This is a genomic window from Amaricoccus sp. B4, assembly GCF_043226085.1.
GTDB lineage: Bacteria > Pseudomonadota > Alphaproteobacteria > Rhodobacterales > Rhodobacteraceae > Amaricoccus.
Genome location: NZ_CP171225.1, coordinates 3,550,731 through 3,661,774, shown reverse-complemented (window position 1 = coordinate 3,661,774; position 111,044 = coordinate 3,550,731). Strand labels below are relative to the sequence as shown.

The window sequence follows — 111,044 nt, the reverse complement described above, 5'->3', positions numbered from 1 at the left end:
GCGCAGGACCAGCATCCGCGACAGCGCCGCGGACTGATCGGGGGCGAGGCCGGAGAGATCCTCGAGCATGAAGGCGATGAAGAGGCTCGCCCCGGTCAGCGCCATCATCACCGTGGTGATGGTGCGCAGCGGCAAGCCCGCCTTACCCGTCTGCATTGCTGTCCCCTCCGCCCGGATGCCTCCTGCAGGTATCCCGCACTCCCTCGGGCGATGTCAATTCCGTGGCCGGGCGGGCGTGGCTTCGGGCGGGCGTAGCTTTGGGCGGGCGCGCCTACCAGCCCTCGAAGCTCGCGGCGTTCTCGATGCGCGCGCAGCGGCCGGCGCGGTCGACGAGGACGAGATCGAAGCGGCAGGGGAGCGTGCCGTCGGTTTCCTCGGCCAGCCAGCGGGTGGCGGCGGCGCCGATCCGGGCCCACTGGCGCGGGGGAACGGCCTCGGCGGCGGCCTCGTGGCTGCGGCGGGCCTTCACCTCGGCGAAGACGACGAGGCCGGGCGCGCGCAGCACGAGATCGATCTCGCCCTCGGGGCAGCGCCAGCGGGCAGCGGCGAGGGTCGCCCCCTCGGCGGCATAGAGCCTTGCGGCGATCTCCTCGGCGGCGAGGCCCGCGTGGAAGGCGCGGCTTCCCCGGCTCACGCCCCCGCCTCGAGCGCGAGCGCGCGGGCATAGACCCGGCGGCGCGGCAGGCCGAGCGCGGCGGCGACGGCCGTGGCGGCGTCCTTCACGGTGCCTTCGGCCAGCGCGACGCGCAGGCGGGTGTCGAGCTCGTCGTCACCGATCTCGCGGGCGAGCGGCGGGCCGATCACCACGACGATCTCGCCGCGCGGGTCGGGGCCTTCGGCAAGATCGGCGGCGAGGCTGCCGAGCGTGCCGCGCCGGGCCTCCTCGAAGCGCTTGGTGAGCTCGCGGCAGAGTGCTGCGGGCCGGTCGGGGCCGAGCGTCTCGGCCATGGCGGCGAGGCTCTCGGCCACGCGGCGCGGCGCCTCGTAGAAGACCAGCGTCGCGGGGACCTGCGCCAGATCCTCGAGCGCGCGGCGGCGGGCGGCGGCCTTGGGCGGCAGGAAGCCCGCGAAGAGGAAGCGGTCGGTCGGCTGCCCCGAGATCGCGAGGGCCGCGAGCAGCGCCGAGGCGCCGGGAAGGGCCGTCACCTCATGGCCCGCCTCGATCGCCTCGCGGGCGAGCGGAAAGCCGGGATCGGCGACCATCGGGGTGCCGGCATCGGAGACGAGCGCGACGGAGCGGCCCTCGGCGAGGGCGGCGAGAAGCCGCGGGCGCTGCTGCGGGCCGTTGTGATCGTGATAGGGCCAGAGGCTGCGGCCATCGCGGCGGATGCCGTGGATTTCCAGAAGCTTGCGGGTGTTGCGCGTGTCCTCCGCGGCGAGGATGTCGGCCGAGGCCAGCACATCGAGCGCGCGGAGCGTGATGTCGCGGGCATTGCCGATCGGGGTCGCGACGAGGTAGAGCCCCGGCGCGAGCGATCCGGCGGGTTCGTGCGGCACCTCGAGGGCGGCGGGGTCTTCGTGGCCGGGTTTCTTGTCGTCGTCCATTCTTCGTTTACTTTTGACAGGCTAGCCCATACCTTGCCGCCCGCCGGCTGCCAAACACAACAGACATTTGTCCTCGGGGTGCCATCACGATGCTGCCAGTACGCAAACCCATCCGTAAGGCCCTCCGCGGGCTTGCCGTTCTCGCGAGCGCAGCCGCCCTCGCGGCCTGCAGCTACTCCGCCCCGACCCGCGTTTCCGATGACGGCATTGCGGTCGATCCGAACAAGCCGGTGACGGTCGCGCTGCTGGTGCCGACCGGATCGGGCGATCCGGGCAAGGAGATGATCGGCCGGAGCCTCATCAACGCCGCCCAGCTCGCCCAGACCGGGCTCCAGAACGCCACGATCGATCTCAAGGTCTACCCGACCTCCGGCACCACCGACGGTGGCGCGGCGGCGGCGAATCAGGCCGTGGCGGAAGGCGCGAAGATCATCGTCGGGCCGCTGTTCTCGACCGCGACCGCGGGGGCCGAACCGGTGGCGCGCGCCGCCGGCATCAAGATGCTCTCGATGAGCAACAACCCCGAGGTGGCGAGCGACACGGTCTATGTGCTCGGCGCGACCTTCGCCAATACCGCCGACAGTCTCGTCGCCTACGGCCTGTCGCAGGGGCTGCGGAACTACGGCATCGTCTATCCCTCGGGCCTCGAGGGCGAGACGGCGCGCGATGCCGCGGCCGGCGCGATCCAGCGCCGGGGTGCGACGCTGGTCGCCTCCGAGCCCTACAACCTCTCGGTGCAGGCGATTGAATCGGCGGCCGGACCGGCGGCGGCGGCGCTCAACGCCCGTGGCGCCAACGCCGTCATCCTCACCGACGGCCCGACCGGCGGGCTCGGCTATATCGCCGAGGCCCTGCGCCGCGACGGGCTCGCCTCGGGCCAGGTCGCCTTCCTCGGCATGCAGCGCTGGGCGGATTCGGCCGAGATCCTCGCGCTCGACAGCCTGCAGGGCGGTGTCTTCGTCGCGCCCGATCCGAGCTATGCCGGCGCCTTCAACGGCCGCTATCACAACGCCTATGGCGAGCAGCCGGCGGCGCTTGCCGGGCTCGCCTTCGACGGCGTGGCGGCGATCGGCGCGCTGATCGCGGAAGCCCGCGTCGATGGCGGCAGCCCCTTCTCCGCCGCCCGGCTGACCAAGAGCTCGGGCTTCCTCGGCGCGACCGGCCCGTTCCGGCTGCTGCCCAACGGCACCAACCAGCGCAATCTCGCGATCTATGAGGTGCGCGGCGGCACCTCGACGGTGATCCGGCCTGCGGCACGGAGTTTCGACACAATTGGCTACTGAGCAGAGCCTCCTGCCCACGAGCGACGAGCCCTGGGCAGGACTGGCCGAAAGACCGGGCGACCTTCTCGACATCGCGGCCGTCCGGGACCGCATCACCGCCATCGCGGCGGCCACCTCCGACAAGTCCCAGCTGCGGCAGGAGGCTGTCCTCGTGCTGCGCGAGGTGTTCGAGGCCGGGCGCGCCGCCATCGCCGAGCGCATCGCGCAGACGCCGCGCGAGGCCTATCGCGCGGTCTATGACTATTCCTGGCTCACCGACCAGATCATGCGGCTGGTGCTCGACCTCGCCGCGACCCATCTCCACCGGCGCCCCAACCCCACGGCCAGCGAGCGGATCTCGCTCGTGGCGGTGGGCGGCTACGGCCGGGGCGAGATGGCGCCGTTCTCGGATGTCGATCTGCTGTTTCTCACCCCCTACAAGCAGACCGCCTGGGGCGAGAGCCTGATCGAGAGCGCGCTCTACTGCCTCTGGGACCTGAAGATGAAGGTCGGGCATTCGGTGCGCACGATCGACGACTGCATCCGGCTCGGCAAGAAGGACTCGACGATCCGCACGGCGCTGCTCGAGCAGCGGCACATCTGGGGCGATGCGGATCTCGCGCAGACCCTGAACGACCGGCTCTGGTCCGAGCTCTTCAAGGGCACCGGCCCCGAGTTCGTGGAGATGAAGCTCGAGGAACGCGCCGAGCGGCACCGGCGGCAGGGCAGCACGCGCTATCTGCTCGAACCGAACGTGAAGGAGGGCAAGGGGGGCCTGCGCGACCTCCAGATGCTGTTCTGGATCGCGAAATACCTCAACAACGTCCGCAGCCCCGAGGATCTGGTGAAGATCGGCGTGTTCAGCCCCGAGGAATACAGCATCTTCGTCGAGGCGGCGGCCTTCCTCTGGACCACGCGGGTCCATCTCCATCTCATCAACCGGCGCGCGACCGAGCAGCTGAGCTTCGACATGCAGGTCGAGGTGTCCGAGCGGCTCGGCTACCGGCAGACCACCGGGCAGCGGGCGGTCGAGCGCTTCATGCAGGACTATTTCACCCACGCCAAGCACGTGGGCGATCTCACCCGCATCTTCTCCGCCGCGCTCGAGGCGCGGCACGTGAAGGCCAAGCCCGGCCTCTCGCGCGCCTTCCGCAACGTCTTCTCCTACGAGCGCGACAAGACCGGGCCGGGCTACCGGCTGAAGCACGGCCGCATAGATGTGGCGGATCCGGCGAAGTTCTTTACCGATCCGGTCAACATGCTGCGCATCTTCAAGGAGGGGCTCGTCACCGGCATTCCGATCCATCCCGACGTGCTGCGCCTCGTGGTCGCCAATCTCGACCTGATCGACGACAGGATGCGGCGCGACCCGGAAGCCAACCAGATCTTCCTCGACCTGCTGCTCAACCACAACAACCCCGAGCGGGTGCTGCGGCTGATGAACGAGGTCGGCGTGCTCGGCGCCTTCGTGCCGGAATTCGGCCGGATCGTCGCGATGATGCAGTTCAACATGTATCATCACTACACGGTGGACGAGCACACGATCCGGGTGATCTCGACCCTGAGCAAGATCGAGCGCGGCGAGATGCGCCACCAGATGCCGACCTCGACGCGCATCCTCTCGCGCGGGGTGAACCGGCGGGTGCTCTATGTCGCGCTGCTGCTCCATGACATCGGCAAGGGATCGGGGCAGGATCATTCCGTCTATGGCGCGGAGATCGCGCAGAAGGTCTGCCCGCGGCTCGGGCTCAACGCCGAGGAGACCGATCTCGTCGTCTGGCTGGTGCGCCACCACCTGCTGATGTCGGATGTCGCGCAGAAGCGCGACCTGACGGACCCGCGCACGGTGCGCGACTTCGCGAAGACGGTGAAGAGCCCGACGCGCCTCAAGCTCCTGACGGTGCTCACCGTCTGCGACATCCGCGGCGTCGGGCCGAATGTCTGGAACAACTGGAAGGCCTCGCTCCTGCGCGCGCTCTATGGCGAGACGCTCGAATTCCTGACCGGCGGCAGCCAGGCGCTCGGGCGGCCCGAGCGGGAGGCCCATGCCAAGGAGGAGCTCGAGGCGGCGCTCACCGGCTGGAGCGCCGAGGAGATCCAGCTCGAGTGCATGCGCCATTACCCGCCCTACTGGCTCGGGTTCGACACGCGCACCCATGTGATCTTCGCCAAGCTTCTGCGCAACCTGCCGAGCGACGAGGCGGCGATCGCGATCGAGCTCGATCCCGCCCGCGACGCGACGCGGGCCTGTTTCGCGATGACCGACCATCCGGGGATCTTTGCCCGGCTCACCGGGGCGCTGGCGCTCGTCGGCGCGAACGTGGTCGATGCGCGGAGCTACATCACCAGCGACGGGGTGGCGACCGCGGCCTTCTGGATCCAGGACGCCGACGGCAAGCCCTATGAAAAGTCGCGGCAGACCCGGCTCCGGAGCAGCGTGCGCCGCACCCTCCAGGGCGAGATCCTTGCCAGCGAGGCGCTGAAGGAGAAGGAGCGGGTGAAGCCGCGCGAGCGCAAGTTCGTGGTGCCGACCCGGATCAGCTTCGACAATTCCGGCAGCGACATCTACACCATCGTCGAGGTCGAGACCTTCGACCGGCCGGGGCTGCTCTTCGATCTCTCGCGGGCCTTCCGGCGCGGCAATATCTCGATCGCCTCCTCGATCGTCGCGACCTACGGCAAGCAGGCGGTGGACGTCTTCTACGTGAAGGACATCTTCGGCCTGAAGATCCATGCCGATGCCAAGCAGAAGGCGCTCGAGGCCAAGATCCGCGAGGCGATCGACCGGGACGGCAACGACGAGGCCGCCGCGCTGTCGGGGCCCGCGAAGAAAGCCGCCGCGCGCAAGGCCGCAGCCGCGGCCCGCAAGCCCGAAACCGCGAGAAAGAAGTGATCCGACAGATCCGTTTGCTGCCCGCGTTCCTGACCGTGGGCTCCTGGACCATGCTGAGCCGGGTGCTCGGCCTTGCCCGCGACATGCTGATGGCGGCGTTTCTCGGCACCGGGCCGATGGCGCAGGCCTTTCTCGTGGCCTTCACGCTGCCCAACATGTTCCGCCGCTTCTTCGCCGAGGGCGCCTTCAACATGGCCTTCGTGCCGATGTTCGCCAAGAAGCTGGAGGGCGGCGAGAACCCGGAGGCCTTCGCGCGCGATGCCCTCTCGGCGCTCGCGAGCGTGCTTATCGTCTTCACGCTCGTCGGCCAGTTGCTGATGCCCTGGCTGGTGCTTGCCATGGCGAGCGGCTTTCTCGGCGACGAGCGCTATGCGCTGAGCGTGAGCTACGGGCGCATCGCGTTTCCCTATATCCTCTTCATCTCGCTGACGGCGCTGCTGAGCGGGGTGCTGAACGCGCTCGGGCGCTTTGCGGTGGCCGCCGCGGCGCCGATCCTCATGAACCTCGTGATGATCGCCTTCCTGTTGATGGGCTACTGGGGCCCGGGCGATGTCGGGCTCTGGCAGATCTGGTCGGTGCCGGTGGCGGGCATCGCCCAGCTTGCGCTGGTCTGGTGGGGCGCCTCGAAGGCGGGGCTCCGGATCGTGCCGCACTGGCCGCGCTTCACGCCCGAGATCCGCAAGCTCGCGATGATCGCGGCGCCGGCGGTGCTCACCGGCGGGGTGGTGCAGATCAACCTCATCGTCGGGCGGCAGGTCGGCTCGTTCTTCGACGGCGCGGTGGCTTGGCTTTCCTATGCCGACCGGCTCTATCAGCTGCCGCTCGGGGTGGTGGGCGTGGCGATCGGCGTGGTGCTGCTGCCGGATCTGGCGCGCAAGCTGCGCTCCGCGGATGCCGATGGTGCGCGGAACGCCACCAACCGGGCGACCGAGCTCACGCTCGGGCTCACGATCCCGGCGGCGGCGGCGCTGATGGTGATCCCGGGGCCGATCGTCTCGGTGCTGTTCCAGCGCGGCGAATTCGGCGCGGCGGACACGCAGGCGACCGCGCTCGCCGTGCTGATCTATGGCGCGGGGCTGCCGGCCTTCGTGCTCCAGAAGGTCTATCTGCCGCTCTATTACGCCCGCGAGGACAGCCGGACGCCGCTGCGGTTCACGGTGCATGCGATGATCGTGAACGCGCTGGCCGCCCTCGCTCTGGCGCCGCTGATCGGGTTTTCGGCCGCGGCGCTCGGGACGACGCTGGCCGGCTGGACCATGCTCTTCCAGCTCTGGCAGGGCACGCGGACGATGGGCGATGCGACGCGGCCGGACCCGCAGCTCCGGCGCACCCTGCCCCGCATCGTGCTGGCGAGCGTGATGATGTCGGCGGTGCTCTTTTTCGCCGAGCGGGCGCTCACGCCGGCGCTTGCCGATCCGGTGCTGCGCTATGGCGCGCTGGTGCTGCTGGTGGCGGCGGGGCTCGCCGCCTATGCGGTCTCGGCGGTGGCGATCGGCGCGCTGCGACCGGCGGAGGTCAGGCGCGCGCTCGGGCGGCGGCGGGGCTGAGGCACGGGGGGGCTTGCGCCCGGCGCGGGATCGCGTAGCCTCGGCGTCTGGGGACAGCGCGGCATCATTGGGGATGCCGCGATACGCTCCACGCGCGGGAGCGCAGACATTCCATGAAAAATCCCTGGATGAGCATGTGGCTGAGCGCCATGAACAAGGCTGCCGGCCCGGCGCGCGGGGCTGTCAGCGCCGAGATGCAGCGCCAGCAGAAGGCCTGGATGCGCGACATGCAGAAGGCCGCCGGGCTGTCCGCGACGCCCGGCAAGAAGGCTTCGGCCAAACGTCGCGGCAAGCGCGGCTGAGGCGTCAGGGGTCGAGCGCGCGCGGGCGGGTCGCGACGGCGGAGAGCACCGAGCGGGCGGCGCGCAGGCCCGGCGCCTCGCCGCCGCGGCCGAGCAGCACCATCGCGCGCTCCGCGGCATCGCGCTGCGCCTCGGCCGCCACCGGGTCGTCGAGCAGCTGCGCGACGGCCGGCGCGATCAGCTCGGCCCGGCAGTCCCCGAGCAGGAATTCCGGCACGGCGCGGGTCTCGGTCACGAGGTTGACGAGGGTCACGGTGTCGATGCGGACCATGCGGCGCACGACGGTCGAGGTCAGCGCGTTGGCGGCATAGGCGATCACCATCGGCGCGCCCTGGGCGGCAAGCTCGAGGCTCACGGTGCCGGAGGCGGCAAGGGCGGCGTCGGCCATGGCGAAGGCCGCGCGCTTGCGGGCGTCGGCCTCGGCGACGGAGAGGCCGGTCGGATCGAGGATGCGCGGCCAGCCGGCTGCGGTGCGCGGAAAGGCGGCGGCGACGCGCGCGGCCACCGGGCCTGCGGCGGGCACGACGATGGCGAGATCCGGGTGGCTCGCGGTGAGCCGGGCGATCACCTCGGCGAAGACCGGCGAGAGGCGCGTCACCTCCCCCATGCGGGAGCCGGGCAGCACGAGGAGCACCTGCTGGCCCGGCGCGATGCCGAGCTCCTCGCGCAGCGCGATGGTGCCGGAGAGCGGCACGCGCGGGGTCTCGACCACCGGATGGCCGACGAAATCGCAGGTCATGCCGGCGGCGCGCATGTAGGGCGGCTCGAACGGCAGCAGGGCGAGCACGTGATCGACGGTGCGGGCCATCTTCGTCGCCCGCCCCGGCCGCCAGGCCCAGACCGAGGGCGCGACATAGTGGATCACGCGCAGATCCGGCAGCGCCTTGCGGGCGCGGCGGGCGACCCGGAGGCAGAAATCCGGGCTGTCGATGGTGACGAGCGCATCGGGCCGGGCGGCGATCACCGCCTCGGCCGTCTCGCGGATCCGGCGCAGGAGGTTCGGGAGCCGCGGCAGGACCTCGGAGAGCCCCATGACCGAGAGCTCCTCCATCGGAAAGCGGCTCTCGAACCCGAGGGCCGCCATCGCCGGGCCGCCGACGCCCTCGAGCCGCAGGCAGGGGCCGCAGAGCTCGCGCAGGCCGGCGATGAGCGCGGCCCCGAGCAGATCGCCGGAGGGCTCGCCTGCGATCAGGAAGAGGTGCGGCGGTTTCATGGCTCGCCGCCGCCGCTTGCGAGGCCGAGGACGAAGAGCCCGGCGGCATCGGCGGCCTCGATGAGCCCCTCGCGATCGAGGAGGAGCACGCCGCCGGCCTCGACCGCGAGGCCCGCGAGCCCGGCGGCCGCGGCGCGCCCCACGGTCTCCGGGCCGATGGCGGGAAGGTCGAGCCGCCAGTCCTGGCCGGGCTTCGGCGCCTTGTAGAGCACGCCCTGCCCGCCCGCGACATCGGGGCGGAAGCCCCGGCCGGTCTCGGCGACGAAGCTGAGCAGCGCGTCGGTGCCCTGGATCGATTCCACGCCGAGGCAGATGCCCTGGGCCACCACCGCGGCCTGGCCGACATCGACGCGGCCGAGCGCCCGGACGATGCGGCGGGCGCGGCGGGCATCCTTGAGATCGGCCTCCGAGGGGCGGGCGCGGGTGAGCACGCCCTCGGGCGCGACGAGGCTCGTGAGGATCTCGTGGGCGCCGACGAGGCGGAGCCCCTCCTTCTCGAAGATCCCGGCGACGAGGCGCAGGGTGGAATCGTCGCCCGCCTTGAGGCCCGCGAGCACCTTCGGCGCCAGCGTCAGCATCTTGAGATCGAAGCGGAGCGGGTTGAGCTCGGGCCGCCGGATGCCGCCGGCGAAGGTGACCTCCGCGACGCCGGCCTTGCGGAGATCGGCGAAGAGACGCCCCGGCTTCTCGAAGACGGCGGAGATCGCCGGGTGGCCGTCGGCCCAGCCGAGATCGACGCCGGGAAGGCGGACGACGTAATGCGGCCGGCCGCGGCTCCGGCATTCCTCCGCGATCAGGCGCGGCAGGTCGCCCCGTCCGGCGATGATCGCGAGTGGCGCCTCTGCCACGGCCTCAGCCCGGCGGCAGGGTGAAGGAGCGCGAACTCTCGGCGGTGATGAAGCCGACGATCTCCCGGACGAGCGGGTTCTCGGGATAGGCGGCGGAAACCGCCTCGACCCGGCTCTGGAGCGTGCCTTCGCCCTTGAAGAGCGCGGCGAACGCGGCCCGGAGTTCGTGGATTTCCGTGCGGCTCGTGGAGCGGCGCTTGAGGCCGACGAGGTTGAGGCCCATGAGATGCGCCCGCTCGCCCGTCACCGAGCCGTAGGGGATCACGTCGGCAACGACGCCGGCGAGCCCGCCGATCATCGCGCCGCGGCCGAGCCGGACGTGCTGGTGCACCGCCGAGAGGCCGCCCATCACCACGAAATCCTCGACCACGCAATGGCCGGCGAGCGTCGCGTTGTTGGCCATGATGACGTTGTTGCCGATGATGCAGTCGTGCGCGACATGGGTGGACATCATGAAGAGGTTGTCGTCGCCCACCCGCGTCACCCCGCCGCCGCCCACCGTGCCGGTGTTCATCGAGGTGTATTCCCGGATGCGGTTGCGCGCGCCGATCACGAGCTCGGTCGGCTCGCCGCGGAACTTCAGATCCTGCGGGATGTGGCCGAGCGAGGCGAAGGGCCAGACGATGGTGTCCTCGCCGATGCGGGTGATGCCCGCGACGGCGACGTGGCTCATGAGCTGGACCCGCGGCCCGAGCTCGACTGCGGCGCCGATCACGCAATAGGCCCCGATGCGGCAGCCCGGGCCGATCACCGCCCCGTCCTCTACGATGGCGCTCGGATGAATGTCGGCGCTGGGGTCAATGGCCATCCCCTCAGACCTTCGCGCCGGCTTCTTCGGGCGACATGATCATCGCCGTGAAGACCGCCTCGGCGCAGATCCTGCCGTCGATCTTGGCGGTGCCGTTGAACTTCCAGACCTTGGACTTGCCGCGGATCACCTCGACATGGAGCTCGAGCTGGTCACCGGGCACCACGGGCTGGCGGAACTTCGCGCCCTCGATGCTCATGAAGTAGACGAGCCGGTCGCTGTCCATGAGGTCGAGCGTCTCGACGACCAGCACGGCGGCGGTCTGGGCCATCGCCTCGATGATGAGCACGCCGGGCATCACCGGGCGGACCGGGAAGTGCCCGTCGAAATGCGGCTCGTTGACGGTGACGTTCTTGATGCCCACGGCGGAGGCATTGGCGGCGATGTTCACCACCTTGTCGATCATGAGGAAGGGGTAGCGGTGCGGGATCATCCGCTTGATCTGCAGGATATCCACCTGCTTCAGCTCAGGATCGATGGCGAGTGTCATGGTGCTTCGTCCTCGTTAGTCTCGTTTCCCTGCGGCGTGCTGTCCTCTGTGCCGGGCACCGGCAAGCCCGGCGCGCCGCCCGCATCGATCTCCGCAATCACCTCATCGGTGATATTCAGCCTCTGGTCCGCGAGCAAGACACTGTTCTCGTCAAAGATCGCCTGGGCCTGGTGGCGCTCCATGAGGCGGACGAGGACCGGGGCGACGGCGGCATAGAACTGGCGGCGGGTCTGGTCGAGCTCCTTGGCGAGCCCATCGGAGCGCTCGTCCTGGCGCTTGCGGGCCGCGACCACGCGCTCGTCGAAGGCATCGGCGAGCTTGCGGAACTCCTGGGTCGGGATCGTGCCGCGTTTTTCGGTGAGCTGGCGCTCCTCGTCCTCGAAGGCGGTATCGATCGCGCGGGCCTCGGCGACGAGCGCCTTGCGCTTCTCCTCCTCGGCGGCGAGCAGCGCCCGGCCCGTCTCGGAATCGACGAGAATGCGTTCCTGGTTGATGAAGAGGAACGGGGCGCCCGCCGGCGGCTGCGCGACCTGCGCGCCGGCGGCGCCGGCAAGACCGGCGATGAGGCCGCAGGCCAGGGCCACGGCACGGGGCCGGAGCCTGCGCATCCGTCCTCTGCCGCGCCCGCCCATCTAGAACCGCGTCTGGAGCGAGAAGCGGAAGCGCTCGGTCTTGTCGTAGTCTTCCTTCTTCAGCGGGAAGGCGTAGTTGAACCGCAGCGGCGCGAAGGGCGTGTTGACGAAGAGGCTGACGCCGGTCGAGGCGCGCAGGTGCATGTCGGCATCGACGGTGCCCATGGAGCCATCGACGTCGTCGAGACCCCAGAGCGAGCCCATGTCGGCAAAGACGCCGCCGTAGATGCCGTATTCCTGCGGCAGGCCGAGCGGGAAGCTCGCGTCGAAGCGGAGGATGCCGTAGTAGTTGCCGCCGAGGGCTTCATCGACCTCCATGTTCTGCTGCGGCGGAAGACACTCGCCGTAGTCGCAGTAGTCGCGCGGTCCGAGGCCGTTGCGCTCGAAGCCGCGGAAGGAGTCGCCGCCGGCGTTGAAGCGGTCGATGATGCGGGTGCCCTGCTTCGAGAAGATCGCGCCGCCCTCGAGGGCGGCGGAGAGGATCAGATCCTCGTCGAAGAAGCTCGTGTAGGCGCGCGCGGTGCCCTGGGTCTTCGAATGCGTCACGTCGCCGCCGAGGCCCGCGAACTCCTGGTTGAGGGTCAGGATGAAGCCCGCGCTCGGATCGACGACCGAGTTGCGCTTGTCGAAGGTGTAGGTGAAGCCGAGCGCCGAGGTGAGGAGCGCGCCCTCCTCGTTGATGATGATCTCCGAGGTGTCGTCGGCGACATCGCTGATGTCATCCGACGAGATGCGGTACTTGATCGTCAGCCGGCCGTTCTCGCTGATCGGGAAGCCGACGCGCGGCTCGAAGCCGACATTGCTCTGGCGGAAGGTCTGCTCGCTGAGGTTTCGGGTGCGGTAGTAGATGTTGAAGCCCGCGAGAAGATCGCGGTCGAAGAGCTCGGGCTCGGCGAAGCCGAAGTCGAAGTTGCCGTATTCGGTGTTGGCCGAGATCGTCGCGGAGACGGTCTGGCCGCGGCCGAGGAAGTTGCGCTCGGTGATGCCGATCTGCGCGGTGACACCCTCGCTCGTGGAGAAGGCGCCGCCGATCGAAAGCGAGCCGGTGGGCTGTTCCTCGACCTGGACATCGACGATGGCGCGGCCGGAGCCGGAGCCGTCCCGCACGTTGACGGCGACGTTCTTGAAGTAGCCGAGGCCGCGGATGCGGTCTTCGGCGCTGCGGATCTCGCGGGTGTTGAAGGCATCGCCCTCCACGACCTGGAACTGGCGGCGGATGACGCGGTCGAGCGTCCGGGTGTTGCCGGAGATGTCGATGCGTTCGATGAAGATGCGCTCGGCCGGCGAGAGCTCGAAGGTGATGTCGAGGATGCGGTTCGCCGCGTCCTTCGTCACCTTGGGCTGGATGTCGACGAAGGCATAGCCCTGCTGGCCGGCGATGTAGGAGATGCGCTCGACGACCTTGTCGACTTCCGAGCCGTTGTAGATGCCGCCCCCGAGCAGGGGCGCAAGCAGCGGCTGGAACTGTTCGGCCGGGAGGCCGGGGATCGCGGAGCTCACGCCGATCTTGCCGAAGCGGTACTGCTGGCCCTCGGAGACGGTGAAGGCGAGGAAGAAGCCGCTGCGCTCGCGGGCAAGCTCGGAGGTGGCGGAGAGCACGCGGAAATCGTAGTAGCCGCGGTCGAGGTAGAACTGGCGCAGGAGCTGGCTGTCGACCTCGAGCCGGTCCTGGTCGTAGGTGTTGCCGCCGAGCAGGAAGCTCAGCCAGGTGGTCTGGTTCGTCTGGATGACGCGCAGCAGGCGGCGGTCGGAGTAGACGTTGTTGCCGATGAAGTTCACCCGCTGGACCTTGGTGTTCCGGCCCTCGTAGATCTCGAAGACGAGGTCGACGCGGTTGTCGGGGCGGCGGATGATGACCGGGTTGACCTCCGCCGCATACCGGCCGGACTGGCGGTAGGCGTTGGTGATGCTCAGCGCATCGGCCTCGGCCGCCTCGACGGAATAGGCGAGCCGCGGCCGCAGCTGGATCGCGGCGAGGAGCGCCTCGTCGTCAAGGCCGTCATTGCCCTCGAAGGCGATCTGGTTGATGATCGGGTTCTCGGCGACGGTGATCACGAGGCGGCCCGCTTCGGGCGAGATGTCCACCTTCTCGAACAGCCCGGTATCGTAGAGCTTGCGGACGGCGATGTTGATTTCCTGGGGCGTAAGCGGCTGGCCGGCCTCTATGCCCGCGAAGCTCCGCACCGTCTCGGCCTCGATGCGCTGGTTTCCCGCGACATCGACGCGGCTGAACACCGCCGTGCCCTGCGCGTAGAGCGGGTTACCCGGCGGCGCGATCGAAACGACCGCCGCGATCAGGATTGCGCGATAAAGGTACTGTTTCCAGCGCCGCTGCCCCATGGCGTCTGCCTCTCTGCTCGCGGGCGTTTGCCGCCCTTCCTGGTCAACTCACCAGCCGCATTATGTCGTTGTAGGTAGCGAATACCATCAGGAGCAAGATCAAGCCAAGACCTATCGACATGGCGATCTGCATCACCGCCGGGCTCGGCGGGCGGCCCCGGATGGCCTCGATCAGAAAGGCGAGGAAATGGCCGCCGTCGAGCACCGGAATCGGGAAAAGGTTCAGCATTCCGATGGCGGTGGAAATCACGCCGATCAGGATGATGAAGCTCAGGAAGCCCTGCTGCGCCGTCTCGCCCGAAACCTGGGCGATGCCGAGCGGGCCCTGGAGATTGTCGGCGCCGATCGCGCCGGTGATGATGCTCTTCAGGCCGTGGAGCGACTGGGTGATGACGCCGATCATGCGCTCGACACCGATCCCGATGGCGGTCCAGGGCGCGGGCGTTTCGGTGGCCGGCAGGTAGAGCGGGCCGCCGGCGACGCCGATCATCACCCGGCGCTCGAAATTGCCGTCGTTGTTCTGGGTGTCGCGCTCGGCCGGCGCGATCTGGAGCGAGATCTGTTCGCCATCGCGCCAGACGGCGAGCGTGAGCGGCTGCTCCTCCGAGCCGAGCACGGCCTGGCGCAGATCCTCGAAGGAGGAAAGCGGCACGCCATCGGCGGAGAGGATGAGATCGCCGCGCCGGAGGCCCGCGCGGCTCGCAGGCGAAAGCGGCTCGACCCCCTGCACCAGCGGCGGGAAGGCATAGGTCGAGGTGACATCGAGCCGGTTGCCGTCACGCTCGATGCGGAAGTCCATCGGGCCCGGAGGCTGCATCCCGAGCGCGGCCTGGATGATGTCCTGGAAGCTGCTGACCGGATTGCCGTTGACCTCGAGCACGATGTCGCCGGGCCGGAGCGTCTCGCCCGCTTCCGGCGGCAGCGTCGCGGCAAGCTCGCCGACGGTCGGGCGCTCGACGGCGACGCCCTGCCAGGTGACGACGGAGGCGAAGACCGCGATGGTGAGCAGGAAGTTGGCAACGGGCCCCGCGAGCACCGTCAGCATGCGCTTCCAGACCGCGGCGCCATGGAAGCTCCGCTCGCGCTCCTGCGCCGACATGCCGGCAAGAACCGTGTCATCGGCACGGCTCGCCCCGTCGCTGTCGCCGAAAAAGCGCACGTAGCCGCCAAGCGGAATGGCGGCGAGCTGCCAGAGCGTGCCGCGCCGGTCGGTGCGCGACCAGAGCACCGGCCCGAAGCCGATCGAGAACACCTCGGAATGGATGCCGCACCAGCGGGCCACGATGTAGTGGCCGTATTCGTGCACCGCGACGACGATGCCGAGCACCACCGCAAAGGGGATCACGGTGGAGAGGAAGCCGCCAATCAGGGGAATGTTCGCAATCAGGTCCAACAGGTCACGCTCCGACGCAAGTCTCTATCCAGGCCCGGCCGGCCACACGCGCCCGACGGTCGAGCTCAAGCACATCGGCCAGGGAATATTCCGAACCGCAGCTTGCCGCCTCGCGGCCGAGGTCCCTAGTGACATGTTCAACCAGAACGCTCATGTCAAGAAAGCCGATCGCTCCGGCGAGGAAGCCGTCGAGCGCCGCTTCCTTCGCTGCGTTGAAGACGGCGCCCGCGAGCCCGCCCAGTTCCATCACCTCGTGGGCGAGGCGCAGCGCCGGAAACCGCTCGGGATCGGCGGCGCAGAAGTCGAGGCGGGCCAGGGCGGCGAGGTCGAGCCGGTCGAGCGGCAGCGGTTCGCGCACCGGCCAGTTGAGGGCATAGCCGATGGCGCCGCGCATGTCCGAGGGGCCGAGATGGGCCATGATCGAGCCGTCGCGGAAGCCGACCAGCGAATGGATGATCGACTGCGGGTGGACCACGACCTCGATCCGCTCCGAGGGCACGCCGAAGAGCACATGCGCCTCGATGATCTCGAGCGCCTTGTTGAACATCGAGGCGCTGTCGATCGAGATGCGCTGGCCCATGTCCCAGTTGGGATGGGCCATGGCCTGTGCCGGCGTGACGCGGGCCATCGCCTCGCGCGGCCAGTCGCGGAACGGCCCGCCCGAGGCGGTGAGGATGATGCGCTCGATCGCGTCGTGGCGCTCGCCGTTGAGCGCCTGGAAGATCGCGCTGTGCTCGCTGTCGACCGGCAGGAGCGTCGCGCCGTGGCGGGCGCAGGTGGCGAGGAAGAGCGCGCCGGCGCAGACGAGGCTTTCCTTGTTGGCCAGCGCGACGATGCCGCCGCTCTCGGCCGCCCGCAGCCCCGGCACGAGCCCGGCCGCGCCGACGATGGCCGACATCGCCCAGTCCACCGGCTCGGACGCCGCATCGGCGATGGCCGCCGGTCCGGCCGCCGCCTCGATGCCGCTGCCCTCGAGCGCGGCCCGAAGCTCCGCGAGGCGCGTCGGGTCGGAGGTGACGGCGATCCGCGCCCGCAGCTTGCGGGCCTGGGCGGCGAGCAGGCGGATGTTGCGCGCCCCGGTGAGGGCCACGACCTCATGGGTTTCGGCCCCGCCCTGATCCTCGATCAGGGAGACCGTGTTCTGTCCGATCGAGCCTGTCGATCCGAAGATGCTGATCCTGCGTCTCATGCCAGTTCAGTAAAGCGCTGCGGCGACGCCGAGGGCGTCGAGTATCAGGAACGCCCAGGTGCCTCCCAGGATGCCGTCGAGCCGGTCGAGAAAGCCGCCATGGCCGGGAAGGAGAACGCCCGAGTCCTTGACCCCCGCCCGGCGCTTCAGCCAGCTCTCGGCGAGATCGCCCGCCTGCGAGGCCATGGCGACAAGGAGGCCGGCGCCGGCGGCGACGAGGATCGGCCAGCCCAGAACTGCGGCAATCACCATGCTGAGCCCGCAGGCGCAGGCCAGGCCGCCGATGGCGCCGGAACAGGTCTTGCCGGGGCTGATGCGCGGGCAGAGCTTGCGGCCGCCGACCGAGCGGCCGGTGAAATAGGCGCCGACGTCGGAGGCGATGATGATGACCACGATCCAGATGAGGACGTCGACGCCCCGGGTCTCGGTCTCGAGAATGACGAGAAGCCCGCCGATGGCGACGCCGATGTAGAGCGCGCCGCCCGCCAGCTCCAGGAAGTGCCGCGGCGAGAGCAGCCCCGCGACCAGGGCCGCGATCATGAGGAACACGAACCCCAGTGCCGCGGCGCCAAGGCCCGCGGCGGCGATGCCGAGCACGCCCCCTGCGCTGAGCACGAGCAGCGGCAGCGTGGCGAAACGGGGGTTGCCGGTGATGATGCGGTGATACTCCCAGAAGAGCAGCACCAGCAGCACCGCGGCCAGCAGCATGGCGGGAATGCCGCCGATCATCACGCAGAAAAGGCACAAGGCACCGAGGACCACGCCGGACACCGCCCGGATACCGAGGTCGCCGAAGCGGCCCGGCTTTGGCCCTGTGCCCGTCATCCTGCCACGGCGCCGAACCGGCGTTCGCGAGATCCGAAACCCTGCACCTGCTGGGCGAACATCTCGGCCGTGAAGTCGGGCCAGCAGGCCTCGACAAAGGCGTATTCCGAATAGGCCGACTGCCAGGGCAGGAAGCCCGAGACGCGGTATTCGCCGGAGGTGCGCAGGATGAGATCCGGGTCCGGCAGACCGGCGGTATCGAGATGGGCCTCGATCGTTGCGGGCGTGATCTCCTCGGCGGTCATCTCGCCGGCGCGGACCGCTTCGGCGATGCGCCGGGTCGCCCGCAGGATCTCGTCCCGCCCGCCGTAGTTCACCGCAACCGTGAGGTTGAAGCGGGTGTTCGTGCGGGTCTGGGCCTCGAGCCCGGCCATCAGCGCCTGAAGGTCGGCGTCGAGCCGCTCGCGGCCGCCGATGAAGCGGACGCGGACGCCTTCGGCGACGAGCCGGGCGCCCTCCTTCTTGATGTAGCGCCGGAAGAGCCGCATGAGGCCGATGACCTCGGCCGCCGGGCGCTTCCAGTTCTCGGTCGAGAAGGCGAAGAGGGTCAGGTGGGTGATGCCGAGATCGGGGCTGGCCTCAACGATCTCGCGCACGCGATCGGCGCCGCGCCGGTGGCCCTGGAGCCGCGGCAGCCCCCGGCTCGACGCCCAGCGCCCGTTGCCATCCATGATGATGGCGACATGGGCGGGCGCCCCGCCCGGCTGCGAGATGGCCAGCTTCGAACTCGTGCCTGAATGCATGATCGGTGAACCTCTTACCCTTTTGCCGCCCGCCCGCGTCAGACCTGCATGATCTCTTCCTGCTTCGTCGCCAGCGCACTGTCGATCCGGCCGATCGCGGAATCCGTGAGCTGCTGGATCTCGTCGGACCAGAGCTTCTGGTCGTCCTCGGCCATGCCTGCGTTCTTGGCCTTCTTGATCTGGTCCATGCCGTCGCGGCGCACGTTGCGCACGGCGATGCGCGCGTGCTCGGCATACTGGCCCGCGACCTTGGCGAGATCGCGGCGGCGCTCCTCGTTGAGCTCGGGGATCGGCAGGCGCAGGATCGTGCCGTCCATCTGCGGGTTGATCCCGAGGCCCGAATTGCGGATCGCCTTGTCGACCGTGTTCACGAGGCTCTTGTCCCAGATGTTGATGAGCACCATCCGGGGCTCGGGCACGGTGATGGTGCCGAGCTGGTTGATCGGCGTCGGCGAGCCATAGGCCTCGACCGTGACCGGATCGAGCATGGACGCCGAGGCGCGGCCGGTGCGAAGCGATGCGAATTCGGTGCGGAGCGCGGCCAGCGCGCCGTCCATGCGCTTTTCGAGCGCGGCGATGTCAATCTCGATGTCGGTGTCCGACATGGTTGCCTCCTAAGCCCGGCGCCGAGCGGCGCTCAGCCGGGTTCGACGATTGTGAACCGCCCCTCTCCCTTCACGATGCCCGCAAGGCCGCAGGGCTCGTCGAGGGAGAAGACAATGATCGGAAGACCGTTGTCCCGCGCGAGCGCGATGGCGGATGCATCCATTACCTTGAGGTTCTTCTGGAGCACAATATCATAGCTCACCCGGTCGTAACGCTTTGCATCCGGGTTTTTCTTCGGGTCGCTGTCGTAGACGCCATCGACCTGTGTGCCCTTGAAGATCGCATCGCACGACATCTCGGATGCGCGAAGCGTCGCGGCGGTATCGGTGGTGAAATACGGGTTGCCGGTGCCGGCGGCGAAGATGCAGACGCGGCCCTTTTCGAGATGGCGCACCGCGCGGCGGCGGATGTAGGGCTCGCAGACCTCGTCCATCGGGATGGCGGAGATCACGCGGGTCGGCAGGCCGAGCGTCTCGACGGCGGACTGCATCGCGAGCGCATTCATCACGGTCGCAAGCATGCCCATGTAGTCGGCGGTGGTCCGCTCCATGCCCTGGGCGCTGCCCTGCAGGCCGCGGAAGACGTTGCCGCCGCCGATCACGAGGCAGATCTCGACGCCGAGATCATGCAGCGCGACGACCTGGCCGGCGATTCGCTCGACGGTGGGCGGATGAAGACCGAACTGCTGCGGCCCCATCAGCGCCTCGCCCGAAATCTTCAGGAGAACGCGCTTATATGCCGGGCCAGCTGCAGGTGAAGCCTTTTCCGCCAAAACATCCGCCATACTCTACCCCCACTGCCGTCACCACTACGCTCGACAAACTGTCGGAAAACGCCGTCTTATTCAATGTGAAAACCGGGCTGCGCGGCAGCCCGGTTCCGGTATCTTGCAAATCGGTCACGTCCCCCGGGAAGGGGATCAGAGACCGGCGGTCTTCGCGACTTCGGCTGCGAAGTCTTCCTCGACCTTCTCGATGCCTTCGCCGACGGCGAGACGGGCAAAGCCCAGGACCTCGACGCCCGCCTCGGCCGCGGCCTTGCCGACGGTCAGATCGGGATTGATGACGAACTTCTGCTTCAGAAGGGTCACTTCCTCGTAGAACTTGTTCATCCGGCCGACGATCATCTTCTCGATGACCTGCTCGGGCTTGCCGGATTCACGGGCCTGCTCGGTCAGCACCGCCTTCTCGCGCTCGACCAGCGCCGGATCGAGATCGGCTTCGGAGAGCGAGGCCGGGTTCGTCGCGGCGATGTGCATCGCGATCTGCTTGCCGATGCCGTTGTCGGCACCCTTCAGCGCGACCAGCACGCCGATCTTGCCGAGACCTTCGGAAACCGCGTTGTGCACGTAGGCCGCAACGGTTTCGCCCTCGATGCGCACCATGCGGCGCAGGGTCATGTTCTCGCCGACGGTGGCGATCTTGTCGGTCAGCACCGCCTCGACGGTGCGGCCGCCGAGATCGGCCGCCTTGAGCGCTTCCATGTCGGCGGCGCCGACCGCCGCCTTGGCGATGTCGGAGACCATCGACTGGAATTCGGCATTGCGCGCGACGAAGTCGGTTTCCGAGTTCACCTCGATGGCAACACCGACGCCGCCCTCGACCGCGATGCCCACGAGGCCCTCGGCCGCGGTGCGGCCCGACTTCTTGGCAGCCTTCGCAAGGCCCTTGGTCCGCAGCCAGTCGATGGCCGCTTCCATGTCGCCGTTGGTCTCGGTCAGAGCCTTCTTGGCATCCATCATGCCAGCGCCCGACGCGTCGCGCAGTTCCTTGACCATAGTGGCGGTGATCGACATCAACGCTCTCCTCAAATCGTCTCGTTGTACATCCGGAGCCCGCCGCGGAGGCTTACGCCCCGCGCGCGACGGTTCCATGACAGATCAGGCAGCGCCTGCACCTTCGCTCTCGGCTTCCTCGGCGACGAGCTCCTCGACGGGGCCGTCCTCGAACTCGCCGATGTCGATGCCGGCCTGGCCGAGCTGGGCCGCCATGCCGTCGAGCGCCGCACGGGCGATGAGGTCGCAGTAGAGCGAGATGGCGCGGGCCGCGTCGTCATTGCCCGGGATCGGATAGTCGATGCCTTCGGGCGAGGAGTTGGTGTCGAGAACCGCGATCACCGGGATGCCGAGCTTCTTCGCCTCGAGGATCGCGAGATCCTCCTTGTTGGTGTCGACGACGAAGATGAGATCCGGGGTGCCGCCCATCTCGCGGATGCCGCCCAGCGAGAGCTGGAGCTTGGCCTGCTCGCGTTCGAGGCCGAGGCGCTCCTTCTTGGTCAGGCCTTCCGCACCCGAATCGAGCTTCTCGTCGATCGACTTCAGGCGCGCGATCGAGTTCGACACGGTCTTCCAGTTGGTGAGCGTGCCGCCGAGCCAGCGGTGGTTCATGTAGTACTGCGCCGAACGCTCGGCCGCGTCGGAGATCGCCTTCTGCGCCTGGCGCTTGGTGCCGACGAAGAGGATGCGGCCGCCCTTGGCGACGGTCTGCTGGACGGCCTGCAGGGCCTGGTCGAGCAGCGGCACGGTCTGCGTGAGGTCGAGAATGTGGATCCCGTTGCGCGCGCCGTAGATGTACGGGCCCATGCGGGGGTTCCAGCGATGCGTCTGGTGGCCGAAATGCACACCCGCTTCGAGCAGCTGGCGCAGAGTGAACTCGGGAAGAGCCATCTTGTCCGTTTCCTTTCCGGTTTCGCCTCAGCGGAGAGAAGAGCGTTTGCCCAACCGGTGGACGCTGGAGGATGTCTCCCTCGCGCGCCGCGACTCCGCCTGTGGATTTAGAGTGGCGAGCCGATAGCGGGATTCGCGCGGTTTGGCAAGCCTGCTCTTCGCGGCCGCGGGATCAGCGCAGGAGCTGCCGCATCCGGCGCTGCACGCGGCGGAGATGGCGGGCGCGGCTTTCCGCCGTGGAGCTGTCCATCGCGTAATGCGCGGCGAAGGCGATGCGGGTGCGGCGGTTGCAGAGGAGGCGCACGCCGCGGGTCAGCACGCGCCGGCCCGGCGCGCCGATCAGGAAGGTGAGCCAGCGGCTGGCGCCGCAGGTGGTGAAGACGCCGAGCCGGGTGACGTGGGTGAGCCCGGGGCGGATGTCGCCGCCGGCGTGGCTCGGCATCCCGAAGGCGATCTCCGGCAGGAGCACCCGGTCGAGCCAGCCCTTGAGGCGCGCGGGATGGCTGTACCACCAGGTGGGATAGATGAAGATCAGCGTGTCGGCGGCCTTCAGGGCCGCGACGTGATCCGCGACCGGTGCGACGGGAGGCGGCGGCGAGCCATAGGCGGCGAAGTCCTCCGGCGAGAGGACGGGATCGAACTCCGTGGCATAGAGGTCGATGAGGGTGATGCGCGCGCCCTCTGCCGCAAGCTCCGCCAGCACCACGTCGCGCACGGCGGCGGTGAAGCTCTCCGACGACGGGTGGCAGTAGATCACGAGCGCCCGGGTCATGCGGGCCCTCGGCGGCGCGCGGGCGCGGAGCGTTCCGTCATCTCTCCCGCCTCACGGCGCTTTCATGCCATTTGCGCAGGAGCATGTAGCTCAGAAGGTTCAGGGCGCCGTAGATCGCGACGCCGGTGAGGGCGATGAGCAGAAGCGCCGCGAACATGCGCGGAATGTTGAGCCGGTAGCTCGCCTCGAGGATGCGGAAGGCGAGCCCCGAACCGGTGCCGCCGGTTCCCGCGACGTATTCGGCGACCACGGCGCCGATCAGGCTGAGGCCGCCCGCGATCCGGAGCCCGCCGAGGAAATAGGGCAGTGCGGCGGGCGCCTGCAGGTAGCGCAGCCGCTGCCAGCGGGTGGCGCCGTAGATCCTGAAGAGGTCCTGGAGATTGTGATCGGCCGACCGGAGCCCGAGGGTCGTGTTCGAGAGCACCGGGAAGAAGGCGACGATCCAGGCGCAGAGCAGAAGGGCCGCGAGCTTCGAGCCCACATAGATGAAGATGAGCGGCGCGATGGCGACGAGCGGCGTCACCTGGAGGATGACCGCATACGGGTAGAAGGACATCTCGGCGAGGCGGGACTGGGTGAAGAGCACGGCGAGGCCGACGCCGCCCAGCACCGCGGCCAGGAGCGCGAGCAGCGTGATCTGGAGCGTGACGAGCAGCGCGGGAAGGAGCACCGGCCAGTCCGTCGCGAGCGTGCCGATCACCAGCCGCGGCGAGGGCAGGACATAGGGCGGAATGTCGTTCCAGACGACGATCCGGTCCCAGGCGGCAAGAAGCAGGAGCACGACCGCAAGCGGGAAGGCCCAGCGCCCGATGCGCTCGAAGCGGCCCGCGCGGCGCCGGCGGCGCTCCTCGGCATCCGGCGGCGCGAGCACCAGGGGGGCCGGGTCGGTCATGCGGCCTCGCCCATGGCCTGCCGCAGCGTGCCCGACACCCGCTGGCAGAGCGCCGCGTAATCGGGGGCGCCCCGGAACGCATCGCCGCGCGGATAGGGGGCGGGAACCGGGATTTCAGCGGCCACCCTGCCCGGCCTGGCCGCCATCACGCAGATCCGGTTCGAGAGAAAGACGCTCTCGAAGACCGAATGCGTGACGAAGATCACCGTGCAGCCCGTCGCCGCCCGGATCGCGAGCAGATCCTCGTTGAGCCGGAAGCGGGTGATCTCGTCGAGCGCGGCGAAGGGCTCGTCCATCAGGATGAGATCCGGCCGCGTGAGGATCGCGCGGGCAATCGAGACGCGCATCTTCATGCCGTCCGAAAGCTCGCGCGGATAGGCGCGCGCGGCGGCTTCGAGGCCGACGAGGCGCAGCGCCGCGGCGATCTCGCCCCGCGCCGCGGCGAGGCTGCGCCCGGCGAGCCGCAGCGGCAGCCAGACATTGCGCTCGACCGTCGCCCAGGGCATCAGCGTCGGGCTCTGGAAGACGAACGACAGCCGGGGCTTCGGCTCGGCCCAGCGGATGCGGCCCTCGGTCGGCGCGATGAGCCCCGCAATCAGCCGCAGCGCGGTGGTCTTGCCGCAGCCGGAGGGTCCGAGGAGCGACAGGAACTCGCCCCTGCCGAGGCTGAGGCTCAGGCCCTGCAGGGTCGCAGGCCCCCGGCCAAAGGTCTTGCCGATGCCCTGCATGTCCAGAAGAGGCTGCGCCGCACCGCTCTCGACCATCGCCGCCTGTCTCCCTGTGCCGCCCCTCTGCTCCCGGCCGGACCACCCTGTCCGCCTCAGCGCTTGAGGTCCAGCCCGACGCCGCGCCCGACGAACTCGGTGGTGAAGGCCGTCGAGATGTCGAGACCGGGCTTCACCACACCGGAGGCCACCATCGTGTCGTAGAACTGCCGCACCTTCTTCTCCGTGATGACCCCGATGCCGAGGCTCTCGGCGTCGCCGCTGTCCACGATGCCATGCGCCTTCATCTGCGCGATGGCGTAGGCGATCTTGTCGTCCGTCATCTCCGGGTTCGCCGCCTTGATGAGCTCGTTCGCCGCAGAGGGGTCGCCGTAGAGATAGGCATACCAGCCCTTGATGGAGGCATTGACGAAACAGCTCACCGTCTCGGGCCGGGTCTCGACCGTCTCCTGCATCGTCTCGATCAGCGTGGCATAGGTCGAATAGCCGGCATCGGCGAGCAGGAAGACCCGCGGGGTGAAGCCGCCCTCCTTCTCGACGAGATAGGGTTCGGAGGTGAGGTAGCCCTGCATGGCCATGCCGGGATCGACGAGGAAGGGCGCGGGATTGAAGGTGTAGGGCACGCGCTGTTCCTCGGTGAAGCCCCAGGCTGACATCATCCAGCGGTAGAAGTTCTCGAACGCCTTCATGCTGATCATGATCTTGAGCTTCTTGAGATCCTCCCAGGTCTCGGCGGCCTCCGGATGGGCGAGAATCACCTGCGGATGCTTCTGCATGATCGCGGCGAGCGCGACGATCGGCACCCCCTGCTCCACCGCCGAGAAGGACTGGAGCAGATCGCCGCCCATGTTGAAGTCGAGCTTGCCCGCGAGCAGCAGGGCACGGTTGTTGACCTGCGGGCCGCCGGGGACGATCGACACGTCGAGCCCGCAGTCGGCATAGGTGCCGTCGGCAAGCGCCTGATAGAAACCGCCATCCTCGGCCTGGGGAACCCAGTTCGTGCCGAAGGTGATCGGTTCGAGATCGCGCGCGGCCACGGGAGAGAGTGATCCGGTTGCGGCAAACAGGATCGCGAGAGCAAGACGTCGCACGGGGGGCGGCCTCCGTTGGAAGATCTGCCGCGCCGCACCGAAGGCAAGCGCCGGCAGAGAAGGAACTGGCGGGAGAAATTTCCCGGATTACACCGCAACCATACACGCCCCTCGCGGGTGCTGGCCATGATTTGAGGGCCGGCCATCACAAAAGACTGCCTTATTCGAGGATCGCGCCGGCCGGTGACGCGCGCCCGATCAGGCGCCGCCGCGCGGAGGGGTGATGCAAGGCCCTGAGTCAGGGCCCCGCAGCCGCGCCGAAATGGGCCGAAGATCGCCCCGCGCGCCCATTTGCCCCGGGCCCGCAGCCTTACCGGGGTGCTTTCAACGCGCCCTCAAGGCCCGCCAGAAAACTATCTGAAAAATGCGGTTTTGCCCTTGCAATGCCCCGAGCCTGCAGCTATTTCCCCGCTCCACGGACTGGTAGCTCAGTTGGATAGAGTACTTGACTACGAATCAAGGGGTCGGGGGTTCGAATCCTCCCCAGTCCGCCATTTCCCCCTAGAAATGAAAACAGATTTCTCCCACTGCATCGCAGTGGGATGGGCTTAGCCGCCCCCGGGGTAACGGCTGGGGTAACACCTGCAGCCAATCACTTTCAGTGCACCGAACCAGCAGCACGCGCCCAGCCCATGGCCTCGGCCGCCTCGCGGTTGGAGAGCTTGCGCTCGGGCCCGCAGCTTTCCGGGCAGGTCATGCGCGGATCGTCCACCGACTGGAAGAGGCGGCAGAGGCCGGGCCGGATATCGTAGGCCATGCAGCCAGAGGGTCGGCGCAGCGGGCAGGTGGAGTCCTCGAGCGCGCCCTGCAGCAACCAGCCATCCTCGCGCGGAACCCAGGCGAGCAGCGGGAACCTCTCCGCCATGGCGTCGCGCTCCGCATCCGTGAAGGGCACCACCCCGCAACAGAGCGAGCAGCCGGGCTTGCACGCGAAGGCGGGGATTTTCGAGAGGTCACGCATCATTCAGGCCTTTGCCGGGAAACCATGAGGAGCTCGGTGGAGTAGCACCGCGGACAGACACCGCGGCGGAGTGCAGCCCGCGCCGCGCGGGCAAGGGGGGCGGGCGTGAAGAACGCCGGCGAGGTCAGGCCGCAGTTCGAGCAGCGGCACATGACCGGCGTGCGCGCCTGCGCCTCTTCCGGATCGTCGCCCGCGTAGGGCTCGAAGAGCTCGAGAAACTGCGCGATGGCCTCGATCTTGTCTGCCGGGAGCCAAGCGTCCGCATCCTTGAGCGCGGCCATCGCCTTCGCATAGTCCGTCACGCCGGGGCCCTTTCGAGCCGGTGCGCGAGCGCCACGGGCGGATAGAGTTCGAGGAGGTCCGCGCGCTGCGCCGGCCAGTCACCCTCGAACCCTTCTTCCGCCTCGGAGACCGCAACGGCCTCGATCCGCGCGGCCGCCAGCGCCATCCGGTGCGCGGTGCAGGCGGCCGCCAGGGCGAGCGGCGCCAGATGCGCCGGCGGCGGGTCAGTGACCCCGGTGCGCACCGCCAGCTCCAGCGCCTCCTCCGCCCAGGCTGCCGCCCGCGTCCGGGCCCAATTTGCATGCGCCGCCGGCTCGAGGTGTGCGGCCCACACCGCCCAGGCCCGACCGACCGCGAGAGTGCGGGCAGTCCGGTTCGCCTCCGTGACCTCGCCCGCGATCTCGAGCCGCCCGCCGGCAAGCCAGGCCTCGACCGCGCCCGCCAGCTCGTGCGCCTGGGCATTGTCCGAGTGCTTGAGCGCGCGGCGCACCGCCCGCATGACGCCCGACACCCGGGCTCTGGGCGGCAGCAGGTGCAGGCAGAGCATGGCGGACATTTCGCCGCAGGCGAGCACCACGTCGCCGATGGAGACCACCCGCCCGCGGTCGAAGGCCTCCGCGTCCTCGGCCAGCGCCTCGAGGAGCTCCGCCCAGCGCATGTCGAGGGCGCGCACTGCCGCGATCCGGCCGAGGGTCAGGGCAGTTTCTGCCATGGTCGGGTTACTGCCCAAGCGCCTGCTTGTAGAGCTCGAGGATTGCCTCCTCCTCGCTCAGCTCGTCCGGGTCGCGCCTTCGCAGCACGATAAGCTTGCGGAGCACCTTCACATCGTATCCGCGCCCCCTGGCCTCGGCCATCACTTCCTTCTCGTGGTCGGCGATGCCCCTCTTCTCCTGCTCGAGCCGCTCGTAGCGCTCCACGAACTGGCGCAGCTCGCCCGCGGTAACCCGGTACCGGGTCTGTGCCTCGTCCTTGATCGTCTCATCCATGGCTCTGCCTCCTGCCGCGTTCTCCTGCGCGCCGCGCGGCGTGGTGGCAGAATGGCAGCGGGATTGGCGGGCGTGATGGCACAGGGTGGCGCGGGGTGGCGGCGCCTGTTCGCCACCCCGCGCCTTCTTCGGGAACCCGTCTCTGGTCATGATTGTTGCCTATCTCGACAACCGGTGTTGGCGAGGGGTGAAAAACAGGAGACGCACATGACCACGGGAGCCGAGGCGATCGCCGAGGAGCGGCGGCGCCAGATCGAAGCCGAAGGTTTCACCGCCGAACATGACGACCACTATCTGAAGGGCGAACTGGCCCGGAGCGCCAACGCCCTCCTCCGCTGGGGTCGCTTCCCGCAGTGGCGTGCAGAGCCGCCGGGTGACTGGTGGCTTCCCGCCGCCTTCTGGAAGCCGCGCGATCGCCGCGCGAACCTCGTGCGGGCCGGCGCCCTGATCGCCGCCGAGATCGACCGGCTGGACCGACTCGCGGAGGTCGAAGCCGCGCAAAAGCTCGCGAGTTGATAGACAAGACGATGACCGGTCGCGCGAGGAGCTCGCCCGGCCGGTCCTTCACCAGGCACTAACCAACCGATCTCTGCGGAATCGCAGAAACAGGCACTTGAGCGCACCTTCACGTTGGGGAACTGGGGGGCGCTTCAGTGCGTATCATCTCTGAGGCGGCCGCGATGATGGCCGAGATTGCGCTTTGTATGCATTACCGCGCGTGGGCGGTCGCGTGGTTTGGCGGATAGGGCGAAGCTCGAAACGGCACACGGTCACTCCTCGAGCGGAACCGCCAGGAGCATGCGCTCGCCCAAGGCGCAGTCCGAGCAAACCAGCGCCTTCCGCGATCTCACTTCCACCGCCAGTTCCTCGTCCGGGTCGAGGGCGCCCGCGATCCGACCGCCGAACTCCATCTCAAGGCCCGCCTGCCGCTGCACCACCTTGAGGTCGACCACCATTTGCCCGATCTCGCCCCGGCAGAAGAAAGACGCCCCGACATGCATCATGCCCTTGACGCACGGAGCGCAGGCTTGCAGATCCGCTTGCTTCATTCGACGAGGCCCGGCTGGTCCGCGTTCTGATCCGGGCCGAGCTCTATCCCGGCCCTCACCGAGAGCGCCGAAAGGCGAGCGCGGTGGTGTGCGACGTGCGCTCGATGACCGTCTCCGCGAGCGACCAGGGCACATCATAGAGGCGATGGCCGTTGCTCCCGGAGGGCACGCCAAGCTGCAAGCCGCCGCGCAGCCGGCCGAAGGCGTCGCGAATGTCAGGCACGGCCTGCTCCTTACGCGCCTTTTTCAGCGTTTCCAGCATCTCGCCGGCCACCTCAATTTCACGCCAGGCCGTGGCGATATCCATTGCCGTCTCCTTACTCAAAGTTCTGCCCGCCATCTGCGGCACCTCCTCGGTAGATCGGCCCCCGAAGGGGCGGCATGCCGGGACGGGTGGCGGGGAGGCGTGGGGTGGCGCGCCGCGCCGCCGGCATTAATCACTCGCCATTTAAAATACACACCTTTATTGCCCTCACGAATAAACGTGTGTATGAATATTGCATGACGAGCGCAGCGAAATACATCTGGGATGAAGCCAAACGGGCGGCAAACTTCGCGAACCACGGCTTCGACTGGACCGGCGCGGCCATCGTGGAAGACACTCGGCACGATTACGGCGAGCGCCGCCAGATTGCCCTCGGCGTCATTGGCGACCGCCTGCACGTCTGTGTCTTCACCGACCGTGGCACATCCCGCCGCATCATCAGCCTGCGCAAGGCGAACCGGCGCGAGGTCCGCGCCTTCAATGGAGACTGACATGGCACGGAAAGCGATCCTGCCCTCGGAAGAGGAAGACCGGAAGATCACCAGGGCGGCCGAGGCCGATCCCGACAACCCGCCGCTCGATGACGAGACGCTGGGCCGGCTGGCCCACGCCCGCCGGGGCCGCCCTGCCCTGCCCGAGGCGCAGAAGCGCAAGCGGGTGAATGTGATGCTCGACGCGGATGTAGCCGCGGCGCTGCGCGCGGCCGGGGGCAACGCGAGCGCCCGCATCAACCGCCTTTTGCGGGATGACCTCGGACTGTGACCTGCGGGCGCGCGGATAAAGCGCTGCGCGCCACCTCCCGGTTCACCTGCAGGACCGCGTCCCGGGTCTCGTAGCAGAGGTCCGCTGCGGCGGCCGCCTGAAAATCCTCCGGATAGCCGCGAAGCTCGCGCATCACCCTGATTGCCGCCCGCAGGATCCGCTTCCGTGCGGCGGGTGAAATGTCCCGGCTCACCAGAGCGCCCCCCGCGGCAGCGGCGAGGGAGGTCGCGGGCGCTTGCCGGAACTGCCCCTGTGCGGCGGCTCGGGCAGGTCGTTTTCCCAGCTCATGGTTCTGTTGGGCGAAACCGCCGTGAGGGACCGCGGTGGCACGGGCGGGTCGCCCTCCCAACCCGTGCCGTTCGCGACGGCCCACGCAGGCTGGGAGGAGCGCCGGAGCAGCGCATCCCGGAACACGTCCGCGGCGAGTGCGGGATGCAGTGCCGCGCCGTTCACCTGGTCGTTGACCGAACTGGAAAACTCCTGCAGCGCCTTGCGTATCGTTTCGCCGCTCATCCCGGCCGGCCGCACCCGGATCTCCTGGGCGCGCGCTTTCAGGGCCCCCGTCACACCCGCGACGACCTAACGTCCGTCCTGGACCAGCTCCGTGGCTCTTCGGCGGGGTGGATGAAAGGCATCGGACAGTATGTGCGCCTGTGACCTGCTCCCCTTTGAGTCCGCTTTTATGATTTAGTCCTGTTCAGGGTTTGGTCCTCTTCTGACCGTTGGTGATATTCCCGCGGGATGAGCCCGTCGAGGCTCAAGTGCGGGCGGTGGTGGTTGTAGTCGTCGCGCCATGCCGCAATCAGGTGACGGGCGTGGCACAGAGACGGGAACAGGCGCTCGTTGAGGCACTCATCCCGCAGGCAGCCGTTGGAGCTTTAGACGAAGCCGTTCTGCATCGGTTTTCCTGGCGCAATGTAATGCCATTCGACCTGGCGATCCTGTTGCCACTTGAGCATCGCGTTCGACATCAGTTCGGTGCCGTTGTCGCTGACCACCATGCAGGGGTAACCGCGCATCTCGGCGATCCGGTCGGGTTCCCTTGCAACCCGGATACCCGAGATCGACGTGTCCACGACCGTCGCCAGACATTCCCGGCTGAAGTCGTCGATGATGCAGAGGATGCGGAACCGCCGACCATCGGCCAGAGCGTCGGACACGACGTCCAGCGACCAGCGCTGGTTCGGCCCCTGTGGTATCGCCATCGGCGCCCGCGTCCCGAGCGCACGCTTCCGGCCGCCGCGCGTGCGCACGGTGATCCGGCGTGGACGTCTGGCCTTCGTCGCCGAGGTCCGCTCGCCCGTCCATGTGCTGGGCCAGACGGTCGGGCGGACGTTCCAGACGACCTGTGACGCCGCTCTCGGCGACGCGCGCTGCGGAGCCGATCTGGAGGACCCCGCCTTCAAGGGCGCGGGTGGTGTCATCGATCTCCTGCGCGACCGGGCCTTCACCGCCTCGGGGCTCGGCGCGGTCACCTCCGGCTGGTTCACCTTCGGCACGTTGGACTGGACGAGCGGCGCGAACACAGGACGGCGCACCGAGCTGCTGGGCCATGACGTCACGGACGGCGTGGCGATCCTGACCCTGCTCGAAGCGCCGGTGCGTGCGATCACCGAGGGCAACGCCTTCACCAGCCGCGCTACGATCCTGCCGAGCGGCGGCGCGACGGTCGGGTCCGAGACGGGCCTCGTCGCCGTCTGTCCGACGTCAGGACGGGGAGGTTCTGGCGGCGGCCAGGCCTGCCCCGGGTTTGGCGATCTGGTCGACTCGTGTAGAAAGGACGAGGAAACAGCCAGATCTGTCAAAGATCGGTTGAACCGTTCATCAGCGCCGTGATTGGGAGCGTGTGCGAGAGCATGGCTGCAAGGGCCAAACAGGCAAGAGTATCCTGGCGGGACCAGGTTCCGGTCGGCGAAGCCGTTCTTTCTGCCCCGTCTGACAGCTTCGTCTGGCGGCGGGATGACTATCCGTTGCCGCGCAGCGTTTGGAATGTGCATCCGGAATGTGAAATTCACCTCATCCGCAACGCCGAGGGCACTTGCTATATTGGCGATCATATCAGCCATTTCCGTCCGGGTGACCTGTTCCTGATCGGTCCGAACCTGCCGCACAACTGGGTGACGCCCCTCCCGAGTGGTGAGACGATCGAGGGGCGAGACATCCTTCTGCAATTCGATGAACAGAAGATACGCGACGCAAGCTGCTTGCTGCCTGAGCTCGGTGAAATTGAACGGCTCCTTGCCGCGGCCCGCCGCGGTCTGCGGTTTCGAGACAAGGCCAGGGACACCGGCGCACGATTGCTTGAAGAAATTGGGGCACTTCGTGGCATCGAGCGTATCGCGCGATTCCTTGATCTTCTTGGCGTCCTGTCCGGGGCGCCGGAGAGCGAGTGTCTGTCTTCATTCGATTTTCACCCGGTTCTCGACGTAAATACGAGCAGAATCCTTGCGTCCGTCTCCCAGCACCTGGCCGAGAACCTGTCGACAGGCGTTCGCCTGTCCGAGGTCGCGCAGATCGCCGGGATGACCGAGACTTCGTTCTCGAGGTTCTTCAAGGCAAAGACCGGCAACACATTCTCGCGCCATGTGAGCGCCCTGCGCACAGGCAAGGCGTGCGAACTGCTCGCACGGACGGACATGTCCGTAACCGAAATCTGCGGCGCGGTCGGCTATGACAACCTGTCCAACTTCAACCGGACCTTCCGGATCGTGCATGGCATGACGCCCTCGGCGTATCGCAAGCTCGCCAGAGTGTAGGCGCGCCGCACTTCGTCGCCGGGCTAGGGCGCGAATGACAAGATATCATCAGTTCCGTGCATGGCCCGCGCTATGAATATGGCGCCGCGATTCTAGAACCAGGACCCAAGTAGCTGGGCGCTTACCGGTTCGAGGGGATGGTATGAGCATGCAATTCCGCAACTGCGCTGTCGGCCAGGTTGTCGAACAGCGACCACCTGTTCTGCTTTTCAATGGTCGAAGCGGGCGCGGAGAAGCGAGCGCCTCCGCCGAACACATATGGTCCGAAGTCTGCGATCTGGTGCTTTCCGGATGCAGCCCGTGCGCCACAGGTTCGGCCGTGGACGACGCATGCACTGCCTTTTACCGCGCCTGGAGAGACCTTGAGTGCGAATACAATTCTTGCAGCATTGGCGTGATTGCAGTCACCGCGCCGGAGACGGACGCCGTAGCCCGGATAATTTCCGAAGGGATTGCCGGCGGCCCGTTGCCGGGAGCAATCGCACTGGCGCGTTTCGATGGTGCTTTTTTCGACCTGTGCCGGCAGCTCTCGGCAGGCGTTCGGGAAGCAACCAGTGCCGCCGGAAAACCGTCGCGGACGTTCGCGAGCGCTACGCCGTTCGAATGGCCGCCTATGGTGGTATTCTTGCCGACGAACAATTCTGACGTCCTGGCATGCGCGAAGGCATGCCGCACGCTGCGGGCGGGCCACGTTCCCATCAACCTCGAAATGGTCCCATCCGGGCAGGACGTCGATGAGGCGTCGCGCCGGGAGTTGCGCGACGAACTCGAGAATTTCTTTGCAGCAAACCTGACGCCGGTCTTCCCGAAGCTGGTTTGAACCCGCCTTCCGGGCCGCGCGGCCCGGTCCTGAGGTGCGCCTGCACCATACCCGATCTCTAGGAGGAGACGACATGTCCCAGAAACTTCGCCTTGAAGGCAAGACCGCACTCATCACTGGCGCCGCCCGCGGCATCGGCTTCTCTTTTGCCGAGGCCTATGTGCGCGAAGGTGCCCGCGTCGCCATCGCCGATATCAATATCGAGCGCGCCCGCACAGCCGCATCCGGCCTCGGCGAGTCCTGCATCGCGGTCGAGATGGACGTGACGGATCAGGCCAGCATCGACAGCGGGGTCGCATCCGCCATCAATGGACTCGGAAAAATCGATATCCTGGTCAACAATGCCGCGCTGTTCTCTGCCGCGCCGCTCGCGGAGATAACGCGCGCAGACTACGACAAGCTGTTCTCGGTCAATGTCTCCGGAACGCTGTTCACGATGCAGGCCGTGGCGAAACACATGATCGAACGTGGTCAGGGCGGCAAGATCATCAACATGGCCAGCCAGGCTGGTCGGCGTGGCGAACCGCTGGTCGCGGTCTATTGTGCCACCAAGGCGGCGGTGATCTCGCTGACACAATCGGCGGGGCTGAACCTGATCGCCCACGGCATCAACGTGAATGCAATCGCGCCGGGCGTGGTCGATGGCGAACATTGGGACGGTGTCGACGCCTTTTTCGCCAAATACGAGAACAAGGCCCCGGGCCAGAAGAAGAAGGAAGTCGGCGAGAGCGTTCCCTTCGGTCGCATGGGAACGGCCGAGGACCTGACCGGCATGGCGATCTTCCTGGCCACAGACGAGGCTGATTACATCGTCTCGCAATGCTTCAACGTCGACGGCGGACAGTGGATGAGTTGATTGGTCTCCAACGGACAGGAAAACGCGCAATCGTCATCGGGGCCAGCAACCGGATCGGGCTTGCCATGACGCGGGGGTTGGCCCGAGAAGGCGCCGACGTTATCGTCACCGCGCGAACGGAGTCCGCTGTCGACAAGGCGGCGGCAGACATCGTGTCGGAACTCGGCGTCAGGGCGCATGGCGTCGCCTCCGATGGAGCTACTGCCGCGGGATGCGACGCAATCGTGAGCGCAGCAGCCATGATGGGCGGCGCCAATGATGTTCTCGAAATGCCTGTCGACAGAAATGATCGGCCGGAACATTCGTGTGAATACCGTCAACCCCGGACTCGTCCGTAAACCCGACGGGGAGAATACGGCGAGAGAACTGAAAGGCGACGGATGGGCGGATTACCTTCAGGAAGCTGCCGACGAACACGCTCCGATCCAGCGGTTCGCAAGCGTCGACGACGTCGCCGACTTCTGCGTGTTTCTTTGCTCGGAGCGGGTCGGTTACGCTGTCGGTGACGCATTTCATGTGGATGGCGGGATGCTGAGGGCAGTCAAATAATACGGTAGCCCGGACGGATCCGCGCAATGGCGCCGTCTTGCTCCCCGTGCTTCTGTTCCTGCTTGTATTTCGGCACTCTGGCAACTGCCGGGGTGATCTGTGCTAACCTATTGAATTTAATGAGATGGGCAGTGATGCTGTTCGCCTGACGCTTTGGGCGGCGGTTCGCCATTCTCAAAATCCGACCAAGCCCCCGAATGTCGAGGGCGTCGACCATGACCCTGAACGCTGGCAGGTTTTGCCGCCGACTGGGATTGACCTGCCCGCCGGTCGTCCCCCGTTCATAACGAGAGTCCTTGGGGTTGATAGTTTTCGGTTTCGGATATCCTCGCGGTTCACCGCACCCTGCCGGGTGCGTCAGTGACCCGCTGAAGTCACGTCACCGAGCCCTGGCCATATCGGGAGTTGCGACGGCGGGTTCCGACCGCATTTCGGCCGTTCGAACTCTGCACTCCGGATGGAAGCTCCAAGCTTGCCGCTGCCGTTCAGGACATCCGGCAGGATTCATTCCTGATCCATGCTATGATCGATCAGCGACATCGAGGAGCGCTCTGGCCGCGGGGTTCGGGTCTTGCACCGCGAGGCAGAGATCGAATGCGGAGCCGGCATTCTCGATCGGCCGATACGCGATGCGATCTGCCCGAAAGCTTGCCATGCTCGCCGGCACGATGGAGACGCCCGCTCCGACGGCGACCAGCGACAGCACGGCATGCATGCCATGCGCCTCCTGCGTGATCCGTGGCGAGAAACGGGCTTCGGTGCAGAGCCTCATGACCTGCAGGTGGAACCCGCGCCCTTCGATCATCGGCCAGAGGATAAACGGCTCCTCCGCGAGATCGCTCAACGTCAGCCCGGCCTGTCCTGCCAGAGGATGATCGACAGGCAGGGCCATGCAGAGGCGATCCTGGTCGAAGCCGTGCAATGCGATCCCCGATGCATCCGACAGCGGAGGGATCACAACCGCCACGTCGAGTGTGCCGTCCCTGAGGCTCGCGATCTGGCTTGCGGTGGTTGCCTCGCGCAGTTCAAGACGCACATCCGGCCGCGCCGCGCGGAAGGCCCGGATCGCATCCGGCAGCCGCCCGTAAAGCGCGCTTCCGACATAGCCAAGCCGGACAAGCCCCGTGCGGCCGGCAGCCGTCTCGCGCGCGATGAATATCGCGTGATGGGCCTGTCGCAGGGTATCGCGCGCCTCGCGGAGGAACACCCGGCCTGCCTCGGTCAGGCCGCTGATCCGGTTGCCGCCCCGCTCGATCAGGGTCACGCCGAGATCTTCTTCCAGCCGGCGTATCGCGACCGTCAGCGGCGGCTGCGACATTCCCAGGCGCTGTGCTGCGCGGTGGAAGTGCCCTTCCTCGGCAACCGCAACGAACTGCTCCAGCTTGCGCAGGTCGATCATCCCGCGTGGGACATGACCCTCTTTTGATACATCAGGCATATCATGCACCGTTACCATCGGTATTGGATGTATCGTAAGGGACCTGCCATCTTCCGTGCAACGGAGGATGCCATCACCATGACACAACCAGTCTTTACCGGGCGCACGGTGCTGATCACCGGCGCGGGTCGCGGCCTCGGCCTTGCCTACGCGCGGGAAATCGGCCGCCTCGGCGCCACTGTCTTGCTGCACGATGTGGGCGCGAATACGGACGGCGCCGGAACGGATCCGGCGATCGCCGAAAAGGCAGTTGCAACGCTGCGCCGCGAGCAGATCGAGGCGCACCCGTTCCACCACAGTATCGATACACGTGATGGCTGCCATGGCCTGGTGGGTGACTGTCTGGCGCTGAATGGACGTCTCGATGCGGTGATCCACAACGCCGGCTGGGTCGGCCATGAACGGATCGGTGAGGTGCGGGAGGCGTCCTTCGATCGCATGATGGCGGTCATGGCGAAAGCCCCGCTCTGGATTGCGCAGGCCGCGTGGCCCGCCATGCGCGATGCCGGATATGGCCGGATCGTGCTGACGACATCCTGCCGGGCGCTTTATCCGCAATATGTCCAGCGAGGGCTTGCGTCCTACGCCGCAGCCAAGATGGCCGCCGTGGGCATCGTCAACGTGCTGGCGGGCGAAGGCGCCGAACATGGCATCGTCGTGAATGCAGTCTCCCCGGTGGCCAGGACCCGGATGTGGGGCGTGGAGGGCGAGCCCGAGGATCTGAAGCCTGAAGCCGTCGCGCCGGGCGTTGCCTTCCTGGCCTCGGATGCCTGCACGGAGGGAGGCTGGATCTTGCGGGCCGCGAACGGGCAGTTTCACGCCACCCGCGCGGTCGAGGCCGAAGGGGTGAGCTATCCCCTTGACCTGCGTGCCGTTCCGGCCGGCACCTGTGCGGCGGTGGCCGAGGCCTGGGAGAGGATTGCCGTCCCCGCCCGTGAGCCCCGGCTCTGAGCGTCCCTCCGGGGAGCGCCTCCGACCCGAAGGCGCTCCCCGGCGAAAGCCCCGTCCGGAGCCGCCGCCGTCAGCGGCCGCTCCGGATCGACATCATGGAGAGCCTCATGCGCGGCCCTGACGCCGGACGCGTCGGTGCGCATCCGGCAAGGGGCTCCCGCCCGAACTCACCGCTGGGCATCGGCCGCAAGGGCGGCGAGCCGGTAGAAGCCATGCGCCATCTTGGTGAACGGCGTGAGCAGGAAGAAGGCCAGCACCGAGCCCAGGTGAAGGGCGAGCAATCCCGGCATCATCGCGGTCTGGCCAAGGCCATAGAGCACCAGTCCGCTCAGGCCCACGAACCCCAGGAGACCGATAAACGCGATCTCGCCGCCAAAGGCCTTGCTCGCGCCGAGCTTCCTGTCGGACTTGAGCTTCAGCCGGATCATTTCGGCACACCCGGCCACCAGCAGCAGCCCGCCGGAGAGGCCGAGCAGTTTCGGGAGGGAAAGCAAGCCGTAGGGCGCGGACATGCCCAGCAGATAGTGCATCAGGGTGGCCACGCTGGTGGAGGCGAAGCAGAGCAGAAACCCGTACATCACCGCCTGGTGCGCGGCCCGGCGCGCGTGGGTGAAGCGATCCTCGTCCTCGAAGTTGCAGCCGTCGCCGTGGCCGCCTTTCAGGTTCTTCATGTTGGCGGCCTGCCGGAAGGCCTGCATGAGGTGCGCAAGCTTCAGCGGCTGCGCCCCGACGCTCTGCCAGTAGCGGCGCAGACTGATGCCGATGCTGAGCAGCGGGAACAGGAACGCCGGCAGGAATATGGCCACCATGGCATTGTGCGACAGGACCGCATAGAAGCCCTCTCCGCTGGCCGGGGTCAGGCTCCGCGCCGCCAGGAAGAGCAGCGCAAAGCCGATCACCGCAGCGCCGGCGATCATCACGCCGTTCTTCTGGAACGCCTTGCCGGCCGCGCGTGGAAAGGCGAGGTCTTCCCAGCTCTCCTGCCGGACATTGGCCAGAGCCTGCGGCAGGTTCAGGTCGAATTCGTGCGGCGCGGTGTACTGGCAGGCGTAGTAGCAGCCCCGGCAATTGTGGCAGAGGTTGGCAAGCTGCGTCAGGTCTCCGTCGGAGAAGGCGCGCTCGGCGTGCAGTGCGGGGAAGACGGAGCAGTAGCCCTCGCAATAGCGGCAGGCGTTGCAGATCTCGGCCTGACGGCGGGCTTCGTTCAGGAAATCAGTTTGCATGGGCTGCGGCCTCCCTGCCCGCGATGCGTCCGAAGACGGTGCCGATGGTCATGCCGAATCCGGCAAGGTAGCCTTGCCCCAGGATGGAACCGGCCATGGTTTCCCCTGCGGCCCAGAGGTTCGAGACGGGGCGGTTTCCGATGGAGCACTGCGCGCGGTCGTCCACCTTCAGCCCGAGGTAGGTGAAGGTGACGCCGGTCCGGAGCGAGTATCCGTAGAAGGGCGGCTCGACGATGGGGCGCGCCCAGTTGGTCTTGGGCGGGGAAAGGCCCTGCGTCGACACGCCGTCCAGCTCGGTCGGGTGGAACTTCGACGTGTCGCCGCAGGCGGCGTTGAACTCGGAAACCGTCTTCACCAGCGCGTCGGCGGGAAGCCCCATCTTCTCGGCGAGCTCCTCCAGCGTGTCGGCCTTGATCGGCGGGAAGACCGACGGCATGAACAGGTTCAGCGACTTGGCGTCGATGATGACATAGCCGACCTGGTCGGGCTGGGCGGCCACCAGCCTCCCCCAGATCGCGTAGCGTTTCGGCCAGACATCCTCGCCTTCGTCGTAGAACCGCTGGCCGTCCTTGTTCACCACGATCGAGAACGGAACGCAGTCCAGCCGCGTCACGATGCCGCCGTCGAACTTCGGCGCGCGCCCGTCGATGGCCACCGCGTGGCATTGGGTGGGATCGCCCACCTGTTCGATCCCCTGCTCGAGCAGGTCCGCCAGCACCACGCCGCGATTGTAGGGCGTGCCGCGGATGAGAAAGTTCTTCGCGGCCGGCCCCCAGGCGCGGGCGAGCCAGTCGACATCCGCCTGGAAGCCGCCCGAGGCCACCACGACGGACTTCGGCGCCACGCGGTGGCTCTCGCCGCCCTGCGTGTAATCCAGGAAGTCGATGCGATCTTCGGTCAGCTCGAGATGCGTCACCGCGGCCTCGTATTCGACCTGCACGCCGAGGCTCTCGGCGGTTCGGTAATAGGCGTTGACGAGGCTTTTGCCGCCGCCGAGGAAAAACGCGTTCGTCCGCGCCAGCGACAGCGTGCCGGAGAGTGACGGCTGGAACCGGACACCGTGCGCCTCCATCCAGGGCAGGCACTCTTCGGAGGTGCGGATCGCCAGGCGCGCCAGATCCTCGTCCGTCTTGCCCGCCGTGACCTTCATCAGATCGGCGAGGTATTCCTCTTCGGTGTAGCTTTCGACGAGCGGCCCCAGCGGCCCGTGGTGCATGCATCGAAAGTTGCGGGTGTGCCGGGAATTGCCCCCGCGGTACGCCTTGGGCGCGCCTTCGAGGATCAGAACCCGCGCGCCGGCCTCGGCCGCGGTGATGGCGGCACAGAGCGCCGCGTTGCCGCCGCCGATGACGACGATATCAGGGGTATTCACAGGTCGGGTCACAGCAGGTCTCCATCGAAGCCGGACATCCGGCCGGGTTGGGCTCTCAGCGCACGCACCCGCACCCGCTGTGCGGCTTCGATATGCGCGCGCATGGCGGTCTCGGCGAATGCGCCGTCGCGCGCCTTGATTGCGTCGAGGATGCCGAAATGTTCTTCCACGGCCTTTTCGGCACGGTCGGGCTCGGTCAGGGTGGTCGGGCCGAGGATCATGAGCGCCTTCTGCAGCGCGTGGATCGAGCGCGCGAGAAACCGGTTCTTGGCCGCGTCCAGAAGGGCGGCATGGAACTGACGGTTCAGGATGAAGGCCTCCGGCGCGCTCCCGAGCTTTGCCAGCTGCTGGTTCATGTTGACGAGCTCTTCGATCTCGATGTCCGACGCGGCCCGCGCCGCCAGCCGGGCGGCGGTGCCTTCGAGCACGGAGCGCATCTCGTAGAGCTCCATCACCTCGGCATAATCCAGCGTCCTGATGCAGGCGCCCTGGCGGGGAACATGCGTCACGACGCCATCCGCTTCCAGCTGGCGGATCGCTTCGCGCACCGGCGTGCGGGACATGCCAAGCCGTTCTGCCAGTTCGGTTTCCCGCAAGCGATCACCGGGGTTCAACCGGCCTTCGCGCAGTTCGCTCAGCAGGCGGGCGTAGGCTCCGTCAGCCTGTGGGCCGCTGTCATCTTCGGTCGTCATTGCACTCTCCGGGCAAATCTTGTATGCACGTGTATACACGCATATACATTGCAGTGTCAAGAAAGACAGGAGGCCGATCTGCGCAGACATTTCTTCGACAAGGCCAATCACCGGCGGATGATGACCCTTGCGCTCGCGGCGCTCGGAACGGCGCTCTTCCGGCTCTGCGACCTGCCGCTGCCCTTCCTGTTCGGCCCGATGACCTTCTGCCTCGCCGGGGCGCTGGCGCATCTTCCCCTGAAGGGCTTCGGGCAGGTTTCCGTCGCGGCGCGCACGATTCTCGGCGTCGCGGTGGGCGCCTCGATCACCCCCGCCGTCATTGCCGAGCTGCCGCGCATGGCGATTTCGGTGGCGCTGATTCCGCTCTTCATCGGGCTGATCGCGCTGGTTGGCGTGCCCTTCTTCCGAAAGCTCTGGGGCTTCGATGCCCCGACCGCCTATTACGCCGCGATGCCGGGCGGTCTTCAGGACATGGTGATCTTCGGCACGGAGGCCGGGGCCAATCCCCGCGTGCTGTCGCTGGTCCATGGCACCCGCGTGCTCATCATCGTGACGCTCGCGCCCTTCGTCCTCTCCCATTTCTACGGCGTGCCGCTGACCAACCCCATCGGGGCCCCGGCCGCCGACCTGCCGCTGCACGAACTGCTGATCATGGCGGCCGCCGCCTGGGTCGGCTGGAAGGGCGGCGAGCGCATCGGCCTGTTCGGCGCCTCGATCCTCGGGCCGATGATCGTCACGGCCATCCTGTCGCTCACCGGCGTGATCCATTTCCGCCCGCCCGCCGAAGCGATCCTCGTGGCGCAGTTCTTCATCGGCTGCGGCATCGGGGTGCAGTTTCTGGGCGTCACCTGGAAGGAACTGACCCGCGTGGTGGCCGCGGGCATCGCCTATGTCTTCGTGCTGGCGCTTCTGGCGGCGGCCTTTTCCGGCATCGTCACCGCGCTGGGAGTGGGCGCGCCGGTCGCGGCCTTCCTCGCCTTCGCCCCCGGAGGTCAGGCCGAGATGACGGTTCTGGCCATCGTGACCGGCGCGGACCTCGGCTTCGTCATCACCCACCACCTGACGCGCATCGTCATCGTGATCGTCGGTGCGCCGGTCCTGGCCGCGCTCATCGCCCGAAGACGGAAGGGTTGACCATGTGGATCGGCGCGCCGGCGGCGTAGGCATTCACCTGCGCGAAGATGTCGGCGAACTGCCTGTCGAATTCGTCCTCGGTGACGAAACCGATGTGCGGCGTGGCGATCAGGTTCGGGTGCGACAGGAGCGGGTCAGCGGCATCGGTCAGCGGCTCGCTGTCGAACACATCGACGGCCGCGATGCCGGGCCGGCCCGCGTTCAGCCCGCGCAGCAGGGCGCCCGGCGCGATCAGCCCGGCGCGCGCGGTGTTCACGAGTACGGAGCGCGGCGCCATCTGCGCCAGGTCCTCCCCGGTGACGATGCCGCGGGTTTCGGGCGTCAGGCGCAGATGCAGCGACAGGACCTCGCTTTGCCCGAAGAAGGCGGCGCGGCTCGGGGCCACGCGAAGGCCCGCGGCACGCGCCCGGGCTCTGCCGTTGTCCGAGGCCCACCACAGCACCTCCATGCCGAAGGCCCGGGCGTAGTCCGCCACCGCCCGGCCGATCCGCCCGTAGCCATAGAGCCCGAGCGTGCGGCCGCGCAGCGTGCGCCCCACGCCCACCTGCCAGGTCCCCGCCCTGGCGCTGGCCATCTGCTGCGGCAACTGGCGCATGGCGGCGAGGATCAGGGCAAAGGTCAGCTCGGCGGCCGCGTAGTTCACCCCGTCCGCCCCGGTGTTCGAGCAGAGCAGCACGCCCCTGTCGGTGCAGGCATCGACGTCGACATGCGGCCAGGCGCCGCGCTGGGAAATCAGCCGAAGCTTCGGCAGACGCTCGAGCAGGCTGCGCGCCACCGCCGTGCGCTCGCGGAAGAGCACCACGCATTCGGCCTCCGCGAGGCGGGCGGCCAACGCCGCCTCGTCGGGTTGATGGTCGGTCCAGACCGTGACGTCATGCCCGTCAAGCTGGCGAAAACAGGGCAGGCCCCGCAGCGTGTCGAACCAGTCGTCGAGGATATGGACCTTCATGCGCCCGCGCCCTTTCAGCCTTGGCGAGAAAGCGCCCTGCCCGGCGCCGGCTCCGGGCTGCGGCGCGAGCGGTCGCTCCGGATGTCCCCGGGGTCGCGGCGCACGCGACCCGGTTTCCCGGAAACGCCCCTGCCATGCACCTCAATGCGACAGGAGCACGGGAATGTCGATCTGCGACAGGATCTCGGAGGTAACACCCCCCAGGAGATCCTCCCGGAACTTCGAATGCTCGTAGGCCCCGAGCACCAGCAGCGACGGCTGGTGCTTCCGGCACCAGTCGATCAGCGTGGCGGCCACCGGATAGGACTTGGGCCACTCCTCGCGCACGGCCTCGACCCCGTGGCGGGAGAGGTGCGTCATCAGGTCCTCGACCGGCCAGCTGGCGCGCGGCCCGACGGTCAGCACGCTGACGCGCCCGTCGTCCTCGAGAATGCGCAGGCTGTCCGACAGGGCCCGGGCCGCGGCCCTGCCCCCATCCCAGGCCAGGGCCGAGTGGCTGAGCTGCGCCCCGCCATCATAGCCTGCGGGCACCACGACAACCGGACGACCGGACATCAGCGCGATGCGATCCGGGTGCAGGGTGACATGTTCATCGTCGGTGTCCGAATGGCTGCCCACGATGAGCATGTCGTAATGCCGCGCCGCCTCGGACAGCACGCTGTCGACGCGCCCCGTCACCTCCTTGAGCTGGAGCGCGCTGACCAGTCCGATGGCTTTCCGTTCCGCCTCGAACTTCTCCTCGATCTCGCGCAGGAGGCCGGCATTGGCCTCATCGAGCAGCGTGCGCGCCTCCTTCGGGATCCAGCGCGAGCGCTTGTCGATCACCACATGCGTGGTATGGGCCATCATCGCGGTGACATGCGCCCCCAGGCGCTCCGCCAGCGAGGCGGCATAGCGCAGGGCCGCAACCGAGCCCTCGGAGCCGTTGAAAGCCACGAGCAGGTTCATCATCGGCATGTCAGTACCCCTTCCAGACAGACGCGGGCACGTAGATGTGCCCGTCCGCCAGCTTGCGCGCGGTGCGCAGCAGCCCGGCGGAGTTGAGGGTGAAGTGATTGTTGAACTCGAAATCCACCAGCACCTCGATGGTGCCGGAGGCGTGTTCCAGCACGACGTTTGCCGGGCTTCCCGTGGGCCGCTCCAGCAGGCCGTCCGCCACGGTGCCCGGTGTCAGCGCACAGGCCGCAAGGCACTGCGATCCCGTCACCGCCATCGCGGGGTGCGTCGTCCAGGGCATGAAGTAGCGGGTGGAGATCGTCCCGCCGTCGCGGGCAGGTGCCAGCAGGCCGAACTTCGGGGTGACGGATTGCGACACGTCGCCCATCCCCATCGCCGCCCCGGCACGCCGCCGCACCGCCTCCATCCGGGCGAAGAAATCCGCGTTGGCGTTCAGATCCGCCACGGTTTCGTATCCGCTCAGGCCGAAATCGGCGGCGCGGGCAATGACCATGGGCATCGCCACGTCCATGCAGGTGACCTCGATGCCCTCGAAGGTGTCGCGCAGGTTCCCGGTGGGCAGGAAGGCGCCGGTCGACGAGCCCACCACCCCCATGAAGTTCAGCACGATCGGCGCGGCGGTGCCCGGCACGCCGGCAATGGCCGTGTCGCCCTCGTAGCGCACCGCCCCGCCCGGGGTCTGCACCCGGGCGAGCACCCGCGCCCCGGTGTTGACGGCGCGAATGCGCACCTCGGTGTCGTCGCCGGAGGGGACGACCATCCCCATCTCGATGGCGGCCGGGCCGACGCCCGACAGGATGTTGCCGCAGGTGGGCTTGAAGTCCACGAGCCGGTCCTCGACCGAAACCTGGGCGAAGAAGTAGTCCACATCCGCCCAGTCGTCATCCGAGGGCGAGAGCATGGCGACCTTGGTGGTCACGGCGCTCCCGCCGCCGATGCCGTCGATGTTGATCGGATGGCCCGATCCGAGCGTGGCAATCAGAACCTCGGCGAGGGTCTCTTGGTCCTCCGGCAGGTCGGCCCGGTTGAAGTAGGGCCCCCGCGACGTGCCGCCGCGCATGAAGACAAAGGGAATGCCTGTCTGTGTCATGTGATCGTCTCCGGAAGGGGTCATTTCAGCGGCCAGGGCAGATGGACGGCGTGCTGCAGCAGGCCCGGCGGGAAGTCGCGGTTGAGCGCACCCGCCATCACGCACATCAGCGCGAGGCCAGAGACCGTCAGGATCAGCGTCTTCGGCCACGGGGCCTGCGCCCTGACCCGGAGGAAGGTCACGAGGAAGCCGGCCAGGGCGAGGATGAAGCCGACGAAATAGGTCGCCACGATCAGGCCGCCGAACCAGGCCAGCGTGCTCCAGAGCCCGTAGGGCGCATCCGCATCCTCGCCTGCCATCTCCTTGTCGGCAAAGACGCTGTCACCCTCGGGGCGCCGGATCATCTGCACCAGCAGGATGAGAAGCGCGGTCAGGGTGACGCCACCGATCACGAGCGGCACGATCTTGTCCGTCATGTTGTAGTCGGGGATCGCGTTGGCGTTGAGGAGCGCGATCACGACATAGGCCATGATCACCAGGAGGAAGACCACCGGCGCACGCTTGGAGCCGGACTGCACCTCACCCTCGGCCATGATGGATTTCGCCTGCCGCAGACCCAGCACCACCGAGACGACCGTGATGATCAGGAGCACGATCACGATGGGCGAGAAGATGTAGCCCATCCCGTCCTCGAACGAATTGCGGAAGCGGAAGGAGGCGATCTGGAACGCCTGGTTGGAGAACTTCTCGACCGGGTTCGAGAGCACGAAGCCGATCAGGAAGGCCGGGCGCGACCAGTCGAAGCGGCGCAGGAAGATGCCGATCAGGCCGATGGCGAAGAGCGCGAGAAGGTCCTCGAAGTTCTGCCCGGACTGGAAGGCCGCGAAGGCGATCAGCATGAACAGGAACGGTGCGAGATAGGTGAAGCGGATCGTCGTCATCCGCGCGACGCCGCCCGAGACGGCGATGCAGAGCAGCGTGCCCACCACATTGGCCAGCGCCAGCAGCCAGACGATGGAATAGGTGATGTCGAGATTGTCGCGCAGCATCGCCGGGCCGACCTCGATATCGCCCGATCCCAGCAGCGCGATGGCGCCGATGAAGATCGCCATGGAGCCCGAGCCGGGAATGCCGAACAGCAGGGTGGGAACGAGGCCGCCGCCTTCCTTGGCGTTGTTGGAGCTTTCCGGCCCGATCACGCCGCGGATCTCGCCCTTGCCGAACTGCGACTTGTCCTTGGTGGTCTGCACCGCATGGCCATAGGCGATCCAGTCGACGACCGATCCGCCGAGGCCGGGGATGACGCCCACGATGACGCCGATCAGCGAGCAGCGCACCGAAAGCCACTTGTTGGCGAACCAGTCGCGCACGCCATCCATCCAGCCCGCGCCGAGCGTGGCGTCCTTGGCGATGGAGCGGTCCTGCCGCAGCAGCGAGACGATCTCGGGCACGGCGAAGATGCCGAGGCCGACGATCACCAGCTGCAGGCCGTCGGTCAGATAGGGGAAATCGTAGCTCGCCATGCGCAGCGACCCGCCGGCGTCCGCGATGCCGATGGTGCCGATCAGCATGCCAAGGCCCGCCGCGGCGAGGCCCTTGAGGGCGACGCGCCCGGCGAGAACGGCAACCATGGAGAGGCCGAGGATCGAGATCATCAGCATTTCGGGCAGCCCGAACGCCAGGACCAGCGGCCGCGCCACGACGATGAAGAGCGTCAGGAAGCAGGCCCCGACCAGCCCGCCGAAGAGCGATGCGGTGAACGCCGCCGACAGCGCCCGCGCGGCCTGCCCCTTGCGCGCCAGCGGAAAGCCGTCGAGCACGGTGGCCTGGGACGCCGAGGAGCCGGGAATGCCCATGAGGACCGAGGAAAAGGTGTCCGAGGTCGGAACCACGGCCACCATGCCGATCATCAGCGCGAGGCCGTAGACCGGTTCCATGCCGAACATGAAGGGCAGGAGCAGCGACAGCCCGGCGATGCCGCCGAGGCCGGGAAAGATGCCGACAGCGAGGCCCATGACCACGCCCAGGACCAGATAGCCCAGAACGACTGGTTGCAAGATGAGAGCCCATGCGTCGGCAAGCGCCGGCAGGGCGGTCGCGAAGAGATCCATCGCACCGTTCTTTCGGTTGAATTTTCAGAAGGGAGAGGGGCTGCGGGTGCCGGCCGGAAGGGCCGGCCCCGCGGGCGCTTCGCCTAGTTGATCGTCACGCCGTAGGAGTCCTTCAGCCAGTCGATGACATAGGCCTTGGCCTCGGGGCTCACGGAGGTCGCCTCGTTCGTGGCCTTCACGGCGCCTTCGCCGACGAACATCGGATACTCTCCGACCTCGTTCGAGGAAATCTCGGCGAAATCGGGGCGCGCACGCACCGCCTCGAAGGCGGCGACGTAGGTGTCGATGACCTCCTGCGGCGTGCCCTGGGGCAGGAACGCGATCTTCTGCGACGGATACCCGGCGATGAAGAAGGCCTTCCAGGCGTCCCAGGCGACGCCCTCGGTCTCGCAGCCTTCGGTGGCGGCGCAGACTTCCTTGAAGGAGGGAATGTCCGGGAAGGTGGGATCGCGCACGATCGCGCCGTCCTCGTCCAGCGCGCCCCAGGTCATCATCGGCACGGCGGTTCCGGCGGCGACCAGATCCGCGGCACCGGAGAGATAGCCGGAGGAGGTCTGGTAATCGATCGTGGCCTCACCGCGCTCGAACATCAGGCGGCCGTCACCGCGCCCCTTGATGCCGAAGACCGGCTCCACGTTCATGCCGAGCAGCTTCCATGCCAGCAGCGGCACGAGGTCGAGGCCGGTGGCGCCCTGCGAGCCGAAGATCAGGTTCACGTCCTGCAGCGCGTTGGCCGAGCCGTCGAACTTCTCTCCGTCGGCCGGGTTCAGGTAGGCCACACCGCCGGTGCCGGTCGCCATGACCGGGATCCAGTCCTTCAGCTCGTAGCGCACGCGCGGATCGCTCAGAAGGTAGGGAAACTGGGTCGAGCCCGAGGAGCCGAAGAGCAGCGTGCCGTCCTCGTATTCCTGCTCCTGGAACCAGTTCGCGCCCTTCGTCGATCCGGCACCGGGCATGAACTTGACAACCACGGTCGGTTTGCCCGGCAGTTCCTGGGCCAGCAGCGGCGCAAAGAAGTTGGCCCATTTGGCCGAGCCGCCGGTTTCCGAGAACGGGATCACCCATTCGATCGTCTTGCCGGAAAAGTCGACTTCGGCGAGTGCCGGGCCCGTCATGAGCGCAAGGGTGGCAACTGTGGATGCGAGATTCTTGATGGTCATTGGTATCCTCCCGGAGACCTTGTGCGCCGGCTCTGCCGTACGGCGCTTCAAGTGTTATTCTTTCAGGGGAAAACGATTCCCTCTTCGAGTGCGGACACCATGCTGGTCCAAGCTTGCGGGAAACTTGCGCAACGGGACAAAGAATTAATCATGCGTATCGCCGTCGTCGAAGACAACGAGGCCCTGGCCCACGGAATTGCGTTCCGCCTGCGGGACCGGGGCCACTCGGTGGACCTGCTCCATGACGGCGCGGAGGCCGATACCTTCCTCGCCCAGGAAGGCGCGGATCTCGTCGTGCTGGACCTCAACCTTCCGCACATGGACGGGATCGAGGTGCTCCGGGCCCTGCGGCGCCGCGGCGACGGAACGCCGGTCATCCTGCTGACCGCGCGCTCGGAGACGGCGGAGCGCGTGGCCGGTCTGGACGCCGGGGCGGATGATTACCTGACGAAACCCTTCGAGATGGACGAGCTCGAGGCGCGCCTGCGGGCGATGGCGCGGCGCAAGAACCTCGAGTTCGCCGCGCGCGATACGCTGGGCCCCCTGGTGTTCGACCGCTCCGGCCGGCAGCTCCTGCAGGACGACCAGCCGCTGGATATCCCGCGCAAGGAGATCGCCACGCTGGAATGCCTTCTGGAGCGGCGGGGCCGCCTCGTCTCCAAGTCGCAGCTCATCAGCCATGTCTACGGCATCGGCTCGGACGCCGACGACAGCGCGATCGAGCCGCATGTCTCCCGCCTGCGAAAGCGGCTCGAACCCTTCGGGATCCGGATAAAGACCGCGCGCGGCCTGGGCTACATGCTGGAAGTCGATGGCGCATACACCGCGTAAGACCCTGCACCGCAGGGCCATGTCGCTCCGGCTGCGGCTGTTCCTGGTGATCTTGCCGCCGCTTCTGGTCGTGGCCGTTCTGCTTGGCCTGTGGCGGTTCCAGGCGGCGCAAAAGACCTCCGAAGAGCTGTTCGACCGCAGCCTCCTGGCCGCCGCGCTGGCGATTTCGCGCGATGTCGCCATTTCGGCGGGCGATGCCCTGTCGTCGAGCACCCGGAACTTCATTTCCGACGCGGGCGGCGGCGAGGTCTTCTACCATGTCACGGGGCCGGGTGGCTATTACGTGACGGGATACGCCTACCCCCCGCGCGCCGCCGAGCCCCTGAGCCGCGACCTGCCCAGCTACTACATGGCCACCTACCGGGGCGAGGAAATGCGCGTCCTGCGCATGAGCGAGGACCGCACCATCGGCAACCTCTCGGGAGTGTCGGTCGTGACCGTCTGGCAGCGGGTCAGCGACCGGAATGCCTTTGCCCGGGAGCTGGCCTGGCGGGCGATCGCGCTCATGGCGGGCCTGATGAGCGCGCTGGCTCTGGTGATCTGGTTCGGCGTCCAGATCGGCCTCAGGCCGCTCAACGATCTGCAGGAAGCGATCCACAAGCGCTCCCCCGATGATCTCGGGCAGATCCGGCGCCCGGTGCCAAAGGAGGTCGCCGGGGTGGTCTCCACGCTCAACCGTCTGTTCGGGCAGGTCCAGGACAGCATCGAGGCGCATCAGGCCTTCATATCCGATGCGGCACACCAGTTGCGCAACCCCGCCGCAGCACTCCTCGCTCTCGCGGAGACCCTCCCCGATGTCCGGAACGAGGCCGAGCGCGCCGCCCGTCAGACCGAGCTCATCGCCGCCGCGCGCGCCTCGGCGCGGCTCGCGAACCAGTTGCTGCAACTCGAACGCCTGCGCTACGGCGACGGGGGGGCCGTGACGCGGTTCGACCTCAACACCGTCGTTGAGGAAGTCTGCCAGGGGCTCGCCCCTGCCGTGCTCTCCCGCGATCTCGAGTTTTCGCTGGACCGCTCCGCGCAGCCCCTGATGATGGACGGCGACCCGACGCTCCTCGGAGAGGCCTTCACCAACCTCGTCGAGAACGCCTTGCGGCATGGGGGCGAGACGATGACCCGAATTGTGGTGCGAACGGCCCTGGAGGGCGCGGTGATCTCCGTCACCGTGCAGGACGACGGCGTGGGCATTCCGCTCGACGAGGCCGAGACCGCGTTCCGCCGTTTCTCGCAGCTGCAGAGCGGCGAGGGTACCGGCCTCGGTCTCGCGATCGTCGAGCAGGTGATGCGCAAGCACCGGGGCAGCGTGCGGCTGGAGAGCGTCGCGCGGGGCACCAGCGTGCGCCTCGAAGTGCCGCGCGCCGAGGCCAGCCCGGCAATTCGGCGGCATTCATGATATATTAACTAGGAAAATTCAACGATTTCAATGCGATTTTTGAGTTTTCACGGTGAAAAGCTCCGGTTTCACCGCCCGGGTCCCCCCCCGTTACGCTCGATCCGGCCCGGCTCGTTGTCGGTTCCGAATTGCCGAAGATCATTGTCGGTGGCGATTCGCCCCACTAGACTTGGTCGGGCAAGCAACCAGCGGATATTCGGTGATGGCGCAGACGGTTCCCCTGATCCGCACGGCAGCACTCGTGCCCTGGGTGCGCTGGCTGCGTGAGAACGGCCGGCCCGTCACGCAGCGGCTCGAGGCGGCGGGCCTCGCGTTCCTCGATCTCGAAGAGCCGAACTCCCCGGCCCCCCTGCTCCTCCTGCTCGACTTCATCCGCCAGCAGGCGGACACGGAAGGCATGGACATCGGCTGCCGGGTGGTGACCGAAACCAGCGTCGTGGAGCTCGCCAATCTCGGCCTTGTCGCCCTGACGGCGGAGACGCTCTACGATGCCTTCACGCGCGTGAGCCGGCACATGCCCCGGCACTGCTCGCATGAGGTGCTCACGGTCGAGGAGCACGCCGACTGGGTGACGGTCTGCGAGTTCTGGCATTTCGACTTCGATGCCACCACCCTGCATCTGATCGAGCAGTATGTGGCGGCCTTGCTTCACAGCATCTGCCGGCTGGCGCGGACCCCCGGACCTTGCGGCATCACCTATTCCCTGGTGCCGCATCCCGAAGCCGGGCTGGCGCATCTCCGGCCCTGGCTCGGAGACAGGCTGGAGGCCGCATCCGCACCGAGACTTTCCCTGCAGGTTCCGCGCGCGGTGGCCCAGGCCAGGCTCCCTGCCTTCGAGCTCTCCGACAGCGACAAGATATCCCTCACGACCGATTGGGCAAGGTTGCGGGAACGCGGCATTCTTGCCGACTCGCTCGAGGTCACGATCATGAGCATGCTCCCGGAGGCGAGGATCACCGCCGACCTTCTGGCGAAATGCGCCGGAATGACGACCAGAACGCTCCAGCGCCGCCTCGAGGATGAAGACACCAGCGTTTCCGACCTGATCGACAGAACCCGGCGCCGGATCGCGCTGGAGAGGCTTGAGGCAGGAGACTCCAACCTTTCGGAGCTGGCAGCCGCCTTGGGCTACACGAACCCGTCGGCCTTCACCCGTGCCGTCCGGCGCTGGACGGGCCAATCGCCGCGGACCTTTCGCATGACGGGCCAGCATGCCGCCTCGAGCCGGCCGCGCCAGGGCACGGCCGCTGAATCTGCTACGGATTCGCTTGGGTAAGCCCCCGCACTTTTTGGCGCGGAAGGATAAGCATGAGCGAATTTCCGCTTCGGCGCTCACTCTGCCGTGACTACAAAGAGTTCGATTCTGAAGAAGATGAGCGGGCGCCCGGCGACTTTCCGGAGCGTGGTTATTGGGTCAATTCGTCTTGAATACAACGGAGCGCGGCTCTTTTGGCTTCGCCTGTCCTCCGGCCAACCCGCCTGTCTTCGCCGGAACACCACGGCTTGTGGAGGCTCTACTATGCGCACTTTGAACGGGTTCGTCGCCCTGTTTGCCGGAGTTGTCCTGTTCGGGCAGATGCCCGTACCGGCTTCAGCCGAAGCAGCGGCGGGATCCCCCGATGCAACCCGAACCCTCGACGGGGCGCAGCTCCCGCCGCCGCCCTTGCCCTTCGGCGGCAAGATCGAGCGGGACGCCCTGCATTCGACACCCTGGTGGTCGCCGCGCGTCGTGCCACCGAAGGACGCCCCGAACGTCCTTCTCATCATCACGGACGATGCGGGCTTTGCCGTGCCGAGCACCTTCGGCGGCGTCATTCCCACCGAGACGATGGATGCTCTGGCGCAGGAAGGCCTGAGCTACACCAACATTCACTCGACCGCGCTCTGCTCGCCCACCCGCGCCGCGCTGATCACCGGCCGGAACCACCATTCGGCCGGGTTCGGCGTCATTTCCGAACAGTCGACCGGATATCCCGGCTACAACAGCATCATTTCCGAGGACAAGGCGACGATCGGCCGCATCCTGCTCGACAACGGCTACAATACCGCCTGGTTCGGCAAGGATCACAACACGCCGGCCTTCCAGGCCAGCCAGTCCGGGCCCTTCAGCCAGTGGCCGACCGGCTTGGGCTTCGAGTATTTCTACGGCTTCGTCGGTGGGGACGCCAACCAGTGGCAGCCGAACCTCTTCCGCAACACGACCCAGATCTATCCGTTCGACGGGCAGGAAGGAGAGTGGAACCTCATCACCGGCATGGCGGATGATGCGATCGACTGGATCACCCGGATGCACCAGATCGATCCGAGCAAGCCTTTCCTCGTCAAATACGCCCCCGGCGCCACCCACGCCCCGCATCACCCGACCAAGGAATGGGTCGAGAAGATCGAGGCGATGCATCTCTTCGACGATGGCTACGAGGCGCTGCGCGCGACGATCTTCGAGAACCAGAAGAAGATGGGTCTGGTGCCCGAGGATGCGACCCTGACACCCTGGCCGAACGAAGTCCTCAAACCCTGGGATGAGCTCAGCGACACCGAGAAGAAGCTCTTCATCCGCCAGGTCAACGTCTTCGCCGCCTATGCCGCCTATTCCGACCACGAGATCGGTCGCGTCATCCAGGCGGTCGACGACATCGGCGAACTCGACAACACGCTCGTCATCTACATCAACGGCGACAACGGCACGAGCGCCGAGGGTGGCCCGCTCGGCACACCGAACGAGGTCGCCTTCTTCAACGGCCTGAACGAGATCCCGGCCGACGTCCAGATGAAATGGTACGACGTCTGGGGCACCGAGGAGACCTACAACCACATGTCGGCGGGCTGGTCCTGGGCCTTCGACACGCCGTTCGACTGGTTCAAGCAGAATGCCTCGCGTCTCGGCGGCATCCGGCAGAACATGGTCATCTCCTGGCCGAATGTCATCACCGACAAGGGGGGCCGGCGCGAGCAGTTCATGCACGTGATCGATGTCGTGCCGACGATCCTCGAGGTCTCCGGCATCCCGGCGCCGGAAGAGGTCGATGGGGTCAAGCAGGCGCCGATCGAGGGCACGAGCTTTGCCTATACCTTCCCCAAGGAGAACGCCGAGGAGCCGTCGCATCACCACACCCAGTATTTCGAGATGATGGGTCAGTGGGCGCTCTACAATGACGGCTGGCTGCTCAGCACCAAGGTCAACCGCGCGCCCTGGCAGGCATTCGGCCCGGCCAACCCCGACCCGCTGAACAATCAGGTGCTTCAGCTCTACGATCTCAACACCAACATGAACCAGACGGACGACATCGCCGCAGAGCATCCCGAGAAGGTTGCGGAGATGAAGGAACTCTTCATCAAGGAAGCCGAGAAGTATCAGGTCTTCCCGCTCGATGCCTCGGTTGCGGCACGCATCGTCGCCCCGCGTCCGAACATCACCGCGGGCCGGACCGAGTTCGTCTACACCAGGCCGATGGTCGGGCTGCCGCAGGGCGACTCGCCCCTGCTGCTGAACACCTCCTACACCATCACGGCCGATATCGAGGTTCCCGAAGGCGGGGCCGAGGGCATGATCCTGACCTCCGGCGGCCGGTTCGGCGGCTATGGCTTCTACCTGCTCGAAGGCAAGCCGGTGTTCCTGTGGAACATGGTCGACCTGAAGCGGATCAAGTGGGAAGGCACCGAGGCTCTGGCGCCGGGCAAGCATACCCTCGAGTTCGACTTCACCTATGACGGTCTGGGGGCCGGCACGCTGGCCTTCAACGACTTCGATGGCGTTGGACGCGGTGGCACCGGAACGCTCAAGGTGGACGGCAAGGAAGTGCAAAGCCAGAAGATGGACAAGACCCTGCCGATGATCCTGCAGTGGGACGAGTCCTTCGATATCGGCTCCGACACGCTGACCGGCGTCAACGATGCCGACTACAAGCCGCCCTTCGCACTGACGGCCAAGCTCGACAAGCTCACGATCAATGTCGATCGGCCGCAGCTTTCCGACGCCGACAAGGCGAAGCTCGAGGCGGCCATGCAGAAGGCCAGCGACTGAGAGGATCTGCCGGGCGGGCGCTCATGATGGCGTCCGCCTGGGAGAGAAATTGATCCGGGTCGGAGTGGCTTCGGCCCGGATCGTCACGCAAGTGAACGGAGAGACCGGCTGCCGGTCGATCGCATCAGTGGCGGAACAGATAGGATCACGCCACCAGCCGCAAAACAGCGATGATAGTTCAGAGAGATCCGGCCGCGTGACGGGAGAGACCCGCTCTCAAGCCACGGATAGCTGTTCCCAAAAGCCCGCAAACCCCCGGCGGTCAACAGACCGCAAACTGCATTCAGCTCTTCCGCTGCACTCAGGCGGCGGGTTCCATCCAGCTCTGAAGCTCCGTCATGATTTCAACCCGCACCCCGGTATCGAGGGCGTTGAGTTCCTGATGGGCTTCCCGCACCACTGAAACACTCGGATCGCGAGCGGCCTTCGCAACGGCAGCAGAGCATGGATGCTCCGCTCCAAGCCTTGCAGAGACAATCGCATTGAGTGTCGTGAAAAAGCGGTCTTCGACTTCGATGTCCATAGCTTCCTCCACGCATCCGCCGAGTCTCAAATGGCCCGGTCTGTATTGCGGGAAAGGTTAAGCACGCTGACCTGATGGGTCAATCATGGATGCGCCTGCAACCCTGAATACGGGGTCACAAAGTATTGCTCTCCAATAAATGGAACCAAATTCACGCCCGGTGATAGGGCGCGCCGGCGAGGATCGATACTGCACGGTAAAGTTGTTCACTCACCATCACACGCACAAGCATGTGCGGCCAGACCATCGGCCCGAGAGACAGCCTGAAATCCGCTGCATCGCGAAATTCCCGCGTGAGGCCATCCGCGCCACCAATGACGAGCGCAAGATCGCGCACACCGGTATCCGCCCAGCGGCGCAGGGTGTCGGCGAAATCGGGAGAGGAGAGAGTGCGGCCGCGCTCGTCCAGCACCGCGGTAACGGCGCCCTTCGGAAGGGCCGATGCCAGAAGGCGCGCCTCTTCGGCCTGGCCACCGCCCTTTCTCGCCTCGACCTCTACCACCTGTACAGGCCCAATCCCGAGCGCACGCCCCGCCCGATCGAAGCGCGAAAGATAGTCTGAAATCATCTCGTTCTCCGGCCCGGCGCGAAGGCGCCCGACCGCGAGCAGTGTTATGCGCAAGGTCCCGTCCGGATCAGCGAGCGTCTGCGGACTTGGGCGGCTGCCACATCTTCTCGAGCTGGTAGAAATCGCGCACTTCCGGCCGGAACAGATGCACGATGACGTCGCCCGCATCGATGAGCACCCAGTCACCGGCTTCCTTGCCTTCAGTACGCACGGTCACACCATGCTCCTGCTTCAGGCGCTCGGCGAGCTTCTCGGCAATCGCGGAGACCTGACGCGACGAGCGGCCGGTAGCGATCACCATGTGATCGGCCATCTCGGATTTTCCTGCGAGGGGAATCGTCGTCACGTCTTCGGCCTTGTCGTCGTCGAGCGAGGCCTGGATCGTGGTCAGCAGCTCTGTGCTACTGGATTGTTCCGGAATCGGGTGAAACACCGCATCCGGGTTGGCGGTATCCACCGCCGTAGTATGCTGAGACAGCGCGGATTCCTCCGTTCATCGCGCCGCTCCTGCCCGGCGCCGGCCTATTCAATGTAGGACAGAACGGTTAATTTCTCAAGTGGCGCAACCGATCATGGTGAAGACCGCCCTGGCGGCGGGCGGAACGGCACCCGCATTCACGGATCACCCTGTCGTCGCCTGGTCGGCATCCGCCGCGCCGAGACGAACCGTCTCGACCTCCGCGGGCCGCTCATCCTGCTCCGGCCAATGCTTCATGTTGAAGACGGCACCCGTTTCACGGACCTCCCGGATGGCGTCGAGGGACACGTCGGCATAGACCCACCCGGCCTCGCCGACCTTGCCCTGGGCAATCACGCCGTCATCGGGAAATCCGCCGTCGGGCGGACCGTAGATCGCCGCGGCGCCGACATTCACATCTGCCGCTGCGAGCCATTTGGCATCACCGATCGTCGGGGCCTGCACCACGACGCACTGGCCTTCGAGCGCCCGCGCCATGGCGCCTATGCGCACCCGCCAGTAGCCCTGCATCGTATCGGTGCAACTCGGCACCAGGAGGATCTCCGCGCCGGCCTCGACAAGCCTGCGCGCCAGCAACGGAAATTCGGAGTCGTAGCAGATGAGGATGCCGATCCGGCCGAGCTCGGTGTCGAAGATGCGCAGGGCATCGCCGTGACCGATCCCCCATTCCTCGCGCTCGAAGCGCGTCATGATCATCTTGTCCTGATGACCGACCGAACCGTCCGGCGCGAAGAGGCGCGCCCGGTTGGCAGGCAGACGATCGGGCCGCCGGGCCGGCGCGGACCCTGCGCAGATATGGACACCGAACTCGCGCGCGAGTGAGGCGTGAAGACTGTCCACGTCCGGCAGGCGCGCCTGCACAGCTTCGATGGATCGCGCGAGATCGCCCGCGATTTCCGCCTCGGCGAGGCTCGCAAGCTCCATGGAGGCATATTCGGGAAAGACAAGCAGTTCGGCGCCCTGATCCCGTGCCGTCCGGGTCCAGACCCGCAGCTTGCCGACGTAATCGTTCCAACGGTTGTGCCAATCAATCGGATAGGCCGCGGCCGCAATCTTCATGGCTGATCCTCCCTCAGGCCGCGGATCCAGAACTGGAGCGGCTTTTCGGTTTCCACGGCATCGCCGTGATCCTTCCACCGGAAACTCGCGACAGCGCCGGGGAGCCTGGCATAGCCGCGATGGGTCCAGAATCCGTCGTGCGGCGTGTAGCCGGCCGGGCGTGCCGGATGGTCGTCGGCCCGGATCACCGCACAGAATGCCGACCAGTCGCGGCCCAGCGCCCGGGCATGCGCCTCACGGTGGTCAAAGAAGCGGCCGCCGATTCCGCGGCCGCGATATTCGGGAAGCAGGACCGACTCCGCGCAATAGAAGATGGTTTCGATCGGCATCGGCTGGTCTGCAAAGGCCCCGGCAAAGTCGTCGGCATGATCCTCCATCGGCGTGCCCGTCGAGGCTCCGACAAGCTGCGTGCCATCCCACGCGCCGACGACGATCGCACCGGGGCTGTCGCGATAGGCCGCGAGATAGCGGCGCTCGTACTCCATGTCGCCGTCGTAGAGATAGGGAAATTCCGCAAAGACGCGGATCCGGAGCGTGGCTACATCATCCAGATAGGCCTCGATCTCGGCCCGGCTCATCGGCGCGACGCGCAGCGTCATCGGTCATCCTCCCTGCCGCCGGGCTATCGCCGCCCTGCGCGGGGCGGACTCTCTCCGCTTCAGCCGCCGGGTGCAAGCCTCAGATCAACCTCGGCGGGACGTCCGGGCAGCGAGAGCCGCGACGCCACTCGCGCCTTCCGCGCAACGACCCGGCCCTTCGAGATCACGAAGCGCCGTTCGGCCCGGAGCCGGATTGCCTCGATCGGATCGCCCGCATCGAGCACGACGAGGCTTGCAATGGCGCCCCTCTCGAGCCCGTAGCCCTCAAGGCCGAGGATCGCCGCGTTCTCTTCCGTTACCATGGCAAAACAGGCGCGCATCTCCGCCGGGCTTGTCATCTGGGCGACGTGGAGCCCCATGAAGGCCACATCGAGCATGTCGGCCTTGCCGAGCGAATACCAGGGATCGAGGACACAGTCCTGCCCCCAGCCGACGCGGATGCCATGGGCGCGCATCTCCGGAACGCGCGTGAGGCCGCGCCGCTTCGGGTAGGTGTCGTGCCGTCCCTGCAGGACGATGTTGACGAGCGGGTTGGGAATGGCCGCGACACCGGCCTCGGCCATCAGCGGAAGGAGTTTCGAGACATAGTAGTTGTCCATCGAGTGCATCGAAGTCAGGTGGCTGCCCGACACCCTGCCCTCCAGGCCGAGCCGCGTTGTCTCGAAGATCAGCTGTTCGATATGTCGCGAGAGCGGATCATCGGTCTCGTCGCAATGCAGATCGACCGGAAGGCCGCGCGCATCGGCAATCTCGCAAAGCTCGGTGACGGAGGCGCGACCCTCCTCCATGGTCCGTTCGAAATGCGGAATGCCGCCAACGACGTCGACGCCGAGATCGAGCGCACGCAGAAGGTTCGCCCGCGCACGGGGATCGCGGTAGAAGCCATCCTGCGGAAAGGCGACGAGCTGAAGGTCGAGATAGGATCTCACGGTTTCCTTCACCGCGAGCAGCGCCTCAACGCCGACGAGGCGATCGTCGCAGACATCGACATGGCTCCGGATTGCGAGAAGGCCCTGGGACACGGCCCAGTCACAATAGGAAAGCGCCCGCTCCGCCACGGCCTCCGGCGTGAGCCGGGCCTTGAGTTCGCCCCAGAGCGCAATCCCTTCGAGCAGCGTCCCGGATGCGTTGATCCGCGGATTTCCCCAGGAGAGCGTCGCATCCATATGGAAATGAGGATCGACGAAAGGCGCGGAAACGAGACAGCCTGCCGCATCGAAGGTTTCTTGCGCCGGGGCGTCGATGGAGGGCGCGATCTCGGCAATCCGGCCATCCCGGATCGCGACGTCGGCCCGGCGCCCATCGGGCAGCACGCCCCCCTTCACGAGTATGTCGAGTTGCATCTGGCGCTCATACGGCTGGCAGGTTTGGCCCGTACAATGCGGGCTTGCCGCCTCTTGCGCAACGCTGCCGCCGGGCTCAGCCTTCGCCGGCCTCGCGCAGCGTCTCCAGCTCGAGCCATTCCTCCTCCGCCGCGGCGAGCGCTGTCTGTCGCTGAACAAGCGCTTCAGAGGCCTTGGCGAATTTCGCGGGCTCGCGGGTAAAAAGCGCGGGATCTGCCATGAGTTCCTCGAGCTTGGCGATCTCGGCTGCAAGCCGATCCATTTCCGCGGGAAGGGCCGCGAGCCGGTGCGATTGGGTGAAACTCAGGCCTTGCGCGCGAGGGGCCTGCGGCTTGGGCCTGGGCGCGGCCGCTTTCGGCTTCGCGGCGGCGGGCGCGGCTCTTGCCTCCGTCGCCGTTTCACCCCGCTGCGCGCGATAATCGCTCCACCCCCCGGCATAGAGCGTGGCGCGGCCATCGCCTTCCATCGCGATGGTCATCGTCGCGATCTGATCGATGAAATCCCGATCGTGGCTCACGAGCAGAACCGTGCCTTCGTAATCGGCGATCAGTTCGACGAGCAGATCGAGCGTCTCCACGTCGAGATCGTTGGTCGGTTCGTCGAGCACGAGCAGGTTCGTTTCCCGCGCCATGAGCCGCGCAAGCAGGATGCGCGCCTTCTCGCCGCCGGAAAGCGCCGAGACCGGGCCACGCGCCTGCGCCTCGTCAAAGAGAAAATCCTTCAGGTAGCCCACGACATGACGCGGCCGCCCGCGCACCATGACCTGGTCGCCGCGCCCGGAAACACCGATTTCCGAATCGCCGTTGAGCGTCTCCCAGAGCGTCGCGTCCGGATCGAGCGCCGCACGGTTCTGATCGAAGACGGCCATTGAGAGGTTCGTGCCGAGCCGCACCCGCCCGCTGTCAGGGGAGAGTTCGCCGGTGAGCATCTTGAGGAGCGTGGTCTTCCCGACCCCGTTCGGCCCCACAAGCGCCACGCGATCCCCGCGCTGCACCTTGATCGAGAAATCCTTCACGATCGTGCGGCCACCGAACGCCTTGGAGATGTCGTCCGCCTCGACGACAAGCTTTCCGGATGGAGCCGAGCCTTCGAATTCCATCCGCGCCGTGCCCAGACGCTGGATCTGGGCCCTGCGCTCGGTCCGCATCTCCGCAAGCCGCCGCACCCTGCCCTGATTGCGCTTGCGGCGCGCGGAGATCCCCTCGACCGCCCAGCGCCCCTCGGACTTGATGAGCCTGTCGAGCTTGTGGCGCGCGACATCCTCTTCCTCATATGTCTTGTCGCGCCATTCCTCGAAGGCGGAAAACCCTCGATCGAGGCGACGCACCTCGCCCCGGTCAACCCAGAGGGTCCGGTCGGTGAGGTTGCGCAGGAACGCCCGGTCATGGCTCACGCAGACGAAGGCCGCACGGCTCTCGCGAAGATGCGCCTCGAGCCAGGCGATGGCCTCGATGTCGAGGTGGTTCGTCGGCTCGTCGAGCAGCATGAGATCCGGGGCGGAGGCAAGGATCTGCGCCAGTGCGGCCCGCCGCCGTTCGCCGCCCGATGCGCGCGCAGGATCGATCGCGGCGTCGAGCTTCACGCCCTCCATGGCGATCTCCGCACGCCAGTGCTCGGCCGGATCGAGACCCGCGGAGGCAAAATCCCCGAGCGTCGCGAAACCGGCGAAGTCGGGATCCTGCGCCATGTAGCCGACGGCGCGGCCCGGCTGAAGAAAGCGCTCGCCCGTGTCGGGCTGCACGCGGCCCGCCATCATCTTCATCAAGGTCGACTTGCCAGACCCGTTCCGTCCCACGAGCGCAATGCGCTCACCGGGATGCACGGCAAGCGCGGCGCCGTTCAGCAGAGGCGTTCCGCCGAAGGTCAGGCTGATATCGTTCAGGGTCAGGATCGGGGGCTCGGCCATGTCGCGACGCCCTAGAACGCCGGCAGGCAGGCGTCAACATGCATCGCTTGCGGCGGCGATGCCGAAGCCATCTGGACATCGTTTATTCGTTACCGCTTTCTTAACTCGATGCCGCAAATTGTACCCGTCCAGACGACTCGGGCTTGCGCAAACCCGCAGGGCAGATCTTCTATGCGTTGCAAGAGGGCGCATGTTCCAGGGACTGAGAGATTCAGAGGCGGTACGGAAACGCACGCATTTTCTGCGGCGCGGCCTGTTCGTGATCGGCATCATCTTTGCCGGCGGCTTTGTGGCCTTCTGGGTGCTCTTCGGTGATCTTCGGCGGCTGGAAACACGGCTCACGACGCAGAACACTGCGCTTCTCACCGAGATGCTCCACTTCGAGCGCGCGACCGGCTACGGCGGTTTCATCCATAATTTCAAGAACGCGGTCCTGAGGCCGCAGGAAACCGATTATCTCGACGGAGCCACCCGGAATCTCGCGGATGCGCTCGACGCGCTTGCCGGCATCCAGGATCTCGCCCGGGCGACCGGAACGGACATCGACCTGACGCCAACGCGGGAGACCCTTCTGCGCTATGGAAGCATGATCGAAATCCTCCGCAGCACTCCGCCCGGAACGCTGACCGCACGCGAGCTCGATGCGCTCGTCCGGGTCCCTGACATCGAAGCCATCCGAAACCTCTCCGAGTTGGTGGCGTCAGCGCGGCTCAGCGTCTATGCGCGCCTTGACCAGATCGAAACGCGGATCCTGCGACTGAGCCTGTTCGCGGCCGCGGCGAGTTCGGCACTGCTTGCGGGCTGGATTGTCGTGCTTGCAATCCTGCGGCGGCGCGAGACGGATGCGCTCTTTGCCATCGAGGCGGCAAGTGCCCGCGTTCAGATGGTGCTCGATACGACGACAAACGGCATTATTGCTCTCGACAACAACCGGCAGATCGTCACCGCAAACACCGTGGCCCGGCAGATGCTCGGTCTCGCGGACGGGCCATTCCCCTACCCATGGCCTGATACCATCACCTTCCTTCGCGCCGAGGATCTGCAGCCGCTTGATGCCTCCGCGGATCCGATCCGCCGGGCGCTCGCGGGAGAACGCCTGCGCGGAGAGATCAACCTGATAACCAGGGGCGACAGCACGACGATCCGTTACGTGCGCCTCTCGAGCGGGGAGACCACCACACCCCGCGGCAACGAACGGCCCGATGTTCCGATCCGCGTGGTGATCGTGCTCGACGATGTCACCGAACAGGAAACGAACCGGCAGAAGTTCGAGCGCGCAAGTCGCCTCGATGCGCTCGGCCAGCTCACCGGCGGCATCGCGCATGATTTCAACAACATTCTTGCCGCGATCATGTATTCGCTCGAGCTCTCGCTTGCCGACCCTCTTCCGGGCAAGACCCGCGAATGGCTGGAGCGGGCAAAGAACTCGGTCAAGCGCGGGGCCGATCTCTCCCGCCGGCTGCTTGCCTTCGCCAAGCGCAATCCTGCCCTGGCCAGCACCAAGCCCGTCGTGGAAGTCCTGCGCGAGATGAAGTTGCTCGTCCGGCCGACAATCGAGGAAGCCGTCGAGATCGTGATCGAATGCCCCGACGAGAGCCTCGCGGTCCATTGTGACCAGGGGCAGCTCGAGAACGCGCTGCTCAATCTCGTGCTCAACAGCCGCGATGCCATCCTTCAGGGAGAAACCGGCGACCGCATCCTGATCTCTGCCCGCGCCGTGGAACGCCCGGACCAAAAGGGCATGACCGGGTATGAAACCGGCACGGCCTTCGGCGACCTCGTCGGCGGGGCGCGCGCAGGCGGTAATCACCAGCGCTATGTCGAGATCTCGGTGACCGACAACGGGCGCGGCATGACCGATGAGGTGAGGCGCCGTGCCATCGACCCGTTCTTCACCACCAAGGGCAGCACCTCCGGCAGCGGTCTCGGGCTCTCGATGGTCTACGGCTTCATCGAACAGTCCGAAGGGGAGCTCCGCATCTATTCGGAGGTGGGCCACGGCACGACAATCCGGATGCTTCTGCCCCGCGGGCTCTACGAGGGCGATCGGGACAACCCGGCGGAGCGCCTTCCGGTGCCGATGGGCCGGTCCGAGCGACTGCTGATCGTGGAAGATGATACGAGCCTCCTCGCGATCATGCAGGAGATGGTGACCGCGATCGGCTACCGTCATGTCTCGGCGACCTCAGGGCGCGCGGCGCTCGACCTGATCGACGCGGGCGAGGAGTTCGATCTCCTTCTTACCGACATCGTGATGCCCGGCGGTATGGGGGGCTACGACCTTGCCCGCCGGGTCCGCGATCGGCGCCCGGATGTGCCGATTGTCTACATGTCGGGCTATGCCGGCCTCTCGCAGACCAGCATGGGCGGTGTCGTCGCTCCCTCGATCCAGAAGCCTTGCTCCGCGGCTGATCTCGCCCGCGTACTGAGATCCGGCCTCAACGGTGCGCGCGGGACCTGAGCCGCCCTTGTCACCCGCTCGGCCACGTCATAGAACCCTCCGGCACGTATCTTTCCGGGACCGATTGGCCGCCAGATGCTCAGATCTTTTCGAAACAAGCGCTCCAGCGTACTGGTCTGGATCCTCATGGTCCTGCTCGTGGTCGGCCTCGCCGGTTTCGGCATCGGTGTCGGGGGTGGCCTCACGACCCAGGACGTCGCCCGCGTCGGCGACCAGAAGATCACGGCGGACCAGTACGGCCGGGCCGTCGATCAGCAGATTCGCCGTATCTCGGCACAGATCGACCGCAATCTCACGATGTCCGAGGCGCGCCAATATGGCATCGACCGGCTCGCCCTCATCCAGCTCGTGAACGACGCGGCACTTGATGGCGAGGCCGAGCGGATCGGTCTCTCCGTCGGGGATGACGCCGTGCGTGATGAGCTTCGCCAGATCCCTGCCTTCCAGGGCAGCGACGGCTTCGACCGGGCCGCGTATCTCTACAGCCTCGAGCGGATCGGCATGAATGCCGGTGAATTCGAGGAAGACATCCGCCGCGAACTCGCGCGCGGGCTGCTGGCAACGAGCGCCGCATCTGCGGCCGCCATGCCCGCCGCGGCCACGGATGTGATCCTCGAATATGTCGGAGAAATGCGCAGCTTCGGCTGGATCACACTCGACGAGAGCATGCTCGATACGTCGATCCCCGAGCCGGACGAGGCCGCACTTGCCGCCTTCCATGACGCCCACGCCGAGACCTATACCCGTCCGGAGACGCAGAAGATCACCTATGCGATCGCGTCGCCGGAACGCATCGCCGCGAACATCGAGGTCCCCGAGGACGAGCTTCGCGCCGCCTACGACTCCGGCAAGGCTCGTTTCACCACGCCGGAGCGTCGGCTTCTCGACCGCATCGGCTTCCGCACGAACGCCGACGCCGCCGAAGCCAAGTCACGGATCGATGCCGGCACCGCGACCTTCGACGAGATCGCCGAGGAACGCGGGCTTTCTGCCGCCGACACCGATCAGGGGCTCGTGGAAGCAAGCGCCCTGCCAGCGGATGCGCGCGAGGCTGTCTTCGGCCCCGCCGAACCGGGCATCGTCGGTCCGGTTCCCTCGCCGCTCGGGCCGTCGCTCTATCGGATCAACGCGATCCTCGCCGCTCAGGTGACGCCCTTCGAGGACGCGCGCGAGACGCTCCGCCAGGAGCGCGCGCAAGCCGAGGCGCAGCGGCAGATCCACGACGATCTCACCCATATCGAGGATCTGATCGCGGGCGGCGCGACGCTCGAGGAAATCGCCGACGAGACGGTGATGCAGCTCGACAAGATGGACTACACCGAGATCTCGACCGATCCGGTGGCCACGGACCCTGCCTTCGGCAAGGCGCTCCAGGATGCGCGCGAGGGCGAGGAGACGGATCTTGTCGAACTCGCCGACGGCTCCTACCTGAGCCTGCGCGTGGATGCGGTCGAACCGCCTGCAGTGATCCCGCTCGACGAGATCCGTGATCAGATTGCCGCCGACTGGCGCTCGGCGGAACTGACGGCCGCGCTCGGCCAGAAGGCTTCCGCGCTTCAGGACGAGATCGCCGGCGGCAGGAGCCTGAGCGATATCGCAACCGAACTCGGCACCGAGCTGCACGACGCCGGCCCGATGGCACGGAGCGACACGCTTGCCGAAACGCCGCCGCGCCTTGTCGCCGACATTTTTGCCGCGGACGCCGACGGCACGGTCGTCGTCGATGACGTGAACCGTGTGATCCTCGCCCAGCTCACCGAAATCGCGCCGCCTGACCCGACGGACGAGCGCCTCGCAAACCTGCGCACCTCCGTGTCAGCCCAGTTCGCCCAGCAGGCACATGACGACCTGCGGGAGCTCTACACCACGGCGCTTCGTGACGAGGCCGGGGTGCGCCTCAATCAGAGCGTGATCGATTCCACCCTCGACCGTTTCCAGTGACAGCCAGATGAACCTCTTTCCCAGCGCAGACGCATTCGCCACAGGTTTCGAGGCCGGCCGGAATCAGGTCGTCTGGACCCGGCTCGTCGCTGATCTCGATACTCCCGTCTCCCTGATGCTGAAGCTCACCGAGGCGCGCGAGAACAGCTTTCTGCTCGAAAGCGTCACCGGCGGCGAGATCCGCGGCCGCTACTCGATCATGGGCATGAAGCCCGACCTGATCTGGCAGTGCCGGGGAGAGAGCGCCCGGATCAACCGCTCGGCCCGCTTCGATGCCGATGCCTGGAGCGACGAGACGTCCGATCCCCTCGATAGCCTGCGCGGCCTCATCGCGGGATCCCGGATTGAACTTCCCGAAGAACTGCCGCCGATGGCCGCCGGCCTCTTCGGCTATCTCGGCTACGACATGATCCGCCTTGTCGAGCATCTGCCGAACATCAACCCCGATCCGCTCGGCCTGCCGGATGCGGTGATGATCCGCCCCTCCGTGATCCTGATCGTCGACGGTGTGAAGGGCGAGGTCACCATCGTGAGTCCGGCCTGGGCGAATTCCGGCCTCTCGGCGCGCGCAGCCTACGCGCAGGCCGCCGAGCGCGTGATGGACGCGGTGCGCGATCTCGATCGCACCCCGGTTTCGGCAGGCGACGCACGGAGCGTGCCGGCGGACGTCCAGCCAGTTTCGAACACGACGCCGGCCGAATACAGCGCCCTCGTCGAGAAGGCGAAGGAATACATCGTTGCCGGTGACATCTTCCAGGTTGTCCCGTCGCAGCGCTGGGCCCAGCCCTTCGCCCTGCCGCCCTTCTCGCTCTACCGGGCGTTGCGACGGACGAACCCCTCGCCCTACATGTTCTACTTCAATTTCGGCGGATTCCAGGTGATCGGGGCCAGCCCCGAAATTCTCGTGCAGGTTCAGGGCAGCCGCGTGACCATCCGCCCGATTGCCGGCACGAGACCGCGCGGCGCGACCCCCGCCGAGGATCTTGCCAACGAACAGGATCTTCTCGCCGATCCCAAGGAGCGCGCAGAGCACCTCATGCTGCTCGATCTCGGTCGCAACGATGTCGGCAGGGTCGCACGGATCGGCACGGTCGATCCCAACGAGCAGTTCATCATCGAGCGCTACAGCCACGTGATGCACATCGTCTCCAACGTGAACGGCGAGCTGGCCGAGGGTGAGGATGCGCTTTCCGCACTGCTTGCCGGGCTGCCGGCCGGAACCGTCTCCGGCGCGCCCAAGGTCCGCGCCATGGAGATCATCGACGAGCTCGAGACCGAGAAGCGCGGTGTCTATGGCGGTGGCGTGGGTTATTTCTCCGCCGGCGGCGACATGGACATCTGCATCGCGCTCCGCACCGCGGTGGTGAAGGATGACACGCTCTATGTCCAGGCGGGCGGTGGCGTCGTCTATGACAGCGTGCCGGAGGCCGAGTTCCAGGAAACGGTCAACAAGTCGAAAGCGCTGTTTCAAGCCGCAAAGGATGCGGTGCTGTTTCTGGGCACACGCGCGGGCGGCAACTGAAGCCGCCCGCCCTTCGCCAGCTTCAGGCGAAGCGCATCACTTCCGCCTCGATCTCGCCGATCACGCTGTCGAGCAGCGCAGGATCCTCGCATTCGCCCATGATCCGCACCAGCGGCTCCGTGCCCGACTTGCGGATCACCAGCCGCCCGCAGCCATTGAGCCGCGCCTCACCCGCCTTGATCGCGGCCTGAACGCTTGCAGCTTCGAGCGGCGCCGCCCCCTTGTGGTAGCGCACATTGGTCAGCACCTGCGGATAGGCGGTGAAGACGCGCGCGAGCTCGCTCGCAGGACGCCCGGTCTCGACCATGGCCGCCAGGAACTGCAGCCCCGCGATCAGACCGTCACCCGTGGTGACATGATCGGTCATCACGATATGCCCCGACTGCTCGCCGCCGAGGTTGTAGCCGCCGCGGCGCATTGCCTCGACCACATAGCGATCCCCGACAGCCGTTCGCAGCAGGCGGAGCCCCTTCCCGCTCAGGTGGCGCTCGAGGCCGAGGTTGGACATGACGGTCGCAACCAGCGTGTTCTGCGCAAGCTGCCCTGCCGCAGCCCAGCGCTCGGCAATCAGCGCCATGAACTGATCGCCATCGGCGAGCGTGCCGTTCTCGTCAATGATGAGGACACGGTCGGCATCTCCATCAAGACAGATGCCGAGATCGGCACCATGGGCACAGACCGCCTCCATCGCGGCCTGCGGGCGGGTCGATCCGCAATCCTTGTTGATGTTGTAGCCGTTGGGATTGACCCCGATCTTCACCACCTCGGCACCGAGCTCCCAGAGCACTTCCGGAGCCGTCCGGTAGGCCGCACCGTTGGCGCAATCCACCACGATCTTCAGCCCGTCGAGCCGCAGCCCGCGGGGCACCGTGGTCTTCGCGTATTCCATGTATCGCCCGCGGCCATCGTCGATCCGGGTCGCCTTGCCGATCTCCGAAGGTTCGGCGAGCCCGGGCGCCTCCGCCATTGCAGCCTCGATCGCCTCCTCGGCGGCATCCGACAGCTTGAACCCGTCAGGCCCGAAGAACTTGATGCCGTTATCCTCGTAGGGATTGTGCGAGGCGGAGATCATCACGCCGAGATCGGCGCGCATGGAGCGCGCGAGCAACCCGATTGCAGGCGTCGGCACCGGCCCGACGAGAAAGACATCCATGCCCACGGAGGTAAAACCCGCGGTCAGCGCGTTTTCAAGCATGTAGCCCGAACGGCGTGTGTCCTTCCCGATCAGCACCCGGTGTCCGTGATCGCCGGTGCGGAAATACCGCCCTGCCGCCTGCCCCAGCCGCAGTGCAAGATCCGCGGTCATGGGATGATCGTTGGCCCGCCCACGTATACCGTCGGTGCCAAAAAACTGCCGTGCCATGTGCCTCAAGCCTCCTGGGTGAACCCGTTCAGGGCCTCCCAGAGAGACACGGCCTGCCGGGTTTCTGTCACATCATGAATACGTAGCACCTGCACGCCCTGCCGCAAAGCTTCGAGCGCCACGGCGATCGACCCCGGCATCCGCCGATCGGGCGCGGCCTCACCCGCAATCGTACCGATGAAGCGCTTGCGCGACACCCCGAGCAGGATCGGGCAGCCGAGCCCGTGAAAGATCGAGAGATTGCGCAGCAGGACAAGGTTGTGCTCCAGCGTCTTGCCGAAGCCTATGCCCGGATCGACCAGGATCCGGGAGCGCGAAATGCCCGCAGCCTCGGCTGCCCGAACCATGCCCTCCAGGGCGTGATAGACCTCGAGCAGGACGTCATCGTATTCCGGCGCGTCCTGCATCGTCTTCGGATCGCCGCGGGCATGCATGAGACAGACAGGCATGCCACGCTCGGCTGCGAGACCGAGACTGTGGGCGTCATGCGTGAGGGCCGACACATCGTTGAAGAGATCCGCCCCGACCTCGAAGGCCGCGCGCGCAACAGCGGCCTTGCGCGTATCGACCGAAACCGGAGCGGCAATTCCACCGGCCCGAAGCGCACGGATCACCGGCACCACGCGGGCGATTTCTTCCGCTTCGGGAACCTCGTCCGCCCCGGGCCGGGTCGACTCCCCGCCGATGTCGATGATGTCCGCCCCACCCTCGACCACACGATGCGCCTGGGCGAGCGCATCCTCGAGCGCGAGATGCCGCCCGCCATCGGAAAAGCTGTCCGGCGTCACATTGAGAATGCCCATGAGGCGCGGCCGCTCGAAGCCAAGGCCACAGATCTGCGCGCGAGGCGCGGTAAGGCGCAGCCGCACGGTTTCGGGAAGGACCGAAACCGGCGCGAACTTTGGTGCCTGACCGAATTCATGCAGCGCGACACTGTCGAACCAGAGCGGCCCTCCGGCCAAGGACAGCGCCTCGGGCGGCCTCGGTCCGTTGCTCCGGACCAGAGGGCGGAAGCAGATCGGCATCATGCGCGTTCCGGCTCCGCCCCCAGAACCTGCCGCACCAGCCCCGGCAACTCGTCGAAATGCTCGAAGATCGCCACGGCGGGCAGGCTGTCGAGCGGCACGTGGCAGTAGCCCCTGGCATGGAGCAGAAAGGGAACTCCGGCCGCCGCTGCGGTTGCGGCATCTGTCTCGCTGTCACCGACATAAACCACTGGCCCCTCCGGAAGCTGATCCGCGGCATGCCAGAGCATGGCCGGATCCGGCTTCAGGACATCGAGGCTGTCGCCACCGGTAAACCCATCGACGGGCGGTCGCAGATCGAGCGCGGTCAGGATCGCCTCGGCCGGTGCGTTGGATTTCTGCGTGCAGACGGCGAGCCCGTGGCCATCCGCCGCGAGGGCGGCAAGCGCATCGCGAACGCCCGCATAGGCCTCGGTACCGGTCACGGGATCGGCAAAGTAGATCTCGCGATATCGCGCAAGGCAAGCCTCATGACCCACGCCCGGCACGCCGCCCGTGGCCGCGAGCACCCGTTCGACAAGCTTGGAGATCCCGTTGCCGACAAATCCCATCACCTGCGCTGGCGGCAACGGATCACGGCCGAGTTCCGCGAGCAGCGCATTCGCCGCGGCGGCGAGGCTCGGCACCGAGTCAACCAGCGTGCCGTCGAGGTCGAAAACGATCCGGGCCATTACCGGCCAACCTTGCTGAAACAGAACACGACTTCAGACTCCCCAAGCCATTTCACGGACAGAGTGCAAGAAGGGCTCTCGGCTTCCAGATAGATCGCAGTGCCTCAGCGCCCCTTCAGCCAAAGCACGTAGGCCCGGAGGGAGTTCGGGGCAATACCTCCTTTGGCCGCTATCGCTTCTCGAGGTGCGCGCGTGTCACGACCCAGGGCAGTGGCATGACAGAAGGCAGGTCAAACCGCCTTCCACTTGATCGAGCAGCCGATCGATGCTGTCTGAGCCTCCGGGCCATGGCCGGTCTCAGCAACCTGGCGCATGGCCGGGTAGAGCTCCCGTCTTGCGTCCGGTTTGGCCCTGCGGCCGCTGTCATCGAGCTGGCCGCGATACTGCAACTCGAGATCCGCGTTGAAGCCGAAGAAATCCGGCGTGCACTCCGCGCGATAGGCGCGCGCCACGACCTGATCCGCATCGTGCAGATAGGGAAAGGAGAAGCGATGCGCCCGCGCGAACTCGCCCATCTTCTCGAAGCTGTCCGCAGGATAGGCCGAGGCATCATTGGAGCAGATCGCCGCGACGCCAATACCGAGAGCCTTCAGATCCTCGGCTTCCGCCCTCAGCTTGTCGGCAATTGCCAGCACATAGGGACAATGGTTGCAGATGAACATCAGCAGGAGCCCCTTCGGCCCCTTCAGGTCCTCGAGACGCCAGAGCCGGCCTTCGGTATCCGGCAACGCGAACCCAACGGCCCTCCAGCCGAAATCGCAGACAGGTGGGATGGCGGCCATGGGAAGCTCCTATCCTGCGGCGGCAAGACGGACGAGCTCTTCCGGCGCTCGGGCGTGGCAATCAATCTCGTCTTCGTCATCACCGAACTCCGCTTCTCCAAGGAGAAGCAGTTCGCCACCGATTTCCTGTGCGAGCCACGCCGCAAGCCCGGCCGGATCGCTTGCATCGGGCAGATCCGCGGCCTTTGCCCCGGCCAGCATATCGTCGGGAGCCCAGATCGGCTTGATCCCGCTCGCAAGCGCCCATTCGATCTCGGCCCGTGTCGTGGCTACCTGGAACCGCGGATCATGGTCCGTAAGGGCCCACGCCGCCTGTTCCACCGCCAGCAGCCCGATCCTGAGCTGGGCATTGCTGGCCGGCGACGGCTGTGGGACCAGAGGAGCAACACAGATCACGCAGGGATAGGTCCACTCCGCGAGCGCATTGCACCAGTCATTTCCCCGCAAACCCGATAGCGTCGAGGCAGGCAGGTAGGCAACGAAAGGTCTGGGTCCGGCGCGCAGTTCGAGCGGCGCCTGCCGGACATTCATCAGTCGTCGCGGCTCCGGGATCGCCCGGCGCCGCTTGATCTCGACACCGGCGGCGCCCATCTCGCCACCCAGCTTTTCGACCTGAACGCGGACCTGCACGGCACGCGCATCCGCCAGACACGCCCTCGCCACGCCTTCGGCGAGCGCCTCGATCAGGGGAAACGGCCCCTTCTCCAACACACTGTCAATTGCATCGACGATCGTGCGGTAGGACAGCACGTGCTCCATCGCATCCGTCTCGGAAGCTGCGCTGTGCACCACTTCCAGAACGATGTTGAAACGCACGGTAACGGCATCCGCCTCGCCCGACGTCGCATTGCCGATATGGGCCTCCCGGAGGAACTCGCGTACGGAAATGCGATCCAGAGAGCCTTCCATCGGCAGAACTCGCGAACTCACGTCCGGAAGACCGAAACTGCTCAGGAATTCGTCCATGGATCCTCCGGGGTGCTGGCGCAGACACGAGAACACATCATCACGAAATGTGAACGTATTGCAACTCTCGCAGGCATCCCGCCAGCTCCGGATCCCACCTCAGGGCAACGGAAGCCCGGGACGGGCCGGATCGAGGCGAAGAGCACCGGCGTCTTCAGGCAGATCCGCAGCCGCTTCGGCTGAAGCGATCAGCAGCCGCCCGTCCAGTCGCCGAGACAACCAGTCCGCAAGCGCAACCGGGCGCGATGCGTCCGGTGCCGCGGGATCCCGTGCCGCCTCGATCATCCGCGCGGGCGCCCATATCGGATGCAGCCCGGCCTCTATCGCCCAGTCGAGCTCGGTCCGCGATGCAACCACCTCGAAGCGCGCATCCCGGTCCGCCAGGGCCAGCGCCGCCTGTTCGATCTCGAGATAGCCGATGCGCCGCGACTTGTTGCTGCGCGCCGCCGCGACAGGCTGGTCCGCCCCGATGCAGATGATCACTGGCCGGCTGCAGGTCACCACGGCATCGAGCCACGCCGCCGCCCGCGGGCCATCGAGAGCATCCCGGCCAAGAAACAGTACATCGGCATGGCTCGGCGGCGCATCGGGCTCCGGCGCGCGCGCATGCAGACGCGGCGTCTCGGCCCCGATCTGGCTGCGGACGATTTCCACCCCGAGCGCCCCGGGAATCCGGTCGAGCTTCTCGACACGGACAAACGCGCGGAGCACCCGAATATCTGCAAGGCAGCCGCGCGCGATGCGCTCCGCGAGCGTTTCCAGAAGGTCGAGGCGCTCGGCGTCGAGAATGCGATCGATCGCAGAGGTGATCGTGTCGTAGGAAACCACCTGATCGACATCGTCGGCCACGGCCGCAGCGTGCTGCATGACCTCGAGCACCACGTTGAACCGCAACCGCTGCTCGACGCCACGCTCGCTGGCAAAGGCTCCGATCTCGGCAAGACGCACATAGTCCCGCACGGAGATCCGGTCGGTCAGCACTCCGGAATGCGTAGCAGACGCACGCAGATGCAGTGCGCCGAAGACAGTCTCGGTATCATCCATGGCAGGTCCACCCTTCAACCAGGCCCCATTGGAGCGAAGGGGGTGCTGGCGTCAACCCTGCCCGGCTGCAATCGCGCTGAATTCTGGCCGCATTAACGGGGAAAGAACCTTCCCCGAGCAGACTGCGCCCACGAAACCCGGCCCCTTGCCCTCCTGGGCGTTTGCAGGGCCGATATCGGGAGGGAGCACCATGCGCAATCAACACGCCTGGATCCTGAGTCTGGCGATAGCTCTCATGGGGGTGCTGCCGGGCCTCGCCTCCGCAGGAGATCCGGTTCCGAAGCGCCTCGATCAGCCGATATCCACCGCAACGCCGGACCAGAAACTCTTCAACGAGGCCGTCCTGCTCTTCTCCAACGCGGCGCGGAAGCAGCATGGCCGGCCGCCGCTCGAAGCGGACCCGCGCCTCGCAAAGGCCGCAAGCGACCATGCCCGCAACATGGCGCGCCTCAAGACACACAGCCATGTCCTGCCGGTGCGCGGGCAAAAGGACCTGAAGCAGCGGATGAAGCGGCAGGACGTCGACTTTCGGCTTGCCGCAGAAAACATCGCCATGGACAAGGTCTACCGCCTGCTCGGCCGACCGATTTCGGTCAACCACTCCGGCTGCGCCTTCACCTATGGGGACACGCGGGAAAACGTCCCCATCCACACCTACGCGAGCCTCGCCCAGCAGGTCGTGGACCGCTGGCTCAAATCGCCGAAGCACCGGAAATCGCTGCTATCGAGCAAGTTCGTGCGCCTCGGGGCCGGGATCGGTGTGGATCCCAACGGCCCGGCCTGCGGCGATTTCTACCTTGTGCAGGATTTCGCCGACTGAAGACCTAGCGGGAGGCGGTCTGCGTCGGCAGGCGATAGAAGAGGTGGTGACCGATCGCGGCGGTCTTGGTCATCTGGCGGGCCCAGCCGGGGCGGACATGCAGCGCGTGGAAATGCGTGGCGCCATCCGTGACCGTGCGCGGCCGACCCGCGATCATCGCCGCGGCGAGCTTGCCAGCCCGCTCGCGCGCTTCCCCGTCGCGCATCATGTCGCTGCGGCCGTCGCAGGCGTAGGAGAACTGGCAATCCCTGCGACCCTTCACCACCCCCTGGTGCGTGACACCACAGATCGTGTCGGGATAGCGCGGCGAATCGACGCGATTGAGAATGACCTCGGCAACCGCGACCTGCCCGGGAACGGGTTCGCCACGGGATTCGAAATAGATCGCCTGCGCTAGGCAGTTCCACTGCTGATCGCCCTTCACGCTCGGCAGCGCGTCGATCGCCGAAGCGGTCTTCAGCGGCCGAAGGGACAGGAGATCGGTGGCAACGCTGCGGCTCGCCATCGTCACGTGAGCCGTGTTCTGCGCACGCGGACGCGGACGGAGCACCGCGACATCCTCATCATGGTTCCGCGCGAGCGCGGCGAGAATGCCGGAATAGGGCATCGCCCCTGAAATCGCTTCAGCTTGGGCCGGACGCGTGACGGACATCTGGGGAAGGAGGGAAAGCGCCACCGCACAACAGCCGATCAGCGCCGAACAACGTAAAAACCGAGTAAACCGCAATATTATGTCCCCACTCCATCATCGGCCCCCATATAGGGCCGCATCCCAGCCTTGCTGCACCGCAGCATGATTTTCGTTCACGCTGGAATTGGCAGATGGAGAGGGTGTGAGTCCACGTTTGCGGCACGGACAAGCGGATTCTCGCGCATTTTACGCGTTTACCAACTTTATCCTCGACCCGGAACTATGTCTATTTACAGATTTTTTACGATTCTCTGTATCGCCTCCCGCGCGGGCGTCGCAAGACGCGCGATCGCGGTGAACGACTCGTCGATACAAGTCAGTTGCGATTGAATCGCAGCAAGACCGACTATTCCATATGATTCGACCAGACGTGACTCGGCCCAGCTCCGGGCTTGTGCCTGCCGCTTGCGGTTGAAATCACCACTTGCAGCGCGCGTATTGGCGAGATCCGAGATCAGATCGAGCGCGGCATCGAGCCCCTCGCCCGTCTGCGACGACACGATGGCCACGGACGGCAGCACACCGTCCTCGACCGAGAGCGACAGCGCCCCCCGGACATCCGCCGCCGCGCGCCGCGCGACCGGCCCCATGTCGCCCTTCGTCACGAGCACGACGTCGGGCACCTCCATGACACCGGCCTTCATGAACTGAAGCGCATCACCGGAGCCCGGCTGCGCACAGAAGACAACGAGATCGGCACAATCGGCAATTTCTGTCTCGGACTGCCCCACCCCGACCGTTTCGACAATCACCCGGTCAAACAACGCCCGCATGAGAACCGCGGCAGGGAAGGTCAGATCGGCAAGACCTCCGAGCCGCCGCCGCGCCGCCATGGAGCGCACGAAGACGCCCGTATCCTCCGGGTCGGTCTCGATGCGCGTCCGATCCCCGAGCAGAGCGCCGCCGGATCGCCGGGAAGACGGATCCACCGCGATCACCGCGACCGTCTCGCCGCGCACGCGCATGCGGGCAATGAAGGCATTGGTCAGCGTCGATTTTCCGACGCCAGGCGGGCCGGTAAGCCCCAGGACCACCCCTTTCGGTGCCGCCGCCGCCGCATCGAGCAACGCCGCAAGCGTCGGATCCTCGGGTGCGGATTCAAGCGCCGAAAGCACACGGGCAAGCGCCGCCTTGCCGCCCGCAGCGAGCGCGGAAAGATCGCCGGGAAGTGGTTTCATCGTCTTGTTTCGCCGGACTCCATGGATGAGCGCGACAGAAGCGTCGCCTGAGCCGCCGCCAGCCGTGCAATCGGCACACGGAAGGGCGAGCAGGAGACATAGTCGAAGCCCGCCACTTTGCAGAACCGCACAGAGGACGGATCGCCACCATGTTCGCCACAAAGCCCGAGCGTCAGACCCGGGTTTGTCGCCCGTCCGCGTCTCGCCGCGATCAGCATGAGCTCGCCCACACCCTCCACGTCGAGCGTATGGAACGGATCCTCGGGAAAGACCCCCTGGTTGACGTAGTCGCGCATGAAGCGCCCGGCATCGTCGCGCGACAGCCCGTAGGTCATCTGCGTCAGGTCGTTGGTGCCGAAGGACAGGAAGGCGGATGTCGCTGCGAGATCGCCCGCGCGGAGTGCCGCGCGCGGCGTCTCCACCATGACCCCGAGCTTGTAGGTCAGTTCCGCCCCCTGCTCGCGCTGGACATCCTCCGCAATCGCATCGATCCGGCGCTTCACGAGTTCCACTTCACGATTGGCGGAAACCAGAGGGATCATCACTTCAGGCACCACCGGTGCGCGCGAATCGCGGTTGACCTCGATGGCGGCCTCGAAGATCGCACGTGCCTGCATGTCGTAGATCGCGGGCATGGTGATCCCGAGCCGCACGCCCCGCATGCCAAGCATCGGGTTCACCTCCGAAAGTTCGCGCGCACGCGCCGTGATCTGAGCGACCGGCAAGCCCATTGCCTCGGCAAACTCCGCGATCTCCTCGGGCCCGTTGGGCAGGAATTCGTGCAGCGGCGGGTCTAGCAGACGGATCGTCACCGGCAATCCGCGCATGATGTCGAAAATCTCGACGAAATCCGCGCGCTGCATCGGCAGGAGCCGGTCGAGTGCTGCCTGGCGCTCGGTATCGGAATTGGCGAGGATCATCTCGCGCATCACCGCAATCCGGTTCTCGTCGAAGAACATGTGCTCGGTGCGGCAAAGCCCGATTCCGTCCACCCGGAACTCCCGCGCGGTGCGCGCATCCGAGGGCGTGTCGGCATTCGCCCGCACGCCGAGGTCGCGCACCGTGTCGGCCCAGTCGAGCAACTCGGAAAACGCTCCGCCGAGTTCGGGCGCGATCATCTCCACCGCGCCGGCCATGACCTCGCCCCGTGTGCCATCAAGCGTCACGAGCGCCCCTTCCCGGATCACCCGGCCATCGGAGGTCGTGAGCGTCCGCTCGCTGAAATCGAGGCGCAGATCGCTTGCCCCGACAACACAAGGCAGACCGATGCCGCGCGCGATCACTGCCGCATGGCTTGTCATGCCACCCCGGATCGTCAGCACGCCATGGGCGGAGTGCATGCCGCGGATATCTTCCGGACCGGTCTCGACCCGCACGAGAATCGAGTGCTCGTCCTGCGCGGCCGCGGCCTGGGCGGCTTCCGCCGTGAACACGATGCGGCCCGTTGCTGCCCCTGGAGACGCCGCCAGACCGAGCCCGAAGACATCGCGCACGGCATTGGGCGCGATCTGCGGATGAAGATGCTCGATGAGACTGCGGGGGTCGACCTGGAGCAGCGCACGCGACCGGGTGATCGCCCCGCTCTTGGCCAGATCGACGGAAATCTGCACTGCCGCGCGCGCGGTCCGCCGCACCGGGAGCGCGTCCAGCACTGCAACCTGTCCGGCGCGGATCGCGAAGAGCAGCCGATAGGCATCGCCGAGCCCTTCGGCCGTCCGCATCGCCGCCCGCCGCAATTGGCGCAAGGCTTCCGGACAGAGCTCATCCAGCGTCGGCCCGTCCGTTGGCACGCCCTCGGCGGGCGCAGCCAGCGGGATCTCGCGCACCCGCGTCGGCTTCTCGGGATCGATCAGCCGGAAGGAACCGACGCAGGCCTTCTTGCCTGTGCGGCTGTCCACAAGCTGCACGTCGCCCCGGCCGTAGATTCCCGCGCCGGTACCCGCAGCCGCCTCCTGCACGATAAGCCCGAGACCGGCATCCGCCGGGGCGCCTTTCGCTTCGCGAAGAATGCGCGCAGACGGCGCATTCCACATCCGCGCCATGGCACGCGCCGCAAGCTCAAGCTGGACCCGCGGATCCTGCGGAAACGGATCGCCGACCTCATCGGCGTAGAACTGCAGCATCTCATCGATCAGCCCGCGCAACGCGACCGCATCGGCGCCGTCTGCCGCCTCAGGCCCGAGCGCGCGGAAATCGTCCGGGTCCATGCCATGGACCGTCATCGAGAACTCGCCGATGAACCGCCGGTAGACGTCAAGCGCCGCGGCCGTCCCGAACCGAGCCTCGAGCACCGGCAGGCTCCGCTCGCCTATGCCGATGTTGCGAAGGGACGGCACCCCGCCCCAGGCGCGTTCGAGCGGGCTGCACCGGAGCACCAGCAGGCGCCCGGGCGCTTCAATGCCCGGAAGATCCGGCATCGGCCCCGCACCGGCGAGCTCACGGACACACTCGAAGGACAGCGCGAAACCCGGCGGGATCGGCAATCCGAGCGACATCAGCCGGGCGAGCTTCCACGCCCGCCGCCCGAACGCGGTTTCGCGCACGGCGCCGCCGGCGTCGAGGCTCACGACGCCGTCATTCGGATCCCTTATGATTTCCTGCGGTTTCATTGCAGCGCAGCATAGCCGTGAATTGGTGCAAGAGAAACTGAATTGTCACACGCCCGCGCTTAACCCTCAATGACGGAAAAGATCGCGACCTGATTCATCACCTTGCGAATGCGGTTTAGCAGACAGAGACGATTGCGGCGGACGAGCGGCTTGTCGGAATTGACCACCGTTGTCTCGAAGAATGCGTCAATCGGTGCCCGGAGCCCCGCAAGTCCCGCCATCGCCGCGCCGAAATCCTCCGCGGCCAGCGCCGGGGCGAGCTGCCGCGTGGCATCGTCCAGCGCCGTGAAAAGAGCCCTCTCGGCCTCGGTTTCGGCAAGCTCGACGTGCGGATCGAGCGAATACTCCACCCCGTCCTTGCGCTCCTCCTGCTCGAGGATATTGACGGCACGCTTGTATCCCGCCAGCAGATTCGCGCCATCCTCGCTGCCGAGGAAGGTCTGAAGCGCCTCGACCCGCGCAACGAGGAGCACCAGATCGTCCTGCCCTCCGAGCTCGAAACAGGCCCGGATCACGTCATGCCGCACACCCTGGTCCCGGAGATGCACCGCGAGCCGGTCGGCGAAGAAGCTCATCAGATCTTCCGGCTCGGCACCGGGATAGCCCTGTGCCAGCAGCTCCGAGAGACGCAGGCGAAGGCCGTTTTCGAGCACGAGCCGAATCACGCCCAGCGCGGCTCGGCGCAGGGCGAACGGGTCGCGCGACCCGGTCGGCTTCTCGTCAATCGCCCAGAACGCGGTCAGGCGGTCGATCTTGTCGGCAAGCGCCACGGCAACCGAGAGCGGCGCCCTGGGGGTGGCATCCGAAGGCCCGAGCGGCGAGTAATGTTCGGCCGCGGCCTCCGCCACCCCTGCATCCTCGCCCGCGCGGAGCGCGTAGTAGCGCCCCATCACGCCCTGCAGTTCGGGAAACTCATAGACCATCTCGCTCGCGAGATCGGCCTTGGCCAGCAACGCGGCCCGCTCCGCCAGATCGGGATCGGTCCCAAGCTTCGGCGCGAGATCGCGTGCAAGCTCCGCGATCCTCTTGATCTGCTCGCCCTGGGTGCCGAGCTTGTTGTGGAAGGTCACATGGCCGAGCTTTTCGGTCATCGCCGCAAGCGGCGTGCGTAGATCGTTCTCCCAGAAGAAGACCGCATCCGACAGCCGGGCCGCGAGCACCCGCGCGTTGCCCGCCAGGATCGTCGCGCCATTGTCATGGGTGTCGCGGTTCGCCACCACCACATAGGCGACGATCCGGCCGTCCTTGGGATCGCGCACGGAGAGAAACTTCTGATGCTCCTTCATCGAGGTGCGCAGCACCTCGGGCGGCAAATCGAGAAAGCGCTCCTCGATCCGCCCCATCAGCACCACGGGCCATTCGACGAGCCCGGCGACCTCTGCGAGCAACCCCTTGTCCTCGACGAGCTCGAGCCCCTGGGCAAAGGCGAGCTGGGTCGCATCATGCAGGATCTTCTCGGCCCGGTCTGCCGGGTCGAGCAGAACGAAGGCCCGGTCGAGCTTTGCGCGGTAATCCTCGAAATCCTGAACGGCAAAAGGCTCGGGCGCCATGAAGCGATGCCCGCGTGTGACCTTGCCGGCCGCGATCCCGTCGATCTTGAGCGGCACAGCCTCGGCGCCCGCCTCGCTCGAGAGGAGGCAGAGGATCGAATGGAGCGGCCGCACCCAGCGCAGGCTGCCGTTGCCCCAGCGCATGCTCTTGGGCCAGGGGAAGGTGCGCACCACCTCCTCGACCACCTCGGCGACGATCTCCGCCGCCGGGCGCCCCGGGCGGACGATCTCGGCGAAATAGACCTGCCCCTTCTTGTCGTCGCGCACGGAGAGATCCTCGCGTGCAAGACCCGTCGAGCGCAGGAAGCCCTCGATGGCTTTCTCCGGGGCATCGACCCGCGGCCCCTTGCGCTCTTCGCGCGTCGTCGGCGCGTGATCCGCAAGGCCTGCGAGCGCAAGCGCGAGCCGGCGCGGGGTCGCAAAGGCCTCGGCATGGGCATAGGTGAGCCCGCGCGAGACGACGCCCTCGGTCACGAGCCGCTTGAGATCGGCGGAGGCCCGCGCCTGCATGCGGGCGGGAATTTCCTCCGAGAAGAGTTCGAGCAGAAGGTCGGGCATGACGAATCCGGGCAGTCTGGGATGCGGGTCAGGCAAAAGCGGATGCGTCCCGCGAGGTCAAGGGAAAAACCCCGCCGGATGCCCGGGCGCCGCTCCGGTAAAATTCACATGACGCACTTGTAAATAATACATAGCGGAATATAAATATGAACCGGCACCGGGCCCCCTGCGGGAGAGAAGCCCCGGGCCGGACCGCAACAGATGGAGGAAAAGCCTCGTGGAAACGAAACGCGTCACCGGCACGCTGAGCGTCGCGCCGCAGATCCGGCCCGAAGATGCCGCAGCGCTCGCCGAGGCGGGCTTCCGCAGCATCATCTCGAACCGCCCCGATGGCGAGGCCCCCGATCAGCCCAATTTCGCCGAGATCGCAGCGGCCGCCCTCGCAGCCGGCCTCGAGACCCGGCACATCCCCGTCACCTCCGGCAAGGCAAGTGCCGACGATGCCGCGGCCTTCGGGGCAGCCCTTGCCGAACTGCCCGGTCCGGTCCTTGCCTTCTGCCGCACCGGCACGCGGTCGATCACCCTCTGGACCATGGCCCGCCTCGCCGAAGGCGCCGATCCGGTCGAGATCCTCTCCGCCGCCCAGGCCGCAGGCTACGACATGCGCGACGTCGCCGCGCGCGTCCGCAATGCCGGCATCACCCCGACGGAAACCCCGGTCGCCGCGCATGACATCGTCATCGTCGGCGGCGGTGCGGCCGGCATTGCCGTTGCCAGCAGCCTGCTGTCGCGGGAGGAAAACCTCGACCTCGCCATCATCGAGCCCGAGGACATCCACTACTACCAGCCCGGCTGGACTCTCGTCGGCGGCGGCGTCTTCCGCGACATCGACACCCGCAAGGACATGGCCCGCCTGATCCCGCGCGGCGCGAAATGGATCAAGGCAGCGGTCTCGGCCTTCGCCCCCGAAGAGAACGCGGTCATCCTCGATGGCTGCCACACCATCCGCTACAAGCGCCTGATCGTGGCGCCGGGGCTGAAGCTCGACTGGGACGCGATCGAGGGCCTGCCCGAAACGCTCGGCCGCAACGGCGTCACTTCGAACTACCGCTACGACCTGGCACCATACACCTGGAAGCTCGTTCAGGAGCTCCGCGAAGGCCATGCCGTCTTCACCCAGCCGCCGATGCCGATCAAATGCGCCGGCGCGCCGCAGAAGGCGATGTATCTCTCCGCCGACCATTGGCATCGCGCCGGCCGCATCCCGGGCATCCGCATCGATTTCTTCAATGCCGGCGGCGTGCTCTTTGGCGTGCAGGACTACGTGCCCGCGCTCATGGAGTATGTCGAGCGCTACCAGGCGCAGCTCAATTTCAACCACAGGCTCACCCGCATCGACGGCCCCGCCCGCCGCGCCTGGTTCACGAAGACCGGCGCGGACGGCCAGACCGAGACCGTCGAGACCGAGTTCGACATGATCCATGTCTGCCCGCCGCAGACCGCGCCCGATTTCGTGCGCGCGAGCCCCCTGGCCGATGCCACGGGCTGGGTCGATGTCGATCCCGGCACCCTGCGCCACAAGACCTGGGAGAACATCTGGTCGCTGGGCGATGCGATGAATGCGCCCAATGCCAAGACCGCGGCGGCGGCCCGCAAGCAGGCGCCGGTGGTCGCGAACAACGTGCTGGCCGACATCGGTCTCGTCCGCGGCCTCGCGCAGTACGACGGCTATGGCTCCTGTCCGCTCACGGTGGAGCGCGGCAAGATCGTGCTCGCCGAGTTCGGCTACGGCGGCAAGCTGCTCCCGAGCTTCCCGAAGTGGGTGATCGACGGCACCCGGCCCTCCCGCATCTCCTGGATCCTCAAGGAACGCATCCTGCCGCCGGTCTACTGGAAGGCGATGCTCCGCGGTCACGAATGGCTCGCACGGCCCGAAACCGTGGACTGAACCGCGCCCTGCCGCCCGCGCCCGCGATCCCAGTGTTCCGAGCCGCTCCGGGTCCCGCCCCCGGCGGCTGCGGGTGGCGGGCGGCAACTTCCTGCGCGGACACGCGATTCCAAGTTGACGCAGACCTGCAAGATACCACCCTTGCGGGATGAATGCCGATCAGCTCACCCTCCTGGCGATCCTCGCCCTCACCATCGCGCTCTTCATCTGGGGCCGGTGGCGTCATGACATGGTGGCCCTTGCCGCCCTTCTCGCCAGTGTCGCCGCCGGTCTCGTTCCCGGCGCGGACGCCTTCCGCGGCTTCGGCCACCCCGCCGTCATCACCGTCGCGGGCATCCTCGTGCTCAGCCACGGCCTGCAAACGTCCGGCGCGATCGACGCGCTCTCCCGCCGTCTTCTGCCCACCTCCGCCCGCCCGGCGGCGATGATCGGCGGGCTTACGGCGATTGCGGCGCTGCTGTCGGGCTTCATGAACAACGTGGGCGCTCTCGCCCTGCTCATGCCCCTCGCGATCCGCGCCGCCGACCGGCTCGAGCTGCCGCCCGGCCGGATGCTCATGCCGCTCGCCTTCGGCTCGATCCTCGGCGGCATGACCACGCTCATCGGCACGCCCCCCAATCTCATCGTTTCCGCCTACCGCCGTCAGGCCGAGGGCGCGCCCTACGCCATGTTCGACTTCGCCCCCGTAGGCGTCGCCGTCGCCCTCACCGGCGTCGCCTTCATCGCCCTCGGCGGGTGGCGCCTCGTGCCGGTGCGCAAGCGCTCCGGGGTCGAGGGCTTCGAATCCGGCAATTACGTCACCGAGGCCGTGGTCCCCGAAGGGGCAAAGATCGACGGCAGCACCATCCGCGAGATCGAGGAGGCTGCCGGCGACGCGCAGATCCAGATCCTGAGCCTGGTGCGCCGAGAGGTGCGCCTCCGCACCCCCCGCCCCGACCTCCGCGTCCGCGCCCACGACGTGCTGCTTCTGGAGACCGACCCCTCCAGCCTCACCGACACCCTGGCCCTCCTCGGCCTCGAACTGCCCCGTCCGGCCGGTACGGACCGCGGGGAGGAAAACGCCAAGGGGGAGAATGGCGAGGCGAAGGAGAAAAACGGCAAGGCGGCCGCGGCGGAGCATGCGGAGGCCACCACCGGCGAGCACCAGACACAGGAAGACGAGGAAACGGACGAAGCGCCGCCGCCACGCGCGAGCGATGACGATGCAAAGCTCATCGAGCTCGTGGTCGGCCCCAATGCGCCCCTGATCGGCCAGACCGCCCGCGGCATCGAGCTCGGCCTGCGCTACCAGATCAGCCTCCTTGCCATCTCCCGCCAGGGCCGCCGCTCGGTGGGCCGCCTCCGACGTACCGCGATCCAGCCCGGCGACGTTCTGCTCATGCATGGCCACGAGGAGGCCGTCGCGGCCTTCGCCGCCGAATACGGCTGCCTGCCCCTCGCGGGCCGCGCCCTCCGCCTCCATGACAAACGCCAGATGTGGCTTGCGGGCGGTATCATGATCGGGGCCATCGCGCTCGCGACCACCGGCCTTGCCTCCGCGGCGGTTGCCTTCATGGCCGGGGTGCTGGCCGTGATGGTCACGCGTGTCGTGCCGCCGGCGCGGGTCTATGACGCCATCGACTGGTCGGTGATCGTGCTGCTGGCCTGCCTGCTGCCGGTGGCCGATGCCCTGCTCACGACCGGCACCGCGGGCGTGATCGCGGACTTTCTCGTCCAGAACGTGGCGCACGGGCTGCCACTCGCAGCCCTCGTTCTCATCCTCGTGCTCACGATGACGCTCTCGGATGTGATGAACAATGCGGCCACCGTGGCGGTCATGGCTCCGGTCGCCCACGGCGCGGCGCTCGCCCTCGGCGCCGATCCCGATGCCTTCTTCATGGCGGTCGCGGTCGGCGGCTCCTGCGCCTTCCTCACCCCGATCGGGCACCAGAACAACACCCTGATCCTCGGCCCGGGCGGCTTCCGCTTCGGGGATTACTGGCGCCTCGGCATCGCGCTCGAGCTCATCGTCCTCGCGGTCGGCGTGCCGGTGATCGTCATGGTCTGGGGGCTCTGAGAGCGGCCGGCCTCAGTCGGCCACCTCCGTGAGGCGGGCCAGCTCGGCGCGGAAGCCCAGCGCGGCCACCCGCGCAACCCGTTCGAGCGCCGGGCGCGCGAGGCCCGTGCGCGCCTCGGCCGAGAGCCCCGAGAGCACGACGAGCACATAATCGGCCAGCTCGGCCGCTGCGGCGTCCGGCAGGCCGCTCGAGATCCAGCAGGCGATGCAGTCGCGCAGCCGGTCATGCGCCTCATGGGCCATCGCACAGACCTCCGGGTCGGAGCAGTTGCGCGTCCCTTCGAAGACGAGGCACCCCCGCGCCGCCGGATCGGCCGTGTAGGCCTGAACCGCGCTCACGAAGAGCGCCTCGGCCGTCTCGCCGAGCGGCCGGCCCGGGCAGGCGAGTTCGGCAATGAAATGGCCTTCGCGCGAACCATAGCGCTCGATCACCCGGCCCAGCAGCGCCTTCTTGCTGCCATAGGCCGCATAGAAGCTCGGCGGCTTGATCCCGATCGCCTGAACGATCTCCGCGACCCCGACCGCATCATAGCCGCGCTCACGGAAAAGGCGCGCCGCAACCTCGACACCATGCTCCGGATCGAAGCCGCGCGGCCTCCCCCTGGAAACAATGTGTTCGCATTCATGGCCATTGGATCTTCTTGAAGACACAATCCCAGATCCCTTAATGTAGTGCTAGCTAAATAATGGAGACAGTCATGAACAACAAGGTTCGCAAGGTCCTTCGCATCGACGCCAGCATGCGGCGTGCCGGTTCGGTATCGCGTGCGCTCACCGACGCCTTCGTCGCCACCCTGCCCGACACGGAAGTCGTGACGCGCGATCTCGCCGAGACCCGTCTGCCGCAGATCGACGAGGCCTGGATCGGCGCCAACTTCACCCCGGCCGACGACCGCACGGACGAACAGACCGCGGTGCTCGCGCTTTCGGATGAGCTCGTCGCCGAGCTGCGCTCGGCCGACACGATCGTGATCGGGGTTCCGGTCTACAATTTCGGGGTTCCTGCCGCGCTCAAGGCCTGGGTGGATCTGGTTGCCCGCGCGGGCGAGACCTTCCGCTACACCGAGAGCGGCCCGGTCGGGCTTCTCGAGAACAAGAAGGTCGTCCTGCTCCTCGCCTCTGGCGGCGTCGGCGTCGATTCCCCTGCCGATTTCGTGACGCCCTATCTCCGGCAGGTGCTGGGCTTCATCGGCATCACGGATGTCGAGGTGATCGCGGCCGATGGCCTTGCCACCGATCCCTCGAAGCTCGATGCGGCACGGAACGCGATCGAGCAGCGGCTCGCGGCCTGACGCTCGAAGGCGGCTCCCGCCGGCTTCGGTCCTTCAGTAGCCGAAGCTGGCGTAGGTCGCCGAGCGTACGTCGCGGCGACCTGCATGATAGCTGTCCCAGAGTTCCTCGGCGGCCGGCCGGGGGCTTCTGACAATCGACTTGAGGGCGGCGATATACTGCTGATCGCTCATCGAAGGATCGCGGGAACGGCGCGACATCAGGTCGAGAACTTCTTCGCGCAGGCTGCTCGAGGTCTGCGTATGTCCCGATTCCAGATCGTATGGCATGAGACGGCTCCTTTTCCGATAGCCTCACGCTAGCCGGAACTGGTTAACGCCGGGTTTTGCCGCGTTCGATTCAATTGCTCCGCATCCGGACAGATCCGGAACGCCGCCCTCCGGCGCTCAGTAGCTGTAGTCCTCGTAGATCCGCCCGAGATCGCCCTTCCACGCGCCTTCGTAGCAGGCGAGCAGCTCGTCCGCGGGGGTCTGGCCGGATTCCACGCTCTCATGGAGGGCGTTGAGGAAATGGGTCTCGTCGGCGACCATGCCCCCCGCCCCGGTGCGGGCCCGCGCCTTGAGCCCCTGCTCGGCGATCCCGAGAGCCTCGCGGGCCAGGTCGCGCAGCGGGCGGCCGCGGATCTCGGCGGCGAAACCGAACTCTCCGGCATCGTTGCGCAGCTGGTCGCGCTCCTCCGCCGTCCAGTCCTTCACCAGATCCCAGGACGCATCGAGCGCCCCCTGATCGTAGAGGAGCCCGACCCAGAGCGCCGGGAGGGCACAGAGCCTGCGCCAGGGGCCACCGTCGGCGCCGCGCATCTCCATGAACTTCTTGATGCGGACCTCCGGAAAGATCGTCGTGAGATGATCCGCCCAGTCCGAGAACGTCGGCTTCTCGCCGGGGAGTGCCGGGAGCCTGCCCTCGAGGAAATCGCGGAAGGACTGGCCGAGCGCATCGATGTACCGCCCGTCGCGGTAGACAAAATACATCGGCACATCGAGGGCGTAATCGACATAGCGCTCGAAGCTCATGCCATCCTCGAAGACGAAGGGGAGCATGCCGGTGCGGGCGGGATCGAGATGCTGCCAGATCCGCGCGCGCCAGGAGCGCCAGCCGTTCACCTTGCCCTCGAAGAAGGGCGAGTTGGCGAAGAGCGCGGTCGCGAGCGGCTGGAGCGCGAGGGAGACCCGGAACTTCTTCACCATGTCGGCTTCGGAAGCAAAGTCGAGGTTCACCTGGACGGTGCAGCTCCGGTACATCATCTCGAGCCCGGTGGTGCCGACCTTGTCCATGTAGCGGGTCATCAGGCCGTAGCGGCCCTTGGGCATGACCGGCATCTGCGCGTGGGTCCATTCGGGCGCCGCACCGAGGCCGATGAAGCCGGCGCCGATCTCGTCGCCGAGAGCCTTCACCTCGCGCAGGTGCTCGTTCACCTCGTCGCAGGTCTGATGGATGGTCTCGAGGGGCGCGCCGGAGAGCTCGAGCTGGCCGCCGGGCTCGAGGCTCACGTTGGCGCCGTTGCGGGTGAGGCCGATGAGCTTGCCCGCCTCCTCGACCGGGGCCCAGCCATAGCGGTCGCGCAGGCCCTCGAGCATGGCGAGGATCGAGCACGGGCCCTCGTAGGGGAGCGGCAGCCGCTTCTCGAGGCAGTAGCCGAATTTCTCGTGCTCGGTGCCGATGCGCCAGTCCTCCGGCGGTTTGCAGCCATCGGCCAGATATTCCGCGAGCTGGGACTGGTCCTCGATCAGACCTCCGCCGGACTGGGGTATCGACATGTGGCGGTGCTCCCTCGCCTGTGAACGAAGGACCGACTTAGACCGGAGGCCGGGGCGAGGCAAGCGCGCCGGAGGTCGCAGCAGGGCACCGCCATGCCGGCCGATCGGGGCGTGAAAACGGGGAGTTTCACCGTGAAAATCGAAAAACGGCTTTGATTTTAAACGACAACCCTGGTTAACATATCATGAATCCGCGCCTTTCCCCTTTCCGGGCCCGCAAAAATGCGCGCCCGTGCCCCGCGCGCGAATTAACCGTTTCCGAAATATTTGTTCCTATTTTGTTCTTTTTGTGCCAGTCAGGAACAGGACGGGATTCCGAAGGGTGCGGGCATGGATCGGCGGGAGAAATACCAGCGGCTGAAGGCGCTCCATGCGCGAAACGAGGCCTTCGTGATTCCCAATGCCTGGGATGCCGGATCGGCGCGGCTGCTGGCGAGCCTCGGCTTCGAGGCCCTGGCCACCACCAGTGCGGGCTATGCCTTCTCGAAGGGCAGGCGCGATTCCTTCGCAAGCCTCGGCCGCGACGAGATCCTCGCGAATGCCGCGGAAATCGCGGGGGCGGCCGATCTGCCGGTCTCGGCCGATCTCGAGGACGGCTTCGGCCCGGAGCCCGAAACCTGCGCCGAGACCATAAGGCGGGCCTGCGCCGCCGGGCTTGCGGGCGGCTCGATCGAGGATGCGACGGGTGATCCCGCAAATCCGATCCACGATTTCGAACAGGCCGTTGCACGCATCCGGGCCGCGGCAGAGGCCGCGCGGGATCTGCCCTTCCTGCTGACCGCGCGGGCGGAGAACTTTCTCTGGGGGCGGCCGGATCTCGACGACACGATCCGGCGCCTGCAGGCGTTTTCCGAGGCCGGGGCGGATGTGCTCTTTGCGCCGGGCCTGCCGGATCTCGCGGCGATCCGCACGGTCTGCGGCGCGGTGGAGAAGCCGGTGAACGTCGTCATGGGGCTCCGGGGCGGAAGCTGGACGGTGGCCGAGCTGTCGGCGGCGGGGGTGCGGCGGATCAGCGTCGGCGGCTCCTTCGCCCGGGCGGCCCTCGGCGCGCTGAAGCGCGCGGCGGAGGAGGTCCGCCGCGACGGCACCTTCGGATATGCGGCAGAGGCCATTCCCGATGCCGAGATCACGGCCCTGATGTCGCAGGAGAGTCGCGCGGTGCGGAGCTAGCGCAGCCCGCGCCCGGGCGCGGGCTTCGGTGGAGCGTGGGGGCATTTCCGGCGACCGGCACGCTCACCCGGGAGAAGGCGGTGGCGGGACGGACGCCGGGGCGGTGAGGCCACGCGCTGAAATGGGGGCTGGAGCGCGGCGCCTCCTTTGGGGCATGGGGCGCAGAGCTGGCCGGGAACGCCGCGTCAGGGCGTGGCCCGCGCGGAGGTCGGGCACGGCCCGCGCGGAATGCGGGGCACGCTTGCGGCTCTGCTGGCAGGTCTCGCGCCGGGCGGGAACGGCGCGCGGGGCGAGGCTCTTCCGAGGCCCTCCGCCGAAAGCGCGGCGCGGCTTGCGGGATGACCGGGAGGCATAGTCCGGGGAGCAATCGGCGGTGCCGTGGGGTGTGCGATGGGGCGCAGGGGCGCTCGCCGGCAACCTGCCGGATCACCGGCGGAAAGGGGTGGCGGCAATGGCAAGGCCTTGATGGCCCCGCCGGGCGCGTGGGGGCAGCACGGCGCCGAGGAGGCCGGGACGACGCTGCCCTGGGAGCGGTACGACAAACGGGGCGATACCGGGGTCCGGAGAGCCTGGGGCGGCCTTCTCGGGTGGGTGCGCCGGATCACACCGCGGAAAGTGGCGGTGCGGACGGCGAAGGGGGGCGAGTTTCCCGCCGGACGCGCGGGGCAGCGCGGCGTCATGGAATCCGGGACGTTGCCCAAAGGGGGGGCGTGGCCCGACAAGGCGGGGGAGTGGCGCGACAAACGAGACGATACCGGGTTCCGGAGTGAAGGACCGGCGCTTCCGAGTGGCTGTGGCGGATTGCAGAGCGGAAGGTGGGGGCTGGACCGGCGAAGGGGGAGAGGCACCCGCCGGACGCCCCGCCGGAAACGCGGCGCGGCCCCGAAGAGCTAAGCGCCCGGGTGGGGCTCAGGTGAGCGTGGGGCGGCTCTCGGTGCTGGCGCGCCAGATCACGCGGGGGAAGGTGGCGGCGGGATCGGTGAGGGTGGCGAGGCCGGCGCCGAAATCTATGCCGGGGAGCACGCCCAGCACATCGGGCAGGTGCTCGTTGCCGCGGGCGCCCGCGGGGATGTCGAGCACGGTGCCGTCGTCGGCCACCAGCCGCCAGCAGGGTGCGCGGCCGGGGCGGATCTCGACGCGGCAGAGGGCGGCGAGGTCGATGAAGCCGCCGGTCGTGGGGCCGAAGAAGCCGATGCGGCCCTCGTCCACCATCACCACCCCCTCGCCCGGCGGCAGGGCGGCAAAGCGCACCCGGCGAATCGCGCCGCGGAGCAGCAGGCCGCCGGTGAGGAGCGCGAGCCCGCCCGGCAGCGCCACCAGCCAGGCGCCCTGCGCGAGGCCGCGCGCTCCAAGCCAGAGGCCGAGCGCCGCGACCGCCGCCCAGAGCAGCACCTCGCGCCAGCGCGCGAAGCGCGCCGCGACCTCGGGCCGGACGAAGCTCACTGCCAGTCGCCCAGCGCGGCCTGCCAGAGCGCGATGGCGGCCACCGCGGCGGTGTCGGCGCGCAGGACGCGCGGCCCGAGGGTGACGGGCAGCACGAAGGGAAGGCCGCGCAGGCGCTCGGCCTCCTCGGGGGCGAAACCGCCCTCGGGGCCGATCAGGATCGCCCAGGGGCCGGGGTCGATCCCGGCGAGCGCCGTCTGCGCCGGGCGGGCGCAGCGCGATTCGTCGCAGAAGAGCAGCCGCCGCGCCGGGTTCCAGCCGTCGAGCAGCGTCTCGAGCTTCGCCGGCGCGTCCACCTGCGCGACATAGGTCTCGCCGCATTGCTCGGCGGCCTCGAGGGCATGGGCCTGCAACCGGTCGATGCGCAGCCGCTCGGAATTGGTGTGCCGGGTGAAGACCGGCTGGATGCGGGCGCAGCCGAGTTCGGCGGCCTTCTCGACGATGAAATCGGTGCGGGCCTTCTTGATCGGGGCGAAGAGCAGCCAGAGATCGGGGGGCACGCGCTGGGCCTGCGTCTGTTCGAGGGCCCGGAGCGTGCCGCGGCGCTTGCCGGCTTCGGTGATCTCGGCGGCCCATTCGCCGTCGCGGCCGTTGAAGACCGAGAGGCGGCCGCCCGGGCCCTCGCGCATCACGGTGAAGAGGTAATGCGCCTGTTCGGGCGCGAGCGCGATCTCGGCCCCGGCCTGCAGGTCGGGGCTCACAAAAAGCCTGATCTTTCCGCCGGGATCTGCCATAGACTGCCCCCCATGATGGACCCGCACCTTATTCCGACCTCCGGCCCCGATGGAAGGGTCGCCGATGCAACCCAGGGCAACTGGGTGGACCACCGGGCGCCCGCCGCGGCCCGGCCCTATCTCCGCCTGTCGCGCGCCGATCGGCCGATCGGCACCTGGCTCCTGCTGCTGCCCTGCTGGTGGGGCGTGGCGCTGGCCGCGCTGGCGGGGGGGCCGCGGCCCTTCGATCTCTGGATCGCGCTCGGCTGTGCGATCGGGGCGTTTCTCATGCGCGGGGCGGGCTGCACCTGGAACGATCTCACCGACAGGGAGTTCGATGCCGCCGTGGCGCGGACCCGGTCGCGGCCGCTGCCATCGGGGCAGGTGACGCCGCGGCAGGCCTTTGTCTGGATGTGCGTCCAGGCGCTGGTGGCCTTCGGGATCCTGCTGACTTTCCCGGGCTTTGCGATCGGCATGGGGGTGGCCTCGCTCGGGCTTGTCGCGATCTATCCCTTCGCCAAGCGCTTCACCTGGTGGCCGCAGGTGTTTCTCGGCCTGGCCTTCAACTGGGGGGCGCTGCTCGGCTGGGCGGCGCATGCCGGCGGGCTCGGCTGGCCGCCGGTGCTGGCCTATGCCGCGGGCATCTGCTGGACGCTCTTCTACGACACGATCTATGCGCATCAGGACCGCGATGACGATGAATTGATCGGGGTGAAGTCGACGGCGCGGCTCTTCGGGCGGGCCACCGGCGCCTGGCTCCGGGGCTTCGGGATCGCGGCGGTGCTGCTCCTCGGGCTCGCGGTGCTCGGCACGGGCGCGGACGGGCTTGCGCTTGCGGTTTCGCTGGCCGGGGTGGCCGGATTCGGCCTTCATCTGGTCTGGCAGCTCCGGCGGCTCGACATCGACGATGCGGCGGGCTGTCTCGTTCTCTTCCGCGCCAACCGCGATGCGGGCCTGATCCTCGCCGCCGCCCTGGGGCTCGCCGCACTGCTCTGAGGCTGGGCGCGCCGCCGCCACTGGCCGGGCGGGCGGCTTGAACGGAGCCCGGCGAGGGCCTACACCGCCTGACGGGAAACGGTAAGGGGCCGGATCGGGCAATGCGTCTGCGTGCACTACTCTTCGCCACCGTGGCCCTCGGCGCCACCGGCGCCGGGGCCTGGCAGCTCGGGCTTCGCGCCACGGATTACGTGGAGCGGCGGGCCGAGGCCCAGGTGGTCGCGACACTGGCGGAGGCCGGGCAGGACTGGGCGAGCGTCGCGACCGACGGGATGCAGGTGATCCTCACCGGCACCGCGCCGGACGAGGCGACGCGGTTCCGCGCCGTCGAGGTGGTGCGCCGGACGGTCGACCCGGCACGGGTGGTCGATCACACCGAGGTGGCCGCGCCCGATCCGCTCGCCCCCCCGCCCTTCGCGCTCGAGCTGCTGCGCAATGGCGCGGAAATCTCGCTGATCGGGCTGGTGCCGGCGGAGGACGCCCGCCACATCGCCACCGCGCAGGCGATCCGGGCGGCGCTGGCGCAGGACGGGCTCGGGACGGATGTGACCGACATGCTCGAGACCGCCGACGATCCCGAGCCGCCGGGCTGGGCCGATGCGCTGGGCTATGGACTGAAGGTGCTCTCGACCCTGCCGCGGGCGAAGATCAGCGTGGCGCCGGGGCGGATCAACGTCATTGCGGTGGCCGACAGCCCGGCGGCGCGCGAGGCGCTCGAGCGGCGGCTGGTCGCGGGCCTGCCGAAGACCGTTTCGCTGAGCCTCGACATCTCGGCGCCGCGGCAGGTGATCGCGCCCTTCCGGCTCAGCTATGTGCTCGATGCCAAGGGCGGCGGACGGTTCGATGCCTGTTCGGCGGAGGATGACGCGGCGGTTGCGGCGATCATGGAGGCCGCGGCGGAGGCCGGGCTTGCGGGCGGCGCGCATTGCGAGGTCGGGCTCGGCGCGCCGGGGCCGGACTGGACCGAGGCTGCGACCACCGGGATCGCGGCGCTGGGCAAGCTCGGCGCCGGGCGCTTCAGCCTCACGGACACCCGCGCGGTGCTGTCGAGCGGGCAGGATGTCGCGCCCGAGGCGCTGCATGAGGCCGCCGAGGCGCTGCGCGGCGCTCTGCCGCCGGGCTACGGGCTCACCGCGAAGGCGCCGCCGCGGATGGAGGTCGATGCGGACGGGGCGGAGGTCTATGCCCCGCGCTTCACCGCCACGCTCGGCAAGGACGGCGGGCTGAAGCTCGCGGGCGCGGTGCGCGACGAGACCCAGCGCCAGGCGATCGTGAGCTATGCCGCGGCGCGCTTCGGCCATGACAGCGTGACGGACACCACCGTGCTGGATCAGGATCTGCCCGAAGGCTGGCCGGGACGGGTGATCGCGGGGATCGACGCGCTCGGGGAGATCCACGCGGGCGAGCTTACGGTCAGCGCGGGCGACGTGGCGCTCGAGGGCTGGGACACGTCGGAGGACGCCGAGGCGCGCCTCCGCGCCGAGCTCGGCGAGCGGGTCGGCCGGGCACGGGTTGACGTGCGCTATGATGCGGCGGCGGCGGAGGAAGAGGCCCGCGCCGAGGCCCGCGCCGCGATGTCGCAGCCCGAGATCTGCGCCGAGGAGATCGACGCGATCCTCGAAAGCGGCTCGATCAACTTCAAGGCGGGATCGGCGGAGATCACCCCGGAAAGCCAGGGCATCATCGCCGCGATCGCCGATGTGCTGCGCACCTGCCCCGGCGCGCAGTTCGAGGTGGCGGGCCATACCGACAGCCAGGGCCGGGAGGACGTGAACGACCGGCTGAGCGCGGAGCGGGCCGAGGCGGTGCGCGAGGTGCTGGAGGATCAGGACCTGCCGCTGGTGAGCTTCCGCGCCCGCGGCTACGGCGCCGGCCGCCCGGTTGCCGACAACGACACCGAGGAAGGCCGCCGCCGCAACCGCCGGATCGAGCTCGTGCCCTTCAGCGAGGCAGATGCCGCCGCGGAGGAAGAGGGCGAAGGGGTGACGCTCGCCCCCGACGGCACGGTGCAGCTCTCGCCCGAGGCCTGTTCGGAGGCGATCAACGAGGTTCTGGCCGGCGAAGGCATCGTCTTCGACGTGGGCGCGAGCCTCGTCAGCACCGAAAGCCGGGACGTGATCGCGGATATCGCCGATGTGCTCAAGGACTGCGCGCCGGTGAGCTTCGAGATCGGCGGCTACACCGACGATCGCGGCAGCGAGAGCTCGAACCAGCGCATCAGCGCCTCGCGCGCCGAGGCCGTGCTCTATGCGCTCCAGGCCGAAAAGCTCCCCGACACGGTGACGCTCACGTCGCACGGCTACGGGCCCGCGAACCCGATTGCGGACAATTCCACTTCCGAAGGGCGCGCGGCGAACCGGCGCATCGAGATGAAGCTCCTCGGGGTGGAGGAGCCCGAAGCCGCGGCGGAGGACGCCGCGTCGGACGAAACCGCCGCCCCGGACGATACGGCGGCGGATGAGGCCGGATCGGGGGACGAGGCCTTCGAGGAGACCGGCTCCGGGGACGAGGCGGTGGAGGAGGCCGGTTCGGGCGACGAAGGCTCGGGCGATGAAGGCTCGGGCGACGAGGCTCCGGCCGGGGAGGCCGCGCCTTCCGACGATCTTCCGGCGGAGACCGCCGGATCGGGTGATGCGGCGGCCACGGTCGAGGATGGCGCGGCGGCGGCTGCAGGTGAAGATGGCGCGGCGGCGGCTGCGGGTGAAGATGGCGCAGCGGCGGCTGCGGGTGAAGATGGCGCAGCGGCGGCTGCGGGTGAAGATGGCGCAGCGGCGGCTGCGACGGACGACGGCGCGGCCGCGGGTGAGGCGGAGGGATCCGATGGACGGCAATGAACTGACCCTTCTGGTCACCGGGGCGCTGCTCGTGGCGGTGCTGGTCGGCTGGGTCCTGCACTGGATCTATGCGCGGATGAACAACCCCAGCGGGCCGCGCAGCATCAAGCAGACCGCGCGCATGGCCGAGCGCCTGCATGATGCGGAGGATGCGAAGCACGCCGCGGAAACCCGGCTCGTCACGGTGGAGGCCGACCTCGGCCAGCGGATCGCCGAGATGCAGGCCGAGCTCGACGCGGCGCACGAGAGCCTCGAGATCGCGCGCGACGAGACCGAGACGATCCGCGCCGCCTACCGTCATGCCACGCTCGGCACCGGTGGTGCGGCGGAGCGCGACAGCTGATCCCGGGCAATTCGGCGCGGGCGGCTGTGACAAGGGGGAGGCTCTGCGGCCGGGCCTCAGGCGCCGGGGCGGGCCCAGCGCGCCAGCGCGGCCTCGTCGGTGTCGCGGGCATCGACCCAGCGGCCGCCCTCGGGCGTCGCTTCCTTCTTCCAGAACGGCGCGCGCGACTTGAGGTAATCCATCAGGAACTCGGCCGCCTCGAAGGCGGCCTGCCGGTGCGGCGAGGCGGTCGCGACCATCATGATCTGCTCGCCCGGCGTCAGCGCGCCGTAGCGGTGGATGATGAGGCTCGCCTGCAGCGGCCAGCGGGCGCGGGCCTCGGCCTCGATGGCGGCGAGCGCCCGTTCGGTCATGCCGGGATAGTGCTCGAGCTCCATGGCGGCGATGGCCGCGCCGCCCGCCGCGCCGCGCACGAGCCCGGTGAAGCTCACCAGCGCGCCGATGTCGCTCCGGCCGGCGCGCAGGGCGGCAAGCTCGGCGCCGAGGTCGAAATCCTCGCGCTGGACCCGGACCGCCATCAGCCGCCCGTCATCGGCGGGAAGAACGCCACTTCGCGCACGCCGGCGAGCGGGGCGGTGAAATCGGCGAGCTCCTGGTCGAGCGCCACGCGGACCGCGGCGAGATTGGCGAAGGCCTCGGCATGGGGCCCGCCGCGGGCGCTGAGCTCGGCGACGAGATCGGCCACGGTCGCCGCACCGGTCTCGATCCGCTCGGAGGGCGCGCCGATGCGCTCGCGCAGCCAGGCGAAGTAGAGCACGTCGAGGGTCATGGCCGGGGCTCCCGCAGGAAGGGCAGCGCCTTCCGGAGGTAGTCGTAGCCCGTCATCAGGGTGAGCGCGCCGGCGAGCCAGATCAGGATCACGCCGCCGTTCTGCAGCAGCCATGTGGCCCAGGCGTGGAACCAGTCGCCGCCCCAGACCGCGCCGCGCGCGCCGTCGTAGTTGAAGACGCCCGCGAGCAGCAGCACCGGGATCGCCACCATCTGCGCCGTGGTCTTCCATTTCGCGAGATAGGTGACCTTGAGGCGCCCGGCGTCGGCGCCGAGGAATTCGCGCAGGCCCGAGACGAAGACCTCGCGGAAGAGGATGAAGGCCGTCGGGATCAGGATGAGCGCATTGACCCCCGAAAGCCCCACGATCATCGAAAGGGCGATGATCACCATGGCCTTGTCCGCGATCGGATCCAGCATGCGGCCGAAGTTGCTTTCCTGGCCCCAGGCGCGGGCGAGGCGGCCGTCGAGATAGTCGGTCAGCGCGGCGGTGATGAAAAGGACGATGGCAACCCAGTCGGCCGCCGGTCGGTCGAAGGCCGCATAGGCCAGCGCAACCCCCGGCGCAGCCAGCAGCCGGGCCAGTGTCAGGATATTGGGGATCGTCCAGGTCATGTCGGCTTCCACTGCTTCTATGCCCGCGGCCACTGCTGCGGCCGCGGGCACCGTCAATACGGACCGGCGCGCCGCCGGTCCACTCCCCTGAGATAGCGGCCCACCCTGCGGGAGATCAAGCATCAGCAGGCCGCGGGCCGCCCTGAATTATCGCGGATCAGAACTCGAGGCCGAGCGCAAGTCCGCCCAGAGCATAGCAGAAAAGCGTGATCAGTATGACCCCCACAATGTTGAGAACGACCCCTCCCCGTGCCATCTGCCCGATCGTGACCGCGCCGGTGCCGAAGACGATCGCGTTTGGCGGGGTTCCCACCGGCAGCATGAAGGCGCAGGTCGCCGCGAGCGCCGCCGGAATGAGGAGGCTCATCGCATCCGCGCCGATCCCCGCCGCAACGCCGCCCAGCACCGGAATGAAGGTTGCCGCCGTCGCCGTGTTCGACGTGACCTCCGTCAGGAACAGCACGAGCATGACCACGGCCCCGACGAGCAGGATGCCCGGGAGCGCCCCCAGCCCCTCGACCTGGAGCCCGAACCACTGGTCGAGACCGGTCGAAGCGACGGCACCGGCCAGGCTGAGACCGCCGCCGAACAGCAGGAGAACGCCCCAGGGAAGCCCGTCCTCGGCGTCGGACCATTCGAGAATCGAGTTGTTGATCCCGTTGCCCGGAATGAGGAACAGCGCGATCCCGGCGGCGATGGCGATTGCGGTGTCGTTGAGGCCGTCGAGAAACCCGAGCCCCGGAATCGAGGCTAGGAGCCCCGGCACGACCCACAGGAACGCCGCCGACCCGAAGACCACCATGACGGACTTTTCCGCCTGGCTCGGCGGGCCGAGCTTGCGAACCTCGTCCTCGATCATCTGCTGCCCGCCCGAGATCTCCTCGAGATCGAACCTGTAGAGAACGCGGGTCATCAGCACCCAGCCGATCAGGATGAAGGTGATCGCCAGCGGCAGGCCGATGATCATCCACTGCAGGAAGCCGACGTTGCGGCCGAGCTCATCGGCAGCGTAGCCTGCGACGATGGCGTTGGGCGGGCTGCCCAGAAGCGTCCCGAGCCCGCCCATGCTGGCCGCCCAGGCAATCGCGAGCACGAGACAGACACCGAAACGCTTGATGTTCGGATCGTCGATCACATCGCTGATCCGGCCGCCCTCCTGCAGTTCCTTTCCGACGGATGCGTCCTGCCGCGTCGCGGAGCGGTCCACCACCAGCGTGAGCACCGAGAGCCCGATGGGCAGCATCATCAGCGTCGTCGCCGTGTTCGAGACCCACATGGAGAGGAACCCGGTCGAGAGCATCAGCCCCAGCACGATCCGCCTCGGCTCCACCCCCACGCGCGCGAGCGTCAGGAGCGCGATGCGCCGGTGGAGGTTGGTCTTCTCCATCGCGATCGCGATCAGGAACCCGCCGAGGAACAGAAAGACGATGGAACTGGCATAAGGGGCCGTCGCCTCGCTCACGGTCCGGTCCGTCAGGGCCGGGATGAGCACGATCGGCAGGAGCGATGTCACCGACAGGGGCACGGCCTCCGTCATCCACCAGATCGCCATGAGCGTGCCAATGGCCGCAACCCAGCGTGCATCCGCCGAAAGCGCTTCCGATCCGGAGAGCAACATCCAGACAACCGCGGCGGCCACCACCCCAAGCAGCCGGAAGACCCAGATGAACCGGGTATGCTGCCGATCGGCCTCTTCAACGCCTGGATACTTGTCGAACTCGCCCTGATGGCGATGTTCTTCAATGCCGGAATACTTGTCGTACTCGCCCTGATGGCGATGTTCTTCGACCACGCTCTTCCCTCCCATTACGCGGATTTGCCCACTGCGTCCGCTTTTCACAACCCGTTGTCATGCCACGATGATCATGCGAAAATCATGCTGGCAAATCACATTTTTTACGGATCGAGAGGCGGGGCGCCTTCAGCTTTCGCCATGGAAGAAGCCGTAGATCGTCTCGGCCAGCGCATCCGAAATCCCGGGTGCCGCCTTGAGATCCTGAAGGCCCGCGCGGGTCACGGCCTTGGCCGAGCCGAAATGGGCGAGCAGCGCACGCTTGCGGGCCGCGCCCACCCCCGGCACCTCGTCGAGCGGGGTGGCGCGGGTCTGGGCGGCGCGGCGGGTGCGGTGGGCGCCGATCGCGAAGCGGTGGGCCTCGTCGCGCAGCCTCTGGATGAAATAGAGCACCGGGTCCTTGCGGCCGAGCGCGATGGGCTGGAGCTGGCCGGGGCGGTAGAATTCCTCCTTGCCCGCATCGCGGTCGACCCCCTTGGCGACGCCGAGGAGCGCCACCTCCTCGATGCCGAGCTCGGCGAGCGCGCCGGCGGCCGCCGCCACCTGCCCCGCGCCGCCGTCGATCAGCACGAGATCCGGCCAGGTTTCGCCCTCGCGGTCCGGGTCCTCCTTCACGAGGCGGGAGAAGCGGCGGGTCAGCACCTCGTGCATCATGCCGAAGTCGTCGCCCGGGGTGAGGTCGGTCGAGCGGATGTTGAACTTGCGGTACTGCGACTTGAGAAAGCCCTCGGTGCCCGCGACGATCATGCCGCCGACCGCGTTCGTGCCCATGATGTGGCTGTTGTCGTAGACCTCGATGCGCCGGGGCGGGCCGTCGAGCCCGAATGCCTCGGCCAATCCCTCGAGGAGCGCCATCTGGCTCGCGCTCTCGGCCATGCGGCGGGCGAGCGCCTCGCGGGCGTTGCGGGCCGCATGCTCGACCAGAGCCGCCTTCTCGCCCCGCTGCGGCACCGTGAGGGCCACCTTGCGCCCGAGCTGGGCGGAGAGCGCCTCCTCGAGCAGATCGGTGTTCTCGACCGGGTGGCTCAGCAGGATGAGGCGGGCGGGCGACTTGTTGCCGTAGAACTGGCCGAGGAAGGCCTCGAGGATCTCGGCGGGCTCCGCCCCCGCCCCGGTGCGGGGGAAATAGGCCCGGTTGCCCCAGTTCTGGTGGGCGCGGATGAAGAAGACCTCGACGCAGGCCTGCCCGCCCTCCTGATGGAGCGCCACCACATCGGCCTCCTCGACCCCCTCGGGGTTGATGCCCTGGCTCGACTGCACGTTGGTGAGCGCCCGGATGCGGTCGCGCAGCGCCGCGGCGCGCTCGAATTCCATCGCCCCCGCGGCCTCGGCCATCGCCTGGGCGAGCTCGGTCTGGATCCGGGTCGATTTCCCGCGCAGGAAATCGGTCGCATCCGCCACCAGCCGGCCGTAGTCGGCCTCGGAGATCAGCCCGACGCAGGGCGCCGAGCAGCGCTTGATCTGGTGCAGCAGGCAGGGCCGGGTGCGGCTCTCGAACATCGCATCCGAGCAGTTGCGCAGCAGGAACGCCTTCTGGAGCTGGTTGAGGGTGCGGTTGACCGAGCCCGCCGAGGCGAAGGGGCCGAAATAGGTGCCCGGCTCCTTGCGCAGCCCCCTGTGCTTGCGGATCTGCGGATAGGCGTGGTCGCCGGTGACGAGGATGTTGGGGAAGCTCTTGTCGTCGCGGAGCAGCACGTTGTAGCGCGGCTTGAGCTGCTTGATGAGGTTCTGCTCGAGCAGCAGCGCTTCGGTCTCGGTCTCGGTGGTGAGAAACATCATCGAGGCGGTCGCCGCGATCATTCTACCTATGCGAGAGCTATGGCCGAGCGGTTTTGCGTATGCTGCGACGCGGCGGCGCAGGCTCCGCGCCTTGCCGACGTAGAGCACCTCGCCCTTCTGGTCGAGCATCCGGTAGACGCCCGGGCTGTCGTCGAGGCGCTTGAGGTAGTCCCGAATGACGAGATGGCCGGGCCGCGCCCCGCCTTTCTGAGCCCCCTCCTCGTCGAAGGCGGACGATTCATCCTCGGCCTCCATCCGGTCCACACCACCCATGATTGATTCTTCCTCCCCCCTGCCTTGAACACCCCCCCGTTTCAAGACCAAACCTGTCCACCGTTTCTGTGGATAAGTGTGTTGGAAACTTGTCAGTGAACGGCATTTTCCCTTCTTTGTAAGGCCGTTTCAAGGTTTGGTTAAAATTTAGGCAATTATGCAAGATACTGATTTTGCTTGGTATTTCTTATTTCAATTCGTAAAATTATGGAATCATTGAAAGAATCAAAACACATTTATGACGCCGCTCCGGGGGGTGGAAAAGTCAAGCTGACGGCCGGGGAATCGCGGGAAAATTCCCTCTCGACAACCTATTCCACACCCAATACATCGGGCGTCCGCCACGCCAGATGCTGGCCACCGTCGATGCAGAGGAGCTGTCCCGTGAGCCCCGGTGCATCGAGGATATACGCAAGTGCAGCACAGATCTCCTCGGGGCTGGCGCCCCGGCCGAGGATCGTTGCATTGCGCTGAGCCGCGAAATGCGGCTCCGACTGGCGCGTGCCCCGAAGCGTCGGGCCGGGACCGATCGCGTTCACGCGAATGTCGGGGGCAAGGCCCTGCGCGGCCGTACGGGTGAGGGTCCAGAGCCCTGCCTTGGCTATCGTATAGGTTGAGAATTCCGGGGTGAGTTTCAGCACCCGCTGATCGACCATGTTGACGATGCAGGCCGAGGCCACCGGCTCGCCCGCCGCGTCGCGGGCGCCTTTGGGCGCCTGGGCGGCGAAGGCCTGCATGAGCTCGAAGGGCGCGCGGAGGTTGGAGCCCAGGTGCCGGTCCCAGCTTTCCCAGGTCGCGGTGGCGAGCGTGTCATGCTCGAAGATCGAGGCGTTGTTGACGAGCACCGTCAGCGGCCGTCCGAGGTGCGCGGCGGCCTCCGGCACCAGCCGCGCCGTCGCCTCGCGGTCGAGCAGGTCGGCGGGCAGCACCACGGCGCGCACGCCTTCGGCCGCGGTGATCTCGGCGGCGAGCGCGTCGGCATCCTCGCGGCTCGCATTGCAGTGGATCGCGACATCGAGCCCGCGGGCGGCGAGCGTGCGGACCATTGCCGCGCCGAGGCGGCGGCCGCCGCCGGTGACGAGTGCGGCCCCCTGTCTCATGCGCTGCCTCCCGCATGGCTGAAGAGCAGCGCGTAATAGGCGGCATATATCACGAGGAAGGCGATCCCCGCCATGCGCCCGATCGGCCGGTGCCGGAGGATGAAGGGCGCGAGCAGCAGCGAGGCCCCGAGCATCACCCAGAGATCGCGGGTCAGGAACTCCTCGCCGACCGGCAGCGGCCCGAAGAGGCTGGTGATGCCGAGGATCGCGAGGATGTTGAAGAGGTTCGAGCCGAGCACATTGCCCATGGCGACATCGGCGTGCCGGCGGACGGCGGCCATCACCGTGGTGGCGAGCTCCGGCAGCGAGGTGCCGACGGCGACGAGGGTGAGGCCGATCACCGCCTCGGAGATGCCGAGGGCCCGCGCGATCCCCACCGCGCCGTCGATGAGCAGGCTCGCGCCAAGCGGCAGGCCCACGAGGCCGAGCGCGAGGGCTCCGGCGATCTTCCAGCCGGCCATGGGCGTGAAATGCTCGCTCACCTCTTCGGCGACATGCGAGGGGTCGCGGCGCGCCTCGCGCACCATGTCGAAGAGCACGAAGGCGAGGAAGCTCAGCAGCACCAGGGCATGGAAGTAGCCAAGCGGCCCGAAGGCGCAGAGCAGGATGAGCAGCACGGAGGCCGCGAGCATGATGGCGAAGTTGCGCGATGTGCCGGGCCCCGAGGGCGGCACCGTCGCCATCACCGCAGGCACGCCGAGCACCAGCAACACATTGGTGATGTTGCTCCCGACCACGTTCCCGAGCGCGATGGCGGGCGCCCCCGAGAGGGTCGCGTCGATGCTGACGAGCAGTTCGGGCAACGAGGTGCCGAAGGCGACGATGGTAAGCCCCACAACCATCGTGGGCACGCCGAGCCGCAGGCTGAGGGCGACGGCCCCACGCACGAGCAGGTCGCCGGCGAAGATGAGGATCACCAGACCGGCGAGCGCTTGGACGATTTCCATGGGGTATGTGGCCTCTCGTTAGCCGTTTGCCTTGGGGTCTTTCGCGGGATCCTCCGCCGGGAGGCTGCAGGTGCAGGGGCCGCCGCCGATGAGATAGGTGCCGCATTTCGGGCATTTGCGCGCCGTCGCGATCGGCGGCCCGGCGGACTTGCGCCCGACCTTGCGGGGCCGCGTCCACTTGCCGGCAAGGCCGATCAGCGCCATCAGCAGCAGGAACAGGAAGACGGCGCGGATCATCGTGGCGCCTGCAGCCCGAAGCGCGACCAGAGCAGGTGCTCCTCGGCGCCGGCGAGCGCCTCGCCCAGCACCTCGGCCGCACCGGGCAGGCCGAGGCGGCGGATCAGCGGCCGGCGGGCCTTGAGCACGTTGAACCGGATCTTGTCGCCGTAGCGGGCGCGCATTACCGGAACGAGATGGCCGATGCCATCGGCAAGCCCGGCCTCGACACCGCCCTGCCCGACCCAGATGTCGCCGGTGAAGAGCCCTTCGCCCTTGAGCTTCGCGCCGCGGCGGGCCTCGACCTGGGCGATGAAGGCGTCATGGATGACCTTCTGGAGCTGCTCGAGCCGGGCGACATCCTCGGGGCGCTCGGGGCGGAACGGATCGAGCAGGCTCTTGTCCTCGCCCTGGGTGTGCACGCGCCGCTCGATGCCGTGGCGGGCGAGAAATTCCGGAAAGCCGAAGGAGGCGGAGATGACGCCGATCGAGCCGACGATCGAGCTTGCGTCGACATGGATGTCATCGGCGGCGGTGGCGAGCCAGTAGCCGCCCGAGGCCGCGACATCCTCGACGAAGGCGTGCACCGGCAGTTTCTTCTCCTCGGCGAGCCTGCGGATGCGCGCGGCGATGAGGCTCGACTGCGCCGGGCTGCCACCGGGAGAGTTGATGACCAGCGCGACCGCGACGGGCCTGCCCTTGCTGAAGGCCGCCTCGATCAGCGGTGCGAGGCCCGCATCGCTGAGCGCGGGGCCGCCAAGGCGTCCGGCTCCGCCGATCGCGCCTTCGAGGCGGAGGACGGAGATGCCGGGGCGGCGGAATCGGGAGAGGAAGCTCGGTTTTGCCATTGCCTTTCGATGTAGGCGAGGCATGGGGGGCAGACAAGGGCGCGCAGCCAAGGCCATGCGCGGCGGGCGCATTTCGCGGATTCCGGGTCACGGATGGGAATATGGCGCGATCCGGGGCCGGGCACCGCCCGCGGCGCGCCCGATCTGTCCCGCCTCTTGCGTCCTGCCGACCCGATGGAGGCCGCGGGGCCTTGCCCGGGACCCCTTCCCTTGCCGGGGATCTCTGCCTGAGCACGGGCGGCTGTGCCGGAGTTCTTCGGGTGTCTGAGAGAAATCGTCTCCGGCGCCTTGCAGCCGCTTTCGACCATTTTCACGGACGCGCCGCCTGCGATCGCAAGCCCCCCCCCTGCTGAAGTCCCCGCCCCGAAGGAGATCGCAATGACAGGATCAGGACGACACCCCGCCCGGCCTTTCACCTTCGTGGCGCTGGCGGCGGGGACGGGCGCGGCCGTTCGGGCCCAGGAAACCGAAGCCACCCCTCCGCCGAACATCCTCGTCATCTGGGGCGACGCCCTGGAGATGTGGAACATCCCGGCCTATCACCGCGGGAGGATGGCGGGTGAGACACCCGACATCGACCGGATCGCCGAGGAGGGCATGCTCTTCATGGACCAACATGCCCAGGCATCCTCACCCAGACCGGCCCCTCCGACCGCAAGGAGATCCTCTTCTTCACGGAGACCACGTCCCACGGGCTGCGCTTCGGGGAATGGACGTTCCTCTTCACCAGCCAGGACAGGTGGCTCAACGGCCCGCACTACGAGTTGACCTCGCCGCCGATCACCCGCCTCGACCTCGATCCCGTCGAGCGGTTCCATGAGGCGCGCGGGTTCGACGAGTGGCAGGAGCACCGCTCCCGGGCGATCGGCCCGGCGCTGGGGCCGGGGAACCGGTTCGTGGCCTCGTTCGAGGAGTTCCCGCCGCGGATCGCGAGCTTCCGGGCCTCGGTCGAGGACATGTCGCGGCAGATCATGGCGGCGGCCCCGGCTCCGCAGTGAGCGCTCGCCGGAATGGGCGCCGCAGAGGCGGCATTCCCCCGGGGCGGCGCGCTCCGGCAGGGTGCTGCGAGGCTGTCCGTTTCCCGGGCCGCTCTCGGGCGGTGGGGCGCCCCCCGTGGCCGCGCGCCCGGCAGGGCGCGCGCGCCTCCCTCAGCGGTCGCTTTCGCGCCAGCGGGGGTTGATCCAGGGGCCGCGGGTCTCGGGCGCGAGCGGTGTGCGGCCGAGGATGTGGTCGGAGGCCTTCTCGCCCACCATGATCGAGGGCGCGTTGAGATTGCCGTTGGTGATCTGCGGAAAGATCGAGCTGTCGGCGACGCGCAGCCCCTCGACGCCGATCACCCGGCATTCGGGATCGACCACCGCCATCGGATCGTCCGCCGCCCCCATCCGCGCGGTGCCGCAGGGGTGATAGGCGCTCTCGACATGCTCCTTGAGGAAGGCGTCGAGCTCGTCATCGCTCCGGACCCCGGCGCCCGGCTGGATCTCGTCACCGGCATAGGGCCCGAAGGCGGGCTGGGCGAAGAGTTCGCGGGTGAGCCGGATGCAGCGGCGGAAATCGCGCCAGTCCTCTTCGGTGGACATATAGTTGAAGAGGATCTTCGGGGCTTCTCTCGGATCGGCCGAGGCGAGCGTGACGCTGCCGCGGGACGGCGAGCGCATCGGGCCGACATGGGCCTGGAAGCCGTGCCCCTTCACCGCCGACTGGCCGTCGTAGCGCACGGCGAGCGGCAGGAAGTGATACTGGATGTCGGGGTATTCGACACCCGGCGCCGAGCGGACGAAGGCCGCGCTCTCGAACTGGTTCGAGGTGCCGAGGCCCACCTTGGCGAGCAGCCACTGCAGGCCGATCCGCGCCATGGCGGGGTAGTTGTACTGGCTGTAGAGCGTCACCGGCTTGAGGCTCTTCATCTGGAAATAGATCTCCAGATGGTCCTGGAGGTTCGCCCCCACGCCCGGCCGGTCGGCCAGCACCGGGATCCCGTGCGTGGCAAGCTCCGCCCCCGGGCCGATGCCCGAGAGCTTCAGGAGCTTCGGCGAATTGATGGAGGAGGCCGACAGGATCACCTCGTTGCGCGCCCGGATCACCTCGCGGCCCTCGCCCTTCGCGACCTCGACGCCGCGCGCGCGGCCCTCCTCGATCACCACGCGGAGCGCGAGACCGTTCACCACCGTGACATTGCCGCGCCGGAGCGCGGGCCGGAGATAGGCGTTCGCCACAGACCAGCGCCGGCCGCGCCAGACGGTCTGCTCCATCGGGCCGAAGCCCTCCTGCTTCTCGCCGTTGTAGTCGAAGGTGAGCTCGAAGCCCGCCTGGGCGCCGGCCTCGACGAAGCTGTGGTAGAGCGGGTTGCGGCGCGGGCCGCGGGTGACGTGGAGCGGGCCGTCGGAGCCGCGCCAGTCGGAATGGCCGCCGTGCCAGCTTTCCATGCGGCGGAAATAGGGCTGCACGTCGGCGCCCGCCCAGCCGGCCGCGCCCATCTCGGACCAGGTGTCGTAGTCGCGCATGTGGCCGCGGACATAGACCATGCCGTTGATCGAGGACGAGCCGCCCAGCACCTTGCCGCGCGGGCAGACGAGGCGGCGGCCGCCGAGATGCGGCTCGGGCTCGGACATGAAGCCCCAGTCATAGCGGGACATGTTCATCGGATAGGAGAGCGCCGCGGGCATCTGGATGAACGGGCCCCAGTCGGTGCCGCCATGCTCGATGACGATCACCGAGCGGCCCGCCTCGCCGAGGCGGTAGGCGATGGCTGCGCCGGCCGAACCGGACCCGACGATGACGTAATCTGCTTCCATCAGGAGGCCTCCTTTGCGCGGATCGGTTCCCAGGACACCATCACATGTTCGCGGTAGGCCGGGCGGGCCTGAAGCGTCGCGTAGTAGCGGGCAAGCGCGGGGCGCTCCCGGCGCGGGATTTCCACGGTGTAATAGCGGTAGAGGACATGGCCGATGACGATATCGGCCAGGGTGAAATCGGGGCCGAGGACATGAGGCCCCGCGCCGAGCTGTTGCTCGAGGATATCGAGAACCGGTTCGAGCCGGGCCAGCGCCGCCGCGACCGCCGCACTGTCGCGCCGGCTCGGCGGGATGCGGACGAGCTGCCAGAAGATCGGCATGTTGAAGCCCTGGGTGAGCGTCGTCTTGCCCCACTCGGCCCACATGTCGATCGGCGCGCGGGCTGCCGGTTCTTCGGGCCAGAGGGCGCCCGCACCATAACGTGCCGCGAGGTAGCGCAGGATCGCGCAGCTTTCCCAGACCACCAGATCGCCGTCCCGGAGCACCGGGATCAGGCCGTTGGGGTTGAGCGCACGGAACTCCGGCGTCTCGAGCCCGCCGAAGGCATGGCCGAGATCCCGGCGTTCATGGGCGAGGCCGAGCTCGCCGATGAGCCACATCACCGGCTGGACGTTCGAAGACGTGGCACGGCCGTAGACTGTCAGCATGGGCAATCTCCCTGTCGTCTTTCCTGTCTCTTGCGTCCGGACCCGGAGGGGTTCCCCGTGCGGCCCGCGGGGGTGGCCCGCCGCCCCGGGAGGGGCCCGGCGGGCCGATGCCAGCTCAGTAGGGCGAGTCGACCGGGCCGAGGCCCACGTAGACCGATTTCACCTGGCTGTAGTGCTCGAGCGCGGCGCGGCCGTTCTCGCGCCCCAGCCCGCTCGCCTTCACGCCGCCGAAGGGCATCTCGACGGGGGTGAGGTTGTAGGCGTTGATCCAGAGCGTGCCGGCCTCGAGAGCGGCGGCCATGCGGTGGCCGCGGGCGAGATCGCGGGTGAAGACCCCGGCGGCGAGCCCGAAGGAGGTGGCATTCGCCCGCGCGACGGCTTCCGCCTCGGTGTCGAAGCCCAGCACGCACATCACCGGGCCGAAGATCTCCTCGCGCGCGATGGTCATGTCGTCGGTGACCCCGGCAAAGACCGTCGGCGCGACAAAGAAGCCCGCCGCGCACCCCTCCGGCCGGAGCCGGGTGCCGCCGGTGACGAGCTCGGCGCCCTCCTCGCGGCCCCTGGCGATGTACTCCATGACCTTCTCGCCCTGCGCGTCCGAGACCAGCGGCCCCATCTGGGTTTCGGCATCCTTCGGGTCGCCGATGCGGATCGTTTCGGTCCGGGCCCTCAACCGCTCGAGGAAGGCGGGCAGCACCGAGTTCTGCACGAAGACACGGGTGCCGTTCGAGCAGATCTGGCCGGCGGAATAGAAGTTGCCGAGCATCGCGCCGCCGATGGCGCTGTCGAGATCGGCATCCTCGAAGACGACGATGGGCGATTTGCCCCCGAGTTCGAGCGTGACATGCTTCGTGCCCTCGGCCGCCGCGGCATAGACCTTGCCGCCGGTCGGCACAGAGCCGGTGACGGAGATCTTGGCAATCTCGGGACGCGCGGAGAGGGCGGCGCCGACCGCGCCGCGGCCCTGCACGACGTTGAAGACGCCGGCGGGAAGGCCCGCCTCGATGAAGATTTCCGCGAGCCGGAGCGCGCCGAGCGGCGTCACCTCCGAGGGCTTGAAGATCATCGCGTTGCCGCAGGCGAGCGCGGGCGCGGCCTTCCAGCAGGCGATCTGGCTCGGATAGTTCCAGGCGCCGATGCCGAGGCAGATCCCGAGCGGCTCGCGGCGGGTATAGGCGAAATCGCCGCCGAGCTCGATATGCTCGCCCGAAAGCCCCGCGGCGAGGCCCGCGAACCATTCCAGCGCATCGGCGCCCGAGGCCCAGTCGGCGACGCGGGTTTCCTGGATCGGCTTGCCGGTGTCGCGGGTCTCGAGCTCGGAGAGCTCCTCGTTGCGCGCGCGGATGAGCGCCGCGGCCCGGTGCAGGACACGGGCGCGCTCGGCGGGCGGCGTGGCGCGCCAGAGCGCGAACCCCGCGCGCGCGCTCGCGATCGCGGCGTCGATCACGGCCGGGGTCGCTTCATGGAGATCGGCGATCGTCTCGCCGGTGGCCGGGTCGAAGACCGCGAGCGGCGTGCCCGCAGCATCCTCGTGTGCAGCACCGGCGATGAAATGGGACGTGAATGTGTCGGTCATGGCGTCACCTCCGAAAGTTCGAGTGTGGCGAAACGTTCCACCATCGCGATGGCGGCGGCGGGGTCGGTCGGGGTGGGGCTCAGCGCCTCGCGCAGGTAGACCCCGTCGATATAGGCGCCGAGGCCGCAGGCGATCCGGCGGGCCTCGGCGGCCGGGGCAATGCCCTTCAGCGCATGGGTGAGATTGCTTTCGAGGCGGCGATGGTAGATCCGGAGCAGCCGCGCCGCGCCGGGCGAGGAGAGCGCCCAGGCATAGAAGGTGAGCCAGGCGCTGATCGTTGCGTGATGGAACTGCTCGGGGCCGAAGCTCGCCCGGATCGTCGCGGAGAGCCGCGCGCGGGGGCCTTCGGCCTCGTGCATCGCCCCGACCACGTTGAGACGGAACTCGGCGAGCAGGTGCCGCATCGTCGCGAGGATCAGATCGTCCTTGCCGCCGAAGTAGTGGTGGGCGAGCGCGGAGGACACCCCCGCGCGCCGGGCGATCTGCGCCACCGTCACCTCGAGCGTGCCACGCTCGGCGATCTCGCCCAGCGCGGCGCCGATCAGCGCCCTCTTGCGAAGCTCCGCCTTGCCGATTCTCGGGGACATTTCATTTCCGTCACATTGTTGATTGACTAATCAATCAATAAAGGTTTCACTTGCAAGCGTCAACATAATCAAGCGACCTTGCAGCCAGATCGTCCGCCTCGTGGCCGCCGCCCGGACGAACGAGGTTGCGACAACAGAGGGGACAAGATGAAGACAAAGACAAAGAGCATTCTCGTGGCAGTCAGCCTGCTCTCGACCGCACCGGCTTTCGCCGCGGAACCGGAGAGCTGCAAGAGCGTCCGCTTCTCCGACGTGGGCTGGACGGACATCACCTCGACGACCGCGGTCGCCGACACGCTGCTCCGCGCCCTCGGCTACGACACCAAGATCGACATCCTGTCCGTGCCCGTCACCTATACCGGCCTTGCCAACGGCGATATCGACATCTTCCTCGGCAACTGGATGCCGACGATGGAAGGCGACATCGCCCCCTATCGCGAGGCCGGCACGGTCGACACCGTCCGGGCCAATCTCGAAGGCGCCAAATACACCCTCGCCGTTTCGTCGAAGCTGGCGGAGGAAGGTCTGACCGATTTCTCCAAGATCAAGGATTTCGGCGACGAGCTCGACCACAAGATCTACGGCATCGAGCCCGGCAATGACGGCAACCGCCTGATCCAGGAGATGATCGAGAACGATACCTTCGGTCTCGGCGACTTCACCCTCGTCGAAAGCTCCGAACAGGGGATGCTCGCCCAGGCCGCCCGCGCCGAACGGCAGGGCAAGGGCATCGTCTTCCTCGGCTGGGAACCCCACCCGATGAACGCGAACCTCAAGATGACCTACCTCACCGGCGGGGATGACATCTTCGGGCCCGACTTCGGCGGCGCCACCGTCTATACCAACACCCGCGCCGGTTATGTCGAGGAATGCCCGAATGTCGGCCGCTTCCTCCAGAACCTCGGTTTCACGCTCGAGATGGAAAACCAGATCATGGGCGCGATCCTCGATGACGGCGAGACCCCCGAGACCGCCGCGGCGACCTGGCTTGGCGAAAACCCCGATGTGATCGGCCCCTGGCTCGAGGGTGTCACCACCTTCGACGGCGGCGACGCGATGGCGGCCGTCAACAAGGAACTCGGCCTCGAATGAGGCTCCGCTTCGGGCCCTGCCGGCCTGAAGCACCCCTTCCGCTCCAGGTCATGCCCCTGGAACGCATGGCCCGTGATCGCGATCGCCCGACGCGATCCGGGATCGCTCGGGTACGCGGCCCGTTCGTGGCCCCCGCACCTCCAGAGCACCTTCGCCTACGCCCCAGCCCCGCAGCGGCCGCGCCGAACGCGCGCCGCGACGAATGAGGAGTATTGCATGCCCACGCCTACGCCCATCCGCGCCTCCGCGCCCTGCCCCGCCCGCCGCACCGGCGCGGCGGCCCTGCAAGCGGGGCGCAGATGATCGACCCGCTCGTCCTTGCCGCGCCGCTGGCGCTGCTGCCCAAGATCCCGGTCGGGAAATGGGCCAGCAACGTCGTTGACTGGCTGATCGGCCATGCCGTCTGGTTCTTCGACGGCCTCTCCGAAGGCGTCACCGCCCTCATCGACGCGATTCTCTGGGTGCTCCAGACCCCGCCCTCGCTGGTGGTGATCGCCGTCTTCGCCCTGCTTGCCTGGGTGATCCAGCGCTCGTGGGCGACGGTTGCCTTCGTCATCATCGGCTTTCTCTTCATCCTCAACCAGGGCTACTGGGAGGAAACGACCGAGACGCTCACCCTCGTGCTCTGCGCGGTGATCGTGTGCATGGGGGTCGGCGTGCCGATCGGCATCGCGGCGGCTCATCGCCCGCGGCTCTATGCCGCGCTCCGGCCGGTGCTCGACCTCATGCAGACCCTGCCGACCTTCGTCTACCTGATCCCGGCGATCGTGTTCTTCGGGATCGGCATGGTGCCCGGCCTCATCGCCACCGCGATCTTCGTGGTGCCCGCACCGATCCGGCTCACCCATCTCGGCATCGTCTCGACGCCGAAGGAGCTCAAGGAGGCAGGCCTCGCCTTCGGTGCGACGCCCAGCCAGCTCCTGCGCAAGGTCGAGCTCCCCTACGCCGCGCCGCAGATCATGGCGGGCCTTACCCAGACCATCATGCTCTCGCTCTCGATGGTGGTGATCGCCGCCCTCGTCGGCGCAGAGGGGCTCGGCGTGCCGGTGGTGCGTGCGCTCAACACGGTCAACACCGCGCTCGGTTTCGAGGCGGGGCTGGTGATCGTGGTGCTCGCGATCATCCTCGACCGTGTGTTCCGGCGGGAGAAGTGAGATGAAAGAGACGATGATTTCCTTCGAGAAGGTCTCGATCGTCTTCGGCAGCGAACCCGAATCGGCGCTGCCGCTGATGGATGCCGGCAAAAGCCGCGCCGAGGTGCAGGAAGCGACCGGCCAGATCCTCGGTGCGCATGACTGCTCGCTCGAGGTGGCGGAGGGCGAGATCTCGGTGCTGATGGGCCTGTCGGGCTCGGGCAAGTCCACGCTGCTGCGCGCGATCAACGGCCTCAACAAGGTGACGCGCGGCCGGATGATGGTGCGCGCGACCGATGGCAAGATGGTCGATGTCTGCACCTGCTCGCCCGCGACCCTGCGCGGCCTGCGCCGCAGCGCCGTCTCGATGGTGTTCCAGCAGTTCGGCCTCCTGCCCTGGCGCAGCGTCGTCGACAACGTCGCCCTCGGCCTCGAGCTCTCGGGCCTCGGGCGCCGGGAGCGGCTGGAGAAGGCGCAGAGCGTGCTCGAGACGGTCGGCCTCTCGGCCTGGGGCGAGAAGAAGGTCTCCGAGCTTTCGGGCGGCATGCAGCAGCGTGTGGGCCTTGCCCGCGCCTTCGCGACCGACGCGCCGATCCTGCTCATGGACGAGCCCTTCTCGGCGCTCGACCCGCTGATCCGCGCCCATCTGCAGGACGAGCTCCTGACACTGCAGGAAAAGATGCGCTGCACCATCGTTTTCGTGAGCCACGATCTCGAGGAGGCGGTGAAGCTCGGCAACACGATCACCATCATGGAAGGCGGGCGCATCGTGCAATCCGGCCGGCCGGAGGATATCGTGCTGCGCCCGGCGGACGATTATGTCACCGATTTCGTCGCCCATCTGAACCCGCTGAGCGTGCTGCGGATGGTCGATGTGATGACGCCCTGCACGGGCGAGCCTCCGGCGCGCACGCTGCCCGGCGAGACGCCGCTCCGCGAGGTGCTGCCACTCTTTGCCGAGGATCCGGCGACGGCGGTGCTGGTGACGGACGCGGGCGGCGCAGCCCTCGGCGAAGTGACCGCGGCGCGTGTCTTCGAGACGCTTGCGCCGAAGGTTGCGGGCGGCACGGGCGGCGCCTGATCCGCCCGGCGGCGGCCTCCTCCGAGCCTTCCCCCCTTGACGCGCGGCGGAGGCTCGGCTAACAGGCCGCTTCCAGATTTCGGGCGCCCTCGCGAGTGCGGCGCCGGTTATGAGTCGTGAACCTGGCCGGGGCCCGGCCCAGAGCAAGGAATGAAATCATGTCGCGCCGTTGCGAACTGACTGGCAAGAGCGTGATGGTTGGCAACAATGTCAGCCACGCGCACAACAAGACCAAGCGCCGGTTTCTGCCGAACCTCAACACCGTGTCGCTGACCAGCGAAACGCTCGGCCAGACCGTGAGCTTCCGCATTTCCGCGGC

Annotated in this window: 108 protein-coding genes, 1 tRNA gene and 1 pseudogene (2 of these 110 cut by a window edge); 36 read left to right on the top strand and 74 right to left on the bottom strand. The window is 67.6% G+C overall.

All coding sequences use genetic code 11. The features are described 5' to 3' along the window. From ACF66B_RS17615 to rsmI, 3 genes are all read right to left on the bottom strand, one after another. On the bottom strand, positions 1-156 hold the 5' end (the start) of the coding sequence (locus ACF66B_RS17615; protein WP_111429692.1) for a hypothetical protein. It extends 333 nt beyond the left edge of the window; the window shows 156 of its 489 coding nt (coding positions 1-156); it begins with the start codon at positions 154-156; its stop codon lies beyond the left edge, outside the window. A 115-nt stretch (positions 157-271) separates the two neighbouring features. Then, positions 272-634, bottom strand: a complete 363-nt coding sequence (locus tag ACF66B_RS17610; protein ID WP_111429693.1) for a YraN family protein — start codon at positions 632-634, stop codon at positions 272-274. Continuing rightward, entirely contained in the window at positions 631-1,545 is a 915-nt protein-coding gene (gene rsmI / locus ACF66B_RS17605; RefSeq protein WP_111429694.1) for a 16S rRNA (cytidine(1402)-2'-O)-methyltransferase, read from the bottom strand. Before rsmI ends, ACF66B_RS17610 begins: the two co-directional genes overlap by 4 nt. Before the next feature lie 89 nt (positions 1,546-1,634). On the opposite strand from rsmI, the gene ACF66B_RS17600 reads away from it, so the two are divergent. From ACF66B_RS17600 to ACF66B_RS17585, 4 genes are all read left to right on the top strand, one after another. After that, positions 1,635-2,828 (top strand): penicillin-binding protein activator, encoded by a 1,194-nt coding sequence (locus ACF66B_RS17600; protein ID WP_111429695.1) that lies wholly within the window; start codon positions 1,635-1,637, stop codon positions 2,826-2,828. 10 nt (positions 2,829-2,838) lie between these two features. Next, the gene (locus ACF66B_RS17595; protein WP_392664902.1) at positions 2,839-5,700 is read left to right on the top strand and encodes a [protein-PII] uridylyltransferase; all 2,862 of its coding nucleotides are present in this window, start codon (positions 2,839-2,841) and stop codon (positions 5,698-5,700) included. Beyond that, the gene (murJ, locus tag ACF66B_RS17590; RefSeq protein ID WP_111429981.1) at positions 5,700-7,247 is read left to right on the top strand and encodes a murein biosynthesis integral membrane protein MurJ; all 1,548 of its coding nucleotides are present in this window, start codon (positions 5,700-5,702) and stop codon (positions 7,245-7,247) included. The genes ACF66B_RS17595 and murJ overlap by 1 nt, the downstream gene beginning before the upstream one ends. Before the next feature lie 128 nt (positions 7,248-7,375). Further along, positions 7,376-7,549: a hypothetical protein gene (locus ACF66B_RS17585; RefSeq protein ID WP_162683249.1), complete on the top strand. Its 174-nt coding sequence runs from the start codon at positions 7,376-7,378 to the stop codon at positions 7,547-7,549. Between the two features lie 4 nt (positions 7,550-7,553). On the opposite strand, the gene lpxB is transcribed toward ACF66B_RS17585, so the two are convergent. The 18 genes from lpxB to ACF66B_RS17495 form a co-directional block, all read right to left on the bottom strand. Further along, entirely contained in the window at positions 7,554-8,762 is a 1,209-nt protein-coding gene (gene lpxB, locus ACF66B_RS17580) for a lipid-A-disaccharide synthase (protein WP_111429697.1), read from the bottom strand. Further along, positions 8,759-9,610, bottom strand: a complete 852-nt coding sequence (locus tag ACF66B_RS17575) for a UDP-2,3-diacylglucosamine diphosphatase LpxI domain-containing protein (protein WP_111429698.1) — start codon at positions 9,608-9,610, stop codon at positions 8,759-8,761. The genes lpxB and ACF66B_RS17575 overlap by 4 nt, the downstream gene beginning before the upstream one ends. Positions 9,611-9,614: 4 nt before the next feature. Continuing rightward, positions 9,615-10,418: an acyl-ACP--UDP-N-acetylglucosamine O-acyltransferase gene (gene lpxA / locus ACF66B_RS17570; RefSeq protein WP_111429699.1), complete on the bottom strand. Its 804-nt coding sequence runs from the start codon at positions 10,416-10,418 to the stop codon at positions 9,615-9,617. 4 nt (positions 10,419-10,422) lie between these two features. After that, complete coding sequence (gene fabZ / locus ACF66B_RS17565; protein WP_111429700.1) at positions 10,423-10,908, bottom strand: 3-hydroxyacyl-ACP dehydratase FabZ; 486 nt, start codon at positions 10,906-10,908, stop codon at positions 10,423-10,425. Further along, positions 10,905-11,516, bottom strand: coding sequence for an OmpH family outer membrane protein (locus ACF66B_RS17560; RefSeq protein WP_162683250.1), 612 nt, complete (start codon positions 11,514-11,516; stop codon positions 10,905-10,907). Before ACF66B_RS17560 ends, fabZ begins: the two co-directional genes overlap by 4 nt. A 24-nt stretch (positions 11,517-11,540) precedes the next feature. Continuing rightward, positions 11,541-13,880: an outer membrane protein assembly factor BamA gene (bamA, locus tag ACF66B_RS17555; RefSeq protein ID WP_111429702.1), complete on the bottom strand. Its 2,340-nt coding sequence runs from the start codon at positions 13,878-13,880 to the stop codon at positions 11,541-11,543. Positions 13,881-13,923: 43 nt separating this feature from the next. Next, a complete protein-coding gene (gene rseP / locus ACF66B_RS17550; RefSeq protein WP_162683251.1) occupies positions 13,924-15,273 on the bottom strand; it encodes an RIP metalloprotease RseP in 1,350 nt (449 codons plus the stop codon). Positions 15,274-15,277: 4 nt separating this feature from the next. Beyond that, positions 15,278-16,462, bottom strand: coding sequence for a 1-deoxy-D-xylulose-5-phosphate reductoisomerase (dxr, locus tag ACF66B_RS17545; RefSeq protein ID WP_111429704.1), 1,185 nt, complete (start codon positions 16,460-16,462; stop codon positions 15,278-15,280). A gap of 6 nt (positions 16,463-16,468) precedes the next feature. Further along, entirely contained in the window at positions 16,469-17,287 is an 819-nt protein-coding gene (locus tag ACF66B_RS17540; RefSeq protein ID WP_111429705.1) for a phosphatidate cytidylyltransferase, read from the bottom strand. Beyond that, positions 17,284-18,030, bottom strand: coding sequence for a polyprenyl diphosphate synthase (gene uppS / locus ACF66B_RS17535; protein WP_111429706.1), 747 nt, complete (start codon positions 18,028-18,030; stop codon positions 17,284-17,286). The genes ACF66B_RS17540 and uppS overlap by 4 nt, the downstream gene beginning before the upstream one ends. Before the next feature lie 38 nt (positions 18,031-18,068). Then, positions 18,069-18,635, bottom strand: a complete 567-nt coding sequence (gene frr, locus ACF66B_RS17530) for a ribosome recycling factor (RefSeq protein ID WP_111429707.1) — start codon at positions 18,633-18,635, stop codon at positions 18,069-18,071. Between the two features lie 32 nt (positions 18,636-18,667). Continuing rightward, positions 18,668-19,420, bottom strand: coding sequence for a UMP kinase (gene pyrH / locus ACF66B_RS17525; protein ID WP_162683252.1), 753 nt, complete (start codon positions 19,418-19,420; stop codon positions 18,668-18,670). Between the two features lie 135 nt (positions 19,421-19,555). Beyond that, a complete protein-coding gene (gene tsf / locus ACF66B_RS17520) occupies positions 19,556-20,431 on the bottom strand; it encodes a translation elongation factor Ts (protein WP_111429708.1) in 876 nt (291 codons plus the stop codon). 84 nt (positions 20,432-20,515) lie between these two features. After that, positions 20,516-21,301: a 30S ribosomal protein S2 gene (gene rpsB / locus ACF66B_RS17515; RefSeq protein WP_111429709.1), complete on the bottom strand. Its 786-nt coding sequence runs from the start codon at positions 21,299-21,301 to the stop codon at positions 20,516-20,518. Positions 21,302-21,473: 172 nt separating this feature from the next. Beyond that, positions 21,474-22,073, bottom strand: coding sequence for an NAD(P)H-dependent oxidoreductase (locus ACF66B_RS17510; protein ID WP_111429710.1), 600 nt, complete (start codon positions 22,071-22,073; stop codon positions 21,474-21,476). A 37-nt stretch (positions 22,074-22,110) separates the two neighbouring features. Continuing rightward, the gene (locus tag ACF66B_RS17505; RefSeq protein ID WP_111429711.1) at positions 22,111-22,965 is read right to left on the bottom strand and encodes an ABC transporter permease; all 855 of its coding nucleotides are present in this window, start codon (positions 22,963-22,965) and stop codon (positions 22,111-22,113) included. Continuing rightward, positions 22,962-23,729, bottom strand: a complete 768-nt coding sequence (locus ACF66B_RS17500) for an ABC transporter ATP-binding protein (RefSeq protein WP_392663437.1) — start codon at positions 23,727-23,729, stop codon at positions 22,962-22,964. Before ACF66B_RS17500 ends, ACF66B_RS17505 begins: the two co-directional genes overlap by 4 nt. Before the next feature lie 56 nt (positions 23,730-23,785). Beyond that, the gene (locus ACF66B_RS17495) at positions 23,786-24,781 is read right to left on the bottom strand and encodes an ABC transporter substrate-binding protein (protein WP_111429712.1); all 996 of its coding nucleotides are present in this window, start codon (positions 24,779-24,781) and stop codon (positions 23,786-23,788) included. Positions 24,782-25,198: 417 nt separating this feature from the next. On the opposite strand from ACF66B_RS17495, the gene ACF66B_RS17490 reads away from it, so the two are divergent. Continuing rightward, positions 25,199-25,275, top strand: a tRNA-Arg gene (locus ACF66B_RS17490). A 104-nt stretch (positions 25,276-25,379) separates the two neighbouring features. Here the strand turns inward: ACF66B_RS17490 and ACF66B_RS17485 are convergent. Genes ACF66B_RS17485 through ACF66B_RS17470 form a run of 4 tightly spaced genes read right to left on the bottom strand, consistent with a single transcriptional unit; the run spans position 25,380 to position 27,010 of the window. Next, on the bottom strand, positions 25,380-25,745 hold the full coding sequence (locus tag ACF66B_RS17485) for a YkgJ family cysteine cluster protein (protein ID WP_111429713.1): 366 nt from the start codon (positions 25,743-25,745) through the stop codon (positions 25,380-25,382). After that, positions 25,742-26,044, bottom strand: a complete 303-nt coding sequence (locus tag ACF66B_RS17480) for a hypothetical protein (protein ID WP_111429714.1) — start codon at positions 26,042-26,044, stop codon at positions 25,742-25,744. The genes ACF66B_RS17485 and ACF66B_RS17480 overlap by 4 nt, the downstream gene beginning before the upstream one ends. Next, on the bottom strand, positions 26,041-26,736 hold the full coding sequence (locus ACF66B_RS17475; protein ID WP_111429715.1) for a hypothetical protein: 696 nt from the start codon (positions 26,734-26,736) through the stop codon (positions 26,041-26,043). Before ACF66B_RS17475 ends, ACF66B_RS17480 begins: the two co-directional genes overlap by 4 nt. 7 nt (positions 26,737-26,743) lie before the next feature. Beyond that, positions 26,744-27,010, bottom strand: coding sequence for a DUF2312 domain-containing protein (locus ACF66B_RS17470; protein ID WP_111429716.1), 267 nt, complete (start codon positions 27,008-27,010; stop codon positions 26,744-26,746). A gap of 207 nt (positions 27,011-27,217) precedes the next feature. Between ACF66B_RS17470 and ACF66B_RS17465 the strand changes: the two genes are divergently transcribed. Beyond that, entirely contained in the window at positions 27,218-27,526 is a 309-nt protein-coding gene (locus tag ACF66B_RS17465; RefSeq protein ID WP_111429717.1) for a hypothetical protein, read from the top strand. Positions 27,527-27,780: 254 nt separating this feature from the next. On the opposite strand, the gene ACF66B_RS17460 is transcribed toward ACF66B_RS17465, so the two are convergent. Continuing rightward, on the bottom strand, positions 27,781-28,059 hold the full coding sequence (locus ACF66B_RS17460) for a hypothetical protein (RefSeq protein WP_111429718.1): 279 nt from the start codon (positions 28,057-28,059) through the stop codon (positions 27,781-27,783). A gap of 55 nt (positions 28,060-28,114) precedes the next feature. Continuing rightward, positions 28,115-28,366 carry a hypothetical protein gene (locus ACF66B_RS17455; RefSeq protein WP_111429719.1) on the bottom strand — a complete coding sequence of 84 codons (252 nt, stop codon included), beginning with the start codon at positions 28,364-28,366 and terminating at the stop codon, positions 28,115-28,117. 104 nt (positions 28,367-28,470) lie between these two features. Between ACF66B_RS17455 and ACF66B_RS17450 the strand changes: the two genes are divergently transcribed. Beyond that, entirely contained in the window at positions 28,471-28,815 is a 345-nt protein-coding gene (locus tag ACF66B_RS17450) for a BrnT family toxin (RefSeq protein WP_392663431.1), read from the top strand. A 1-nt stretch (position 28,816) separates the two neighbouring features. Beyond that, the gene (locus ACF66B_RS17445) at positions 28,817-29,086 is read left to right on the top strand and encodes a BrnA antitoxin family protein (RefSeq protein ID WP_162683254.1); all 270 of its coding nucleotides are present in this window, start codon (positions 28,817-28,819) and stop codon (positions 29,084-29,086) included. A gap of 189 nt (positions 29,087-29,275) precedes the next feature. Here ACF66B_RS17445 and ACF66B_RS17440 read toward each other — a convergent pair whose 3' ends face one another. Further along, positions 29,276-29,599 (bottom strand): hypothetical protein, encoded by a 324-nt coding sequence (locus ACF66B_RS17440; protein ID WP_111429722.1) that lies wholly within the window; start codon positions 29,597-29,599, stop codon positions 29,276-29,278. 167 nt (positions 29,600-29,766) lie between these two features. After that, a pseudogene (locus tag ACF66B_RS17435) lies at positions 29,767-30,357 on the bottom strand (integrase core domain-containing protein); the annotation flags it as partial. Here ACF66B_RS17435 and ACF66B_RS17430 point away from each other — a divergent pair. From ACF66B_RS17430 to ACF66B_RS17405, 6 genes are all read left to right on the top strand, one after another. Next, positions 30,332-30,922, top strand: a complete 591-nt coding sequence (locus ACF66B_RS17430) for a DUF2163 domain-containing protein (RefSeq protein WP_392663427.1) — start codon at positions 30,332-30,334, stop codon at positions 30,920-30,922. The pseudogene ACF66B_RS17435 and the gene ACF66B_RS17430 sit on opposite strands and share 26 nt — an antisense overlap. 20 nt (positions 30,923-30,942) lie before the next feature. After that, positions 30,943-31,842 carry an AraC family transcriptional regulator gene (locus ACF66B_RS17425; protein ID WP_162683255.1) on the top strand — a complete coding sequence of 300 codons (900 nt, stop codon included), beginning with the start codon at positions 30,943-30,945 and terminating at the stop codon, positions 31,840-31,842. Positions 31,843-31,990: 148 nt separating this feature from the next. Then, positions 31,991-32,662: a hypothetical protein gene (locus tag ACF66B_RS17420; protein ID WP_162683256.1), complete on the top strand. Its 672-nt coding sequence runs from the start codon at positions 31,991-31,993 to the stop codon at positions 32,660-32,662. A 73-nt stretch (positions 32,663-32,735) separates the two neighbouring features. Next, positions 32,736-33,518 carry an L-iditol 2-dehydrogenase gene (locus tag ACF66B_RS17415; RefSeq protein WP_111429725.1) on the top strand — a complete coding sequence of 261 codons (783 nt, stop codon included), beginning with the start codon at positions 32,736-32,738 and terminating at the stop codon, positions 33,516-33,518. Beyond that, positions 33,482-33,856 carry an SDR family NAD(P)-dependent oxidoreductase gene (locus ACF66B_RS17410; RefSeq protein WP_392663424.1) on the top strand — a complete coding sequence of 125 codons (375 nt, stop codon included), beginning with the start codon at positions 33,482-33,484 and terminating at the stop codon, positions 33,854-33,856. Before ACF66B_RS17415 ends, ACF66B_RS17410 begins: the two co-directional genes overlap by 37 nt. Continuing rightward, positions 33,774-34,067, top strand: coding sequence for an SDR family oxidoreductase (locus ACF66B_RS17405; protein ID WP_392663422.1), 294 nt, complete (start codon positions 33,774-33,776; stop codon positions 34,065-34,067). The genes ACF66B_RS17410 and ACF66B_RS17405 overlap by 83 nt, the downstream gene beginning before the upstream one ends. On the opposite strand, the gene ACF66B_RS17400 is transcribed toward ACF66B_RS17405, so the two are convergent. Continuing rightward, positions 34,060-34,284, bottom strand: coding sequence for a hypothetical protein (locus tag ACF66B_RS17400; protein WP_111429726.1), 225 nt, complete (start codon positions 34,282-34,284; stop codon positions 34,060-34,062). The two genes, ACF66B_RS17405 and ACF66B_RS17400, sit on opposite strands and share 8 nt — an antisense overlap. 303 nt (positions 34,285-34,587) lie before the next feature. After that, a complete protein-coding gene (locus ACF66B_RS17395) occupies positions 34,588-35,466 on the bottom strand; it encodes a LysR family transcriptional regulator (protein ID WP_111429727.1) in 879 nt (292 codons plus the stop codon). Between the two features lie 117 nt (positions 35,467-35,583). Between ACF66B_RS17395 and ACF66B_RS17390 the strand changes: the two genes are divergently transcribed. Beyond that, positions 35,584-36,456: an SDR family NAD(P)-dependent oxidoreductase gene (locus ACF66B_RS17390; protein WP_111429728.1), complete on the top strand. Its 873-nt coding sequence runs from the start codon at positions 35,584-35,586 to the stop codon at positions 36,454-36,456. A gap of 167 nt (positions 36,457-36,623) precedes the next feature. On the opposite strand, the gene tcuB is transcribed toward ACF66B_RS17390, so the two are convergent. The 3 genes from tcuB to ACF66B_RS17375 are packed head-to-tail and all read right to left on the bottom strand — an operon-like array spanning position 36,624 to position 39,743. Beyond that, a complete protein-coding gene (gene tcuB / locus ACF66B_RS17385; protein WP_111429729.1) occupies positions 36,624-37,679 on the bottom strand; it encodes a tricarballylate utilization 4Fe-4S protein TcuB in 1,056 nt (351 codons plus the stop codon). Continuing rightward, entirely contained in the window at positions 37,669-39,063 is a 1,395-nt protein-coding gene (tcuA, locus tag ACF66B_RS17380; RefSeq protein ID WP_392663417.1) for an FAD-dependent tricarballylate dehydrogenase TcuA, read from the bottom strand. Before tcuA ends, tcuB begins: the two co-directional genes overlap by 11 nt. Then, positions 39,060-39,743, bottom strand: coding sequence for a GntR family transcriptional regulator (locus tag ACF66B_RS17375; protein WP_111429731.1), 684 nt, complete (start codon positions 39,741-39,743; stop codon positions 39,060-39,062). Before ACF66B_RS17375 ends, tcuA begins: the two co-directional genes overlap by 4 nt. Before the next feature lie 117 nt (positions 39,744-39,860). On the opposite strand from ACF66B_RS17375, the gene ACF66B_RS17370 reads away from it, so the two are divergent. Continuing rightward, a complete protein-coding gene (locus ACF66B_RS17370) occupies positions 39,861-40,877 on the top strand; it encodes an AbrB family transcriptional regulator (RefSeq protein ID WP_111429984.1) in 1,017 nt (338 codons plus the stop codon). Here the strand turns inward: ACF66B_RS17370 and ACF66B_RS17365 are convergent. The 5 genes from ACF66B_RS17365 to ACF66B_RS17345 form a co-directional block, all read right to left on the bottom strand. Further along, entirely contained in the window at positions 40,852-41,826 is a 975-nt protein-coding gene (locus tag ACF66B_RS17365) for a D-2-hydroxyacid dehydrogenase family protein (protein WP_111429732.1), read from the bottom strand. The two genes, ACF66B_RS17370 and ACF66B_RS17365, sit on opposite strands and share 26 nt — an antisense overlap. Before the next feature lie 141 nt (positions 41,827-41,967). Further along, the gene (locus tag ACF66B_RS17360; protein WP_111429733.1) at positions 41,968-42,783 is read right to left on the bottom strand and encodes a universal stress protein; all 816 of its coding nucleotides are present in this window, start codon (positions 42,781-42,783) and stop codon (positions 41,968-41,970) included. Between the two features lies 1 nt (position 42,784). After that, the gene (locus ACF66B_RS17355) at positions 42,785-43,873 is read right to left on the bottom strand and encodes a 4-oxalomesaconate tautomerase (RefSeq protein ID WP_111429734.1); all 1,089 of its coding nucleotides are present in this window, start codon (positions 43,871-43,873) and stop codon (positions 42,785-42,787) included. A gap of 20 nt (positions 43,874-43,893) precedes the next feature. Next, entirely contained in the window at positions 43,894-45,924 is a 2,031-nt protein-coding gene (locus tag ACF66B_RS17350; RefSeq protein WP_111429735.1) for a tripartite tricarboxylate transporter permease, read from the bottom strand. An 83-nt stretch (positions 45,925-46,007) separates the two neighbouring features. Beyond that, positions 46,008-47,084: a tricarboxylate transporter gene (locus tag ACF66B_RS17345; protein WP_111429736.1), complete on the bottom strand. Its 1,077-nt coding sequence runs from the start codon at positions 47,082-47,084 to the stop codon at positions 46,008-46,010. A 150-nt stretch (positions 47,085-47,234) separates the two neighbouring features. Here ACF66B_RS17345 and ACF66B_RS17340 point away from each other — a divergent pair, with 150 nt between their 5' ends. From ACF66B_RS17340 to ACF66B_RS17325, 4 genes are all read left to right on the top strand, one after another. Further along, positions 47,235-47,915 (top strand): response regulator transcription factor, encoded by a 681-nt coding sequence (locus tag ACF66B_RS17340; RefSeq protein WP_111429737.1) that lies wholly within the window; start codon positions 47,235-47,237, stop codon positions 47,913-47,915. Continuing rightward, the gene (locus tag ACF66B_RS17335; RefSeq protein WP_392663411.1) at positions 47,896-49,308 is read left to right on the top strand and encodes a sensor histidine kinase; all 1,413 of its coding nucleotides are present in this window, start codon (positions 47,896-47,898) and stop codon (positions 49,306-49,308) included. The genes ACF66B_RS17340 and ACF66B_RS17335 overlap by 20 nt, the downstream gene beginning before the upstream one ends. Before the next feature lie 202 nt (positions 49,309-49,510). Beyond that, positions 49,511-50,584, top strand: coding sequence for an AraC family transcriptional regulator (locus tag ACF66B_RS17330; RefSeq protein ID WP_111429739.1), 1,074 nt, complete (start codon positions 49,511-49,513; stop codon positions 50,582-50,584). 243 nt (positions 50,585-50,827) lie between these two features. Beyond that, positions 50,828-53,329 (top strand): arylsulfatase, encoded by a 2,502-nt coding sequence (locus tag ACF66B_RS17325; RefSeq protein ID WP_111429740.1) that lies wholly within the window; start codon positions 50,828-50,830, stop codon positions 53,327-53,329. Between the two features lie 301 nt (positions 53,330-53,630). Here the strand turns inward: ACF66B_RS17325 and ACF66B_RS17320 are convergent, their stop codons facing one another. The 7 genes from ACF66B_RS17320 to ACF66B_RS17290 form a co-directional block, all read right to left on the bottom strand. Further along, positions 53,631-53,852 carry a hypothetical protein gene (locus ACF66B_RS17320; RefSeq protein ID WP_111429741.1) on the bottom strand — a complete coding sequence of 74 codons (222 nt, stop codon included), beginning with the start codon at positions 53,850-53,852 and terminating at the stop codon, positions 53,631-53,633. Positions 53,853-54,003: 151 nt separating this feature from the next. Then, entirely contained in the window at positions 54,004-54,474 is a 471-nt protein-coding gene (gene rlmH / locus ACF66B_RS17315; RefSeq protein ID WP_111429742.1) for a 23S rRNA (pseudouridine(1915)-N(3))-methyltransferase RlmH, read from the bottom strand. Positions 54,475-54,487: 13 nt separating this feature from the next. Next, positions 54,488-54,877, bottom strand: a complete 390-nt coding sequence (gene rsfS / locus ACF66B_RS17310; protein WP_392663406.1) for a ribosome silencing factor — start codon at positions 54,875-54,877, stop codon at positions 54,488-54,490. Between the two features lie 165 nt (positions 54,878-55,042). Then, positions 55,043-55,957 carry a carbon-nitrogen hydrolase family protein gene (locus ACF66B_RS17305; protein ID WP_111429743.1) on the bottom strand — a complete coding sequence of 305 codons (915 nt, stop codon included), beginning with the start codon at positions 55,955-55,957 and terminating at the stop codon, positions 55,043-55,045. Beyond that, positions 55,954-56,556 carry a GNAT family N-acetyltransferase gene (locus ACF66B_RS17300; RefSeq protein WP_111429744.1) on the bottom strand — a complete coding sequence of 201 codons (603 nt, stop codon included), beginning with the start codon at positions 56,554-56,556 and terminating at the stop codon, positions 55,954-55,956. The genes ACF66B_RS17305 and ACF66B_RS17300 overlap by 4 nt, the downstream gene beginning before the upstream one ends. 59 nt (positions 56,557-56,615) lie before the next feature. Then, complete coding sequence (locus tag ACF66B_RS17295) at positions 56,616-57,899, bottom strand: amidohydrolase family protein (RefSeq protein WP_111429745.1); 1,284 nt, start codon at positions 57,897-57,899, stop codon at positions 56,616-56,618. Between the two features lie 76 nt (positions 57,900-57,975). Continuing rightward, entirely contained in the window at positions 57,976-59,805 is a 1,830-nt protein-coding gene (locus ACF66B_RS17290) for an ATP-binding cassette domain-containing protein (protein WP_111429746.1), read from the bottom strand. A 190-nt stretch (positions 59,806-59,995) separates the two neighbouring features. Here ACF66B_RS17290 and ACF66B_RS17285 point away from each other — a divergent pair, with 190 nt between their 5' ends. The 3 genes from ACF66B_RS17285 (at position 59,996) to trpE (ending at position 65,729) form a co-directional block, all read left to right on the top strand. Beyond that, on the top strand, positions 59,996-62,266 hold the full coding sequence (locus ACF66B_RS17285; RefSeq protein ID WP_162683257.1) for an ATP-binding protein: 2,271 nt from the start codon (positions 59,996-59,998) through the stop codon (positions 62,264-62,266). Positions 62,267-62,341: 75 nt separating this feature from the next. Continuing rightward, a complete protein-coding gene (locus ACF66B_RS17280) occupies positions 62,342-64,207 on the top strand; it encodes a peptidylprolyl isomerase (protein WP_111429748.1) in 1,866 nt (621 codons plus the stop codon). 7 nt (positions 64,208-64,214) lie between these two features. Continuing rightward, a complete protein-coding gene (trpE, locus tag ACF66B_RS17275; protein WP_111429749.1) occupies positions 64,215-65,729 on the top strand; it encodes an anthranilate synthase component I in 1,515 nt (504 codons plus the stop codon). 22 nt (positions 65,730-65,751) lie between these two features. Here trpE and glmM read toward each other — a convergent pair whose 3' ends face one another. The 6 genes from glmM to ACF66B_RS17245 form a co-directional block, all read right to left on the bottom strand. After that, the gene (gene glmM, locus ACF66B_RS17270; protein ID WP_111429750.1) at positions 65,752-67,092 is read right to left on the bottom strand and encodes a phosphoglucosamine mutase; all 1,341 of its coding nucleotides are present in this window, start codon (positions 67,090-67,092) and stop codon (positions 65,752-65,754) included. A 5-nt stretch (positions 67,093-67,097) separates the two neighbouring features. Beyond that, a complete protein-coding gene (gene folP, locus ACF66B_RS17265; protein WP_111429987.1) occupies positions 67,098-68,117 on the bottom strand; it encodes a dihydropteroate synthase in 1,020 nt (339 codons plus the stop codon). Then, the gene (locus ACF66B_RS17260; protein ID WP_111429751.1) at positions 68,117-68,788 is read right to left on the bottom strand and encodes an HAD-IA family hydrolase; all 672 of its coding nucleotides are present in this window, start codon (positions 68,786-68,788) and stop codon (positions 68,117-68,119) included. Before ACF66B_RS17260 ends, folP begins: the two co-directional genes overlap by 1 nt. A 230-nt stretch (positions 68,789-69,018) precedes the next feature. Continuing rightward, the gene (locus tag ACF66B_RS17255) at positions 69,019-69,570 is read right to left on the bottom strand and encodes a thioredoxin family protein (RefSeq protein WP_111429752.1); all 552 of its coding nucleotides are present in this window, start codon (positions 69,568-69,570) and stop codon (positions 69,019-69,021) included. Between the two features lie 9 nt (positions 69,571-69,579). Then, positions 69,580-70,536, bottom strand: a complete 957-nt coding sequence (locus tag ACF66B_RS17250) for a dihydroneopterin aldolase (RefSeq protein WP_111429753.1) — start codon at positions 70,534-70,536, stop codon at positions 69,580-69,582. A 99-nt stretch (positions 70,537-70,635) separates the two neighbouring features. Continuing rightward, positions 70,636-71,580 carry a dihydroneopterin aldolase gene (locus tag ACF66B_RS17245; RefSeq protein WP_111429754.1) on the bottom strand — a complete coding sequence of 315 codons (945 nt, stop codon included), beginning with the start codon at positions 71,578-71,580 and terminating at the stop codon, positions 70,636-70,638. A gap of 190 nt (positions 71,581-71,770) precedes the next feature. Between ACF66B_RS17245 and ACF66B_RS17240 the strand changes: the two genes are divergently transcribed. After that, positions 71,771-72,400: a CAP domain-containing protein gene (locus ACF66B_RS17240; protein WP_162683258.1), complete on the top strand. Its 630-nt coding sequence runs from the start codon at positions 71,771-71,773 to the stop codon at positions 72,398-72,400. Positions 72,401-72,404: 4 nt separating this feature from the next. On the opposite strand, the gene ACF66B_RS17235 is transcribed toward ACF66B_RS17240, so the two are convergent. The 4 genes from ACF66B_RS17235 to glyS form a co-directional block, all read right to left on the bottom strand. Beyond that, positions 72,405-73,076 (bottom strand): cell wall hydrolase, encoded by a 672-nt coding sequence (locus ACF66B_RS17235; protein ID WP_392663398.1) that lies wholly within the window; start codon positions 73,074-73,076, stop codon positions 72,405-72,407. Positions 73,077-73,321: 245 nt separating this feature from the next. Then, positions 73,322-74,269, bottom strand: coding sequence for an ATP/GTP-binding protein (locus ACF66B_RS17230; RefSeq protein WP_111429756.1), 948 nt, complete (start codon positions 74,267-74,269; stop codon positions 73,322-73,324). Then, the gene (locus ACF66B_RS17225) at positions 74,266-76,878 is read right to left on the bottom strand and encodes a pyruvate, phosphate dikinase (protein WP_111429757.1); all 2,613 of its coding nucleotides are present in this window, start codon (positions 76,876-76,878) and stop codon (positions 74,266-74,268) included. The genes ACF66B_RS17230 and ACF66B_RS17225 overlap by 4 nt, the downstream gene beginning before the upstream one ends. A 59-nt stretch (positions 76,879-76,937) precedes the next feature. Further along, positions 76,938-78,986 carry a glycine--tRNA ligase subunit beta gene (gene glyS, locus ACF66B_RS17220; RefSeq protein WP_111429758.1) on the bottom strand — a complete coding sequence of 683 codons (2,049 nt, stop codon included), beginning with the start codon at positions 78,984-78,986 and terminating at the stop codon, positions 76,938-76,940. Positions 78,987-79,203: 217 nt separating this feature from the next. On the opposite strand from glyS, the gene ACF66B_RS17215 reads away from it, so the two are divergent. After that, positions 79,204-80,874, top strand: coding sequence for a bifunctional protein tyrosine phosphatase family protein/NAD(P)/FAD-dependent oxidoreductase (locus ACF66B_RS17215; RefSeq protein WP_111429759.1), 1,671 nt, complete (start codon positions 79,204-79,206; stop codon positions 80,872-80,874). 148 nt (positions 80,875-81,022) lie between these two features. Further along, complete coding sequence (locus ACF66B_RS17210; protein ID WP_111429760.1) at positions 81,023-82,930, top strand: SLC13 family permease; 1,908 nt, start codon at positions 81,023-81,025, stop codon at positions 82,928-82,930. 12 nt (positions 82,931-82,942) lie between these two features. Here ACF66B_RS17210 and ACF66B_RS17205 read toward each other — a convergent pair whose 3' ends face one another. Continuing rightward, positions 82,943-83,581, bottom strand: coding sequence for a TetR/AcrR family transcriptional regulator (locus ACF66B_RS17205; RefSeq protein WP_162683259.1), 639 nt, complete (start codon positions 83,579-83,581; stop codon positions 82,943-82,945). Between the two features lie 47 nt (positions 83,582-83,628). Between ACF66B_RS17205 and ACF66B_RS17200 the strand changes: the two genes are divergently transcribed. Further along, positions 83,629-84,222: an FMN-dependent NADH-azoreductase gene (locus tag ACF66B_RS17200; protein WP_111429762.1), complete on the top strand. Its 594-nt coding sequence runs from the start codon at positions 83,629-83,631 to the stop codon at positions 84,220-84,222. Between the two features lie 33 nt (positions 84,223-84,255). On the opposite strand, the gene ACF66B_RS17195 is transcribed toward ACF66B_RS17200, so the two are convergent. Continuing rightward, positions 84,256-84,489, bottom strand: coding sequence for a hypothetical protein (locus ACF66B_RS17195; RefSeq protein ID WP_111429763.1), 234 nt, complete (start codon positions 84,487-84,489; stop codon positions 84,256-84,258). 117 nt (positions 84,490-84,606) lie between these two features. Next, the gene (locus ACF66B_RS17190) at positions 84,607-85,977 is read right to left on the bottom strand and encodes a glutamate--cysteine ligase (RefSeq protein ID WP_111429764.1); all 1,371 of its coding nucleotides are present in this window, start codon (positions 85,975-85,977) and stop codon (positions 84,607-84,609) included. A gap of 330 nt (positions 85,978-86,307) precedes the next feature. Here ACF66B_RS17190 and ACF66B_RS17185 point away from each other — a divergent pair, with 330 nt between their 5' ends. Beyond that, a complete protein-coding gene (locus ACF66B_RS17185; protein ID WP_111429765.1) occupies positions 86,308-87,147 on the top strand; it encodes an isocitrate lyase/phosphoenolpyruvate mutase family protein in 840 nt (279 codons plus the stop codon). Between the two features lie 909 nt (positions 87,148-88,056). Here ACF66B_RS17185 and ACF66B_RS17180 read toward each other — a convergent pair. Then, the gene (locus ACF66B_RS17180; protein ID WP_111429767.1) at positions 88,057-88,590 is read right to left on the bottom strand and encodes a hypothetical protein; all 534 of its coding nucleotides are present in this window, start codon (positions 88,588-88,590) and stop codon (positions 88,057-88,059) included. Beyond that, positions 88,587-89,324: a 16S rRNA (uracil(1498)-N(3))-methyltransferase gene (locus ACF66B_RS17175; protein WP_111429768.1), complete on the bottom strand. Its 738-nt coding sequence runs from the start codon at positions 89,322-89,324 to the stop codon at positions 88,587-88,589. Before ACF66B_RS17175 ends, ACF66B_RS17180 begins: the two co-directional genes overlap by 4 nt. 12 nt (positions 89,325-89,336) lie before the next feature. Here ACF66B_RS17175 and ubiA point away from each other — a divergent pair, with 12 nt between their 5' ends. The 3 genes from ubiA (at position 89,337) to ACF66B_RS17160 (ending at position 93,476) form a co-directional block, all read left to right on the top strand. After that, a complete protein-coding gene (gene ubiA, locus ACF66B_RS17170) occupies positions 89,337-90,299 on the top strand; it encodes a 4-hydroxybenzoate octaprenyltransferase (RefSeq protein ID WP_392663391.1) in 963 nt (320 codons plus the stop codon). Between the two features lie 101 nt (positions 90,300-90,400). Beyond that, positions 90,401-93,133: an OmpA family protein gene (locus ACF66B_RS17165; protein ID WP_111429769.1), complete on the top strand. Its 2,733-nt coding sequence runs from the start codon at positions 90,401-90,403 to the stop codon at positions 93,131-93,133. Continuing rightward, positions 93,120-93,476 carry a hypothetical protein gene (locus ACF66B_RS17160; RefSeq protein WP_111429770.1) on the top strand — a complete coding sequence of 119 codons (357 nt, stop codon included), beginning with the start codon at positions 93,120-93,122 and terminating at the stop codon, positions 93,474-93,476. The genes ACF66B_RS17165 and ACF66B_RS17160 overlap by 14 nt, the downstream gene beginning before the upstream one ends. Positions 93,477-93,532: 56 nt before the next feature. Here the strand turns inward: ACF66B_RS17160 and moaE are convergent, their stop codons facing one another. The 9 genes from moaE to ACF66B_RS17115 form a co-directional block, all read right to left on the bottom strand. Continuing rightward, a complete protein-coding gene (moaE, locus tag ACF66B_RS17155; protein ID WP_111429771.1) occupies positions 93,533-93,994 on the bottom strand; it encodes a molybdopterin synthase catalytic subunit MoaE in 462 nt (153 codons plus the stop codon). After that, a complete protein-coding gene (gene moaD, locus ACF66B_RS17150; protein WP_111429772.1) occupies positions 93,994-94,245 on the bottom strand; it encodes a molybdopterin converting factor subunit 1 in 252 nt (83 codons plus the stop codon). The genes moaE and moaD overlap by 1 nt, the downstream gene beginning before the upstream one ends. Next, positions 94,242-94,859: a CDP-diacylglycerol--glycerol-3-phosphate 3-phosphatidyltransferase gene (gene pgsA / locus ACF66B_RS17145; RefSeq protein ID WP_111429773.1), complete on the bottom strand. Its 618-nt coding sequence runs from the start codon at positions 94,857-94,859 to the stop codon at positions 94,242-94,244. Before pgsA ends, moaD begins: the two co-directional genes overlap by 4 nt. A 157-nt stretch (positions 94,860-95,016) precedes the next feature. Then, positions 95,017-96,651 (bottom strand): SLC13 family permease, encoded by a 1,635-nt coding sequence (locus ACF66B_RS17140; protein WP_392663385.1) that lies wholly within the window; start codon positions 96,649-96,651, stop codon positions 95,017-95,019. 129 nt (positions 96,652-96,780) lie between these two features. After that, entirely contained in the window at positions 96,781-98,703 is a 1,923-nt protein-coding gene (uvrC, locus tag ACF66B_RS17135; protein ID WP_392663382.1) for an excinuclease ABC subunit UvrC, read from the bottom strand. A gap of 311 nt (positions 98,704-99,014) precedes the next feature. Continuing rightward, complete coding sequence (locus tag ACF66B_RS17130; protein WP_111429775.1) at positions 99,015-99,803, bottom strand: SDR family oxidoreductase; 789 nt, start codon at positions 99,801-99,803, stop codon at positions 99,015-99,017. Next, positions 99,800-100,750, bottom strand: a complete 951-nt coding sequence (locus tag ACF66B_RS17125) for a calcium/sodium antiporter (RefSeq protein ID WP_111429776.1) — start codon at positions 100,748-100,750, stop codon at positions 99,800-99,802. The genes ACF66B_RS17130 and ACF66B_RS17125 overlap by 4 nt, the downstream gene beginning before the upstream one ends. Positions 100,751-100,768: 18 nt before the next feature. Continuing rightward, positions 100,769-100,987: a hypothetical protein gene (locus ACF66B_RS17120; RefSeq protein WP_111429777.1), complete on the bottom strand. Its 219-nt coding sequence runs from the start codon at positions 100,985-100,987 to the stop codon at positions 100,769-100,771. After that, positions 100,984-101,814: a S49 family peptidase gene (locus ACF66B_RS17115; RefSeq protein WP_111429778.1), complete on the bottom strand. Its 831-nt coding sequence runs from the start codon at positions 101,812-101,814 to the stop codon at positions 100,984-100,986. The genes ACF66B_RS17120 and ACF66B_RS17115 overlap by 4 nt, the downstream gene beginning before the upstream one ends. 764 nt (positions 101,815-102,578) lie before the next feature. Here ACF66B_RS17115 and ACF66B_RS17110 point away from each other — a divergent pair. Next, positions 102,579-102,812 carry a hypothetical protein gene (locus ACF66B_RS17110; RefSeq protein WP_162683260.1) on the top strand — a complete coding sequence of 78 codons (234 nt, stop codon included), beginning with the start codon at positions 102,579-102,581 and terminating at the stop codon, positions 102,810-102,812. A 150-nt stretch (positions 102,813-102,962) separates the two neighbouring features. Here the strand turns inward: ACF66B_RS17110 and betA are convergent, their stop codons facing one another. The 4 genes from betA to betI all read right to left on the bottom strand — a co-directional run bounded on the left by betA (position 102,963) and on the right by betI (position 107,419). After that, positions 102,963-104,609, bottom strand: a complete 1,647-nt coding sequence (gene betA / locus ACF66B_RS17105; protein ID WP_162683261.1) for a choline dehydrogenase — start codon at positions 104,607-104,609, stop codon at positions 102,963-102,965. Further along, on the bottom strand, positions 104,609-105,256 hold the full coding sequence (locus ACF66B_RS17100; RefSeq protein ID WP_111429779.1) for a glutathione S-transferase C-terminal domain-containing protein: 648 nt from the start codon (positions 105,254-105,256) through the stop codon (positions 104,609-104,611). Before ACF66B_RS17100 ends, betA begins: the two co-directional genes overlap by 1 nt. Positions 105,257-105,371: 115 nt before the next feature. Then, a complete protein-coding gene (gene betB / locus ACF66B_RS17095) occupies positions 105,372-106,832 on the bottom strand; it encodes a betaine-aldehyde dehydrogenase (protein WP_111429780.1) in 1,461 nt (486 codons plus the stop codon). Next, positions 106,829-107,419: a transcriptional regulator BetI gene (betI, locus tag ACF66B_RS17090; RefSeq protein ID WP_111429781.1), complete on the bottom strand. Its 591-nt coding sequence runs from the start codon at positions 107,417-107,419 to the stop codon at positions 106,829-106,831. Before betI ends, betB begins: the two co-directional genes overlap by 4 nt. 147 nt (positions 107,420-107,566) lie before the next feature. On the opposite strand from betI, the gene ACF66B_RS17085 reads away from it, so the two are divergent. The 4 genes from ACF66B_RS17085 to rpmB all read left to right on the top strand — a co-directional run. Continuing rightward, positions 107,567-108,511: a choline ABC transporter substrate-binding protein gene (locus ACF66B_RS17085; protein ID WP_111429782.1), complete on the top strand. Its 945-nt coding sequence runs from the start codon at positions 107,567-107,569 to the stop codon at positions 108,509-108,511. 299 nt (positions 108,512-108,810) lie between these two features. Beyond that, the gene (gene choW / locus ACF66B_RS17080; protein WP_111429991.1) at positions 108,811-109,665 is read left to right on the top strand and encodes a choline ABC transporter permease subunit; all 855 of its coding nucleotides are present in this window, start codon (positions 108,811-108,813) and stop codon (positions 109,663-109,665) included. A 1-nt stretch (position 109,666) separates the two neighbouring features. After that, complete coding sequence (gene choV, locus ACF66B_RS17075; protein ID WP_111429783.1) at positions 109,667-110,725, top strand: choline ABC transporter ATP-binding protein; 1,059 nt, start codon at positions 109,667-109,669, stop codon at positions 110,723-110,725. Between the two features lie 158 nt (positions 110,726-110,883). Next, positions 110,884-111,044, top strand: partial view of a 50S ribosomal protein L28 gene (gene rpmB, locus ACF66B_RS17070; RefSeq protein WP_111429784.1) — the 5' portion only. 127 nt of this gene lie beyond the right edge of the window; the window shows 161 of its 288 coding nt (coding positions 1-161); its start codon is at positions 110,884-110,886; its stop codon lies off the right edge, out of view.

Coding starts and splice junctions, on each gene's coding strand:
- rsmI (WP_111429694.1), bottom strand. CDS start 1,545: ATGGACGACGACAAGAAACCCGGCCACGAAGACCCCGCCGCCCTCGAG.
- ACF66B_RS17600 (WP_111429695.1), top strand. CDS start 1,635: ATGCTGCCAGTACGCAAACCCATCCGTAAGGCCCTCCGCGGGCTTGCC.
- ACF66B_RS17585 (WP_162683249.1), top strand. CDS start 7,376: ATGAGCATGTGGCTGAGCGCCATGAACAAGGCTGCCGGCCCGGCGCGC.
- lpxB (WP_111429697.1), bottom strand. CDS start 8,762: ATGAAACCGCCGCACCTCTTCCTGATCGCAGGCGAGCCCTCCGGCGAT.
- lpxA (WP_111429699.1), bottom strand. CDS start 10,418: ATGGCCATTGACCCCAGCGCCGACATTCATCCGAGCGCCATCGTAGAG.
- fabZ (WP_111429700.1), bottom strand. CDS start 10,908: ATGACACTCGCCATCGATCCTGAGCTGAAGCAGGTGGATATCCTGCAG.
- ACF66B_RS17560 (WP_162683250.1), bottom strand. CDS start 11,516: ATGCGCAGGCTCCGGCCCCGTGCCGTGGCCCTGGCCTGCGGCCTCATC.
- bamA (WP_111429702.1), bottom strand. CDS start 13,880: ATGGGGCAGCGGCGCTGGAAACAGTACCTTTATCGCGCAATCCTGATC.
- dxr (WP_111429704.1), bottom strand. CDS start 16,462: ATGAGACGCAGGATCAGCATCTTCGGATCGACAGGCTCGATCGGACAG.
- ACF66B_RS17540 (WP_111429705.1), bottom strand. CDS start 17,287: ATGACGGGCACAGGGCCAAAGCCGGGCCGCTTCGGCGACCTCGGTATC.
- uppS (WP_111429706.1), bottom strand. CDS start 18,030: ATGCATTCAGGCACGAGTTCGAAGCTGGCCATCTCGCAGCCGGGCGGG.
- frr (WP_111429707.1), bottom strand. CDS start 18,635: ATGTCGGACACCGACATCGAGATTGACATCGCCGCGCTCGAAAAGCGC.
- pyrH (WP_162683252.1), bottom strand. CDS start 19,420: ATGGCGGATGTTTTGGCGGAAAAGGCTTCACCTGCAGCTGGCCCGGCA.
- tsf (WP_111429708.1), bottom strand. CDS start 20,431: ATGTCGATCACCGCCACTATGGTCAAGGAACTGCGCGACGCGTCGGGC.
- rpsB (WP_111429709.1), bottom strand. CDS start 21,301: ATGGCTCTTCCCGAGTTCACTCTGCGCCAGCTGCTCGAAGCGGGTGTG.
- ACF66B_RS17510 (WP_111429710.1), bottom strand. CDS start 22,073: ATGACCCGGGCGCTCGTGATCTACTGCCACCCGTCGTCGGAGAGCTTC.
- ACF66B_RS17505 (WP_111429711.1), bottom strand. CDS start 22,965: ATGACCGACCCGGCCCCCCTGGTGCTCGCGCCGCCGGATGCCGAGGAG.
- ACF66B_RS17500 (WP_392663437.1), bottom strand. CDS start 23,729: ATGGTCGAGAGCGGTGCGGCGCAGCCTCTTCTGGACATGCAGGGCATC.
- ACF66B_RS17485 (WP_111429713.1), bottom strand. CDS start 25,745: ATGATGCGTGACCTCTCGAAAATCCCCGCCTTCGCGTGCAAGCCCGGC.
- ACF66B_RS17475 (WP_111429715.1), bottom strand. CDS start 26,736: ATGGCAGAAACTGCCCTGACCCTCGGCCGGATCGCGGCAGTGCGCGCC.
- ACF66B_RS17470 (WP_111429716.1), bottom strand. CDS start 27,010: ATGGATGAGACGATCAAGGACGAGGCACAGACCCGGTACCGGGTTACC.
- ACF66B_RS17465 (WP_111429717.1), top strand. CDS start 27,218: ATGACCACGGGAGCCGAGGCGATCGCCGAGGAGCGGCGGCGCCAGATC.
- ACF66B_RS17460 (WP_111429718.1), bottom strand. CDS start 28,059: ATGAAGCAAGCGGATCTGCAAGCCTGCGCTCCGTGCGTCAAGGGCATG.
- ACF66B_RS17455 (WP_111429719.1), bottom strand. CDS start 28,366: ATGGATATCGCCACGGCCTGGCGTGAAATTGAGGTGGCCGGCGAGATG.
- ACF66B_RS17445 (WP_162683254.1), top strand. CDS start 28,817: ATGGCACGGAAAGCGATCCTGCCCTCGGAAGAGGAAGACCGGAAGATC.
- ACF66B_RS17440 (WP_111429722.1), bottom strand. CDS start 29,599: ATGAGCGGCGAAACGATACGCAAGGCGCTGCAGGAGTTTTCCAGTTCG.
- ACF66B_RS17425 (WP_162683255.1), top strand. CDS start 30,943: ATGGCTGCAAGGGCCAAACAGGCAAGAGTATCCTGGCGGGACCAGGTT.
- ACF66B_RS17420 (WP_162683256.1), top strand. CDS start 31,991: ATGCAATTCCGCAACTGCGCTGTCGGCCAGGTTGTCGAACAGCGACCA.
- ACF66B_RS17415 (WP_111429725.1), top strand. CDS start 32,736: ATGTCCCAGAAACTTCGCCTTGAAGGCAAGACCGCACTCATCACTGGC.
- ACF66B_RS17410 (WP_392663424.1), top strand. CDS start 33,482: ATGCTTCAACGTCGACGGCGGACAGTGGATGAGTTGATTGGTCTCCAA.
- ACF66B_RS17405 (WP_392663422.1), top strand. CDS start 33,774: ATGATGTTCTCGAAATGCCTGTCGACAGAAATGATCGGCCGGAACATT.
- ACF66B_RS17400 (WP_111429726.1), bottom strand. CDS start 34,284: ATGGTCGACGCCCTCGACATTCGGGGGCTTGGTCGGATTTTGAGAATG.
- ACF66B_RS17395 (WP_111429727.1), bottom strand. CDS start 35,466: ATGATCGACCTGCGCAAGCTGGAGCAGTTCGTTGCGGTTGCCGAGGAA.
- ACF66B_RS17390 (WP_111429728.1), top strand. CDS start 35,584: ATGACACAACCAGTCTTTACCGGGCGCACGGTGCTGATCACCGGCGCG.
- tcuB (WP_111429729.1), bottom strand. CDS start 37,679: ATGCAAACTGATTTCCTGAACGAAGCCCGCCGTCAGGCCGAGATCTGC.
- ACF66B_RS17375 (WP_111429731.1), bottom strand. CDS start 39,743: ATGACGACCGAAGATGACAGCGGCCCACAGGCTGACGGAGCCTACGCC.
- ACF66B_RS17370 (WP_111429984.1), top strand. CDS start 39,861: ATGATGACCCTTGCGCTCGCGGCGCTCGGAACGGCGCTCTTCCGGCTC.
- ACF66B_RS17365 (WP_111429732.1), bottom strand. CDS start 41,826: ATGAAGGTCCATATCCTCGACGACTGGTTCGACACGCTGCGGGGCCTG.
- ACF66B_RS17360 (WP_111429733.1), bottom strand. CDS start 42,783: ATGCCGATGATGAACCTGCTCGTGGCTTTCAACGGCTCCGAGGGCTCG.
- ACF66B_RS17355 (WP_111429734.1), bottom strand. CDS start 43,873: ATGACACAGACAGGCATTCCCTTTGTCTTCATGCGCGGCGGCACGTCG.
- ACF66B_RS17350 (WP_111429735.1), bottom strand. CDS start 45,924: ATGGATCTCTTCGCGACCGCCCTGCCGGCGCTTGCCGACGCATGGGCT.
- ACF66B_RS17345 (WP_111429736.1), bottom strand. CDS start 47,084: ATGACCATCAAGAATCTCGCATCCACAGTTGCCACCCTTGCGCTCATG.
- ACF66B_RS17340 (WP_111429737.1), top strand. CDS start 47,235: ATGCGTATCGCCGTCGTCGAAGACAACGAGGCCCTGGCCCACGGAATT.
- ACF66B_RS17335 (WP_392663411.1), top strand. CDS start 47,896: ATGGCGCATACACCGCGTAAGACCCTGCACCGCAGGGCCATGTCGCTC.
- ACF66B_RS17330 (WP_111429739.1), top strand. CDS start 49,511: ATGGCGCAGACGGTTCCCCTGATCCGCACGGCAGCACTCGTGCCCTGG.
- ACF66B_RS17325 (WP_111429740.1), top strand. CDS start 50,828: ATGCGCACTTTGAACGGGTTCGTCGCCCTGTTTGCCGGAGTTGTCCTG.
- ACF66B_RS17320 (WP_111429741.1), bottom strand. CDS start 53,852: ATGGACATCGAAGTCGAAGACCGCTTTTTCACGACACTCAATGCGATT.
- ACF66B_RS17305 (WP_111429743.1), bottom strand. CDS start 55,957: ATGAAGATTGCGGCCGCGGCCTATCCGATTGATTGGCACAACCGTTGG.
- ACF66B_RS17300 (WP_111429744.1), bottom strand. CDS start 56,556: ATGACGCTGCGCGTCGCGCCGATGAGCCGGGCCGAGATCGAGGCCTAT.
- ACF66B_RS17295 (WP_111429745.1), bottom strand. CDS start 57,899: ATGCAACTCGACATACTCGTGAAGGGGGGCGTGCTGCCCGATGGGCGC.
- ACF66B_RS17290 (WP_111429746.1), bottom strand. CDS start 59,805: ATGGCCGAGCCCCCGATCCTGACCCTGAACGATATCAGCCTGACCTTC.
- ACF66B_RS17285 (WP_162683257.1), top strand. CDS start 59,996: ATGTTCCAGGGACTGAGAGATTCAGAGGCGGTACGGAAACGCACGCAT.
- ACF66B_RS17280 (WP_111429748.1), top strand. CDS start 62,342: ATGCTCAGATCTTTTCGAAACAAGCGCTCCAGCGTACTGGTCTGGATC.
- trpE (WP_111429749.1), top strand. CDS start 64,215: ATGAACCTCTTTCCCAGCGCAGACGCATTCGCCACAGGTTTCGAGGCC.
- glmM (WP_111429750.1), bottom strand. CDS start 67,092: ATGGCACGGCAGTTTTTTGGCACCGACGGTATACGTGGGCGGGCCAAC.
- folP (WP_111429987.1), bottom strand. CDS start 68,117: ATGCCGATCTGCTTCCGCCCTCTGGTCCGGAGCAACGGACCGAGGCCG.
- ACF66B_RS17260 (WP_111429751.1), bottom strand. CDS start 68,788: ATGGCCCGGATCGTTTTCGACCTCGACGGCACGCTGGTTGACTCGGTG.
- ACF66B_RS17255 (WP_111429752.1), bottom strand. CDS start 69,570: ATGGCCGCCATCCCACCTGTCTGCGATTTCGGCTGGAGGGCCGTTGGG.
- ACF66B_RS17250 (WP_111429753.1), bottom strand. CDS start 70,536: ATGGACGAATTCCTGAGCAGTTTCGGTCTTCCGGACGTGAGTTCGCGA.
- ACF66B_RS17245 (WP_111429754.1), bottom strand. CDS start 71,580: ATGGATGATACCGAGACTGTCTTCGGCGCACTGCATCTGCGTGCGTCT.
- ACF66B_RS17240 (WP_162683258.1), top strand. CDS start 71,771: ATGCGCAATCAACACGCCTGGATCCTGAGTCTGGCGATAGCTCTCATG.
- ACF66B_RS17230 (WP_111429756.1), bottom strand. CDS start 74,269: ATGAAACCACTTCCCGGCGATCTTTCCGCGCTCGCTGCGGGCGGCAAG.
- ACF66B_RS17225 (WP_111429757.1), bottom strand. CDS start 76,878: ATGAAACCGCAGGAAATCATAAGGGATCCGAATGACGGCGTCGTGAGC.
- glyS (WP_111429758.1), bottom strand. CDS start 78,986: ATGCCCGACCTTCTGCTCGAACTCTTCTCGGAGGAAATTCCCGCCCGC.
- ACF66B_RS17210 (WP_111429760.1), top strand. CDS start 81,023: ATGAATGCCGATCAGCTCACCCTCCTGGCGATCCTCGCCCTCACCATC.
- ACF66B_RS17200 (WP_111429762.1), top strand. CDS start 83,629: ATGAACAACAAGGTTCGCAAGGTCCTTCGCATCGACGCCAGCATGCGG.
- ACF66B_RS17195 (WP_111429763.1), bottom strand. CDS start 84,489: ATGCCATACGATCTGGAATCGGGACATACGCAGACCTCGAGCAGCCTG.
- ACF66B_RS17190 (WP_111429764.1), bottom strand. CDS start 85,977: ATGTCGATACCCCAGTCCGGCGGAGGTCTGATCGAGGACCAGTCCCAG.
- ACF66B_RS17185 (WP_111429765.1), top strand. CDS start 86,308: ATGGATCGGCGGGAGAAATACCAGCGGCTGAAGGCGCTCCATGCGCGA.
- ACF66B_RS17175 (WP_111429768.1), bottom strand. CDS start 89,324: ATGGCAGATCCCGGCGGAAAGATCAGGCTTTTTGTGAGCCCCGACCTG.
- ubiA (WP_392663391.1), top strand. CDS start 89,337: ATGATGGACCCGCACCTTATTCCGACCTCCGGCCCCGATGGAAGGGTC.
- ACF66B_RS17165 (WP_111429769.1), top strand. CDS start 90,401: ATGCGTCTGCGTGCACTACTCTTCGCCACCGTGGCCCTCGGCGCCACC.
- ACF66B_RS17160 (WP_111429770.1), top strand. CDS start 93,120: ATGGACGGCAATGAACTGACCCTTCTGGTCACCGGGGCGCTGCTCGTG.
- moaE (WP_111429771.1), bottom strand. CDS start 93,994: ATGGCGGTCCGGGTCCAGCGCGAGGATTTCGACCTCGGCGCCGAGCTT.
- moaD (WP_111429772.1), bottom strand. CDS start 94,245: ATGACCCTCGACGTGCTCTACTTCGCCTGGCTGCGCGAGCGCATCGGC.
- pgsA (WP_111429773.1), bottom strand. CDS start 94,859: ATGACCTGGACGATCCCCAATATCCTGACACTGGCCCGGCTGCTGGCT.
- uvrC (WP_392663382.1), bottom strand. CDS start 98,703: ATGGGTGGTGTGGACCGGATGGAGGCCGAGGATGAATCGTCCGCCTTC.
- ACF66B_RS17130 (WP_111429775.1), bottom strand. CDS start 99,803: ATGAGACAGGGGGCCGCACTCGTCACCGGCGGCGGCCGCCGCCTCGGC.
- ACF66B_RS17125 (WP_111429776.1), bottom strand. CDS start 100,750: ATGGAAATCGTCCAAGCGCTCGCCGGTCTGGTGATCCTCATCTTCGCC.
- ACF66B_RS17120 (WP_111429777.1), bottom strand. CDS start 100,987: ATGATCCGCGCCGTCTTCCTGTTCCTGCTGCTGATGGCGCTGATCGGC.
- ACF66B_RS17115 (WP_111429778.1), bottom strand. CDS start 101,814: ATGGCAAAACCGAGCTTCCTCTCCCGATTCCGCCGCCCCGGCATCTCC.
- betA (WP_162683261.1), bottom strand. CDS start 104,609: ATGGAAGCAGATTACGTCATCGTCGGGTCCGGTTCGGCCGGCGCAGCC.
- ACF66B_RS17100 (WP_111429779.1), bottom strand. CDS start 105,256: ATGCTGACAGTCTACGGCCGTGCCACGTCTTCGAACGTCCAGCCGGTG.
- betB (WP_111429780.1), bottom strand. CDS start 106,832: ATGACCGACACATTCACGTCCCATTTCATCGCCGGTGCTGCACACGAG.
- betI (WP_111429781.1), bottom strand. CDS start 107,419: ATGTCCCCGAGAATCGGCAAGGCGGAGCTTCGCAAGAGGGCGCTGATC.
- ACF66B_RS17085 (WP_111429782.1), top strand. CDS start 107,567: ATGAAGACAAAGACAAAGAGCATTCTCGTGGCAGTCAGCCTGCTCTCG.
- choW (WP_111429991.1), top strand. CDS start 108,811: ATGATCGACCCGCTCGTCCTTGCCGCGCCGCTGGCGCTGCTGCCCAAG.
- choV (WP_111429783.1), top strand. CDS start 109,667: ATGAAAGAGACGATGATTTCCTTCGAGAAGGTCTCGATCGTCTTCGGC.